This window comes from Tepidamorphus gemmatus (genome assembly GCF_004346195.1).
Classification (GTDB): domain Bacteria; phylum Pseudomonadota; class Alphaproteobacteria; order Rhizobiales; family Tepidamorphaceae; genus Tepidamorphus; species Tepidamorphus gemmatus.
In genome coordinates, this window is record NZ_SMAK01000011.1 from 1 (window position 1) to 109,616 (window position 109,616).

At 66.9% G+C, this 109,616-nt stretch carries 103 protein-coding genes, 4 tRNA genes, 1 pseudogene and 1 riboswitch; of the genes and pseudogenes, 62 read left to right on the plus strand and 46 right to left on the minus strand.

Annotated features, from left to right (window positions below; all coding sequences use genetic code 11):
- Positions 1-74: 74 nt before the first annotated feature.
- Positions 75-218 carry a hypothetical protein gene (locus EDC22_RS17960; protein WP_165926932.1) on the plus strand — a complete coding sequence of 48 codons (144 nt, stop codon included), beginning with the start codon at positions 75-77 and terminating at the stop codon, positions 216-218.
- A gap of 75 nt (positions 219-293) precedes the next feature.
- A complete protein-coding gene (locus tag EDC22_RS14980) occupies positions 294-1,187 on the plus strand; it encodes a PhzF family phenazine biosynthesis protein (RefSeq protein ID WP_132807496.1) in 894 nt (297 codons plus the stop codon).
- A 15-nt stretch (positions 1,188-1,202) separates the two neighbouring features.
- Here EDC22_RS14980 and EDC22_RS14985 read toward each other — a convergent pair whose 3' ends face one another.
- Entirely contained in the window at positions 1,203-1,445 is a 243-nt protein-coding gene (locus EDC22_RS14985; RefSeq protein WP_132807497.1) for a hypothetical protein, read from the minus strand.
- Positions 1,446-1,831: 386 nt separating this feature from the next.
- Here EDC22_RS14985 and EDC22_RS14990 point away from each other — a divergent pair, with 386 nt between their 5' ends.
- Positions 1,832-3,412, plus strand: coding sequence for a 2-isopropylmalate synthase (locus EDC22_RS14990; RefSeq protein ID WP_132807498.1), 1,581 nt, complete (start codon positions 1,832-1,834; stop codon positions 3,410-3,412).
- A gap of 203 nt (positions 3,413-3,615) precedes the next feature.
- Entirely contained in the window at positions 3,616-4,224 is a 609-nt protein-coding gene (locus EDC22_RS14995) for a cytochrome b/b6 domain-containing protein (RefSeq protein WP_245499782.1), read from the plus strand.
- 12 nt (positions 4,225-4,236) lie between these two features.
- On the opposite strand, the gene betB is transcribed toward EDC22_RS14995, so the two are convergent.
- The gene (gene betB / locus EDC22_RS15000) at positions 4,237-5,757 is read right to left on the minus strand and encodes a betaine-aldehyde dehydrogenase (RefSeq protein WP_245499783.1); all 1,521 of its coding nucleotides are present in this window, start codon (positions 5,755-5,757) and stop codon (positions 4,237-4,239) included.
- 55 nt (positions 5,758-5,812) lie between these two features.
- On the opposite strand from betB, the gene EDC22_RS15005 reads away from it, so the two are divergent.
- A complete protein-coding gene (locus EDC22_RS15005) occupies positions 5,813-6,241 on the plus strand; it encodes a methylglyoxal synthase (RefSeq protein ID WP_132807500.1) in 429 nt (142 codons plus the stop codon).
- A gap of 134 nt (positions 6,242-6,375) precedes the next feature.
- Positions 6,376-6,451: transfer RNA gene (locus tag EDC22_RS15010), tRNA-Lys, on the plus strand.
- A gap of 86 nt (positions 6,452-6,537) precedes the next feature.
- Here EDC22_RS15010 and EDC22_RS15015 read toward each other — a convergent pair.
- A complete protein-coding gene (locus EDC22_RS15015; RefSeq protein WP_132807501.1) occupies positions 6,538-6,747 on the minus strand; it encodes a hypothetical protein in 210 nt (69 codons plus the stop codon).
- A gap of 198 nt (positions 6,748-6,945) precedes the next feature.
- On the opposite strand from EDC22_RS15015, the gene EDC22_RS15020 reads away from it, so the two are divergent.
- The 3 genes from EDC22_RS15020 (at position 6,946) to EDC22_RS15030 (ending at position 11,308) form a co-directional block, all read left to right on the plus strand.
- Positions 6,946-7,974: a putative 2-aminoethylphosphonate ABC transporter substrate-binding protein gene (locus EDC22_RS15020; protein ID WP_245499784.1), complete on the plus strand. Its 1,029-nt coding sequence runs from the start codon at positions 6,946-6,948 to the stop codon at positions 7,972-7,974.
- 189 nt (positions 7,975-8,163) lie between these two features.
- Positions 8,164-9,288 (plus strand): putative 2-aminoethylphosphonate ABC transporter ATP-binding protein, encoded by a 1,125-nt coding sequence (locus EDC22_RS15025; protein WP_132807503.1) that lies wholly within the window; start codon positions 8,164-8,166, stop codon positions 9,286-9,288.
- 76 nt (positions 9,289-9,364) lie between these two features.
- Entirely contained in the window at positions 9,365-11,308 is a 1,944-nt protein-coding gene (locus EDC22_RS15030) for a putative 2-aminoethylphosphonate ABC transporter permease subunit (protein WP_132807590.1), read from the plus strand.
- 391 nt (positions 11,309-11,699) lie between these two features.
- On the opposite strand, the pseudogene EDC22_RS18125 reads toward EDC22_RS15030, so the two are convergent.
- The 5 genes and pseudogenes from EDC22_RS18125 to EDC22_RS15055 form a co-directional block, all read right to left on the minus strand.
- Positions 11,700-11,961: pseudogene (locus EDC22_RS18125) on the minus strand (DDE-type integrase/transposase/recombinase); the annotation flags it as partial.
- Positions 11,955-12,785, minus strand: coding sequence for a phosphodiesterase (locus EDC22_RS15040; protein ID WP_132807504.1), 831 nt, complete (start codon positions 12,783-12,785; stop codon positions 11,955-11,957). The gene EDC22_RS15040 and the pseudogene EDC22_RS18125, both read right to left, overlap by 7 nt.
- Before the next feature lie 217 nt (positions 12,786-13,002).
- Entirely contained in the window at positions 13,003-14,322 is a 1,320-nt protein-coding gene (locus tag EDC22_RS15045; protein WP_132807505.1) for an ABC transporter substrate-binding protein, read from the minus strand.
- Between the two features lie 10 nt (positions 14,323-14,332).
- A complete protein-coding gene (locus tag EDC22_RS15050) occupies positions 14,333-15,169 on the minus strand; it encodes a carbohydrate ABC transporter permease (RefSeq protein ID WP_132807506.1) in 837 nt (278 codons plus the stop codon).
- Between the two features lie 3 nt (positions 15,170-15,172).
- A complete protein-coding gene (locus EDC22_RS15055; RefSeq protein ID WP_132807507.1) occupies positions 15,173-16,096 on the minus strand; it encodes a carbohydrate ABC transporter permease in 924 nt (307 codons plus the stop codon).
- A gap of 157 nt (positions 16,097-16,253) precedes the next feature.
- On the opposite strand from EDC22_RS15055, the gene EDC22_RS15060 reads away from it, so the two are divergent.
- Positions 16,254-17,312: an ABC transporter ATP-binding protein gene (locus EDC22_RS15060; protein ID WP_132807508.1), complete on the plus strand. Its 1,059-nt coding sequence runs from the start codon at positions 16,254-16,256 to the stop codon at positions 17,310-17,312.
- 356 nt (positions 17,313-17,668) lie between these two features.
- Here EDC22_RS15060 and EDC22_RS15065 read toward each other — a convergent pair whose 3' ends face one another.
- A complete protein-coding gene (locus EDC22_RS15065; RefSeq protein ID WP_132807509.1) occupies positions 17,669-23,008 on the minus strand; it encodes an apolipoprotein A-IV repeat region-like domain-containing protein in 5,340 nt (1,779 codons plus the stop codon).
- A 267-nt stretch (positions 23,009-23,275) separates the two neighbouring features.
- Here EDC22_RS15065 and EDC22_RS15070 point away from each other — a divergent pair, with 267 nt between their 5' ends.
- The 11 genes from EDC22_RS15070 (at position 23,276) to EDC22_RS15120 (ending at position 31,426) form a co-directional block, all read left to right on the plus strand.
- Positions 23,276-23,566, plus strand: a complete 291-nt coding sequence (locus EDC22_RS15070; protein ID WP_132807510.1) for a hypothetical protein — start codon at positions 23,276-23,278, stop codon at positions 23,564-23,566.
- An 84-nt stretch (positions 23,567-23,650) separates the two neighbouring features.
- Positions 23,651-24,037: an Hpt domain-containing protein gene (locus EDC22_RS15075; protein ID WP_132807511.1), complete on the plus strand. Its 387-nt coding sequence runs from the start codon at positions 23,651-23,653 to the stop codon at positions 24,035-24,037.
- A gap of 144 nt (positions 24,038-24,181) precedes the next feature.
- Positions 24,182-24,502, plus strand: coding sequence for a 2Fe-2S iron-sulfur cluster-binding protein (locus tag EDC22_RS15080; RefSeq protein ID WP_132807512.1), 321 nt, complete (start codon positions 24,182-24,184; stop codon positions 24,500-24,502).
- Between the two features lie 167 nt (positions 24,503-24,669).
- Positions 24,670-24,999 carry a 2Fe-2S iron-sulfur cluster-binding protein gene (locus EDC22_RS15085; protein ID WP_132807513.1) on the plus strand — a complete coding sequence of 110 codons (330 nt, stop codon included), beginning with the start codon at positions 24,670-24,672 and terminating at the stop codon, positions 24,997-24,999.
- Positions 25,000-25,341: 342 nt separating this feature from the next.
- The gene (gene cysG, locus EDC22_RS15090; RefSeq protein WP_132807514.1) at positions 25,342-26,760 is read left to right on the plus strand and encodes a siroheme synthase CysG; all 1,419 of its coding nucleotides are present in this window, start codon (positions 25,342-25,344) and stop codon (positions 26,758-26,760) included.
- Positions 26,761-26,771: 11 nt separating this feature from the next.
- Positions 26,772-27,071, plus strand: a complete 300-nt coding sequence (locus tag EDC22_RS15095; RefSeq protein WP_132807515.1) for a DUF2849 domain-containing protein — start codon at positions 26,772-26,774, stop codon at positions 27,069-27,071.
- Positions 27,072-27,082: 11 nt separating this feature from the next.
- On the plus strand, positions 27,083-28,753 hold the full coding sequence (locus EDC22_RS15100; RefSeq protein ID WP_132807516.1) for a nitrite/sulfite reductase: 1,671 nt from the start codon (positions 27,083-27,085) through the stop codon (positions 28,751-28,753).
- Positions 28,743-29,534, plus strand: coding sequence for a phosphoadenylyl-sulfate reductase (locus EDC22_RS15105; protein ID WP_132807517.1), 792 nt, complete (start codon positions 28,743-28,745; stop codon positions 29,532-29,534). Before EDC22_RS15100 ends, EDC22_RS15105 begins: the two co-directional genes overlap by 11 nt.
- A complete protein-coding gene (locus EDC22_RS15110) occupies positions 29,531-30,052 on the plus strand; it encodes a DUF934 domain-containing protein (protein ID WP_132807518.1) in 522 nt (173 codons plus the stop codon). Before EDC22_RS15105 ends, EDC22_RS15110 begins: the two co-directional genes overlap by 4 nt.
- Before the next feature lie 36 nt (positions 30,053-30,088).
- Positions 30,089-31,123: an NAD(P)/FAD-dependent oxidoreductase gene (locus EDC22_RS15115; protein ID WP_132807592.1), complete on the plus strand. Its 1,035-nt coding sequence runs from the start codon at positions 30,089-30,091 to the stop codon at positions 31,121-31,123.
- Between the two features lie 18 nt (positions 31,124-31,141).
- Positions 31,142-31,426: a DUF4031 domain-containing protein gene (locus EDC22_RS15120; protein ID WP_132807519.1), complete on the plus strand. Its 285-nt coding sequence runs from the start codon at positions 31,142-31,144 to the stop codon at positions 31,424-31,426.
- A gap of 45 nt (positions 31,427-31,471) precedes the next feature.
- Here EDC22_RS15120 and EDC22_RS15125 read toward each other — a convergent pair whose 3' ends face one another.
- From EDC22_RS15125 to EDC22_RS15180, 12 genes are all read right to left on the minus strand, one after another.
- Positions 31,472-32,851 (minus strand): glutamine synthetase family protein, encoded by a 1,380-nt coding sequence (locus EDC22_RS15125; RefSeq protein WP_132807520.1) that lies wholly within the window; start codon positions 32,849-32,851, stop codon positions 31,472-31,474.
- 102 nt (positions 32,852-32,953) lie between these two features.
- A complete protein-coding gene (locus EDC22_RS15130; protein WP_132807521.1) occupies positions 32,954-34,165 on the minus strand; it encodes a GNAT family N-acetyltransferase in 1,212 nt (403 codons plus the stop codon).
- A gap of 124 nt (positions 34,166-34,289) precedes the next feature.
- Positions 34,290-34,895 (minus strand): class I SAM-dependent methyltransferase, encoded by a 606-nt coding sequence (locus EDC22_RS15135; RefSeq protein ID WP_132807522.1) that lies wholly within the window; start codon positions 34,893-34,895, stop codon positions 34,290-34,292.
- Between the two features lie 579 nt (positions 34,896-35,474).
- The gene (locus tag EDC22_RS15140) at positions 35,475-36,650 is read right to left on the minus strand and encodes a vWA domain-containing protein (RefSeq protein ID WP_132807523.1); all 1,176 of its coding nucleotides are present in this window, start codon (positions 36,648-36,650) and stop codon (positions 35,475-35,477) included.
- A 135-nt stretch (positions 36,651-36,785) separates the two neighbouring features.
- Positions 36,786-37,310, minus strand: coding sequence for a DUF1579 family protein (locus EDC22_RS15145; protein ID WP_132807524.1), 525 nt, complete (start codon positions 37,308-37,310; stop codon positions 36,786-36,788).
- A gap of 75 nt (positions 37,311-37,385) precedes the next feature.
- Entirely contained in the window at positions 37,386-38,432 is a 1,047-nt protein-coding gene (locus EDC22_RS15150) for a YcjF family protein (protein ID WP_132807525.1), read from the minus strand.
- Positions 38,429-39,919, minus strand: a complete 1,491-nt coding sequence (locus EDC22_RS15155; protein WP_132807526.1) for a YcjX family GTP-binding protein — start codon at positions 39,917-39,919, stop codon at positions 38,429-38,431. Before EDC22_RS15155 ends, EDC22_RS15150 begins: the two co-directional genes overlap by 4 nt.
- 64 nt (positions 39,920-39,983) lie before the next feature.
- A complete protein-coding gene (locus EDC22_RS15160) occupies positions 39,984-40,502 on the minus strand; it encodes a SixA phosphatase family protein (protein WP_132807527.1) in 519 nt (172 codons plus the stop codon).
- A gap of 21 nt (positions 40,503-40,523) precedes the next feature.
- Positions 40,524-41,291 (minus strand): crotonase/enoyl-CoA hydratase family protein, encoded by a 768-nt coding sequence (locus EDC22_RS15165; protein ID WP_132807528.1) that lies wholly within the window; start codon positions 41,289-41,291, stop codon positions 40,524-40,526.
- A gap of 85 nt (positions 41,292-41,376) precedes the next feature.
- The gene (locus EDC22_RS15170; RefSeq protein WP_132807529.1) at positions 41,377-41,793 is read right to left on the minus strand and encodes a BA14K family protein; all 417 of its coding nucleotides are present in this window, start codon (positions 41,791-41,793) and stop codon (positions 41,377-41,379) included.
- 259 nt (positions 41,794-42,052) lie between these two features.
- Positions 42,053-42,577, minus strand: coding sequence for a fasciclin domain-containing protein (locus EDC22_RS15175; RefSeq protein ID WP_132807530.1), 525 nt, complete (start codon positions 42,575-42,577; stop codon positions 42,053-42,055).
- Positions 42,578-42,685: 108 nt separating this feature from the next.
- Positions 42,686-43,531 (minus strand): AAA family ATPase, encoded by an 846-nt coding sequence (locus EDC22_RS15180; protein ID WP_132807531.1) that lies wholly within the window; start codon positions 43,529-43,531, stop codon positions 42,686-42,688.
- A gap of 245 nt (positions 43,532-43,776) precedes the next feature.
- On the opposite strand from EDC22_RS15180, the gene EDC22_RS15185 reads away from it, so the two are divergent.
- From EDC22_RS15185 to EDC22_RS15195, 3 genes are read left to right on the plus strand one after another with little or no spacing between them, the layout of a single operon-like run.
- Positions 43,777-45,138 carry a flagellar hook protein FlgE gene (locus EDC22_RS15185; protein WP_132807532.1) on the plus strand — a complete coding sequence of 454 codons (1,362 nt, stop codon included), beginning with the start codon at positions 43,777-43,779 and terminating at the stop codon, positions 45,136-45,138.
- A gap of 47 nt (positions 45,139-45,185) precedes the next feature.
- Positions 45,186-47,327, plus strand: coding sequence for a flagellar hook-associated protein FlgK (gene flgK, locus EDC22_RS15190; protein ID WP_132807533.1), 2,142 nt, complete (start codon positions 45,186-45,188; stop codon positions 47,325-47,327).
- 6 nt (positions 47,328-47,333) lie between these two features.
- On the plus strand, positions 47,334-48,833 hold the full coding sequence (locus tag EDC22_RS15195; protein WP_132807534.1) for a flagellar biosynthesis protein FlgL: 1,500 nt from the start codon (positions 47,334-47,336) through the stop codon (positions 48,831-48,833).
- Between the two features lie 259 nt (positions 48,834-49,092).
- On the opposite strand, the gene flaF is transcribed toward EDC22_RS15195, so the two are convergent.
- The 7 genes from flaF to EDC22_RS15230 all read right to left on the minus strand — a co-directional run bounded on the left by flaF (position 49,093) and on the right by EDC22_RS15230 (position 54,044).
- Positions 49,093-49,413: a flagellar biosynthesis regulator FlaF gene (gene flaF, locus EDC22_RS15200; protein WP_245499785.1), complete on the minus strand. Its 321-nt coding sequence runs from the start codon at positions 49,411-49,413 to the stop codon at positions 49,093-49,095.
- Complete coding sequence (flbT, locus tag EDC22_RS15205) at positions 49,400-49,837, minus strand: flagellar biosynthesis repressor FlbT (RefSeq protein WP_132807536.1); 438 nt, start codon at positions 49,835-49,837, stop codon at positions 49,400-49,402. Before flbT ends, flaF begins: the two co-directional genes overlap by 14 nt.
- Positions 49,838-49,974: 137 nt before the next feature.
- Complete coding sequence (locus EDC22_RS15210) at positions 49,975-51,480, minus strand: flagellin N-terminal helical domain-containing protein (protein WP_132807537.1); 1,506 nt, start codon at positions 51,478-51,480, stop codon at positions 49,975-49,977.
- A 120-nt stretch (positions 51,481-51,600) separates the two neighbouring features.
- Entirely contained in the window at positions 51,601-52,029 is a 429-nt protein-coding gene (locus tag EDC22_RS15215) for a hypothetical protein (RefSeq protein ID WP_132807538.1), read from the minus strand.
- A 146-nt stretch (positions 52,030-52,175) separates the two neighbouring features.
- On the minus strand, positions 52,176-52,640 hold the full coding sequence (locus EDC22_RS15220; RefSeq protein WP_132807539.1) for a hypothetical protein: 465 nt from the start codon (positions 52,638-52,640) through the stop codon (positions 52,176-52,178).
- Positions 52,627-52,938 (minus strand): rod-binding protein, encoded by a 312-nt coding sequence (locus EDC22_RS15225; RefSeq protein WP_132807540.1) that lies wholly within the window; start codon positions 52,936-52,938, stop codon positions 52,627-52,629. The genes EDC22_RS15220 and EDC22_RS15225 overlap by 14 nt, the downstream gene beginning before the upstream one ends.
- Positions 52,938-54,044, minus strand: a complete 1,107-nt coding sequence (locus tag EDC22_RS15230; RefSeq protein ID WP_132807593.1) for a flagellar basal body P-ring protein FlgI — start codon at positions 54,042-54,044, stop codon at positions 52,938-52,940. Before EDC22_RS15230 ends, EDC22_RS15225 begins: the two co-directional genes overlap by 1 nt.
- A 288-nt stretch (positions 54,045-54,332) precedes the next feature.
- Here EDC22_RS15230 and EDC22_RS15235 point away from each other — a divergent pair, with 288 nt between their 5' ends.
- Positions 54,333-54,752, plus strand: coding sequence for a flagellar assembly protein FliX (locus EDC22_RS15235; RefSeq protein WP_132807541.1), 420 nt, complete (start codon positions 54,333-54,335; stop codon positions 54,750-54,752).
- 176 nt (positions 54,753-54,928) lie between these two features.
- Positions 54,929-55,345: an RNA polymerase-binding protein DksA gene (gene dksA, locus EDC22_RS15240; protein ID WP_132807542.1), complete on the plus strand. Its 417-nt coding sequence runs from the start codon at positions 54,929-54,931 to the stop codon at positions 55,343-55,345.
- A 152-nt stretch (positions 55,346-55,497) separates the two neighbouring features.
- On the opposite strand, the gene flgH is transcribed toward dksA, so the two are convergent.
- From flgH to flgF, 4 genes are read right to left on the minus strand one after another with little or no spacing between them, the layout of a single operon-like run.
- Positions 55,498-56,268, minus strand: a complete 771-nt coding sequence (gene flgH / locus EDC22_RS15245) for a flagellar basal body L-ring protein FlgH (protein WP_132807543.1) — start codon at positions 56,266-56,268, stop codon at positions 55,498-55,500.
- Positions 56,269-56,290: 22 nt separating this feature from the next.
- Complete coding sequence (flgA, locus tag EDC22_RS15250) at positions 56,291-57,274, minus strand: flagellar basal body P-ring formation chaperone FlgA (protein WP_132807544.1); 984 nt, start codon at positions 57,272-57,274, stop codon at positions 56,291-56,293.
- A 13-nt stretch (positions 57,275-57,287) separates the two neighbouring features.
- Entirely contained in the window at positions 57,288-58,073 is a 786-nt protein-coding gene (flgG, locus tag EDC22_RS15255) for a flagellar basal-body rod protein FlgG (RefSeq protein ID WP_132807545.1), read from the minus strand.
- 37 nt (positions 58,074-58,110) lie between these two features.
- On the minus strand, positions 58,111-58,854 hold the full coding sequence (flgF, locus tag EDC22_RS15260; protein ID WP_245499787.1) for a flagellar basal-body rod protein FlgF: 744 nt from the start codon (positions 58,852-58,854) through the stop codon (positions 58,111-58,113).
- A gap of 301 nt (positions 58,855-59,155) precedes the next feature.
- Here flgF and EDC22_RS15265 point away from each other — a divergent pair, with 301 nt between their 5' ends.
- The 5 genes from EDC22_RS15265 to EDC22_RS15285 all read left to right on the plus strand — a co-directional run bounded on the left by EDC22_RS15265 (position 59,156) and on the right by EDC22_RS15285 (position 65,716).
- On the plus strand, positions 59,156-59,656 hold the full coding sequence (locus tag EDC22_RS15265; protein ID WP_132807546.1) for a flagellar basal body-associated FliL family protein: 501 nt from the start codon (positions 59,156-59,158) through the stop codon (positions 59,654-59,656).
- An 8-nt stretch (positions 59,657-59,664) separates the two neighbouring features.
- Positions 59,665-60,831: a flagellar motor switch protein FliM gene (gene fliM, locus EDC22_RS15270; protein WP_132807547.1), complete on the plus strand. Its 1,167-nt coding sequence runs from the start codon at positions 59,665-59,667 to the stop codon at positions 60,829-60,831.
- Positions 60,828-61,382: a DUF6468 domain-containing protein gene (locus tag EDC22_RS15275; protein ID WP_132807548.1), complete on the plus strand. Its 555-nt coding sequence runs from the start codon at positions 60,828-60,830 to the stop codon at positions 61,380-61,382. Before fliM ends, EDC22_RS15275 begins: the two co-directional genes overlap by 4 nt.
- Positions 61,379-62,095, plus strand: a complete 717-nt coding sequence (locus EDC22_RS15280) for a MotE family protein (protein ID WP_132807549.1) — start codon at positions 61,379-61,381, stop codon at positions 62,093-62,095. The genes EDC22_RS15275 and EDC22_RS15280 overlap by 4 nt, the downstream gene beginning before the upstream one ends.
- Positions 62,096-62,260: 165 nt before the next feature.
- Positions 62,261-65,716, plus strand: coding sequence for a hypothetical protein (locus tag EDC22_RS15285; RefSeq protein WP_132807550.1), 3,456 nt, complete (start codon positions 62,261-62,263; stop codon positions 65,714-65,716).
- Positions 65,717-65,726: 10 nt separating this feature from the next.
- Here the strand turns inward: EDC22_RS15285 and grxD are convergent, their stop codons facing one another.
- From grxD to EDC22_RS15305, 4 genes are all read right to left on the minus strand, one after another.
- The gene (grxD, locus tag EDC22_RS15290; protein ID WP_132807551.1) at positions 65,727-66,059 is read right to left on the minus strand and encodes a Grx4 family monothiol glutaredoxin; all 333 of its coding nucleotides are present in this window, start codon (positions 66,057-66,059) and stop codon (positions 65,727-65,729) included.
- A 79-nt stretch (positions 66,060-66,138) separates the two neighbouring features.
- Positions 66,139-66,375: a BolA family protein gene (locus EDC22_RS15295; RefSeq protein ID WP_132807552.1), complete on the minus strand. Its 237-nt coding sequence runs from the start codon at positions 66,373-66,375 to the stop codon at positions 66,139-66,141.
- 22 nt (positions 66,376-66,397) lie between these two features.
- Positions 66,398-68,617 (minus strand): phosphoribosylformylglycinamidine synthase subunit PurL, encoded by a 2,220-nt coding sequence (gene purL / locus EDC22_RS15300; protein WP_132807553.1) that lies wholly within the window; start codon positions 68,615-68,617, stop codon positions 66,398-66,400.
- Positions 68,618-68,705: 88 nt separating this feature from the next.
- Positions 68,706-70,115, minus strand: coding sequence for an aminotransferase-like domain-containing protein (locus EDC22_RS15305; protein WP_132807554.1), 1,410 nt, complete (start codon positions 70,113-70,115; stop codon positions 68,706-68,708).
- Positions 70,116-70,221: 106 nt separating this feature from the next.
- Between EDC22_RS15305 and EDC22_RS15310 the strand changes: the two genes are divergently transcribed.
- A complete protein-coding gene (locus tag EDC22_RS15310; protein WP_132807555.1) occupies positions 70,222-70,455 on the plus strand; it encodes a DUF1127 domain-containing protein in 234 nt (77 codons plus the stop codon).
- Positions 70,456-70,840: 385 nt separating this feature from the next.
- Here EDC22_RS15310 and purQ read toward each other — a convergent pair whose 3' ends face one another.
- From purQ to purC, 3 genes are read right to left on the minus strand one after another with little or no spacing between them, the layout of a single operon-like run.
- Positions 70,841-71,539, minus strand: coding sequence for a phosphoribosylformylglycinamidine synthase subunit PurQ (gene purQ, locus EDC22_RS15315; protein WP_132807556.1), 699 nt, complete (start codon positions 71,537-71,539; stop codon positions 70,841-70,843).
- Positions 71,540-71,556: 17 nt separating this feature from the next.
- Entirely contained in the window at positions 71,557-71,796 is a 240-nt protein-coding gene (gene purS / locus EDC22_RS15320; RefSeq protein WP_132807557.1) for a phosphoribosylformylglycinamidine synthase subunit PurS, read from the minus strand.
- An 11-nt stretch (positions 71,797-71,807) separates the two neighbouring features.
- A complete protein-coding gene (gene purC, locus EDC22_RS15325) occupies positions 71,808-72,572 on the minus strand; it encodes a phosphoribosylaminoimidazolesuccinocarboxamide synthase (protein WP_132807558.1) in 765 nt (254 codons plus the stop codon).
- 304 nt (positions 72,573-72,876) lie between these two features.
- Between purC and EDC22_RS15330 the strand changes: the two genes are divergently transcribed.
- Positions 72,877-73,200 carry a DUF1476 domain-containing protein gene (locus tag EDC22_RS15330; RefSeq protein ID WP_132807559.1) on the plus strand — a complete coding sequence of 108 codons (324 nt, stop codon included), beginning with the start codon at positions 72,877-72,879 and terminating at the stop codon, positions 73,198-73,200.
- Between the two features lie 15 nt (positions 73,201-73,215).
- Positions 73,216-73,989, plus strand: coding sequence for an HpcH/HpaI aldolase family protein (locus tag EDC22_RS15335; protein WP_132807560.1), 774 nt, complete (start codon positions 73,216-73,218; stop codon positions 73,987-73,989).
- A 36-nt stretch (positions 73,990-74,025) separates the two neighbouring features.
- On the opposite strand, the gene purB is transcribed toward EDC22_RS15335, so the two are convergent.
- Genes purB through EDC22_RS15350 form a run of 3 tightly spaced genes read right to left on the minus strand, consistent with a single transcriptional unit; the run spans position 74,026 to position 76,864 of the window.
- Positions 74,026-75,330, minus strand: coding sequence for an adenylosuccinate lyase (gene purB, locus EDC22_RS15340; protein WP_132807561.1), 1,305 nt, complete (start codon positions 75,328-75,330; stop codon positions 74,026-74,028).
- Positions 75,327-75,896, minus strand: a complete 570-nt coding sequence (locus tag EDC22_RS15345; RefSeq protein WP_132807562.1) for a hypothetical protein — start codon at positions 75,894-75,896, stop codon at positions 75,327-75,329. Before EDC22_RS15345 ends, purB begins: the two co-directional genes overlap by 4 nt.
- Complete coding sequence (locus tag EDC22_RS15350) at positions 75,896-76,864, minus strand: sodium:proton symporter (RefSeq protein WP_132807563.1); 969 nt, start codon at positions 76,862-76,864, stop codon at positions 75,896-75,898. Before EDC22_RS15350 ends, EDC22_RS15345 begins: the two co-directional genes overlap by 1 nt.
- Before the next feature lie 29 nt (positions 76,865-76,893).
- On the opposite strand from EDC22_RS15350, the gene EDC22_RS15355 reads away from it, so the two are divergent.
- Entirely contained in the window at positions 76,894-78,228 is a 1,335-nt protein-coding gene (locus EDC22_RS15355; protein ID WP_132807564.1) for an NAD(P)/FAD-dependent oxidoreductase, read from the plus strand.
- A gap of 59 nt (positions 78,229-78,287) precedes the next feature.
- Here EDC22_RS15355 and EDC22_RS15360 read toward each other — a convergent pair whose 3' ends face one another.
- Positions 78,288-78,773, minus strand: a complete 486-nt coding sequence (locus EDC22_RS15360; protein WP_132807565.1) for an Lrp/AsnC family transcriptional regulator — start codon at positions 78,771-78,773, stop codon at positions 78,288-78,290.
- 134 nt (positions 78,774-78,907) lie between these two features.
- Between EDC22_RS15360 and EDC22_RS15365 the strand changes: the two genes are divergently transcribed.
- The 10 genes from EDC22_RS15365 (at position 78,908) to EDC22_RS15405 (ending at position 88,853) form a co-directional block, all read left to right on the plus strand.
- On the plus strand, positions 78,908-82,390 hold the full coding sequence (locus EDC22_RS15365) for an indolepyruvate ferredoxin oxidoreductase family protein (RefSeq protein ID WP_132807566.1): 3,483 nt from the start codon (positions 78,908-78,910) through the stop codon (positions 82,388-82,390).
- A gap of 98 nt (positions 82,391-82,488) precedes the next feature.
- On the plus strand, positions 82,489-83,700 hold the full coding sequence (locus tag EDC22_RS15370; RefSeq protein WP_132807567.1) for a type II secretion system F family protein: 1,212 nt from the start codon (positions 82,489-82,491) through the stop codon (positions 83,698-83,700).
- Entirely contained in the window at positions 83,697-84,164 is a 468-nt protein-coding gene (gspG, locus tag EDC22_RS15375) for a type II secretion system major pseudopilin GspG (protein ID WP_245499789.1), read from the plus strand. Before EDC22_RS15370 ends, gspG begins: the two co-directional genes overlap by 4 nt.
- Entirely contained in the window at positions 84,136-84,624 is a 489-nt protein-coding gene (locus EDC22_RS15380) for a prepilin-type N-terminal cleavage/methylation domain-containing protein (RefSeq protein WP_132807568.1), read from the plus strand. Before gspG ends, EDC22_RS15380 begins: the two co-directional genes overlap by 29 nt.
- Positions 84,621-85,046: a prepilin-type N-terminal cleavage/methylation domain-containing protein gene (locus EDC22_RS15385; RefSeq protein ID WP_132807569.1), complete on the plus strand. Its 426-nt coding sequence runs from the start codon at positions 84,621-84,623 to the stop codon at positions 85,044-85,046. The genes EDC22_RS15380 and EDC22_RS15385 overlap by 4 nt, the downstream gene beginning before the upstream one ends.
- Complete coding sequence (locus tag EDC22_RS17965; protein WP_165926933.1) at positions 85,043-85,720, plus strand: hypothetical protein; 678 nt, start codon at positions 85,043-85,045, stop codon at positions 85,718-85,720. The genes EDC22_RS15385 and EDC22_RS17965 overlap by 4 nt, the downstream gene beginning before the upstream one ends.
- Positions 85,708-86,595, plus strand: coding sequence for a type II secretion system minor pseudopilin (locus tag EDC22_RS15390; protein ID WP_165926934.1), 888 nt, complete (start codon positions 85,708-85,710; stop codon positions 86,593-86,595). The genes EDC22_RS17965 and EDC22_RS15390 overlap by 13 nt, the downstream gene beginning before the upstream one ends.
- A 94-nt stretch (positions 86,596-86,689) precedes the next feature.
- Positions 86,690-87,745, plus strand: a complete 1,056-nt coding sequence (locus EDC22_RS15395) for a PilN domain-containing protein (RefSeq protein ID WP_165926935.1) — start codon at positions 86,690-86,692, stop codon at positions 87,743-87,745.
- An 11-nt stretch (positions 87,746-87,756) separates the two neighbouring features.
- Positions 87,757-88,317 carry a type II secretion system protein GspM gene (gene gspM / locus EDC22_RS15400; RefSeq protein WP_132807572.1) on the plus strand — a complete coding sequence of 187 codons (561 nt, stop codon included), beginning with the start codon at positions 87,757-87,759 and terminating at the stop codon, positions 88,315-88,317.
- Positions 88,314-88,853, plus strand: a complete 540-nt coding sequence (locus EDC22_RS15405; RefSeq protein ID WP_132807573.1) for a hypothetical protein — start codon at positions 88,314-88,316, stop codon at positions 88,851-88,853. The genes gspM and EDC22_RS15405 overlap by 4 nt, the downstream gene beginning before the upstream one ends.
- 13 nt (positions 88,854-88,866) lie before the next feature.
- Here the strand turns inward: EDC22_RS15405 and EDC22_RS15410 are convergent, their stop codons facing one another.
- Complete coding sequence (locus tag EDC22_RS15410; RefSeq protein WP_132807574.1) at positions 88,867-90,576, minus strand: GspE/PulE family protein; 1,710 nt, start codon at positions 90,574-90,576, stop codon at positions 88,867-88,869.
- A gap of 359 nt (positions 90,577-90,935) precedes the next feature.
- On the opposite strand from EDC22_RS15410, the gene gspD reads away from it, so the two are divergent.
- From gspD to EDC22_RS15470, 12 genes are all read left to right on the plus strand, one after another.
- On the plus strand, positions 90,936-93,134 hold the full coding sequence (gene gspD / locus EDC22_RS15415; RefSeq protein WP_132807575.1) for a type II secretion system secretin GspD: 2,199 nt from the start codon (positions 90,936-90,938) through the stop codon (positions 93,132-93,134).
- A complete protein-coding gene (locus EDC22_RS15420; protein ID WP_245499790.1) occupies positions 93,131-93,727 on the plus strand; it encodes a prepilin peptidase in 597 nt (198 codons plus the stop codon). Before gspD ends, EDC22_RS15420 begins: the two co-directional genes overlap by 4 nt.
- On the plus strand, positions 93,720-94,277 hold the full coding sequence (locus tag EDC22_RS15425) for a tetratricopeptide repeat protein (RefSeq protein WP_132807576.1): 558 nt from the start codon (positions 93,720-93,722) through the stop codon (positions 94,275-94,277). The genes EDC22_RS15420 and EDC22_RS15425 overlap by 8 nt, the downstream gene beginning before the upstream one ends.
- A 612-nt stretch (positions 94,278-94,889) precedes the next feature.
- Positions 94,890-96,632: a S8 family peptidase gene (locus EDC22_RS15430; protein WP_165926936.1), complete on the plus strand. Its 1,743-nt coding sequence runs from the start codon at positions 94,890-94,892 to the stop codon at positions 96,630-96,632.
- A 349-nt stretch (positions 96,633-96,981) separates the two neighbouring features.
- Positions 96,982-98,322, plus strand: coding sequence for a S8 family peptidase (locus EDC22_RS15435; RefSeq protein WP_165926937.1), 1,341 nt, complete (start codon positions 96,982-96,984; stop codon positions 98,320-98,322).
- Between the two features lie 204 nt (positions 98,323-98,526).
- A complete protein-coding gene (locus tag EDC22_RS15440) occupies positions 98,527-99,279 on the plus strand; it encodes an SDR family NAD(P)-dependent oxidoreductase (protein ID WP_245499791.1) in 753 nt (250 codons plus the stop codon).
- A 7-nt stretch (positions 99,280-99,286) separates the two neighbouring features.
- Entirely contained in the window at positions 99,287-100,123 is an 837-nt protein-coding gene (locus EDC22_RS15445; protein ID WP_132807580.1) for a transketolase, read from the plus strand.
- Complete coding sequence (locus EDC22_RS15450; protein WP_132807581.1) at positions 100,120-101,145, plus strand: transketolase family protein; 1,026 nt, start codon at positions 100,120-100,122, stop codon at positions 101,143-101,145. Before EDC22_RS15445 ends, EDC22_RS15450 begins: the two co-directional genes overlap by 4 nt.
- A 62-nt stretch (positions 101,146-101,207) precedes the next feature.
- Positions 101,208-101,424: riboswitch (cobalamin riboswitch) on the plus strand.
- Between the two features lie 258 nt (positions 101,425-101,682).
- A complete protein-coding gene (locus tag EDC22_RS15455) occupies positions 101,683-103,212 on the plus strand; it encodes an ABC transporter substrate-binding protein (protein WP_132807582.1) in 1,530 nt (509 codons plus the stop codon).
- The gene (locus tag EDC22_RS15460; RefSeq protein WP_132807583.1) at positions 103,209-104,144 is read left to right on the plus strand and encodes an ABC transporter permease; all 936 of its coding nucleotides are present in this window, start codon (positions 103,209-103,211) and stop codon (positions 104,142-104,144) included. Before EDC22_RS15455 ends, EDC22_RS15460 begins: the two co-directional genes overlap by 4 nt.
- A 74-nt stretch (positions 104,145-104,218) precedes the next feature.
- Positions 104,219-104,986 carry an ABC transporter permease gene (locus tag EDC22_RS15465; RefSeq protein ID WP_245499792.1) on the plus strand — a complete coding sequence of 256 codons (768 nt, stop codon included), beginning with the start codon at positions 104,219-104,221 and terminating at the stop codon, positions 104,984-104,986.
- Positions 104,983-106,404, plus strand: a complete 1,422-nt coding sequence (locus tag EDC22_RS15470) for an ABC transporter ATP-binding protein (RefSeq protein ID WP_132807584.1) — start codon at positions 104,983-104,985, stop codon at positions 106,402-106,404. Before EDC22_RS15465 ends, EDC22_RS15470 begins: the two co-directional genes overlap by 4 nt.
- Positions 106,405-106,452: 48 nt before the next feature.
- On the opposite strand, the gene EDC22_RS15475 is transcribed toward EDC22_RS15470, so the two are convergent.
- Positions 106,453-106,527 (minus strand) — tRNA-Thr (locus EDC22_RS15475).
- Positions 106,528-106,962: 435 nt separating this feature from the next.
- Here EDC22_RS15475 and EDC22_RS15480 point away from each other — a divergent pair.
- Positions 106,963-107,400: a hypothetical protein gene (locus EDC22_RS15480; RefSeq protein ID WP_132807585.1), complete on the plus strand. Its 438-nt coding sequence runs from the start codon at positions 106,963-106,965 to the stop codon at positions 107,398-107,400.
- A 175-nt stretch (positions 107,401-107,575) separates the two neighbouring features.
- Positions 107,576-107,833, plus strand: coding sequence for a hypothetical protein (locus tag EDC22_RS15485; protein ID WP_132807586.1), 258 nt, complete (start codon positions 107,576-107,578; stop codon positions 107,831-107,833).
- A gap of 101 nt (positions 107,834-107,934) precedes the next feature.
- On the opposite strand, the gene EDC22_RS15490 is transcribed toward EDC22_RS15485, so the two are convergent.
- Complete coding sequence (locus tag EDC22_RS15490) at positions 107,935-108,645, minus strand: TrmH family RNA methyltransferase (protein ID WP_245499793.1); 711 nt, start codon at positions 108,643-108,645, stop codon at positions 107,935-107,937.
- 271 nt (positions 108,646-108,916) lie between these two features.
- Here EDC22_RS15490 and EDC22_RS15495 point away from each other — a divergent pair.
- The 3 genes from EDC22_RS15495 to EDC22_RS15505 all read left to right on the plus strand — a co-directional run.
- Positions 108,917-109,001 (plus strand) — tRNA-Tyr (locus EDC22_RS15495).
- Positions 109,002-109,012: 11 nt separating this feature from the next.
- Positions 109,013-109,086: transfer RNA gene (locus EDC22_RS15500), tRNA-Gly, on the plus strand.
- Between the two features lie 146 nt (positions 109,087-109,232).
- On the plus strand, positions 109,233-109,616 hold a 384-nt coding region (locus tag EDC22_RS15505; RefSeq protein WP_132807588.1), incomplete at its 3' end, for a GTP-binding protein.

The following is a 109,616-nucleotide window of genomic DNA, read 5'->3' on the forward strand; positions in this document are numbered from 1 at the left end:
GGAACAACCCCCGACCACGCTGCGGCGACCCTCTCCCAGCAACCGGTGCTTCACCTTAGCCGAGGATCGCACCGATGAGTGGAAGTGTTACAAGCGTCGACTCCGATCCTTTCGCCGAGGGATTCTATCTGGCGATGGGGGCGCAGCGGGTCGGCGAGGCGCCGTCGGGCGCCATTGCCGGCCGCATGTTGCCGCGCCTGGCCAAACGACTTCGCTGAGGCGCCATCTGCAATCGGCCGCGATTTCGTGCTACATGGCGCGACCCACCGCACGACGACCTCCGAGAGCCGACAGTGACACGCGCCTACAACATTCTGGATGTGTTCACCGACACGCCGCTGTCCGGAAATCCGCTCGCCGTCGTCCACGATTGCGAGGGGCTCGATACCGCGGCGATGCAGGCCATCGCCCGGGAATTCAACCTGTCGGAAACGGTGTTCGTGCTGCCGCCGCAGAACCCGGCGCACACGGCCGCGGTGCGCATATTCACGCCGAGCAAGGAACTCCCGTTCGCCGGCCATCCGACGGTCGGTACGGCGATCATGCTGGCGCGGCGGCGCTGGGCCGGAGCGGAGGAGATCGAGGGCATCATTGTCCTCGAGGAACAGGTCGGGCCGGTGCGTATCGGCGTCGTGCTGCGCAACGGCAACGCCTTCGCCGAATTCGACATCCCGCAGAAGCCGAAACCGGTAGACGGCGGTCTCGACGCCGAGCTCGTCGCAGCGGCCCTCGGACTGGTGCCGGCCGAGATGTGTTTCGAGAACCATCGCCCCAGCCGCTGGACTGCGGGCGTCGATTTCGACTTCGTGCCGGTCCGTGATCTCGGCGTGTTGCATCGGTGCCGGGTCGACGTGCGGGCCTTTGCCAAGGCGTTTCCGTCCGGCTCGGCCTACCTCTACACGCGCGAGACGATCTCGGTCGAGAACGACTTTCATGCGCGCATGTTCGCGCCGGGCCTCGGCGTCAGCGAGGATCCGGCGACAGGCGCGGCCGCAGCCGCCTTCGCTGGTGTCATCATGCATTTCGATCAGCCGCCGGGCGGCCGCCACCGCTTCCGGATCGAGCAGGGTCACATAATGGGCCGCCCCAGCCTGATCAATCTCGAGCTGGACGTGCAAGGCAAGCTGCACGCCGTGCGCATCGGCGGCGGCGCGGTGGTGGTGGCCGAGGGGACCCTCGCCGTCTAGCGCGTTTCGCCAGACCTACTCGATGCCGAGCATCTGCTTGGCCTGCGCCAGCGTGTCGACCGACTGCTGGTGCTGGCCGGCATCGTGCAAGGCCTGGCCCTGATCGCGCAACGCAATGACCTGAGCCTTCTCGGCATCGGAAAGGCTCGTCGTCTGCAATGCCTGGTTGATCTTCGCGATGTCGGCGGGACACTGGAAAGCCATCGCGGGTGCCACGGTGAGTGCGAGGATGATTGCGGCGCGGATCACGGTTTTCATCCGACATCTCCTGACTGGGATCGCCGCCGGGACGGCGGCAGGCCGGTCGCCCGTTGCGCGCTGCCGCCTTGCGCGAAGCGGGGCGGTCGTCTAGAACGTCTGACAACCGTCAGACTGCGGCGTCGCGGTGGCGAGCGACCGGGGTTGAGACTATCGGGCCGAAATGGCAGGACTATGGTCATGAACGGGCATATCGGGTTCGGCATCGCAGCGGCATCGGCGCCGCGCGTCCTGCCGTGCCTGCCCTCCTGCCTGGGCGGCGGCCTCCTTCTCCTTACCGGCCCCTGAGCGCCGGCTGGCCCGCACGCGCGGGCAGGCTCTCAGGGGAACACCGACGGGACCGAACAGCGGGCCCTGAACGGGCCACCGGAGAAGGACTTCAGGACATGACTATCGATACCAGTCACGGCGCGCAGGGCGAGCGCGAGCGCGTATTGATCTTCGACACGACATTGCGCGACGGCGAGCAGTGTCCCGGCGCCTCGATGACATTCGAGGAGAAGCTGCAGGTCGCCGAGGTGCTCGACGACATGGGCGTGGATATCATCGAGGCCGGTTTCCCGATCGCCAGCCAGGGCGATTTCGAGAGCGTGCAGGAAATCGCCAGGCGAGCGAAGAACGCCGTCATCGCAGGCCTGTCGCGCGCCGACTTCAGGGACATCGACCGCTGTGCCGAGGCGGTGAGGGTCGCGCGGCGTCCGCGCATCCACACCTTCATCTCCACCTCACCGATCCACATGAAGCACAAGCTGCAGATGGAGCCAGAGGCGGTGCTGCAGGCGGTGATCGATTCGGTGACGCGCGCCCGCAGCCATGTCGACGATGTGGAGTGGAGCGCTGAGGATGGAACCCGCACCGAGTTCGAGTTCCTGTGCCGCTGTGTCGAGGCGGCGATCAAGGCCGGCGCGACGACCATCAACATTCCCGACACGGTGGGCTACACGACGCCTGAGGAGTACACGCACCTGTTCCGCAGCGTGCGCGAGGCCGTGCCGAATTCCGACAAGGCGGTGTTCTCGGTGCATTGTCACAATGACCTCGGCATGGCGGTTGCCAATTCGCTCGCCGGTGTGAAGGGTGGCGCGCGGCAGATCGAGTGCACAATCAACGGCATCGGCGAGCGGGCCGGCAACGCGGCTCTGGAAGAGATCGTCATGGCGATCAAGACCCGCAACGACGTGCTGCCCTACGTCACCGGGATCCAGTCGACCATGCTGATGCGTGCGTCGCGGCTGGTCGCGGCAGTGACCTCGTTCCCCGTCCAGTACAACAAGGCGATCGTGGGCCGGAACGCCTTCGCGCACGAGTCCGGCATCCACCAGGACGGAATGCTGAAGCACACGCAAACCTACGAGATCATGACGCCGGAATCCGTTGGCGTGAAGCAGACCTCGCTGGTCATGGGCAAGCATTCCGGGCGCCATGCCTTCGCCGAGAAGCTGAAGGAGCTCGGCTACAGCCTGGGCGACAATGCGTTCCAGGACGCATTCCGCCGCTTCAAGGACCTCGCCGACCGCAAGAAGCTGGTCTATGACGAGGACATCGAGGCGCTCATCGACGAGGAAATCGGTGCCGCGCACGACCGCTTCAAGGTGGTGGCGCTGACCGTGATCGCCGGGACCGGCGGACCGCAGAAGGCGACGCTGACCCTCGACTTCGACGGGCGGCAGGTGACACGCGAGTCCACCGGTAATGGTCCGGTCGATGCGATCTTCAACGCGATCAAGGCGCTGGTTCCGCACTCGGCCAAGCTGGCGCTCTATCAGGTGCAGGCCGTTACCGAAGGTACCGACGCTCAGGCCGAGGTCTCGGTCCGGCTGGAACAGGACGGTCGCGAATTCACGGGCCGTGGCGCCGATCCCGATACCCTGGTCGCTTCGGCGCGTGCCTATGCCCACGCGCTGTCCAAGCTGATGGCCAAGCAAGACCGTCTCCATTCCCAGCACAGCCGGGCGACGCCTGCCTGAGCCGCGACACAGACCAGCGGCCGCCCGCCACCTGCCGGCGCGGGCGGCCGGCCATGGCCTGACAGGATGGTCGCGATGGGTGGCAGAAGGGGGGCTTCCGAGACAGACCGACAAATTTTCGCTTGATCCAGCGCAAACCTTTTGTTCTTGCGCAGTGGTCATCTCGTACCCGTCGGTAGGTGTCGATGCCGGAGAGAAGTCCGATGAGCCCGAACAGCATACGCGTCTGGGATCCGCTGGTCCGGATCGGTCATTGGCTGCTGGTCGTGGCGTTCGTCGTCGCCTATGTGACCGAAGGCGACCCCCTGACGATACATGTCTGGGCCGGATACACGGTGGCGGCGGTCGTCGTCGTGCGGGTCGTCTGGGGGTTCGTCGGCCCCCGGAGGGCGAGGTTTTCCGATTTCCTCTACGCTCCCGCGACGGCGGTCCGGTACCTGCGCGACCTGGTGCTGCGGCGGGCGCCCCGCTATCTCGGCCACAGCCCGGCCGGAGGCCTGATGGTCGTGGCCCTGCTCGTCTGCTTGGCAGCCACCACGATCACAGGGATGATGACGCTCGCCGACAGCGCCAATGCCGGGCCGCTGGCACCCTGGTTCGGCAACCAGGCGGTCGTCGAACAGCGCGCGACGGCGGAAGCTGCCGGCCAGCGCTTTCGCTACCGCTCGCCCTACAAGGAGCCGCACGAGATGCTGGCCAATCTGACGCTGCTTCTGGTGATCCTGCACATCGGCGGCGTAGCGCTGGCGAGCTTCGCCCATCACGAGAATCTGCCGCGGGCGATGGTGACGGGCATGAAGCGGGCCGAGTAGGATCCGCCGCGATCAGTATGGCGCCTCGACGCTGCCGAGATTGACGTAGACGCTCTTGCGCTGCGAATAGAAGTCGAGGGCGGCAAGACCGTTCTCGCGACCGATGCCGGACATCTTGGAGCCGCCGAACGGCATTGCCACCGGGGTGAGATTGTAGGCGTTGATCCAGACCACACCGGCCTGCAATGCGGCGGCCATGCGGTGGGCGCGGGCGAGATCGCGGGTCATGACGCCAGCCGCGAGCCCGAACGGTGTCGCGTTGGCGCGGATGACCGCCTCCTCCTCGGTCTCGAAGGTCATGACGCTCATTACCGGGCCGAAGATCTCCTCGGTGACGATCTTCATCGTGTCAGTGCAGTCGGCGAAGATTGCAGGCCGCATGAACCAGCCGCTGGCCAGCGGCCCCTCGGTGATGCGACCGCCGCCGGTGACCAGCCGCGCGCCCTCGGCGCGGCCGGCCTCGACATAGCCCAGCACCTTCTCCAGATGCGCCTGCGAGATGAGCGGCCCCATCTGCGTGTCGGGGTCGAGCGGATCACCCACCCTGATCGCCTCGGTCCGGGCGATCGCCCGTTCGAGGAAGGCATCATGGAGGCGACGGTGGACGAAGACCCGCGTCGCATTCGAGCAAATCTCGCCCTGCGTATAGAAATTGCCGAGCATCGCGGCGGACACCGCGTCGTCGAGGTCGGCATCCTCGAAGACGATCAGCGGCGACTTGCCGCCGAGCTCCATCGTCACATGCTTCAGTGTCTCGGCTGCCGCCGCCATGACCCTTGTGCCGGTCGGCACCGAACCGGTCAGTGATATCTTGGCAACGCCCGGGTGGGCGGCAAGCGCGGCACCGGTCTCCCCCGCACCGAGCACCACATTCATCAGGCCGGGCGGAGCGCCCGCCTCTGCGACAATCTCCGACAGTGCCAGCGCCGACACCGGTGTCAGCTCGCTCGGCTTGAAGATCATCGCGTTGCCGGCGGCGAGCGCGGGGGCGGTCTTCCAGCTGGCGATCTGGATCGGATAGTTCCAGGCTCCGATTCCTGCCACCACGCCCAGCGGTTCGCGCCGCACATAGGCAAAGGCCGATGGCCCCAGATCGATATGCTCGCCATGGGCGGCCTGCAGCACGCCTGCGAAGAACTCGAAGCAGTCGGCAGCCGAATCGATGTCGGCAGCCGGAACCTCCTGGATCGCCTTGCCGGCATCGAGAACCTCCAGCCGGGCCAGCTCCATCCGCTTGTCGCGCAAGCGCTGCGACACCCGGTGGAGGACCCGCGCCCGTTCGGCAGGCGGCATTGCGATCCATTGACGCTGAGCCGCTGCGGCTGCCTGAACGGCGGAATCGACGTCGGCTTCCAGCGACGAACGCGCCTCCCCGAGCGGAAGCCCGGTCGTCGGGTTGATCGTCTCGAACAGGCTGCCCGAGCCTTCCACGTGTTCACCGCCGATGTGGTTGCGCAATCGGCCGAGGCTGGTCATCAGCGAATCCTTTCCCTGGCGGTAGAGCTGCACCATGCTGTCGGCCCGATCTCGCATGTCGTTGACCGGCGCGCTTTGCCGTGGCCGTCACCGACCGCACCTGGAGACGACGATGGCTGACACGTCACCGCCCCCGCCCCGCCTGACTGTGGGGCTGATCGCCCATGACAGCAAGAAGCCGGCGATGGTCGCCTGGGTCGGCCGCTGGCACGCGGTGCTGGCGCCGCACCAGCTGGTCGCGACCGGTACGACCGGCGGTGCGCTGCTGGAGGCGCATCCCGATCTGGCGATCCGGCGGTTGCGAAGCGGACCTCTCGGCGGAGACCAACAGATGGGGGCGTTGATCGCGGAGGAGACGATCGACGCGCTGGTGTTCTTCATCGACCCCCTCACGGCAATGCCGCACGATGTGGACGTAAAGGCGCTGATCCGGCTGGCGGCGCTCTACGATGTTCCGGTCGCCTGCAATCCGGCGACGGCGGACTGCATCGCCGCCAGCCTCGCGGGTCGCTTGCCCCGGGGTGCGAGCCGCGTCGGATGAACATGGCGGCAGCGGCGGTCATCGCGGCCACGCACCTGGCGGAAAACGGACGCGGATATCTGGACGCGGCGCGCCGACGTTGCTATATCCCGCCTCGACGCCGCAGCCGCAAGGCTGCGACGGCCGCGTTCGGCGGGCGCATAGCTCAGTTGGTAGAGCAGCTGACTCTTAATCAGCGGGTCCATGGTTCGAGTCCATGTGCGCCCACCATTCCTGTAAGGGACTGCCAAGATCGCCGGTTTCGTCCGGATCAAATTGGGGGCGTGGGCAGCGGTGCCGATCGTGCCGAGGGCCGTTCAGTAGCCGAACAGCTCGAAATCCTTCGCATAGATCTTCTCGGCGACCCGCTTCAGGTAGCAGCGATCGGCGAACACGTCGACGCGGGGCCGCCGGTTTCGGATTTCGACAGGCACGTCGGGCTGTCCGGCGCGCGCCTTGACGATCGGCCGATCCATCTCCCGATAGCACACCGCGCCTGATCGCGGCGACAGAGTGGCGCCCGCCATCGGTGATCGGTGACGGCCGGTCACGATCTGCCGCTTGGGGCAGGCACCTGTCCAATGCCGCAGCGATCGCCGCGCCACTGTCATGCATCGTTCATGCAATCGTCGCCTGCCTGTCGTCCGCGCTCCCTATCGTCCGTCCAAGCCCGTCGCGAAGACCCTCCGGCGCGGCCTGTGCTTTCAGATGATCGGGAGGCTGCCTTGACGACAACCCGTAAACCGTTCCGGCTGCTTGCCGGTGCCGCGCTGCTGCTCGGCCTGTCAGAAGCCGCGCATGCCGCAACCGAACTTACCGTCTATACCGCCATCGAGGCGGACCAGCTCGCCGCCTATGCCGAGAAGTTCAACGCGGCCCATCCGGACATCAGGATCAACTGGGTGCGCGACTCGACCGGCATCATCACCGCCAAGCTGCTCGCCGAGAAGGACAACCCGCAGGCGGACGTGATCTGGGGACTGGCTGCAACATCGCTGATGCTGATGAAGGCGGAGGGCATGCTTGAGCCCTACGCGCCCAAGGGGTTGGACAAGCTCAATCCCAGATTCCGCGATCCTGCCAATCCGCCCGAGTGGGTCGGCATGGACGTGTGGGCTGCCGCCATCTGCTTCAATACCGTCGAGGCCGGGAAGAAGGGTCTGCCGCTGCCGAAGAGCTGGGCCGATCTGACCGATCCCGTCTACAGGGGTGCCATCGTCATGCCGAACCCGAACTCCTCGGGGACCGGCTTCCTCGACGTGTCCAGCTGGCTGCAGCTGTTCGGCGAGGAGGGCGGCTGGGAGTACATGGACAAACTGCACGAGAACATCGGGGTCTACACCCATTCAGGCTCCGCGCCGTGCCGGATGGCTGGTGCCGGCGAGTATCCGATCGGCATTTCGTTCGAGTACCGCGCGGCGCGCACCAAGGCCGACGGCGCGCCGATCGAGATCGTCATCCCCGAGGAAGGGGTCGGCTGGGACATGGAGGCGGCAGCGATCGTGCGCGGCACGCCAAACCTGGAGGCGGCGCAGACGCTCATCGACTGGGCGATCAGCGAGGATGCCATGCGCATGTACAACGAGGGCTACGCTATCGTCGCCGTCGACGGGATCGCCAAGCCGCTCGAGGGGCTGCCGGCAAATTTCACCGAGATGCTGATCGACAACGACTTCGAGTTCGCGGCGATGAACCGCGCCCGCATCCTCGAGGAGTGGCAGAAGCGTTACGACGGAAAGTCACAGCCGAAATGACGGTTCTGCGCCCTGAGCGGACGTCGGGTCGCTGACCCGGCGCAGCACAGGCCCCCGGATGCCGCGCTGCCTGTGTCCGGGACCTGTCTGTCGACAGTGCTCGCGGCCTGCCTGGCGCTGCGGCGGATGCCGGGGTTGCATGCAGCGAAGCATGGCCCAGCGGCCCGGGCAGGGAAGGGGGATGAGACGATGCCACCAGCCGCTCCCGGACAAACGGCCTACTCCGTCGCGCCACCGCATGACGGCCCCTATCTGGCCATCGAGAACGTGACGAAGCGCTTTGGCGGGTTCGCCGCGCTGAAGGGCGTTTCGCTGGAGGTCGCGCACCGCGAATTCGTCTGCTTCCTCGGCCCGTCGGGCTGCGGCAAGACGACGCTGCTCAGGGCGATAGCCGGCCTGGACATCCAGACTTCAGGGCGCATCCATCAGGGTGGCCGCGACATCTCGGCGCTGCCGCCGGGCGAACGCGATTTCGGCATCGTGTTCCAGTCCTACGCCCTGTTCCCCAACCTGACGATCCGCCGCAACGTCGCCTATGGCCTCGAGAACCGCGGTCTGCGGCGCGCCGACATCCGGCGACGGGTGGACGAACTTCTCGATCTCGTCGGTCTCACCGACCAGGCGGAGAAGTACCCGGCGCAGCTGTCCGGCGGCCAGCAGCAGCGCGTCGCGCTGGCGCGGGCGCTGGCGCCGTCGCCCGGCCTGCTGCTGCTCGACGAGCCGCTGTCGGCGCTCGATGCCAAGGTTCGCGCCCGCCTGCGTTTCGAGATCAAGAAGCTGCAGCGCACCCTCGGTATCACCACCATCATGGTCACCCACGATCAGGAGGAAGCGTTGACGATGGCCGACCGGATCGTGGTGATGAACCAGGGCACGATCGAACAGGTCGGCTCCCCGATGCAGATCTATGCGACGCCGGCCTCCACCTTCGTCGCCGATTTCATCGGCACCATGAACTTCGCGCCGGGTGTCATGGCCGGTCCCGGTCGTCTCCATGCCTATGGCGCCGAACTCGCCTGCGACGAGGACGGCATCCCGACGGGTACACCTGTCACGGTCGCGATCAGGCCTGAGGACATCGAGCTGGGCACGCAGCACGGCCGCAACGTCGTTGCCGGCGAGATTGCCTGGATCGAGTTCCTCGGCTCCTTCGTGCGGCTTGGGCTGCACCGGACCGGCACCGGCGAGGCGGGCATCCGGATCGACCTGCCGATCGCACGGGCGCGGCAGATGGCGTTGCAGGAGGGCACGGAAGTGTCGTTCGCGCTGCCGGCGGACCGGCTGCGCCTCTATCCGGAGAGTGCTCGTGGTTGATGCGGCCCTGCCGGCGGCAACGGTGGCCTCGCCGGAGCTGCGGGTGCGTCCGCAACTCGGGCGCGACGACTGGATCATGCGCGCCTTCCTGGCCGTCATCGCGGTCTACCTGACCGTGGCGCTGGCCCTGCCGCTTGCCACCATGGTGTCGAAGTCGTTCGAGGTCCGCACCTTTCCCTACGACTCCATCCACATCGCAAGGTTGGCCGAAGACGGCAGCGAGGAGGTCAGGACTCTGGGCGATTGGGCTGCCGATGCCGGATTTGCCGAAGCCGTCGCCCAGGCGGGGCGGTCGAGTGCCATTCCCGCCGTCCGCCTGTTCCCCGGCTGGGATTCGCCGGACAGCACGGTCGTCGCCTACCGCGTGCTGAACCGGTCAGGCGAGGCCGGCACCGCCGAGTTCGACCGCAAGCAACTGCCGCTCGACGAATGGGTCGAGATTCCGCGCGATCAGATCCGCTCCGTCGTATTCCGGGCCGGAACCGCGCGGTCGGTCGCGAACTATGTGCGCTATGTCACGACGCCGGCGCTGTTCAACTCGGTCGGGAACTCACTGTTGGTGGCGATTCTCACGACGGCGTTCACGGTGACGCTCGCCTTCGGTTTCGCCTATGCGCTGACCCGCACGCAGATGCCTTTCAAGGGCGCATTCAAGACAATCGGGCTGGTGCCGATCCTGGTGCCGTCGCTGTTGCCCGGGATCGGACTCGTCTATCTGTTCGGTAACCAGGGTCTCCTGCGCGACATGCTGATGGGCCAGTCGATCTACGGCCCGATCGGCATCGTCATGGCCAGCGTATTCTTCACCTTTCCCCACGCGCTGATCATCATCACCGTCGCCCTGTCGATTTCCGACGCGAGACTCTACGAGGCAGCGACCGTCCTGCGTGCGCCTGCCCATCGGGTGTTCTGGACGGTGACCCTTCCCGGCGCGCGCTACGGGCTGATCTCGGCGGCCTTCGTGGTGTTCACCCTGACGATCACCGATTTCGGCGTGCCGAAGGTGATCGGCGGTCAGTACAACGTGCTGGCGGTCGACATCTACAAGCAGGTCGTCGGCCAGCAGAACTTCGAGATGGGTGCCGTCGTCTCGATCGTGCTGCTGATCCCGGCGGTGCTCGCCTTCGTCGTCGACCGGTTCGCCACCCGCAGGCAGGTGGCGCTGCTATCCTCGCGTGCCGTGCCCTACATGCCGAAGCCGAACGCGCGCCTCGACTGGACGATGTTCGGCTATTGCGCGGTGGTGTCGGCGTTGATCCTTGGCATTCTGGCCACGTGCCAGTTTGCGGCGCTGGTGACGTTCTGGCCGTACAATCTCGAACTCACCCTGCGCCACTACAATTTCGACCTGGCCGACGGCGGCGGCTGGAAGAGCTACCGCAACTCGCTCACCCTGGCGCTTTGGACTGCGTTCGTCGGAACCGGTGTCATCTTCCTTTGTGCCTATGTGGTGGAAAGGGTCCGTGCCTTCGATTCCGGCAGGGCGGCCGTTCAATTCCTGGCGATGATGCCGATGGCGATCCCGGGCATGGTGCTCGGATTGTCCTACATCTTCTTCTTCAACAGTCCGGCCAATCCGCTCAATGTCATCTACGGCACCATGGCGATCCTGGTGATTTCGACGATCACCCACTTCTACACGGTTGCGCATCTGACGGCGGTGACGGCGCTCAAGCAGATGGATCCGGAGTTCGAGTCGGTGTCCGCTTCTCTCAAGCAGCCGGTCACACGGGTGTTCGCGCGTGTGACGATACCGGTCTGCACGCCAGCGATCCTCGACATCTGGATCTACCTGTTCGTCAACGCGATGACGACGGTTTCGGCGGTGGTGTTTCTCTATTCACCGCTGACGACGCTCGCTTCGGTAGCCGTGCTCAACATGGATGATGCCGGCCAGCTTCCGGCGGCCGCGGCGATGGGGATGATGATCTTCTACACCAACCTGGTGATGCGGGTCGTTCATCTGGGCGTCGGGCGTCTGGTACAGCGCCGCACGCAGGCCTGGCGCATCGGCAGCTGATGACGGGATCCCGTCCGGTTGCCTGAAAACGAGGCAGGTGAAGGGCTTCGACTGTCGTTTCCCCGTCAGATCGACCTGCTATCGGCAGATCAGCAATGGTCTGCGTCCCGATGCGATGGCGACGTGGCCGCCGCCCGCCTCCCGGATAATGCGCACTGACCGGAGACCCCCTTCTCGTCCGGCTTGAGGAAGGGTCTCCTGAGTTTCATTCCTGGCCTCATGCGGCATGCTTTCCAGAGCGGATCTCATTGCGCACTCCGCCGGAGGCATGTTGCCGCGCGTCGCGTGTGGTCGGTGATGGTTGTCATCCTCGTTTCATGACGTGATGGCGCTGCAGGCTTCGGTGAGCGTCGGGAACAGCGTGTCGTTGCGGCGTCGTCCCGGAAGACCTGTTGAAGCTTTCGGCGAAGGCGTTCGGACTCGGTCTCCCCGGCGCGATGCAGTGCAATCCGCCGCCGGTCTGTCGGCACCGGCGCAGGACCGCCCTCGAGGTCAGTTCGGTGCCGTTGCCGGAGACAATCGTGTCCGGCCGGCCTCGCCGGCGGATGATGGCATCCGGCTCCCGCACGACACGCAGGCCTGACAGCGGTGTCGACGATCAGCGCCAGGCATTCCCGCGTGCAGTCGTCGACGACGGCCAGTGATGTCACTCGGCCTTGCCCGGATAGTCCGGATCGGCGACGAACGGAAACGGGCCCGGATAATCCTCGACATAGGCACCGTGCGAGACCAGGCCATCGGCCTCGTTCCAGCGATGGAGCGCGAAGGCGGCTGGCTCCATGACGAAATGCGCCGGTCCATCCGGCCTGAGGTCGAGCACCACCTGGTGGGCGACGCCCGGCACGACCTGTACGACGGTTCCGGCAAAGCGGGTGACGATTGGCCGGTGGTCGTGGCCGCAGACGATCGCCAGCACGTTGCCGTGGCCGCCGACGATCTCGGCGAGTTCCGATCGCGACCGCAGATTGATCCTGTCCATGTGCTGAACGCCCGTGACGATCGGCGGATGGTGGACGGCAATCAGTGTCGGCCTGTCCGGGGCCGCGGCGAGAGCGGCCTTCAGGAAGTCGAGGCGGCGCGGGCAGAGCTCGCCATGACCGTGGCCGGGCACGACGGAGTCGAGCATGACCAGCCGCACCGGGTGGTCATCGACCGTGTACTGGACGAAATCCGGGTCCGCACCGATGCCCGGCAGGTGGCCGAGCACCGCCTTGAGGTTTTCGCGGCGGTCGTGATTGCCGGGGATCAGGTAGACCGGCATGGTGAGCCAGCGGGCGATCAGTTCGCCAAGCAGCTCATATTCCTCGACGAGACCGCAATCGGTCAGGTCGCCGGTAATGATTACCGCGTCCGGGCGCGGGTTGAGCCGGGAGACGGCCCGGAAGGCACGTTCGGTGAGCATGCTGGTCTCGGCGATCCGGTAGGCGGGCTTGCCGACGGGGCGCAGATGCAGGTCGGTGATCTGGGCGATGAGCATTGGGAACAATCCGCACTGACGGAAGTGAGGTATCGGGCGCTGCGCAACACTAGCGTGTCGCCCCGTACTTCGCATCGCGGCGATCCGGGAACAGGACGCAGGAGACGTCCGCGGATCGTCGCGTTGCGATACCGGCTTGCGCTTCTTGTGGGGGGGACGACGCGGATCGGGGCCGCCAGGCGGGTGCGGCCCCAACCGGCTCGTCAGCCGAGCAGTGTCAGTTCAGGTAGCTGAGCGCCGTGGCCTCGACATAGGGGCGCATCAGGGCGTCGGCCGCGGCCTGGGCGTCCTTGAGTGCCTGAGCCGGATCCTTCTTGCCGGAAAGAACCGCCTGTACCTCGTCCTCGAGCGCCTTGCGCACGCCGACGGTGTTGTAGGTGGCGAACCACGAGCCGGCATGGGCGAGCTGGTCGAGCGCAACCTTGGCATCGGGATGCTCGACGAGGAAGGCCTTCATCTCGTCGGAGTCGTAGGCGTGGCGGTTGGGGGCGAAGTAGCCGGTGAAGCGGCTCCAGTGGCCGGAGATCTCGGGACTCGTCAGCCACTTGACCAGTTCGAAGCCGGCCTTCTTCTGCTCCTCCGACAGGCCCTTCGGCATCATCAGCGAGGCACCGCCGATCGGCACCGCATTGCGGACGTTCCTCGGCACGAAGGCAACCCGGTAGGGCTCCTTCATGTTCTCGCGAACGAAGCTGAGCGAACCGGTCGACAGGATCATGGTGCCGAGCTGGCCGGCGAAGAAGGCCGAGGTGACGGAGTTGGCGTCGTTGACGCCTTCCGGCATCACCTTGTACTCGAACACCATGTCGTGCAGCAGGTTCAGCGCGCCGAGCATCGTCGGGGTGTCGTAGTAGACCTCGCCGGCGTAGTTCTGGTTGTAGTACTGGCCGCCGTTCGACATGTTCAGGGCGCTGGTGATCCAGCCGAGGTAGTCGTAGGTGGTCGGCATCATCACGCCCCACTGCTCGACCTTGTCGCCGTTGCGCCTTGTGAGCTTCTGCGCGGCGTCGATCCATTCGGCCCAGGTGGCCGGCGGATTGTCGGGATCGAGACCGGCCTCCTCGAACAGACGGACATTGTAGTAGAGCAGCGGCGTCGAGTTGTGGAAGGGCACGCCATAGACCTTGCCATCGATCAGGGCGTTGCCATGCAGCGCCGGCCAGAAGTCATCCATGAATTCGGCGGGCGTCTTTCCCTCGGCGGCAATCAGCTCGTCATAGGGCTCGACTTCGCCGTTGATCACGTATTCGAGAATGAAGCTGGCGCTCATGATGACCGCAGCCGGCGGCTGGCCGGCCTTGATGGCAGCGCGGGTCTTGAGGTTGGTCTCGTCATAGGAGCCGGTGTAGACCGGCGTCACCTTGATGTCCGGGTGCTCGCTGTTGAACCGGGCGACCAGGTTCTCCATCTCGTTGGCGAGCTTGCCCTGGACAGGCACGGGGAAGAACAGCTGGATCTCGGTGGCAGCCTGGGCCGGGGTTAGGCTCAGGCCAGAGGCGACGGCAACCGCCGCCGCCGAGCGCATCAGGGCATTCATTGGCAGACTCCTATTTGATGCCAGTGAAGACGAAACTCGACACGAAACGACGCTGGAACAGCACGAAGGCGATCAGCAGCGGCGCCGCCACCAACAGCGTGCCGGCGGCGATCAGCCCCCATTGCGAGCCGCTCTCGGCGCTGCGCGTGAAACTCGCCAGACCGACCGTCAGGACACGGTTCGACGGCGATGAGGTCACCATCAGCGGCCACAGGAACTCGTTCCAGTGCGCGGTGACCGAGACGATCGCGAAGGCGATGAAGCCGGGTCGCGCCAGCGGCACCAGGATCCTGCAGATGATCTGGGCGCGGCTGGCGCCATCGACGCGCGCAGCCTCCTCGAAATCGCGCGGGATGGTCCTGAAGGTCTGGCGCATCAGGAACACGCCGAAGGCGGAGGCGAAGTAGGGCGCCATCACGCCGACCAAGGTGTCGTAGAGGCCGAACTTCGACAGCGTGATCAGGTTCGGCACGATCAGGATCGGCGGAACCAGCATCAGCTGCATCAGGAACAGGTAGAAGAATGCTTGCCTACCCGGGAATTCGAGCCTGGCGAAGGCATAGCCGGCGCAGGTAATGGTCACGAGTTGGACCGCCAGCACCCCGGCGCACAGGATCGCGGTGTTCAGATACCAGAGCGGAAAGTTGCCGGACTGCCAGGCATCGACGAAGTTGCCGAAGCCGGACTGCGCGGAGGGGATCAGCGATGCGATGTCGGCGCCTCCGGCTGCATCCGGCCTGAGCGAGGCGATCAGCATCCAGGCGAACGGGGTGACCCAGATCACCGCGACCGCCACGAGCAGGATCGTGGCAGCAAGGCGGGGCGAGCCGGAACGTGATGCGGTCATGGTTCAGCCCTCGTAATGGATGCCGTGTTCGAGCGTGCGCAGCGAGACGGCGGAGATGACGAGGAGGGCGGCGACGGTGACGACCGTGGCGGCGGCGGCCAAGCCGATGTCGTAGTTCTCGTGCGCCTGCTGGTAGATGTAGTACAGCAGCACGTTGGTCGAGTCGCTGGGACCCCCGCCGGTCAGCAGGATGATGTGGTCGACATTGGTCAGCACCTGCAGCAGCGCGATGACCACGACGAAGGCGAGTGTCGGCCGTAGCAGCGGCAGGGTGATGCGCCGGAACCGCTGCACGGCCTTGGCACCCTCGACGCGGGCGGATTCGTACAACTCGTCGGGGATGGCCTGCAGTCCGGCGAGGAAGAACAGCATGTAGTAGCCGGCGTTCTTCCAGACGGTCAGGCCCATCAGCGACCACAGCGCCAGGTCGGGATTGCCGATCCAGTTGGTCGTGCCGAAGCCCAGACTGCCGAGATAGTAGTCGAGCAGGCCGAAGCGCGGCTGGAAGATGAAGCTGAACAGTGCCGACGCCGCCACCAGCGGGATCATCACCGGGAGGATGAAGACCGTCCGCAGCCCGGAGGTCAGTCGCGTCGTCTCCTGCAGACCGACGGCGAAGGCGAGCGCCAGGACGATGCTGGGAACCACCGTGCCGACCGCGAAGACGATGTTGTTCTGGGCCGCGCGGGCAAAGCGTGCGTCGGCGAACAGCCGCTGGAAGTTGTCGAGCCCGGTGCGGGTCGCGCCGCCGAAGGATTCGACGGTCAGCGATTGCCAGGCGACCTGAACCACAGGCCAGTAGGTGAACAGCGCCAGAAACACGAGCGAAGGGGCGAGCAGCAGCAGCGCCACGCCAAAAGTTTCATGGATTCGCGATTTACGTGCAGAATCCGCAAGATGCACGCCTGACAGGGTAGTGTCGGTCATTGCTTGCCCCCTTCTTGGCGCGCACCATCGGAGCAATCCGTGACAGGTGAATGAGAGGATGATGACGCGTCGGTGACTGTGGAGAACCCCATCATCGAGGTGTCATCGACAACGGTTACGCAGGCGTCCGAAGTCGAGCGAGAAGGGAGCCGTCGCGATGGCAGAGGTGCGGCTGCGGGAGATCCGCAAGAGTTTCGGCGAGACTGCGGTCCTGAAGGGTATCAGTACCGTGATCCCCGACCGGGCCTTCGTGGTGATCGTCGGTCCGTCCGGTTGCGGCAAGTCGACGATGCTGAGGCTCGTGGCCGGCCTGGAGCGGGCGGACGGCGGCACCATCTCGATCGGCGGCCGCGACGTCGGCCACCTCGAACCGGGCGACCGCGACATCGCCATGGTGTTCCAGAATTATGCGCTCTATCCGCATATGAGCGTCGCCGAGAACATCGGCTTCGGCCTGTCGGTGCGCGGGCTGCCACGCGCGGAGATCCGGGAGCGCGTGCGCCGCGCCGCGGAAATCCTGCAGATTGCCCATCTGCTTGATCGCCGGCCGCGGCAATTGTCCGGGGGCCAGCGCCAGCGCGTGGCGATGGGGCGGGCGATCGTGCGCAATCCGAAGGTCTTCCTGTTCGACGAGCCGCTGTCGAACCTCGATGCCAAGCTCAGGATCGTCATGCGCACCGAAATAAAGCGGCTGCACCGCGACCTCGGAGCGACCAGCATCTTCGTGACGCACGACCAGGTCGAGGCGATGACGCTGGGCGACTGGCTGATCGTTATGAACAACGGGCATATCGAGCAGGAGGGAGCGCCGCTCGACATCTATGCCCGTCCCGCGACCGCCTTCGTCGCCGCCTTCATCGGCTCGCCGCCGATGAACCTGCTCGAGGGTCGGGTCGACGGGTCGGGCGTCGAGATCGAGGGCGCCGGGCGGATGGACATTGCCGTGCCGGACGGCCTGCCGGAGCGGGCATGGCTCGGTATCCGGCCCGAGCACCTCGAGCCCTGCGCGGAGTCCGATGCCCAGCTGCGGATCGTCGCCGACATCGTCGAACCGCAGGGTTCGGAGACCATAGTGCACGGTCTGTTCGGCAGCCGCCCGGTGGTCGCGCGGCTCGACGGGGCCGCCAGGGTGCGCCCGGGCGAGGCTCTGCCGATGCGTCTCAAGCCCGGCAGCATGCACTTCTTCGACCTGGACAGCGACCGTCGCATCGCCTGAGGAGTCGGCCCGGTGACATCGCCTTGATCCCGATCAATGCGCCGGTGCAGGCGCCGATCCCTGCTATCCGGGTTGCACGAGCCGGAAGGAGGGTGACGATGAGTGGTACCGAGATCCTGGTCGTAGCGGGGATCCTGACCATGTTCGCCTATTTCATGGTCGTTCTCGCGCTCGCCGACGCGATGTGGCGCAAGGCGCGGCAGGCGAAATAGTGGCCCCGGGCGCCGGGGAGCAGCAGGGAGACCCTGGCGGATCCGGCGCCTCGCGGCATGGTCCGATCGAGGAAGGGTGGATACGCGAAGGGCCGGTCCTCGCGGGCCGGCCCTTCGACTGTCCGCTCGGGGGATTGTCTCCGGTCAGGCTGGCCGGCCAGCTGCGTCCGCCAGGATGCTGTAGACCTTGCTCGGCTCGGAGGTCAGGTACATCTGCCGCATGATCCCATCGCGATCGGTGCGCGAGATTTCCTCGATCAGCCGTTCGAAGCCTTCCAGATAGCGGTCGACCGTCTCGCGCAACTCGGGATCGCGACGATACTTGCGCCGGATCTCGTCGATGACACCGCGGTCGCGCTGGGCGAACAGGCGCCGGATGAAGATGTCCCTTTCACCCCGCCGATAGCGGTCATAAAGGTCCATGAAGGCGTTGTCGTCGATCGCCCGCACGATGTCGACGGCGATCGCATTGAGCGATTCCATCATGTGGGCGGGCGAGCGGTCGTCGGCCTCGGCGCGGCGCGGGGCTTCCGGCTCCGCCTCCTCGCTCCGGGCGGCGCGCGCCAGCACGTCCGAGAGCGACCAGCGGTCGGCCGGAGCGGCCGGCTGACGCGGCGGGCGCGGCGTCTCGGGTGCAGCCGGAGGCGAGCTCACCGCGCGGGAAGGGGCAGGCTGCGGCCGTCGCGGCGTGGGCGTCGGTTCGGGCGGCATCGCCCGGCTGGCCGAGGACGGCGGGGCGGCCGGTGCCGGTGCGGATGCCGGGGCTGGCGCCGCAGCGGCAAGGCTGCCGCTTGCGGCAACGGGCCGTCTGCGGTCCGGAACCGCCACGTCGAGGGCGTTGCCGTGACGGCTGACGATCTCGGCGAGCTCGTTGAGCGCCTTGATCTGGTCGGCGACGGCCCGGCGCATCGCGGCGGCATTCTCCTGGGTCTCGCGCGGCAGTTCGAATGCGCCCCGCTTCAGTTCCGCTCGGGTCATCTCCAGTTCTTCCGCGATGGCCTTGGCGGCCGCCCGGATGTCCTGGGTTGCGTCGTGGAAGCGGGCAGTCGCGGCCTGCAGCAGATCCGCAATCTCGCGTGTGACGCCTTCGAAGCCGGATCGTACGGCAAGGGCTGCCCGTTCGCCTTCCTCACCGGCCGACAGGCGCATGTATTCCAGTTGCTCGGCGACCGTGCGCGAGGAGGTGGTGGCCGCATCGGAGATGAGCAGCCGAATTTCCTCGGCCGACGCCTTGAGCGCTTCGAACTGCTGTGCGACCGAGCGGGCAGACAGCTGGGCGCGGTCCGCGATGCCGGCGCTGACGCGATCGGCCTGCTTCTGGATGTCCGACAGCTCAGCGATCAGCGCCCGTGCGGACTCCGCGGCCCGGGCGGCGATCTCCTCAGAGATCTGACCGGCGCTGTCGCGCAGTCCGCCGATCTCGTCGAGGACCGACCGACTCGCCTGACGCGCCCGCTCGGCGATCGCAGCCGTGATCTCGTCGACCGACGATCCGATCCCGGTGATCTCCTGCACCGCGGCACGGCTCGACAGCCGGGCCCGCTCGGCGATCGCAGCGGTAATCTGGTCGACCGCAGCCTCGATCCCGGAAATTTCCTGCAGCGCTGTCCGGCTGGACTGCACAGCGCGGTCGGCAATGGCGGCTGCCATCTCGTCGGCGGCAGCCCGCATCCGCTCGGTTTCTGCGATCAGCGCCTGGGCGGCACTGGACGTCCGGTCGGTGATACTGGCGGAGACCTCGTCTGCGGCGCGCCGGATGGCGTCGAGCTGACGGTAGATTGCCTGGCTCGAGGTTGCCGCCCGCTCTCCGATCGTGCTGGTGAAGGCCTCGACCGAGGCATTCAGGCGTTCGAACTCGCCCAGCAGCTTCTGTGCGGCGGTGGCCGAGGAGCGGTCGAGCATCTCGCCGAGCTGGGTCGCGCGCTGTTCGGCGGCGGCAAGCGTCGCCTCGATCGAGCCGGTATACCCGCTGATCAGGCCGTCCAGCTGCTGCGCGCGCACGACGAGATTGGCGGCCAGATCGTCGAGGCGCTTACGCCGTTCCTCCATCGCGCGGTCCATCTCGGCGTTCGTGCGGTCGAGGTGAATGGCCGTGGCTTCCAGCGCCTGGCCCTGTGCCTCGAAGCGCGTCGCGAGCGCGCCGATGTCGCGCAGCACCCGGGCGGACATGCCTTCCAGCAGCTTGACCTGCTCGCTCATCCGCTCCGACGTGGCGTTGGTGTCCGCGGAGACCGAGTCCACGGCGTTGCGGAACTCCCGGACCCGCTCGTTCAGCGTCGCTTCGATCGCGGAGAGATTCTCGCTGGCGCCGGTCAGTACCGACCGAAGCAGCGCGTTCGATTCGCCGAGGCGCTCGAGGATGGCCTCGATATTGGTCGTCAGCGAGTCGTTGGTCTGGGCAATCTCCTGGGCGATCTGCCTGCCGCGGGTTTCCAGCGCTTCATAGGCATGCTGGCCACTCTCGGAAATCGCCTTGGTGATCTCGAGACCCTGCTGGGCAATGGCCTTGGTCAGCTCGCCGCCCTTCGTGGTGATGACGCGCGACACGGTCTCGGCGGCGTTGCCGACCACCGTCTCTATCTCGCCCGACCGCTTGGCAAGCTCGTTGACGAGGCGCCCGCCACGGACCACCAGCGTCTCCTCGATCTCGCTGGCCCGGCCGGAGAGCTGCTCACTGATCTCGGCAGTGCGGGCGGCGAGCGTCTCGTTGAGCGCTGCGGTGCGGGTCGCAAGGGTCTGCTCGATCTCGTTGGCGCGCGCACCGAGGGTGATGTTGATCTCGCTGGCGCGGTCGCCCAGGAGGGTCTCGATGTCGAGTGCCTTGGCGCCCAGCGTCTCGGAAATCTGATCGGCGCGGCTGCCGAGATTGACGAGAATCTGGTCAGCGCGGCTGGTGAGCACCGTCTCGATGTCGAGCGCCTTGGCGCCAAGCATGTCGGCGATCCGTTCGCTGCGTCCACTGAGAAGGGCATCGATCTCGCCCATCCGTGTCCCCAGCGCCTCGGAGATTTCGAGCGCGCGGCCTGCGAGGCTGCGGTCGAGCTCGGCGGCGCGACGGCCGACAGCGGCCTCCAGATGTTCGGTACGATCGGCTAGCGTCGACTCGATCGCCGCGACCCGATCGGCGAGGAGACGGTCGACCTCGCCGATGGATTGGGCGATGGTCTCCTTCATGCCGCCCGCACGCTCGGCAAGGAGTGCCTCGAGTCGGTCCCGGCCGTCGTCAATCGATTCCGTAAGCGCCTTGATCCGCTCGCCGAAGGCGGCATCCAACGCCGCCCCGCGCTCGCCGAGCGTCGTGCCGATTTCGCCGAGCCGCCGCCCCAGCGTCGAATCGATTTCGCCAGCCCGTTCGGCGACGGTCCTGACAAAGGACTCGGCGCGGCTCGACAGTGTCGTCTCGATGGCGCCGGCACGCTGCTCCAACGTCTCCTCGACGCGGGCGAGGCGCCCGTCGAGCGCCGTCGTCATCTGTTCGCCGTGGGTCGCAAGCGTCTCCGCAATCTCGGCCGCCCGATTGGCGAGGATCTCGTTGAGCTCGGCGGAGCGATGGTCGAGCAGCTCGGCGATTTCCGTCGAGCGGAATGCAAGCTTGTCGACCAGTTCGCCGCCCTTCACCGACAGCGTGTGGTCGACGTCGGCAACCGTGCGCCTCAGGGTTTCCTCGACAGCGTGCGCCCGCTCGCCGATCGACTCGATCAGACGGTCGGTATTGGAGGCAAGGCTGTCCTGAAGCTGTGCACTGCGCTGGGCGATGGCGCGGGCAATCTCAGCCCCGGCGGTGCCGAGCTGCTCGGTGTAGGCGGCGGTGCGGCCGACGATCTCGTCGACGAAGCTGGCGCCGGTCGCCGACAGACGTTCGGTGAGCTCCGCCCCGCGTCCGGTCAGGGTTTCCTCGATCTGGTGTCCGGTCGTCTCGATCTGCGCGGTCAGCTTATTTCCGCTGGATTCGATCGAGGCGGATATCCGGTCGCCGACCTCCGACAGGCGGGTGGTTACCTCGGCGCCGCGCCCGACCAGGTTGTCGGTCATCTCGCGTCCGACCGCGGACAGCCGTTCGGTCACCTCGCTGCCGCGACTGACGAGATTGTCGGTCATCTCGACGCCAATCTGGCTGAGGCGCTCGGTGACCTCGCCGCCACGCGAGACGAGCTCGGAAAGCAGGCGGCCGCCGGTGTCGCTGAGCGTATGCGTCACCTCGGCGCTGCGGTCGGTCAGAGCCTGGATCAGGCTGTGCCCGGTGGCGGCGAGCGTGTCGTTGATCGCCGAGCCGCGCTCGGAGAGATCCTGCACGATGATGAAGCCGGTGCGCTCGAAGGCCTCGTTGACCTCCTGGCCGCGCTGGCTGAGGGTGGCGACAACCATGTCGCTCGAGGCCGCCAGCGTCGCGGCGACCTCCTGGCCGGTATGGGACAGGCGGCGGACGAAATCGTCGCCGTGCGTCGTCAGCGTGGCGATCAGGTTGTCGCCGGAGGCGGTCAGGGCATCGGCCATCTCGTCGCCGCGCCGGGTCAGGACGGCGGTGACACGGTCGCCGGCCATCGCGACAGCCTCGGTGATGCGCTCGCTGGCCGTGGCGAGATCCAGTGTCAGATTCTCGTGGGCGCCGGAAATCGAGGCACGCAGGCGATCGGCGGTGTTGACTAGCGCGTCGCGCTCGTTGGCCATATGGTCGATCAGCGCGCGGATACGGATCTCGTTCTCGTGATAGGCGCGCTCGAGCGAGGACACCTCGCTGTGGATCAGGGCCTCGAGCTCGCCGGCCCGGGCCAGTGCGCGCTCGACGCCGTCACCCATCGCGGCGACCTCGCGGCGGATCGCCTGGCCGACCGTCATGACGGCTTCCTTGGCCACGCCCTCGGGTTCTGACAGCCGGATCGCGGCCTGCGTCAGCGACTGTCCGGCGAGGCGGAAATCGTTGGCGCGCCAAACCATGGCGGCCATCGTGAAGAACAGCAGCACGGGGATCGTCAGGCTTGCCCAGGCGCCGAGGATGCCCGGATCGGAACGGACGAGATCCGGATCGGTCAGTGCGAACAGGGAATTGCCGTACATGCCCCAGGCGAGCGATCCGGCGAGCGCGACCCAGGCGATCGAGACGATGGCTGCGATCAGGTAGGGCGTCCGCGGCGCGCGGCGCTGCATCGCGTAGACGATGTGCCCAACGGAGGGACGATCGTCGTTAGCTGGTCGGCGGGCATCGCTTGCGGGGGGCTCCGGCGGCCGCGGCGCAGCGCGGCGGCGCCCCTCGGCCGGGCCATTCGCGCGAGCAGGCTGCTCGCGTGCGGCCTCCACGACGCGCTCGACGGCCCGGTTGACGCTGTCGGCTGCCTTGTCGGCAGCGTCAACCGGGTCCTTCGAGGCCGGGGATTTAGCCGGGGGTTCCGCCGCACTGGAAGGCGTCTCGTCCAGGAACAGCGCCTCTTCAACGGCCGAAAGAGCCGCTTCGGCCGCATCGCGGCCCTTCTGGGATTGCTTCGCCATAATCCGTCTGCCTCGCGTCCGTACTCAATACCAACCCGGGCGCCCGCCCGCCGCATTCGAGACAACTCGGGAACAGTCTGCCGAACACAGTTCCGGAACCACAGACGCTTTCCCCCGCCGGCAGGACGTCTGCAACCCGCACACGGACGTACACACTCCGTGCAGGTGCCGACGACACTTGCCGCGGCCGGTAGTCTAGTGCCAAATCCGCCCGGGGAAAACACCCGCCCGGCGGAGTGTTAGGACATCGTTAACGATGGAGCGGCGGTGAGCGACGACGCAGTCGGACACGGGGATTCCGCGCGGCCCACCCGCGCCCAGCTCGACTATCTCGTGCGGGGGCTTGACCAGCCCGGCGGCAAGCTGCCGCTGTTCGACCGCGAGGGCCGGCCGATCAATCACCAGACGATCCGCGCCTGTATCGCCAACGGCTGGGCGGAGCCCTGGTATGCCAATCCCATCAAGCCGGACTGGCTGGTCTGCCGCCTGACCGAAGCGGGCCGCCGCCTGGCCGCAAGGAGCGGCGTCAGGCCGGCGGACGGACGGGGGCATGATTAACCCCACATTAGACACGCCGGAGCCAGCATTCGGTGGCCTTGCCAAGCGGCGGGTTCCACAGGATCGGTTCCGGGAGGTTTTGGAATGGGACGCACGAGCGACGGGGACGAAACCCGCCCGATGGCGGTGGACTGGGATGGTCCTCCCGTCGATCTGGCGCATCTGGCGCGCCATACCTTCGGTGACACCGAGCTGGAGCGGGAGGTTCTGCAGCTGTTCGTCGCCCAGTCGCACGCCCATCTCAACCGCCTGAAGGAGGCCCGCGATGCCGAGCAGTGGCGGCGCGCCTCGCATACCATAAAGGGATCTGCGCGCGGCATCGGGGCCTGGGCGGTGGCGGCGCGGGCGGAGGCGGCCGAACGTCTCGGCGGCAACGTGGAGGATGCCCGCTGCCGCGAGGCGATCATCGCGCTGGAGCAGGAGATCGACAGCGCCAACAGCTTCATCCGCTCTCTGATCGTCGCGCACTGAGGCGCGTGCTGCAGGGGTGCGGCACTGCGGGGCTGGCGTAGCCCCGCGGATTCCCCTATAGCGAGCCACCGTGCGGTCCGGATGGCCATCCACCCGGTTCCGCATCGCATGCATCCGACCTCCATACCGTAGATCGGGAACCCCATGGCGAGGATCACCTATATCGAGCACAACGGCGCGGTCCACGAGGTCGAGGGTGAGCCCGGCTCGACTGTCATGGAAACCGCGATCCGCAACATGATCCCGGGCATCGAGGCCGAATGCGGCGGTGCGCTCGCCTGCGCGACGTGCCATGTCTATGTCGACGAGAAGTGGTTTGCGGCGACCGGCGGCCCCTCCGAGATGGAGGAGGACATGCTGGACTTCGCCTACGACGTGCAGCCGACCTCGCGCCTGTCCTGCCAGATCAAGGTCACCGAGGCGCTGGATGGTCTCGTCGTGCGGATTCCCGAGCGGCAGGGCTAGGCGCCGCCGGGCAGGCGACCGGAGGCGGTAGGCCGCCTTTCCTGCGCCCGACGCGGCGATCGGCCACGCCACGACTTTTGACAAACATCACGGCATCCTGTAGCAAGACGCGCTTCGTCGTTCCCGACCGGCCCGTGACGACCATCCGACGATTGGGAGACGACATCATGCAAATCATCGTCACCGACCGCGATGGTCGGGAACATGTCCTCGAGGGACTCGAGGGCTGGCGGGTCATGGAAGTGATCCGCGACTGGGGCCTTCCGATGGAGGCCGAATGCGGCGGTGCGGCGATCTGCGGCAAGTGTCATGTCCGCGTCGCACGGGAATGGCTCGACCGCCTGCCAGATCCGCAGGACGACGAACTCGACACGCTCGACAAGCTTGACGGCGTCACATCATGCTCGCGGCTGAGCTGTCAGATCCTGCTGACCGAGGAACTGGACGGTCTGCGGGTGGAACTGGCGTCGGAGGACGCGGTCGCCGAGGCAGCCTGACTCTGACTGTCCGCAGCATCACCCCGCCCTTGCCGACAGGCGGGGCATGGCATTGCGCGCCGGTCTGTCTGCGCGATGATGGAACGGAATTCCGTTCGATCGAATGGCCCCTGTGAGGAACGAATTGGCACGGTTGCCGGCGCGGCCCCAACCGTCCCGGCGCAAGTCGCATTGCGCCCTGCAGGATCTGGACGAAATCAGCTTGCGTTGCTCTGTCGCATCGCAGCATGCTGTTCCAGATTTCTCTAAATAATTGAATTTGCTTGTTTTTCTGAGCATTCCCGATTGTCTCGGGGGGCTCATCCGCGCCATATTCGCTACCGGTCAGTCACGAGGTCCGGCATGGGCGCGTTGAAAACCTTTCCCGTCTCAACCGTCGTCGAGGGCCGCCGCGTGGTGGTCGCGGGCGGCGGCGAGGCGGCCGAAGCCAAGCTGCGGCTTCTCGCCAAGACGGCGGCTGAGGTTCATGTCTTCTCGCCGCACGGCGAGCCGCCGCTTCTGGCATTGGCGGCCGCCGAGGGGTATCCGGTCCATGCCCGGTGGCCCGATGCGGCGGACTTCGCCGGCGCGGCGCTCGCCTTCATTGCGGCAGAAGACGCGGATCGGGATCGGGCACTCGCCGCGACGGCGCGCTCGGCCGGCGTGCCCGTCAACGTTGTCGACCGGCCAGAGATGTGCGACGTGCTGACGCCGGCGATCGTCGACCGCGCGCCGGTGACGATCGCGATCTCCACCGAAGGTGCAGCGCCGGTGCTGACCAGCATCCTGCGCGCGCGGATCGAGGCCATGCTGACGCCCGGCCTGGGCCTGCTCGCTGGTGTCGCCAGCTCGCTGCGCGATCGGGTTGCCGACCTACTGCCCCCCGGCGCGCGGCGGTTGTCGTTCTGGCGGCGATACTTCACCTCGTGCGAGTTTGCGGACGCGGCCACGCGCGGTGCGGCGGAGGTACGGCGCCGGGCGCTCAGGCTGCTCGAGGAAGAGCGCGGCGCTGCCCCCTCGGCCGGCTTCGTCTGGCTGGTCGGTGCAGGTCCGGGGGCGGCGGACCTGTTGACCCTGCGGGCGCGCAACGTGCTTGCCGAGGCCGACGTCGTGGTGTTCGACAGCCTCGTCGATGCTGGCGTGATGGATGTGGTCCGCCGCGATGCGCGGCGCATCGACGTCGGCAAGCGCAAGGGCAGGGCATCGGTCACCCAGGACCAGATCAATGCGATCCTGATCGCCGAGGCGGCAGCGGGAAATCGTGTCGTGCGGCTGAAGGCCGGCGATCCGATGATCTACGGTCGCGCCGGCGAGGAGATCGCTGCGCTGCGCGAGGCGGGCATTGCCCATGCGGTCGTACCCGGCATCACGGCGGCGCTGGGCGCGGCAGCCGAGACGGCAATGCCGCTGACCCACCGGCGACTTGCCTCGACGCTTGTCTTCGCCACCGGCCATGCGGCGCCGGGTGAGGAGGGGCTCGACTGGGCGCAGATCGCCCGCAGCGATGCGACGGTCAGCCTGTACATGGCAAAATCGGTGGCTGGCGAAGTGGCCGGTCAGCTGATGGCGAACGGGCTTTCGCCCGACACGGCGGTGGGGGCCGTGGAGAACGCGTGTCGGCCCGACCAGCGCCGCTTCTACGGACGTCTTGATGAACTCGCCGGCCTCGCAGGTCGCGGCGACGTCAGCGGACCCGTGGTGATCTTCGTCGGCCCCGCCGTCGCCGAGGGCGACTGGACAGGTGCCGAGGCATTCGCGCCGGCCGCCGTGCTGGCCGCATAGGGACTGTTACAATGGCTTCTCACGCGACACTCAAGGTTCTGACAGCGAATCGACTGAGTGATGGCCGGGTGGTCTATCTCGGCGAGACGGGCTGGACCGTGGCGATCGAGGAGGCACGTCTGATCGCGACGCCGGACGAGGCGTCCGGTGCCGAAGCGGAAGGCGCCCGGGCGGTCGCGGACCGCATGGTCGTCGAACCCTATCTGATCGATGTCGAGACCGAGACCGGCGGCATTCTCCCCGCCAGTCTGCGCGAGCGCATCCGTGCACGTGGCCCATCGACCGGCCATTCACGCGGCGCGGCGGCCTGAGGCAACTGACCATGTACCGTTACGACGAATTCGACCACGCCTTCGTACGCGACCGGGTTGCGCAGTTCCGCGACCAGGTGGCGCGCCGCCTGTCTGGCGAGTTGACCGAGGAGCAGTTCAAGCCGCTCAGGCTGATGAATGGCGTCTATCTGCAGCTGCACGCCTACATGCTGCGCATCGCGATACCCTACGGCACGCTGTCGGGGCGGCAGATGCGCAAGCTTGCCTACATCGCGCGCACCTACGACAAGGGCTACGGCCATTTCACCACCCGGCAGAACCTGCAGTTCAATTGGCCACGGCTGGAGGATCTGCCCGACATCCTGGCCGAACTGGCCGAGGTCGAGATGCATGCCATCCAGACCTCGGGCAACTGCATACGCAACGTGACCACCGATCATTTCGCCGGCGCGGCGGCCGACGAGGTCGACGATCCGAGGCCGTGGGCGGAGATCATCCGGCAGTGGTCATCCCTGCATCCGGAGTTCTCCTTCCTGCCTCGCAAGTTCAAGGTTGCCGTGACTGGCGCGGCGCGCGACCGGGCGGCAATCCGCGTCCACGACATCGGCCTCGAATTGAGGCGCGGCCCCGGCGGCGGCCTCGGCTTCCGCGTCTTCGTCGGCGGCGGGCAGGGCAGGACCCCGATGCTCGCGAAGGAAATCCGCGACTTCGTGCCCGAACAGGAGCTGCTCGCCTATCTCGAGGCGATCATGCGCGTCTACAACCGCTACGGCCGGCGCGACAACAAGTACAAGGCGCGGGTGAAGATCCTTGTGCACGAGCGCGGTCTCGAGGAAATTCGCGAACAGGTCGAGGCGGAATTCGCCGAGCTGCGCGGTGGTGCGCTCGACGTCCCGGTCGAGGCGCGCGAAGCGATCTCCGCCTATTTCGCCCCGCCGTCGTTCGAAGACCTGCCGCGGACGAGCCGCATCCTGGAAGAGGCCCGACTCCGCGATCGCGATCTTGCCCTGTGGGTGGCACGCAACAGCCATCCCCACAAGCAGCCGGGCTATGTCTCGGTGACGATCTCGCTGAAGCCGATAGGCGGCGTTCCGGGCGACGCGACGGCTGACCAGATGGACAAGGTTGCCGAGCTTGCCGAACGTTTCAGCTTCGACGAGATCCGCGTCAGCCATGAGCAGAACCTGATCCTGCCGCATGTCCGCAAGGACGACCTTCCGGCACTTCACGCCGAGCTCAAGGCGGTAGGACTGGCGACGCCGAATGCCGGCTTCATCACCGACATCATCGCCTGCCCGGGCCTCGATTACTGCGCGCTCGCCAATGCCCGGTCCATTCCGGTCGCCCAGCGCCTGAGCGAGCGGTTCGCTGACACCAGGCGTCAGTCGGAGATCGGTGACCTCGCCATCAAGATTTCCGGGTGCATCAATGCCTGCGGCCATCATCATGTCGGCCACATCGGAATTCTCGGCGTCGACCGGAAGGGCGAGGAATTCTACCAGATCACGCTCGGCGGTGCGCCCGGCGGCGAGAACGGCGGCGAGGACGCAGCCATCGGAGAGATCGTCGGCAAGGGCTTTTCCACCGACGAAGTGGTGGATGCCGTTGAAACCATCGTCGACACCTATCTGAAGCTGCGCGAGACGCCGCAGGAGAGCTTCCTCGCCGCATATCGCCGTCTCGGCAAGAAACCGTTCCAGGAGGCGCTCTATGGCCGCTGACGGAAGCCCGCGGCCGGGAGCGATCAGCCCGGGGGCGGAGGTGTGCTGCACGGCGGACACCTGGCCCGACCCGGCCGTCCTCGACAGGCTGTTCACCGGCGCGCAGGCGCGCGATCTCGTTGCCTATACCCTCGGCGAGCTCGCGCCGGGCAGGACGGCCGTCGTCTCGTCGTTTGGCGCCGACTCGGCAATCCTCCTGCATCTCGTCGCGCAGGTCGACCGGTCGACCCCGGTGATCTTCCTCGAGACGGGAAAGCACTTCCCCGAGACGCTGGCCCATCGCGACCGACTGATCGAACGGCTGGGCCTCAGCGACGTACGTTCGGTCGCGCCGGATCCCGAAGCGCTCAGGCGTTTCGATCCGGCGGGCGGTCTGCATGCGGTCGACCCGGATCTGTGCTGCGCCCTGCGCAAGGAGGAGCCCCTCGAGCGGGCGCTCGCGGGGTTCGACGTCTGGCTGACCGGACGGCGTCGGCACCAGACCGCGAGCCGCAGGACGATGCCGCTGGTCGAGCGCGACGGACGCCGACTGAAGGTCAATCCGCTCGCCGGTTGGGACGCCTCGGATGTGAGCGCCTACATGACGATCCACGAATTGCCGTCGCATCCGCTGGTGGCGCGGGGCTATCCGTCGATCGGCTGTGCGCCCTGCACGAGTCCGGTGGCGGCGGGCGAGGACGAGCGCGCCGGTCGCTGGCGCGGGACAGGCAAGACCGAATGCGGTATCCATCTCACCCGCAACGGTGCACTGGTCAGGATCATCCCGGCGGGCAGGCAATGAGCGAGCCGATCGAGATCTGGAGCCGCGACGAGGGGTTCGTCGCGGACCGCTGGCGACGTGTCGGCGAGGACGAGGCGCTGCCCGGCAGCGGCCCGATCCTGCTGTCGAAAGCTCGCTGGGAGGAGGAGCGCGGCCGCAACAGCCTCGACGACTGGGAGATCGGCGTCGAGCTGAAGCCGGACGAGCCTGTCGAGGACCTCGTCCCCGACCTCGATCGCATCGCGATGGTGGCGCTGGCGTTTCCGGTGTTCTCGGACGGGCGCGCCTTCTCCAGCGCGCGGCTGCTCAGGGAGCGGCATGGCTTCACCGGCGAACTGCGCGCCACCGGCGACGTTCTGATCGATCAGATTCCGTTCATGCTGCGTTGCGGATTCTCGTCCTTTGCCATAAGTCACCAGCCGACGCGGCGTGCGCTCGCGGAAGGACGGATGCCCGAGGTGACGATCTACCTCCAGCCCGTCGGAGAGCGGAACGAGGTGCCGCTGGGCAACCGACCGTGGATGCGCCGCCGCCCCTGAGGGGACCGGCGCCCCGAAGCGAGGGATGTACCATTGCTGACGAAATCTCCGATCGCAACCGATGTCGCCATCATCGGCGCCGGGCCGGTGGGCCTGTTCGCGGTGTTCGAGCTCGGTCTGCTCGACATGAAGGCGCATCTGATCGACATTCTCGACAAGCCGGGCGGCCAGTGTGCCGAGCTCTATCCCGAAAAGCCGATCTACGACATTCCCGCGCTTCCGGTCGTCACGGGCCAGGAGCTGACCGACAGGCTGCTCGAACAGATCGCCCCGTTCCAGCCGACCTTTCACTACGGTCACATGGTGGAGAGGCTGGAGCGGCTGCCGGAGGGCGGCTTCCGGCTGGGTACCGACCAGGGGCTCGAGATCGAGGCGAAGGTGGTAGTGATCGCGGCCGGCGGCGGCAGCTTCCAGCCGAAGCGCCCGCCGATCGCCGGCATCGAGGACTATGAAGGCAAGTCGGTCTTCTACGCGGTACGCCGCATGGAGGAGTTCCGCGATCGTGACGTGGTGATCGTCGGCGGCGGCGATTCGGCGCTCGACTGGACGCTGAACCTGCAGCCGCTGGCCAGGCGGGTCACCCTGATCCACCGCCGCGACGCGTTCCGGGCGGCGCCGGACTCCGTCAAGAAGATGCGGGCGCTGGTCGAGGCCGGGAAGATGGACTTCATGCTCGGACAGGTCTCGACGCTGACGGGCTCGGACGGCGAACTGTCGGCGATCACGGTCAGGGCCGACGACAAGAGCGAGACGCTGATCAGCTGTGACCGGCTGCTGCCGTTCTTCGGGCTTACCATGAAGCTCGGGCCAGTTGCCAACTGGGGTCTCAACCTCGACGAGAACCTGATCCCGGTCGACACCGAGAAGTTCGAGACGTCGGAACCAGGCATCTTCGCCATCGGTGACATCAACACCTATCCTGGCAAGCTGAAGCTGATCCTGTCGGGCTTCCACGAGGCCGCGCTGATGGCCCAGGCCGCGCACCGTATCGTCTATCCGGAGAAGCGGCTGGTGTTCCAGTACACGACCTCTTCGACGAGCCTTCAGAAGAAGCTTGGTGTCGCCGGCTGAGCCTGCCGGCGTCCATCCTTGGCGGTCTATGTCGATGATGCGGTATGGGTGCGGCACGGGCGCCGCTGGTGCCATCTGCTTGCCGACGACACCGACGAGCTGCATCGCTTCGCCGCGGATCTCGGCCTCCACGGCTCGTCCTATCAGGGGCCGCCGAAGACGGCGGTCCCGCACTACGACCTGACCGCCTGGGAGCGCAGCAAGGCGATCCGGTACGGCGCAGTCGCCTGCGACCGTCGGCAGATCGTGGAGATTGCCCGGCATGCGCGCAGCGCGGGGACGATCGGCCGTCGCGGTGCTTGAAGCCCCGACGCGTCACCCTCTGCAAGCAGGGATACTCCGGGCCGTTCAGACGTTGAGCAGCAGATATTCGCGCTCCCAGCTGGAGATAACCCGGTTGTAAAGCTGCCATTCCAGCTGCTTCACCTCGGTGAAGGCGGCGATGAAGCGGCTGCCGAGCACCTCGCGCAGCGGAGCATTCTTGCCCAGCATCTCCAGCGCCTCGTGATGGTGTCGCGGCAGCCCGAATGGCAGGGTGTGCGCGTCGATGGTGACGACCGGCGCGGGGTCTATCTTTTCCTCGAGCCCGATCAGCCCGCAGGCGAGCGTCGCGGCAAAGGCGAGATACGGATTGGCATCGACACCCGGCACGCGGTTCTCGACGCGCCGCGCCGAGGGGGGCGAGTCGGGCACGCGCAGGCCGCAGGTGCGATTGTCGCGCCCCCAGTGGACGTTGATCGGGGCATCGGATTCGAGCCGGATGCGCCGGAACGAGTTCACGTTCGGGCAGAACAGCGCCATCGCCGAGGGTACGTGGCGTTGCAGGCCGGAGATGTAGTGGAACAGGGCCGGGGAATCCTCGCCGTCGGTATCGACGAAGATGTTGGACCCGTCGCTCGACCGCACCACGGACTGATGGACATGCATCGCCGAGCCGGGCTCGTTCTCGTGCGGCTGGGCCATGAAGGTCGCAAACATGCCATGCTTCAGCGCCGCCTTGCGCACGGCCCGCTTGAACAGGAAAACCTGGTCGGCGAGCTCGAGCGGATCGCCGTGCAGGAAGTTCATCTCGAGCTGGGCGGGGCCGGCCTCGTGGGCCATCGTGCCGATCTCGATGCGCGAGTCCTCGCAATAGGCGTAGATCTCCTCGACGACCGGATCGAATTCGTTGGCGGCCTCGATGCCATAGGCCTGACGGCCGGATTCCTTGCGGCCCGAGATGCCGACAGGCGTCGACAGCGGCAGGTCCGGATCGTCGGATTTCTCCACCAGGTAGTATTCGAGTTCCGGTGCGACGATTGGCTTGAGCCCCTTCTCCCGATACAGCCCGAGGACGCGCTTCAGCACCGAGCGCGGCGCGAAATCGACTGGCCTACCGTCGTTGTAAACCACGTCGCAGATCACCTGGGCCGTCGGCTCCTCGTACCACGGCACGATGCGCACCGTCGTCACGTCGGGGATCGTCCGGATGTCCTGATCGGTCTCCGAAGCTATGCGCGTATCCCACACCGTATCGCCGGTGACCGCTTGCAGGAGGATCGTCTCGGGCAATCTCAGGCCCGATCCGAGGTTGCGGATAAAATCCTCGCGCGGGACGATCTTGCCGCGCATCATTCCGGTCATGTCCGGAACCAGGCACTCGACCTCGTCGATCGAGCGGCTGCGCAGCCAATGAACGATTTCCTCGTTCGTGGTCGGAATGTCATCCCTGCCATCGTCGCCGTACATGTGGCCTCCGTTTGCGGCGCGGACGTCCCCGCTGGCCTGTGCGCCGCACTTTGCGCGCAGCACTACCCCTCTGTCGAGCCGGGGCGCAACCGGGATGGCCCGTCAGGCGATGCGGGTGCGGATGACGTTGCGCAGGCCGCGAGGCAGGATCTGGAAGGCTGCCTTGGCGCAGCGCGGCGCATAGGTCGACCAGATGGCTGCCGGCAGTCCCGTCAGCCCGAGCAGCCCGGTATAGTCCTGAACCGACACCGCGCGGCCGGCCAGCTGACGCTTGTATTCGTCGGCCGGAGCCATCAGGTCGTAGCAGCCCAGTCGGCGTGCAATGCACCACTCGATGCTGTCCTGCATCTGTACCTGTCCGGGACTGTACTTGGACAAGGCGGGGTCAAAGGCACCGAGGAAGGCGCAGTAGCGGCCATTGTGCACCATGCCGATCTCAACCGCCGCCGGCCTTCCGCCGACCTCGAGGCTGGCAGTCACGACGCCACTGTCGGCGGGCTCGTGTGCAGCCATGTCGACCAGGCAGGCCGTCGTGCGCGGGTCGGCTAGGGCCCTGGAGTATTGGCCCTGCTGCTCGAGCCAGTGCCGCTTGAGATCGAGCGCGGCGCGGGCGAGCTTGCGTGCCTCCTCGCCGCCGTCGACCATCCGGAAGGCGACGTCGCCGATCTGCGCCAGCTTGTTGCGCCGCCGTCGGTTGCGCGCCGTTCGCGACGACCGTGCCCTCGCATAGTCGCCCGGCTCGGTGAACCCGGACAGGTCGATTTCCATCGCCTTTTCGGCAGCACCGACCGCGTCGAGGCGCCTCGCGGCCCAGTCGGCAATGGCCGCGTCGGCGCGGATGCGCCGCAGCGTCAGCACACTGATATCACCGGGCCGGGTGAGCTCCGCGAAGGCCGCATCGAGCCATGGTATCACATCCCCGTCGGGGGCCGCGACGACGTCGCCGTATTGCAGGATCGGATCGCCGGCCCAGCGGGCGACCCGGCCCACGGGCGTGCGGCCGACCACCAGCGGCAGGATCAGGACCAGCCGCCCCCTCTCACGGACGGTGATGACGCGCAGGTCGTCATCGCTGGCGAAATGCCGCGCCCAGATGCGATGGAAGTCAAAGGTCTGGAAGGGTGTGGTCCGCGATCCGGGCGCTGACTCGAGGTCGCGCCAATCCCTGGCGATGGTCTCGAGCGTGGCGGGGTTGCGGATCGTGGCGAGGGCGAGCGTATCGGGAATCGGATCGGCAGACGCGCGGGCCGACCGGGTCGAAAGGCCGAGCATGCCGGTGACCAGTGGCGCCGCCTCGAACAGAAGTTCCTGCATCGCCTCCTCCCAGGATCGTTGCGCAAAATGCACACGGTCCCGACGCAGCGCAATCGCCGGAAGTTCCAAACCGCTCCTTAAGGTTAAGTCCCGACTGGCGTGCGCTCGCGGGACACGGGACCGGTCAGTGTGGCACAGCCTCGAACATGCGGACGGAATAGGGACTGAACAGGGCAACCCAGACCGACAGGGCGCGAGGCAGTGGCAATTCGGCGAAGGCGCTGCTCTCGCGGAACACGGTCAGGTCGCGCATGCCGACGAGGACGACGCTGACACGGGCGGTGCGGCCGTGCTCGGCCAGGCGCGCTGCCATGCGCAAGGTCGTGCGCTCGTCGAACGGATCGAACATGTAGACAGCCAGGTCGCCAGACGGCAGCGGTGCGTCGAGGGCATCGGCCCAGATGAAATCGACCTTGCGGCAGCGCATCCGCGCCCTTGGCCAGTGCCGCAGGTTGAGCATCGCATCCTCGTGCAGCGCTTCGGCGAACTCGATACCGACGACGCGCGCGAACGGAAGCGCCGCCGCCTCGAAGACGACGCGGCCCCGGCCGGAGCCGATATCGACAAAGGTTGTCTGATCAAGAGGCCCCGGAAGCGCCCTGATCAGCCGGCGCACGAGCGGGCGTGGGCTCGGCCGGTATGGCTGCGCGTGGCGCAGATTGGGTCCGGCGACGATCTGCCCGTCGAGCGCGACGTCGGTGGCGGTGCTGACGCGTTCAAGGCGTCCCACCGGGTCTGGCAGCCACCGATGTACCGATCGCAACAAGGCCCTGTAGGGCGACAGCGGCGGGGCAATCGGAAACGGACCGGGATGGCGCGCGCGGTGGGCTGGGGATTGCGGAGACGACTCGCGCCGCTTCTGCCCGCCTGGCAAGGGCGAAGACCTCTGCGCCGACGAGGGGGCGGCTGATGCTGCCGGCTCGCTTGGCGTCGATGCGATGTGCCGCGGTTCCCGTGCCTTCGCCGGCTTGTGCAACTGCTGCGCTGCCGGGCGTGACGAGGCGGTCCGAACCCTGGCGTTCACCGGCGCGCCGGATGTCGTCGCGAGGATTGCGCGCCTCGAGTGGCCGGACGTTGCGCGCCGGCGTTTCACAGGCTCGTTGGGGGCTGCGGGCATGGCGATGGACTCCGCCGCCAGTTCCGCCTCTGGCGTCAGCAGTGGGGAATCCGCGTGCAGCGATCCCGGGTGTCTTTCGTCGGTGGGGGAATTCATGGTCGGGGCAACTGCATGACAGCCGGGGCAACCGATCGGCCGTGCGAGAGCTATCACCGGCATTTGTGGCCGGGGTGAGGCCCGTTCAACCGATCCTCACCGGCCCAGTTCGCGCATTGCCGCGTCGATGCCTTCGATCGTCAGGGGGTACATCCGGTTCCCGAACAGTTGCCGGATCATGCGGATGGAGGGGGTGAAGTCCCAATGCTTTTCGGGCACGGGATTGAGCCAGACAGCGTGTTCGTAGACGTCGAGCAGCCGGCTGAGCCAGGTGGCGCCGGCTTCTTCGTTGAAGTGCTCCACGGAGCCGCCCGGCTGGGTGATCTCGTAGGGACTCATCGAGGCATCGCCGACGAAGATCACCTTGTAGTCGGACGGAAACTTGTGGAGCACGTCCCATGTCGGGGTGCGCTCCTGCCAGCGTCGACGGTTGTCCCGCCACACCGACTCGTACAGACAGTTGTGGAAATAGAAGTGCTCCATCACCTTGAACTCGCTCCTGGCCGCCGAGAACAGCTCCTCGGAGATCTTGACGTGCCAGTCCATCGAGCCGCCGATGTCGAAGAAGGCGAGGACCTTCACGGCATTGCGCCGTTCGGGTCGGAACTTCAGGTCGAGCCAGCCCCGGTGCGCGGTCTGGCGGATGGTGCCATCGAGGTCGAGCTCGTCGGCTGAACCGGTGCGGGCGAAGCGGCGCAGACGGCGCAGCGCCACCTTGATGTTCCGCGTGCCGAGTTCGACGGAATCGTCGAGGTCCCTGAATTCGCGTCGGTCCCAGACCTTCACGGCACGGAAGTTGCGGTTGCCGTCCTGGCCGATGCGGATTCCCTCCGGGTTGTAACCATAGGCGCCGAACGGCGAGGTTCCGGCCGTCCCGATCCATTTCGAACCGCCCTGGTGGCGCCCCTTCTGCTCGCGCAGCCGTTCCCTCAGCGTCTCCATCAGCTTGTCCCAGCCGCCGAGCGCCTCGATTTCGGCCTTTTCCTCGTCCGTGAGGTACTTCTCGGCAAGCTTCCGCAGCCACTCCTCCGGGATCTCGGCTTCGATCCCGTCCGAGACGCGCTCGATGCCCTTGAAGACATGGCCGAATACCTTGTCGAACTTGTCGAGGTTGCGCTCGTCCTTCACCAGGCAGGCGCGCGAGAGGTAGTAGAAATCCTCGACCTTCTTATCCGCCAGGTCGAGCTCCAGCGCCTCCATGAGCGTCAGGAACTCGCGCAGGGTCACCGGCAGTCCGGCCGATTTCAGCTCGTGGAAGAAGGTGACAAACATGCCGCCTCGCCACTGGGATAACCGGTTGAGCTAGCATCACCGTCCTGCCCGGCACAAGGTGGCAGCCGCCGAATCGAGCGAAGCCGACGCGGCCGACGTGGTGGTCGAGGCCGTTGCATAGTGCGCCGCGGCCGGTCAGCTCCGGTCGAAGACGAGGTCTGCCGAGACGAATTCGGCACCGCCGTGTGCCGGGATGGTCTGGCCGGTGATGCGCAGTCGTGTCGCCGACTGCGGATCGACCACGAGCGTGGAGACCGCGCGGCCCTCGGACTCGAAATCGTTGTGGCCGATGCGGAAGACGACCCGATTGCCGGATTTGAGACCTGTCAGCGGCGGACTCTTGGAGCCGAGCGAGTCGCGCCACACGGCCGTATAGCGCCCTCGGCCGGCGTCGTAGGCGATTGTCACCTGAAATGTTCCGGTAAAACCCTCGCCGCCGCAGCGGCCGTCGAGCTTCAGAAGGTCACCGGGCCCATCCATGGCGCCCTCGACCCGGCAGACGACCTTCTCGCTGGGCGTGCTGCCGGAGGTGCGCACGGCGCCGGAGCCCCGCCAGGTCCCCTTGAGACTGTCCAGAAGTGCATCGGCGGATGCGGGATTGGCGGGCAGCGCCAGCAGCAAGGTAGCCGACATCGGGAAGATGGACAGAAGACGGCGCATGGACGGCACCTTTCGTCGACAGGAACATTCATAATGCAGCGACGGCACCGTAATGAGGCGTGTCGCCGCGTCCGGTCAATCGTCTTTCTTCAGTCCGGTGCCCGCCAGCGTCGCCATCACGTCGCCGAGGCCCGGCGGCGGGCCAGCGAGCCAGGGCAGGGGACGGCACACGTCCAGCGCAGCGAGGCCGATCCGCGCTGTCATCATGCCGTTTATCATGCCCTCGCCGAGGCGGGCGGACAGCCGGGCGGCGAGGCCGTGGCCGACAAGCTGTTGCACCAGCCCGTCGCCGAGTGCCATGCCACCGGTCACGGCGAGGTGGCCGATCGCGAGCCGCATCAGCCGGATCATCGCCAGCCCCGACGGGCGGCCGCCATACAGCGTCGCGATCCGGCGCACGAGCCGCAGCGTCTCGACGATCACGTAGACGATGTCGATCAGTGCGCGCGGACTCATGGCTGTCACCACCGAGACCCGCTGGGCGGCGCCTGTGACGAGCGCACGAGCCTCGCGGTCGATGCGAACCATCAGTTCGCGCTCGGCGAGCCGCAGGAGATCGCGGCCGTCGATGATCTCGCCGGCATGGTCCTCCACCTCGGCGCGTGCACGGGCCGTCTCCGGGCGGGTGGCATAGAGCGCGATGACCTGTCGGACGATCGCGCGCGCCGCCTCGCGATCGTCGGCGCTGGCGGCGGCCTCGGCATCCGCACGCAACCGGGTGACGCGTGCGAGGCGGGCGAGGCCGACGGCCTCGCGCCCGACCAGGCCGGCCAGGCCCAGTGCGACCGCGGTGGCGAGCACCGCCGCGATCCACCCCAGCACATCGTCGCGCTGGAACAGCGACACGACGAAGTCGGTGACCCAGACACCGACCGCGAAGGTCAGGAACGTCGCGACAGTTCCGGCGAAAATGCGGCCCCATGGCAGACCGCGCCGCCGCGGGACGAGCGGACCCGGCAGGGTGCCCGGACCGATGTCGGAGCCGGAGATGTCGGGTTCCGGGATCACCACTGCGCCAGCCGCCTTGCGGCGGCCGGCGGATGTCACCGCGGGCTCCTCCACCGTCACGCCCGGATCGCTCAGCCGGAACGCGACCGGACGTCTGATACGCTCGTTGGTCATGCCAGCCGGTCTCCGATCAGGAACTGCAGCGTCCGGTCGAGGCGGATATGCGGCAGCGACAGGGTCGCTCCCTCGGCGGTGCGCTGAACGCGAGGCGGACGGAACCGTATGAACCGGTAGGTCTCGGCGGCTTCTTCAGACACCGATTCAGGGACTTGAAAGATCGATTCAGGGGTTTCGAAAACTGAATCCGGATTCTCAGGCAAGTCGCCGGGAAATATGGCGATTTCCTCGGTTCCATCGAGCAGCTCGCCATTGACGGTCTGTCCGGCCTCCGGGACGCCGACGATGCAGTCGAGCATCTCCCGACCCTGTCTGACGCGCGCTTCCCGGGTCGCCCGCACCGAGGCGAGGGCCACGACGTCGACGGCGGCACCGGCAAACGAGGCGCGATCGGCGGCCGTGCGGACGATGCGGCTGAGGATCGCTTCCAGCCTGTCGTGGCTGCGGTGGTGCAGATGATCGGCCTTTGTGGCGGCGAACAGGATGCGGTCGACCCGGCGCGTCAGAATGCGCGACAGCCAGGAGGTACGGCCAGGTCGGAAGCAGGCGAGGATCTCGCTGAGCGCGGATTCGAGGTCGGCCAGGGCGGAGGGACCGGCGTTGAGCGCCTGGAGGGCATCGACGAGGACGATCTGCCTATCGAGCCGGGCAAAGTGATCGCGGAAGAACGGCTTTACGACGACCGACTTGTAGGCCTCGTAGCGGCGTTCCATCATCGCCTGCAGCGAGCCGCGCGGCGCGCGGGCGTCAGGCGCGATGTCGAGGGGCGCGAAGGTGAGCGCGGGCGAACCCTCAAGGTCGCCCGGCATCAGGAAGCGGCCAGGTGGCAGTGCCGACAGCGAGAATCGCTCGTCCCGGCAGTCGCGCAGATATCCGGTGAACAGCTCCGCCGCCCGCCGGGCCGCCGCCTCGTCCTCGGGCGCCGCGGGATCGAGCGTGTTCAGATGCGCGTGCCATGCGCTCGCAAGCCTGTCGCGGGGCGGGCGGCGGGAAAGCGCGACGGCGCGCGACGACCATTCGGCGTAGCTCTGGGCGAGCAGTGGCAGGTCGAGCAGCCATTCGCCCGGATAGTCGACGATGTCGAGATGCAGCCGTCCCGGTCCAAGATTGCGGCCCCAGAAGGTGGCGGACTCGTAGTCGATCGTGACCCGCAATTCGCTGACCCGGCGTGTCGAGTCCGGCCAGTGGCGGTCGGGACCCGTCAGCGCGGCGACATGGTCCTCATATGCGAAGCGGGGGATGTCATCATCGGGTTGCGGGTCGAGGCGGGCGCGCACCAGCCGCCCCTGCGACATGGCATCGAAGACCGGCAGCCGCCCACCGTGAACGAGGTTGTGCACGAGCGCGGTGATGAACACGGTCTTGCCTGCCCGCGACAGGCCGGTCACGCCGAGGCGGAGCGTGGGGGTGACCAGGCCGGTCGCGAAATCGAGGATGTTGCCGACGGCCAGACGTGCCTCGTCGGCGATGGTGATCGATGCCAAGTCCGCGCCTTCCGGTCGGTGTCGAGGCTTATGTAGGCCCGAGAAGCGGGAAACGGAATAGGCGTCAGCTGCCGACGCTGGCCGGCGTGTGGAATCCGGTCAGGCGTCCGGCACCGGGCCCGACATCGCGCCATCGCGGCTGGTCGAAGTCGATGACGGCAAGGCCGCAGGTCGGGAACTTCGATTGCATCTCGGCCAGAGCTGTAGCCTCGCCGGCCGCTGCCAGGATCCCGGCGACATCTTCCATCGCCGGATTGTGGCCGACCAACAGCAGCGTCTCGGCGGTGCCGCCGGCCGTCCGGATCGCCTTGAGGTAGCCCTCGCCGTCGGCCTCGTAGAGCCGCCGGGTGACGGTTATGTCCATGTCGGTCGACAGGTGCGGCAGGATCAGCGCAAGTGTTTCGACGGCGCGCTGGGCGGCGGAGCAGACGACCCGCTGCGGCAGCAGGCCGCGCTGCGCCATGAACGCACCCATCAGCGGCGCACTGGACCGGCCACGGCTGTTCAGCGGACGCTCGAAGTCGGTCCGGGACGGATCCTCCCAGGAAGACTTCGCATGGCGCAGCAGCAGGAGGCGGGGCATGGCGCGATGTCTGGCTGGTTCTCAGCGGAGCTTCGAGAAGTCCGGAGGGCGCTTCTCGAGGAAGGCTGTGAAGGCCTCTCGCGCCTCCGCTGAGCCCAGCCGCTTGGCGACGATACGAATCTCCTCGGCGATGGTGGCCTCGAGTGCTCCCCGGTCGCCCTTCAGCAGTCGCTTGGTGTCGCGCAGCGCGCCCGGCGGCTGTGCGGCCAGACGGGATGCGACCGCCAGCGTCTCCGCCTCCAGCGCGTCCGGCTCGACCAGACGGTTGACGAGGCCGAGCTCGACGGCCCGGCTTGCGCCCACGGGCTCGCCGAGCATCACCAGCTCCGCCGCGCGGGCATGCCCCATAATGCGCGGCAGGAGCAGCGTCGAGCCGGCCTCCGGGACGATGCCGAGATTGACGAAGGGCAGGCGCAGCCGCGCGCGAGGCGTGGCGAGCACCATGTCGCAATGAAGCAGCATCGTCGTGCCGATGCCGACCGCATCGCCGTCGACGCCGGCCACCATCGGCACGCTCGACCTTGCCAGTGCGTACAGGAACGCTTGGACGGGTTGCGACGGGGTGTCCGGTGATCGGCTGAGGAAGTCGTTGATATCGTTGCCTGCGCAGAACGTTCCCGGCGTGCCCAGGAGCACGATCGCCCGGATGCCGAGATCCGCTTCGGCGTCTGTCAGCGCATCGGCGAGCGCCTGATACATGGCGCCGGTCATGGCATTCCTCTTGTCCGGACGGTTCAGCCGCAGCACCATCACGCCGTCATCGCAGCTTCGCACGATCTGTTCGGTCATTACCCGACATGTCTCCCCGAAATCGAACCGCCGGGCCATGCGGGGCCCGGCGGCCAGCCTCGTCCGGAACGGGATCGCATCCTGCCTACTGGCAGAACTTCTTCTGACCACCGTAGGTGGTGTAGTAGCCGGTCTGAGGGTTGAACGACTTGTACTTCGACGAACAGTACTGATACCAGGCCGGAGTCCAGGGCTGATAGCCGCCGCTGGCGGGAACCGCCGCGCGCTGGTTCATGCAGTTGTAGTAGGCGTAGTTGTAGGCATCCTTGTAGCGCTGCGAATGCGTTGCGGCGCCGGCCACCGCCCCGGTGCCGCCGCCGATGAGCGCGCCCGTGCCAGCGCTGCGGCTGTTGCCGCCGATGATCGCCCCGGCGACCGCACCGATGCCGGCGCCGATCGCCGCGCCGCCGATCACCTCTGCACCGCTGGACACGTTCTTGGCATAGTCGCGCGCATAGGCGTCGCAGGCGGCATGCGACTGGGCGGCGGCAGATCCGGCCATTCCGATCGAAATGACTACCGCTCCCACAATCAACTTCAATCTGGATTGCATGTGCTGGTTCCCGTGATTGCTTCCCTTGCGGGTAGCGCGCAATTGCCCTCGTGCAACGCGGCCCTCCGTCTGCCGACAGCGGCAGGACTCAGAAGAACCCTACAGTATCCTAGCGGAACCGTGGCGGTGTTCCAATCAGTCGCATTGGTTGCAACCGGCGAGGAAGCGTCGGGCCGCCGGTGGCTGCCGGCGGCCCCGATCGGTGTGATCAGGGAAGCAGGACCGCGTCGATGACGTGGATGACGCCGTTCGCCTGGCCGAGATCGGCCACGGTCACGGTCGCGGACCCGCCCTTGGCGTCGGTCACGATGACCGCGTCACCATCCAGAGAGACGGTCAGGTTCTCGCCCTGGACGGTCTCGACCGTGGCGGTACCGCCGCCGGCCTTGGCCTTTTCGACGAGATCGGCGGCCTCGAGCCGGCCCGGCACCACGTGGTAGGTCAGCACGGCGACGAGCTGGTCCTTGTTGGCCGGCTCCAGCAGCGTGTCGACCGTTCCCTCGGGCAACGCGGCGAAGGCCTCATTGACTGGCGCGAAGACGGTGAACGGCCCTTCGGCGGCGAGCGTGTCGGCCAGCCCGGCGGCTGTCACGGCGGCGACGAGGGTGGTATGGTCCGGGGAGGCGGCAGCTGCATCGACGATGGTCTTGCCGGAACCGGCAAGGGCCGGCGCGGACACGACGGCGGCGAGGATCGCCGCCGCACCGAACAGGGCATTTCTGCAAAGGATCATGGCGTGCTCCCGTGTCTGAGTGACCTCCGCGGTGGAGGTTGCCCGGACTACGGCGGCGCCACGGCGCGAGGATTGCTCACGACGCTTCAAGTCGCCGTGATCATCCCGTCAACGGCTCTCCCGGCGCGCCATGAAGGCCAGCCGCTCGAACAGGTGGACGTCCTGCTCGTTCTTGAGCAGCGCACCATGCAGCGGCGGGATGAGCTTCTTGGGGTCGCGCTCGCGCAGTGCGGTCTCGTCGATGTCCTCGGCCACCAGCAGCTTGATCCAGTCGAGAAGCTCGGAGGTCGATGGCTTCTTCTTCAGGCCCGGCACCTCGCGCACATCGTAGAAGACTGACAGTGCCTCCTGCAGCAGTCGCCTCTTCAGACCCGGGAAGTGCACATCGACGATCGCGGCCATCGTCTCCCTGTCGGGAAAGCGGATGTAGTGGAAGAAGCAACGCCGCAGGAAGGCGTCGGGCAACTCCTTCTCGTTGTTGGAGGTTATGACGACAATCGGCCTGTTGGCCGCCCGCACCGTCTCGCCGGTCTCGTAGACGTGGAACTCCATGCGATCGAGTTCCTGAAGCAGGTCGTTGGGGAACTCGATGTCGGCCTTGTCGATCTCGTCGATGAGCAGGACCGGCCGCGTCTCGGAGGTGAACGCCTCCCACAGCTTGCCGCGACGAATGTAGTTGCGGATGTCGTGCACCCGCTCGTCGCCGAGCTGGCTGTCGCGCAGTCGGCTGACCGCGTCGTACTCGTAGAGACCCTGCTGGGCCTTTGTGGTCGACTTGATGTGCCATTCGATCAGCGGGACGCCGAGACTCCTGGCCATCTCGTGGGCCAGCACGGTCTTGCCTGTTCCAGGCTCGCCCTTGACCAGCAGTGGCCTCTGGAGGGTTATGGCTGCGTTGACGGCAATCCTGAGGTCTTCCGTGGCGACGTAGTTCCCGGTCCCTTCGAAACGCATCTGATAAGGGCTCCCTGTGTCGGCGAGCCGACAGGTAGCGCAGAAGCGGCCGCATCGCCAGAACCGACCGGCAGATTTTTCCCGCGCGTGTCAGCTCTTGCCGGCCGGATCGTGTCCCGTGCGGCGGGATTCCATCCGATCCTATTGATTCAACAGGGTTCCGGAACTGGCATGGAGGTTGCGTAGGAGCGAGCGGGAACCAGTCGTCCGGACGCGGTCCGGACATGCGTGGAGATTTTCGAACCATGGGTATCTACGGGGCTCTGGCGACCGCGGTGGCGGGGTTGAAGGCGCAGTCGTTCGCGCTCGAGCACATTTCCGGCAACATCGCGAACTCGCAGACGATCGGCTTCAAGCGAACCGAGACGTCGTTTGCGGACCTCGTGCCGGCCTCGCCCTACTACAAGCAGCTCGCCGGTTCGGTGCAGGTCTCGACCCGCGCGACCAACAACATCCAGGGCGATCTCAGGTCGGTGGAGACGCCGACCTTCATGGGCATCAACGGCAATGGCTTCTTCATGGTGGAGAGGCGTGCCGATGTGGCCGACGGCAAGCCGGTCTTCGAGGGGGTCGACTACTTCACCCGGCGCGGCGACTTCGAATTCGATCGCAACGGCTATCTGGTCAACGGCGCCGGCTATTACCTGAAGGCGATCCGGGTCGATCCGCAGACCGGCAATCTGGTCGGCAGCCAGCCCGAGCCGGTGCAGATCACCAACGACTTCCTGCCCGCCAAGCAGACCACGTCGATCAATCTGCGCGCCAATCTCGCCGCCTACCCGAAGACGACGGATGCCGATCCGGCGATACCGGGTAGCGAACTGCTCAATCCGGCCAGCTACAACAACGATCCGCGCGCCTCGGGCGACGGCTTCGTGCAGGGGCAGGACGTCGACGACTTCCTGAACCAGTCCATCGCTGGCGGTGCCGTGACCGTTTACGACTCGACCGGCAACGCCGTGAACATCCAGATGCGCTGGGCCAAGATCAGCAGCAGCCCCGACACCTGGAACCTGTTCTATCAAACCAACTCCAGTGCCACCGGCACCGCCCCGGCCTGGCAGAATGTAGGGCAGGACTACGTATTCAATGCCAGCGGCCAGCTCGATCCCGACATTCCGAGCGTCAACATCGCCAATGTGACCGTCAACGGCGTCAGCGTCGGCGACATCATGCTCAACCATGGCACCAACGGCATCACCCAGTTCGCCGATTCGAACGGCAATGTGCAGGTGACGGAACTCGTTCAGAACGGCTATGCGGCCGGCGAACTGGTGGGCGTGTCGATATCGGCGGCCGGACGCATCGTCGCCAGCTACACCAACGGCCGCACGGTCGATCTCTACGAGGTGCGGTTGGCCAGCTTCAATGCGGAAAACAAGCTGCAGAAGCTGGACGGCGGCGCCTTCGCGGTGACGCAGGATTCGGGGCCCGCGATGCTCGGCGCGCAGGGCAACATCATCGGCGCGGCGATCGAGAGCTCGAACACCGACATCGCCGACGAGTTCACCAAGCTGATCGTCACGCAGCAGGCCTACGCGGCGGGCACCCGCATCGTCACCACCAGCAACGAGATGCTGCAGGAAGCGCTCAACATGATCCGCTGAGGCGAACCGGATCGCAGTCAGCATCGTGAACCGATCGGAACGTCGCCATGGGAATGAACGGGGTTCTCGGCACCGCGCTGCAGGGGTTGAAGGTCATCACGGCGGGGCTCGACGTGGTGTCGCGCAATGTCGCCAACGCCGATACCCCAGGCTACACGCGCAAGACGATCGGTCAGACATCGCTGGTCATGGGCGCGAACGTCACCGGGGTCGTCTCCGGTGACGTCAAGCGGCAGGTCGACGACCTGCTGGTTCGGCAGATCCGCCAGGAGAATGCCGGCCTAGGCTATGTCCGCATCCTGAACAGCTACTACACCCAGCTTGACAACATCTATGCCGAACCGGGGTCGTCGGTCGGCGTCGATACGCTGTTCTCGGCATTCCGCAACTCGATGGCGGAGCTTGCAGCGACACCGGATTCCTATATCGCGCGCGAACAGGTGCTGCGCGATGCCCAGGTCCTCGCCTCTCGGCTGAACCAGATGTCGGCGGACATCCAGGCGATGCGGCTCGAGGCGGAACGCGGGATCGGTGACGCAGTGCAGCGCGTCAACGAACTTCTCAACCGCATTTCCGAGGTCAACCAGCAGATCGGCAGCAGCCCGCAGATCGAGTCGCCGCCGGCGGATCTCCTCGACCTGCGCGACAACTACATCGCCGAACTGAGCGAGCTGCTCGACATTCGGGTGATCGAGCGCCAGCGCGGTGTCGTCAGCATCATGACGCAGTCCGGCATGTCGCTGCTCGATCCGTTGCCGGCGCAGCTCGTGTTCGACGAACGCGGGATGGTGACCGCGCAGTCGCTCTACAATTCGGACGCAAGCCTGAGCGGCGTCGGAACGATCAAGATCGTCACTCCGAACGGCGGCAGCATCGACCTGATCGCCGACAATCAGATCCGCTCCGGAAAGATCGCCGCACTCCTGGAATTGCGCGACAAGTATCTGGTGGACGCGCAGGCGCAGCTCGACGCCATCGCCGACGGTCTCGCCCGGGCGTTGTCGACGAACAGTGTCGCCTCCGGTGCGGTCACCAGCGGTACCCAGCAGGGCCGCGAGATCGACCTCGCCGGAATTCAGCCCGGCGACCGGATCTCGATGACCGTTACCGTCGACGGAGTACAGCGCAAGCTGACCCTGATCCCGGTGACCGACCCTGCGGCGCTGCCGCTTCCGGACAATGTGACGCCGGAGCGGGATGATGTCGTCATCGGTTTCGACATTTCGGGCGGCATGGCGACCGCGGCTGCGCAGATCGAGGCGGCGCTCGGCGGCGCGATCCAGGTCTCGGCGCCGGGCGGCGACATCCTGCGCTTCCTGGACGACGGCGCCGGGCAAACGACGTCCTCGGGCGTCGGCTATGGACTCGACGGCTCGACACTCGATCTGTCCGCCCTCGCCGGTCAGTCGATCACGGTCTCGGTCGGCGGCACCGACTACTCATATGCCTTCACCGCAACCTCCACCGGCCAGGATCTGCAGGCGTTCATCGATGCCATTCCAGGGATTGGCGCGTCGATCGTGGCGGGCGATCTGGTGATCAGTGGCGACACGCCGGCAACCGGCTTCAGCATCAGCTTTTCCGATCCGTCCGTCGGACTGGCGACAGGACTGGCCGAGGGTTCGCACAACACCTCGAGCATCGACGCGCTCTCCGCGGGCATCACCGCGACCGACTTCACGTCCGGGCTTGGCATTCCGCTGTTCGTCGATGGCGGGTTTCCCTATACGGGCAATCTCGACGCCATTCCGCAGCAGCTCGGTTTCGCGGGGCGGATCAGCGTCAATCCTGCGCTGCTGAACGACAACGCGCTGCTCGTGCGCTACGGCTCGGGCACGATGGAGGGCGACCCGGCGCGGCCCGCAGAACTGCTCCGCCGCCTCTCGGAAGCCGTCTTCACCTTCGCGCCGGAAACCAAGGTGGCGGGGTCAACGCCCTATACGGGTACGCTCGGCGGCTTCATCCAGCGGGTGATCTCCTATCAGGGCGCCATGGCGAGCGACGTCTACAAGGCCGCTTCGGCTCAGGAGATGGTCTCTGCCCAGCTCCAGGAACGGTTCGTTGCCGAGTCGGGTGTCAACATCGACCAGGAAATGGCGAATCTGATCGAGCTGCAGACCGCCTATCAGGCCAATGCGCGGATCGTCACCGCATTTCGTGAAATGATGGACCTTCTGCTGAGGGTGTGATCGAAGATGTCGATTTCGAGCCTGTCGAAGTCAATCGGCTGGACCCGCGGGCTGGTCGAGATGCGCGCGCAGATGCTGGATCTGCAGCGTCAGCTGGCCACCGGCAAGAAGGCGACCACGTTCGGTAAACTCGGCAGCGATCGGACGCTGTCCGTCTCGATGCGCGCCCGTGTTGCGCAGATCGAATCCTACAAGAGCGTGATCGGCACCGTGCAGCTGCGCACCGATGTCATGGCGCAGTCATTCGACCGGATGCGTTCGATTCTCTCCGATACGCGCTCCGATGCGATCGTTCCGAACTTCGAGCTCGTCCGTGGCGGGCAGACCGCATTGCAGGTGCGCGCGGAGGCGGCCCTGGACGAGATGCTCGGCCTTCTGTCGGGTGAGGTCGACGGCCGCTATCTGTTTGCCGGGCGGGCGGTCGACAAGAATCCGATCGCAGCAACGACGTCGATCCTGGATGGCTACGGTCAGCAGGCCGGATTTCGCCAGCATCTCAGCGAGCGTCGCCAGGCGGATCTGGGGGCGGACGGGCTCGGCCGTCTCGTCGTGCCGGCCGCGGCGGGAACGGATGTGACCGTGGCGGAAGACGTCGCCGGAAGCCCCTTCGGCTTCAAGATTGCCGGCGTCGCCAGCACCCTCTCGGGCGTGAGCGTCACCGGACCGGCCGGGGCGCCGAGCGAGGTGGATGTCTCCTTCGGCGGTCAGCCCCAGCCCGGCGAGACGATCCGCTTCGACCTCAACCTGCCGGATGGTACCACCACGACGGTGCAGCTTCGCGCGGTGGCGGCCGGGCAGGGTGGCGAGCGGGGAACCTTCGAGATCGGAGCCGACGAGGCCGCGACCGCGGCGAATTTCCAGCAGGCGCTCACCGATTCGATGCGCACTGCAGCGTCGATCGACCTGTCCGCGGCCTCCGCCTATGCGGCGGCGGAGGATTTCTTCAACATTGACGCGGCCAATCCGCCGCGGCGCGTGGATGGGCCGCCGTTCGATACGGCCACGAGCCTGCGCGCCGCCACGGCCGCCGACACGGTGTTCTGGTACACCGGGGATGCGGAAACCACCGATCCGCGCGCGACCTCCTCGGCCAAGATCGACGACCACATCACCGTCGGCTATGGCGCCCGCGCCAATGAGGAGGCGTTCCGCTGGATGGTCCAGAACCTTGCGGTGCTGGCAGCGGACAGCTTCGATCCCGGTGTCTCGACCGATCGCGACCGCTACTTCGCGACAACGCAGCGCGTCGTCAACAACATCGCCTATTCCGGGCGGCAGACGATCAGCGCCGTCCATGCCGAGATCGCGTCGGTCCAGTACGTCACGGGCCAGGCGGACGCGCGCCACACCACGACGAAGGCGATGGCCGAGGATCTCGTTGCCGGCGTCGAACTTGCCGACATGAACGAGGTCAGTGTCAAGCTCCTGCAGCTTCAGACGCGGCTTGAGGCTAGCTACCAGGTCACCGCGATGCTGTCGCAGCTCAATCTGACGCGCTTCCTGTGACCGCGTTGCCGTAGCGCCGCGGCCGCGGCAACCCGATCGGCCGCTTTTGCCGGGGTGGCAAGGGGAGCAGAGCGCGATTGCGGCCGCCGCCGCATCAGTTGCCCGTTTCCGGGACGTCGCATCGCCCGATCGTCTGCCCAGGTCCGGCATGGCTGCCATGATCCGCAGACCGCACGGCGCCGGACCGTATTCCGTCCGCCCTGCCAACCAAAAGGGCGACCTCGCGGTCGCCCTTGGCAGACAGTCGATGCGCGGGCGGCTATGACGAGCTGCGCAGTCCCGCGGCGATCTCGCGATTGATGGTGATCAGCGACGGCAGCTTGTCGGGCCGCGGGTCCGACTGAATCGAAATGGTGCGGTTGAAGATGAACATCGACAGGCTGGTGATGTTCTGCTTCACCGGTCCGGGCAGCGGATGTTCCGGACGCGTCGCCGAGCTCACGAAGATCGTCCAGAGTTTCCGGTTGTAGAGTAGCGCCTCATCGAGCTCGCAGCGCCGGTTGCCCCAGTCATCGAAGACGCGCTGGAGTTTGGCCGCGGCCTTCATCAGGAGGTCGGCCTCAAGATCACGCGGGCTCACCGTCTGCTGGGCCGTCCTGCCGTAGACCTGCGCCGCCGAGTTGTGCATGAGTCAGAAGTTCCTCTTCGTAAGTTATGAGAGCTTTCGCTTCCCGAAGAGCTTTGTAAAGGGAACCGGTTAATATCTCATTATTGATGCGATCAATGTAGGGATAGGTACTGGGCGCCGCGCGGAGGATGTCATTGATAAGTTCAAAATAAATGTTGCGTCGGCTTTCATCTTCTCCCATGAGGTACATCATCTGGACCGCCAAATATATCCTCTTTGCCGGCGTATCTGCCGTTTCTGGGGTCAGAATATCCTTCTCACGCAGGATCGGCGCGTTGCCCTCGATATAGAGGCGGGTCCGCTGATTGTCGTTGGTGATGACGCAGGTTCCGAGGATGAACCGTTCGCCGGGCTTCAACTCGACCTTCAGAGCCATTGCGCAACCCTCCGCAGAATCGATCCCTTCGCCATTCTGAGCGAACAATCGAACAATTGCAGGGCGCCGTGAACCGGCCAAACAAAACGGCGGGGCCGAAGCCCCGCCGCATCGATCGTTGTCTGTCCCGACGGGGATCAGAACAGGCGGAGCACCGCCTGGTCGGCCTGCGAGGCCAGCGACAGCGCCGTCGAGGACAGCTGCTGGCGGGTCTGCAGGGCGAGCATGTTGGCAGCCTCCTCGTTGGAGTCGGCCAGCACCAGCGCGTCGGCACCAGTCTGCAGCGTGTTCATCATCGACTTGGTGAACTCGGTGCGGTTCTGGACGATCGAGAGGTTGGAGCCGAACGCCGAAGCCTGAGAGCGGATCGTTCCGAGCGCGGTGCCAACGGTCGCAAGCAGCGAGTCGATGTTGGTATCGGCGTCGAGATCGGCTTCCTCGATGTTCGTCAGTCCGAGGTAGGCGGAATTGATCGTCTCCCCACCCTTCGTCTGGATCTCGATCGTCGAGGTACCCGTCTCGTTGAAGGTCAGGGTCAGCTTGTCGCCACGCAGCAGGTTGATGCCGTTGAACGAGGCATCGTCCGATAGCTTGTCGAGCTGGTCACGCAGTTCGTTGAACTGGGCCGCCAGATCAGCTCGGACGGAGTTGCCGACGATGCTGCTGGTGCCGGTGCTGCCGTCGATCTGACCCGAGGTCGCGTTCACACCGGTGACGGTAAGGTCCTGCGTCGACTGGTTCTCGATGCGCAGCTTGCCGTTATCGTTGGACGCACGAATCTTGCCCTTGAGAGCGTTGCTGTTGTTGATCGACGTTACCAGCTGATCAACCGTCTTGGCTTCCACGTTTCCGACCGTGCCGCTGCCGTTGGCAAGACCCGAGCCGCTCGCGCCATTGGCGACCGCAAAGTTGGAGATCGTCAGGCTGGCGTCGCTCGAGTCGGTGCGGTTGCTTGCGATGTCGATCTGACCGCTGCCATTGACCGTTGCCGATGCGTCGACGTTGGCTGCGGTCAGCTTGGTGTTGATGATCGAGGCCAGTTCTTCCGCGGTCACCGCAGACGCATCGGCGGCGACGCCGTTCACGTCGGAATAGGCGATGGTGATGGTCTGGGTGGCTCCGCCATTCGCCGAGATGTCGAAGCTGATCGAGCCGTCATTCGCACCGCCGTTGGTGAAGTCAACGGCAGTGAACGCGCCGCCAGCCAACGTTGCGGTCGAGGTCGTGAGATCCACGCCAACGGCCGTCGTACCGACCGCGCCGCCGGTGAAGGAAAGGGTCTCGGTGCCGGTCGGGCTCGCACCCAGATTGACCGCGAAGGACTCGGTCTTGAACGACTTGTCCTGCCGGGCCTGGCGCAGGGTCGACTGCATCGACTCGAGCGTCTTGGTGATTGCGGTCAGGCCGTTGTCGGCGGCTTCCAGCGTCTTGATGCCGTTCGACATCGAGTCGAGGAGCGACGACAGGTCCTTGGAACGGGCCTGCAGCGATGCAGAGGTGAAGAAATTCGTCGGATTGTCCAGCGCCGAGTTGACCTTCTTGCCCGTGGCGAGACGGTTCTGCGTCGTGGCCATCAGGTCTGCCGTCTTCTGCAGCGAAAGCAGGTTCTGCCGCACACCTGCGGACAGGGTGATATCGGACATGGTTCGATCCTCTTCTGGATGCGTACGGACTAGGGTTGGCTCCCTCCTGGGAGACCCCCCGCTTTTAGGCCGCCGCGTCCTAATTCTCGGTTAATTGGCGCAGCCGCTTCGACCGCAGGGTCAGGCTGTTCGAATGATGCTCGGCCCTTCCGGCTCGTCCGTATCGAGGTGGTAGGCACGACGGACGTCCGAGCCCGAAGGCGGCAGCGTCGGCGCCTCGGAGCGCGGCAAGCCGGCCAGCGCGAGCCATCCGGCATGATCGATCGGCGGAAGGTCCGATGGGGCCGGCAGGCCGTTTCCGGCGGGATCCGCCGCCCCGGCGGTGTGCGCGTCGGTATCCCGCTCTGGAGTCCGCCTGCGATCGCGATCGCGATCGCGCTTGTCGGGGCGGACGCGAGCCGCGCGATTGGCCGCGCCGACCGCCTGGCCGGTGCCCGTCACAGTCGGTCCGATCGCCAGTCCGCCGGCCGCCTTGCCGAGGCTCAGCGGATGTGACGGCGGCAGCTTTCCCGAACTCGACGACTCCACGAGGCGCTCCCGGGTTGGCACAGCATAACTTACGTTACGTCGCCAAACTAGAACACCGTCGTAAACATCCGCTGTAGGAAATCGCTAGAATGCCTGCAATTCGGTCGTCAAGAGACCGAAGGCCGGCGGACAGCCCGTGTGCGGGCAATCGTGACGGGCGCCCGGCGCTAGAGTGCCAGATTGCAGCTGAATGCCGTGCCGCGCCTTGGCGTCGGTGCATGCTGGCCATCGGCACCATAGACGGTCGGGCCAGCGCCCTCTGCCTCGAAGATGTCCGCGATGCCACGGATGAGGGTTTCGGAGACCGTGCGCGCCGTCGCCAGGACGGCAAGATTGTGCGAGAGGGCGGATTCGAGCGCGTGATGTCGTTCGCGCAGGTGGTCGATCTCGTTCGGTGCCAGGCGGGCGATCTCGCCGGCGCTGTCGCGTAGCGTCGGGTAGCTCTTCAGGTAGCGCTCTGAGGCCTCGAACTTGGCGGATCCGAGCGCCGTTGCCGCGCTGAGCCGGGCCGAGCGCACCAGCGCCGTTTCCTCCTCGAGCACACTGATCAGCGCGTCGACCGTAGCGGACAGGTCGATGCAGAAGTTGCGGGCCGTATCGGCATCGCGGACAATTGTCTTAACCGGCGTCATTCTGTGCCTCCTGAAGTCTGAGCAATTCGCGGGCGACCTCGTCGGCGATGCCGATGCCGCCGTTGGCCGCGATTTCCTTGCCGTACTGTTCGATCAGCATCCCTCGATAGGTCTCTTCCGCATGGCCGCCGCCGAACGGCCCGTCCGTCGGCAGACCGGCGAACATCTGCGCGAGCATCGTCGACAGGAACACCGACTCGAATTCCTCGGCGGTGGCCCGGATCCGGTCTCTGGATGCGGTGACGGGGGGCAGCGCCGGCGTGGCGGGCAGGGCGAGGCTTGCAACATCCGGTGTCATCACATCACCTCGATCTCGGCCTGAAGCGCGCCGGCTGTCTTGATCGCCTGGAGAATGGAGATCAGGTCGCGGGGGCCGATCCCTAGGGCGTTCAGCCCGTCGACGAGCTGCTGGAGGCTGACGCCGCCCTCGACGATCGCCAGACGGTTGCCTGACTGATCGTCGACCAAGATCTGCGTACGCGGCACCACCTCGGTGCGGCCGGTTTCCGAGAACGGTTGGGGCTGGCTGACTTCAGGCGTCTCCGAAATGGTGACGGTCAGATTGCCCTGGGCGACCGCCACGGTGCTGACCCGCACGTCCTGTCCCATGACGATGATGCCGGACTGCTCGTCAATCACCACCTTGGCGGTCTGGTCGGGATCGACTCGCAGCTGCTCGATGTCGGTCAGCAGCGAGATGACGTCGCCGCCATACTTGCCGCTGCCGCCGACCAACAGCCTGACGGTTGCCGGATCAGTCGCCGCGGCAGTCCCCGGGCCCAGGAAGTCATTGATCGCATTGGCGATGCGGCTGGCGGTGGTGAGATCTGGATTGCGCAGGGCGAGGCGCAGATGCGGCAGCTGTGCGAGCGAGAAGGCGATCTCCCGCTCGATCAGCGCGCCATTGGCGATGCGGCCGCTGGTCGGTACGCCGCGGGTGATCGAGGCCGCGTCGCCGATCGCGCTGAAGCCGGCGACCGCCACAGGACCCTGCGCGACGGCGTAGACCTCGCCGTCGGCCGCCAGCAGCGGTGTCACCAGGAGCGTGCCGCCCTGCAGGTTGGTGGCGTCGCCGAGTGAGGAGACCGTAACGTCGATCCGCGTCCCCTGCGTGGCGAAGGCCGGCAGATTGGCGGTGACCATGACGGCCGCGACGTTCTTGGTGCGCAGCGCGGCATCGCGGGTGTTCATGCCGAGCCGTTCCAGCATGGCCTGCAGGCTTTGCCGGGTGAACGGCGAATTGTTGAGGGAATCCCCGGTTCCGTTGAGGCCGACCACCAGCCCGTAGCCGATCAGCTGGTTGTCGCGGATTCCCTCCACGTCGACGAGGTCCTTGATCCGCGATGTCGCGGCGGCTGGGGCGGCGCCGGAGATCGCGGCGACACCGGCCAGCATCGTCGCCATCCCGGCGCAGCCCACGATACGGGCGAGCTTCGTTAACGTTTGCAGCATCGGCACAGCTCCCCATTTGTGCGATGCATTCCGACATGCGAGAAGCATGCCAACCGGCAGGGGGCGATCTTCGGAGGAAAGTGCTGGCATAGCAGGGCTTTTCGCGTTGGCCCGGCGCGCGAGGCGGTTAACCGGCCGGTCATCATTTGCCGCAACCCGGCAGTTCTTGCCGGGCGTTAAGGGTGCGTTAACCGGGTTTCGTAACCTTCAACTCGTGCGACAGAGCTGGAGGCGTCTGGCATGCGAATCGATGGCAATCGGCGGACCGGCGCCCTTGGCAGGAGCCGGGGCGTCGCCTTGCACGACAGCGCGACGGGCAGCTTCTCGGTGCCGGAGGAGGCACCGGCAGGGCGGGCGACGGCAACGGCCGCCAGCATCACGATCGGCGGGGTCGAGTCGCTGCTGGCGCTGCAGGCGCTCGACCAGCCGTCCGACCGCGCCGTCCGCCTGGAGCACGGACGTGCCATGCTCGATCTGCTCGACGGACTGAAGCTGGACATCCTGTCCGGGTCCGTGTCGGCATCGCGCCTCGAAGGGCTCGTCGAGCGCATCGCCCGGCGTCCGTCGCGTCATCCCGACGAACGGGTCGAGGCGCTTCTCGACGAGATCGAGCTGCGGGCCCGCGTAGAGCTTGCAAAGCTCGGTCGCGTCGCGGCCTAGTTGACGGCGGCGGCCTTGCTGACCCGGCAGGCCGTGCATCCGGAAGGTCGGGAAATCCAGCCCATCCCGACCGGCGCGCGGGTGATTTCCGATTTGTCATGAAGGCTTTGTTGTAAGGTGGAGGGGCTGCCGCTATAAGGGCGCCCATAGTCGACGGTCCTCGAGGGGAATCGCCGATGAATGGCGTGCTTGATACCGAATATCGGCCTTCCGAGGCCGAGCCTTTCATGAACGACCGGCAGCGCGAGTACTTCCGGAAGAAGCTGCTGGCATGGAAAGAGGACATCCTGCGCGAAAGCCGGGAGACCCTCACCCAACTTCAGATCGACAGCCAGAATCATCCCGATCTGGCCGATCGCGCATCATCCGAGACCGACAGAGCGATCGAGTTGCGAGCCAGGGACCGGCAGCGCAAACTGATCGCCAAGATAGATGCCGCCCTCAAGCGCATCGAAGACGGCACCTACGGCTACTGCGAGGAGACAGGCGAACCGATCAGCCTGAAGCGGCTCGATGCCAGGCCGATTGCCACGCTGTCGATCGAGGCGCAGGAACGTCACGAGCGGCGCGAGCGCATCTATCGCGACGACTGAGCCGCAGATCTCCTGGCAGGTTCGGAGAAGCAAAGCCCCGGCGGTGAGTCCGCCGGGGATATTCGTTGCTGCGGGTGATTCCGGAGGATGGGCGCGGCCCCGGGGGAGCATGGGGCCGCGCCCGATCGCTGCCGTTCCACAAGGGGGGAGCCTCAGAACGGCAGCAGGATGTCCAGCACCTGTTGCCCGTAGCGGGGCTGCTGGACGTCGGTGATCTGGCCGCGACCGCCATAGGCGATGCGCGCCTCGGCGATCTTGCTGGAATCGATCGTGTTGTTGGCGGTAATGTCCTCGGGCCGGACGATGCCGGCGACGATGAGTTCGCGCATCTCGAAGTTGACGCGAACTTCCTGGCGACCCTCGATGACCAGGTTGCCGTTCGGCAGCACCTGGGTCACCACGGCGGCGACGCTGGTGCGCAGTTCCTCCTTGCGGTTGATGGAACCCTGGCCGGTGGTGAGACCGTCGCTGTCGAGATCCACCAGAGCCGATCCGCTCTTGTAGTCGGCGGGGATCAGGTCCAGCACCGCGTTGCCCAGCGCCCCGGCGGCGGCAAATCCTTCGCTGGCGGCGCGGCTGCGCTGGGTCTTGTTGTCGAAGATCGCCTTGTCGCTGAAGATCACCTGGACGGTGAGGATGTCGCCGACGCGCTGGGCGCGCTGATCCTTGAAGAATCCCCTCGCACCCGACCGCCACAGCGAATTCGGTTCGAAGATCGGCGGTTCCGGGTCGGGCATCGGCATCGACACCGGCTGGTAGCCTGCGGCTGCGGTGGGGTTCTGGATGGTGCTGAGATAGGGCGGTTTGCCCACCTGCTGCAGCTTGTCGACGGTCTGGGCACACCCGCCGAGGGAGGCGGCCAGGACTGCGGTCAGGACCAGGCCGGCACGGTGGCCAGCGCGACGATCGGTGTTGATGCGCATTGTGCTCCCCGGAGCGTTGACGTCAGTTGGCCGATACCGACAGCGCCGCCATCGGCCTGCGCTGCGGCATTACCGCGACCAGCCCCTCGCCGATCACCTCGGCCTCGATGGTGCGCCCGGACTGGAGGTTGAAGACCTTGACCACCTCACCGCGCGCGCCATTCGACAGCGCGCGGCCGCGTGTCGTCAGGGTCATGCCCGGAACCGAGTAGGCAATCGTCACCATCCCGTTGCGCTGGACGAGCAGCGGCTCCATGAGCATGTCGCCGGACAGGACCGATCCGGAAGGCAGGCGGCGCCTCGCCGACATCCCGGCGATCGCGGCCGGATCGGTCAGCACGTCGCCGCGCACCATGTGTCGCGGCATGCGCTCGGCGGCCAGATCGGAGGGGCCGATGGTCTCGCCGCGCTCGATGGCACGGACCAGGACCGGAACCTCGACGATTTCGACGGCGCGGCCGGACACGCGGATGCCCGCGGCGATCACCTCGCTGTCGCTCACCTTCAGCAGCGCGGAGAAGCGTCCGGTGCGGGCATCGTGCTGAAGGTCGGCGACCGACAGCGGTGCGGTGGCCGTCGATTCGATGGCGATCGGCTGGCCCTGACCGTCGATGGAAATGTCGAGATCGGCCGCGTCACGGCCCGAAACACCGGCGGTCAGCCGGCGCCTGATGGCGTCGGTCATCTCCTCGGCGGAGATGATGCGGCCGGCCCGCGTCACCGAGACCGACAGGACTCCGGCAGAGTCCACGTTCGTGAGGCCCTTGGCGGCGGCGGCGGCGAGCACCCGGTCGACCCGTACGGTCCCGGTTGTGCCCGGCTCCGGTGACCGGAAGACCGCCGTGTCGCCGGCCGCGCCGGCATTCTCGATGAGATCGGCAAGCGTGACCAGGGTACCGTGGACGGTGATCGCGGCGCGCAGGCGCGGCATCTCGTCGCTGCGGGCCGGCAGTGCGAACACGACCGCGGCGAGCGCTGCACCGACGACGAGTGTGCGGATGATCATCTCCTGGCCTCGCTCACTGGATGTTGGAGGTGGTCGACATCATCTGGTCGGCCGCCGAGATCACGCGCGAGTTCATTTCGTAGGCGCGCTGCGCGGCGATCAGGTCGGAGATCTCCGAAACCGGATTGACGTTGGCCTGTTCGAGGTAGCTCTGCAGCAGCGTCCCGAATCCCTCTTCGCCAGCGATGCCGACCTGCGCGGGACCGCTCGACTCGGTCTCCAGAAACAGGTTGTCGCCGATCGGCTGGAGGCCGGCGGGATTGACGAAGCGCGCCAGGTCGATGGTGCCGAGATCGGTTGCCTCGGCGTCGAGACCGATGATGGCCTGCACCAGGCCCTGGGCGTTGATCGAGATCGATCGCGCCGTATCGGGGATGACGATCTCTGGTTCGATGACGAAGCCATCGACCGTCACGATGGTGCCGTTGGCGTCGCGTTCGAGCGAGCCGTCGCGGGTATAGGCGGTGCGGCCGTCGGGCAATCGCACGCGGAAGAAGCCGTCGCCGCGGATCGCGATGTCGAGCTCCTTCTCGGTCATGAGGATGTTGCCCTGGCTCATCACCCTGGGCGTGGCTGCGGTCTTGACGCCGCCGCCGATCTGGATGCCGGTCGGCACGATCGTGCCGGTATCGGACGTCGCCGCACCGGGCCGCCTGATGTTCTGATAGAGCAGGTCCTGGAAGTCGGCCCGCTGGCGCTTGAAGCCGGTGGTCCGCATGTTGGCGATGTTGTTCGAGATGACCTCGACGTTCAGCTCCTGCGCCATCATGCCGGAGGCGGCGATATGCAAGGCTCTCATTGCAAAGACCTTTCGTGTCTGCGACCGAGGCGTCGGATCAATCGATCCGCCCCAGCGCGGAAATGGCATCACGACGCAGGTTGTCGGCCCGCTCGATCATGCTTGTCATGGAGGCGTAGGCGCGGGTGACCTCGATCATCCGCGACATCTCGAGGAGTGGCTTGACATTGGACTTCTCGATCATCCCCTGGAGGACGCGCGGCTGATCCAGGATCTCCGGCTGGACGTCATCGGCGCGGAAGACGGAGTTGCCTTCGGCCTTGAGAGAGGTCTGATCGGCGAAACGGACAACGCGGATGCGTCCCTTCTCGCCGGCCTCGGTGGACACGGTGCCGTCGCCGGCGACCGAGATCGTCCGGTCCTCGTCGTTGAAGATGAGCGGACCACCGTCGCCGAGCACGCGGTATCCCTCGCTGGTGACGAGGTGGCCGGTGCTGGTGAGCTGGAAGCTGCCATTTCGCGTGTAGCGCTCGCCCTGCGGCGTCTGCACGACGAACCAGCCCTCGCCATCGATGGCGAGATCGAGCGGATTGTCGGTGGGGATCAACGCCCCCGGTTCGAAATTGTGCAGTGTCCCGCGATCCATCACGTAGGACAGGTCGCGGTCGGCCCGCTTGTTGGCGGTCGCCTCGGCGCCGCGCATCAGATGCTCCTCGAACAGCACCTCGGCGGATCGGAAACCGGAGGTATTCATGTTCGCCATGTTGTTGGCGATGACGTCCATCTCCCGCCGCAGTGCGACCTGCCGCGACAGGGATATGAGAAGGGCATTGTCGATCATGTCCGCACCGTTGCTTGCTCCCCCGAGCGAACCCGCCACGGTGCCGCGCCGGGTTCGCTGCAGTTGATGCAGACCCCGTGCCAATCTTGAAAGCTAGATATTTCAATGTGATATCTGCATGACGCGCAGCCGATACCCGGCAGCATGCGGCCCAGCGGGCAGTTCCGGTCGGCAGAATTTTCCCAGCCCCGGCGCTTTGGAAACCTTTCGTTAACCATCGGCTTCCTAGTGTCCAGGAGGTGATCGGAAGGCCTTGGCGAGTCTGTCGGCGGGCCTGATCCGATCGGCAGGGGCGGCAGGCATGGCAGACACCGCGCAGCCGGATTTCGACAGGATCGGGACGGATACCGACGGCGCCACGGACGAGGCGAAACCGCGCAAGATCCGGCGGCTCGCCATCATCGGCGGTGTCGGCGCCCTGCTGCTGTCGGCCGCCAGCTATGGCGGGGCGATGTTCTTCGGTCTGTTCTCGGACGATGCCCCCGCCGCTTCGGCCCCGCCGGTCTATTTCGATCTGCCCGAAATGACGGTCAATCTCAGCTCGATCGACCAGCGGCCCCAGTATCTGAGGGCCAAGATCTCGCTGGAGATGAGCGACGAGAAGACCCGCGCGGCGGTCGAGCAGGTGCTGCCGCGTGTCCTCGATGCCTTCCAGGTCTATCTGCGGGAGTTGCGTTCCACCGATCTCGAGGGGTCGGCTGGCATCTATCGGCTGAAGGAGGAGCTGGTGCGCCGGGTCAATCTCGCCATTCACCCGGCGGAGATCAACGCCGTCGTCTTCAAAGAGATCATCGTTCAGTAGGAGCCGAGATGGCGGGCGACGACGACATCGATCAGGACGCCCTCGCCGCCGAATGGGGCGTCAGTCTCGACGACGAGGAGGGGGCGAGCGGCGACGACGCGATGGCGGACAAGTGGGCCGCCATGATCGACGAGGAGGAGCCGGAAGCGGTCGCCTCGGCGGGGACCGAGCGAGTTCTCAACCAGGAGGAAATCGACAGTCTGCTGGGCTTCAACGTCGAGGGCATGAACCGCGACGTGAGGAACGGCATCCGGGCGATCATCAATTCGACGATCGTCTCGTATGAACGGCTGCCGATGCTGGAGATCGTCTTCGACCGCCTCGTGCGGCTGCTGACGACCAGCCTGCGCAACTTCACCTCGGACAATGTCGAGGTGGCGCTCGAGGGGTTGTCCTCGGTCCGGTTCGGCGACTATCTCAACTCCATTCCGTTGCCGGCGATCCTCGCCGTGTTCAAGGCCGAGGAATGGGACAATTACGGCCTGGTGACGGTCGGCTCCAATCTGATCTACTCGATGGTGGACGTGCTGCTCGGCGGCGGCCGCGGCTCGATGCGCCTCAGGATCGAGGGGCGGCCCTACACGACCATCGAGATGAACCTGATCCGCAGGATGATCGAGGTGGTGCTGGGCGACGCCGATCTGGCGTTTGCGCCGCTGTCGCCGGTGCACTTCAACGTCGAGCGGCTCGAGACCAATCCGCGCTTTGCGGCGATCGCCAGACCTGCCAACGCGGCGATCCTGGTGAAGCTGCGGATCGACATGGAGGATCGCGGCGGCAACATCGAGATCCTGCTGCCCTATGCGACGATCGAACCGATCCGCGAGCTTCTGCTGCAGATGTTCATGGGCGAGAAGTTCGGTCGCGATCCGATCTGGGAGGGGCATCTGGCCAGCGAGCTGTGGTCGGCCACGGTCGAGCTCGATGCGGTGCTTTTCGAGCAGGAAATGCCACTCCGCAAGGTGATGGACTTCAAGGTCGGGGACACCCTGGCGCTCGACCGCCGGACGAGCGATCCGATCATCCTCAGATGCGGTGAGACGGTACTGACGGAAGGAAAGGCGGGGCGGGTCGGCGACAAGGTTGCGGTCCGGATCACCAGCCGGCTGCGCCGGCCGAAGATGACCTATGCAGCGTTCGAGAAGGCCGACAGAATGGCCGTGGAGGGCACGTGAGCGGTTCATATCTGGGATTGATGATCGAGGGGCTCGTCGCCATCCTGCTCGTCGTGACAATCAGCTACTGCGTCGTGTTGAACCGGCGGCTGAAGCGACTGCGTACCGACGAGGCCTCGCTCCGGGCGACGATCATCGAGCTGGTCCACGCCACCGAGATCGCCGAGAAGACGATTGCCGGATTCCGCGAGACGGCGGCGGAGTGCGACCGGAATCTCGCCAGCAAGCTGCGCCAGGCGGACCGCTTCAGCCGATCGATCGAGAAGCAGGTGGAGCTGGGCGGCAAGGTGCTCAACCGGCTGTCGCGGATCAGCGAGCTCGCCCGGACCCATGGGCTGGTCGAGCGCGCCGAAGCATCCGCGGTACCGGCACGAGCGACCGATCCTGCCGACCAGCGGCAGGACGCCGTGGCGCAGGCCGCCGGCCGGGCCGCTGCTGCGGTCGGCGAGGCGGTCAGGGGGCAGGCCGGTGAGGTCCGCACGATATCGCATCCCGATCAGTTGCGGCAGCGGGTTGGGATGGTGGCCGACCGCGGTGGCAGGGCGGCATGAAGGACATCCGTCTCCTGCCGATCGTCACGGTTGCGGTCGCGGCGTTGCTGATGCTGAAGGGAGTCGGGTTGCTGCTTGGCAGTGCGGGCGTGATGTCCGGGATCGCGCCGGCCGCGGCGCAGCAGGACGCCCCGCAGACGCCGCCGGGCGACACTGCGGCGGCATCGTCGGCCGAAGCCGGGCAGACCGAAGCCGGTTCAACTCCGGTCGAGCTCGAGAAGTCGATGCTGGAGAAGATGTTCGGCGGCGACAGCCGGTCACGCGAGGCCGTCTACGAGAGCCTCGGCGAGCGCCGCGAAGAACTCGAGGCCTGGGCGCGTGAGCTGGACCTGCGCGAAGGGCTGCTGAAGGCGGCCGAGCAGCGGGTCGAGCAACGGATTGCCGAGCTGAAGGCGCTGGAAGCGCGGGTGACGCGCGCCGACGAGGAGCGCCGGGCCGAGGACGAGAGGCGGATCAAGGCACTTGTCGCGATGTATGCCGAGATGAAGCCCAAGGATGCCGCGCGCATCTTCAACGGCCTCGAGCTGCCGATCCTCGTGCAGGTGGCAAGCCTGATGAATCCGCGGCAGCTGTCCGGAGTTGTCGCCGCGATGGACCCGGTGGCCGCCCAGCGGCTGACGATCGAATTGTCGCGCCAGTCGCCGGATCCGATCGCGGCTCCTCAGGAGGGCGGCGAGCTTCCACAGATCGTCGGCTCGCGGCCGGCCGAATAGCGCCGTCGCTTAAGCCGGCATTTACCCCGACCTTCCTATTGTCTCCCGGGAGCAGGATGCGGCCCGTGTCGAACCGCCGTTCGGCGGCGGCGTTGCGGAGACGACATGGCGGAAGGATATCGCGAGGATGTTGGGCACCGGCGCCCGATTCTGCTCCGATGCCGCGTGTCCTGGCTGCCGGTCATGCTGCTCATGGCGCTCGTCTGGCTGTCGCTCGCGGCCACGGCACGGGCACAGGCACCCGCCCTTCTCGAGGTGGATTCGAGCCGCGGCTTCGCCCGCTTGGTGTTGGTGTTCGAGGACCGGCTTCCGCAGTACCAGCTCAACAGCTCGACGGGGGTCTTGGTCGTCAGCTTCCAGGAACCCGTTGCCCCGGACGTCTCGCGTCTGCCGCAACGCCTTCCCCAGTTCGTCTCGGCCGCTCGTACCGATCCCGATCGACGGGCGCTGCGGCTCGCCTTTGCGAGGCACGTGTCCGTCAATGCGATGGAGGCCGGCGAAAAGCTGTTCATCGACCTCCTGCCAGACAGCTGGGTGGGCGCAGCGCCGGGGCTGCCGCCCGAGGTCGTCGCCGAACTTGCACGCCGCGCGCAGGAGGCCGAAGCGCGGCGGCGCCAGAAGGAGATCCTCGAGCAATACCGCAACTCCAAGCCGGTCGAGCTGCGCATCGCCGGTCTGCCGACCTTCACCCGCTTCGTCTTTGTCTGGGATTCAGTGCCGAACGCCCGCATCGAGCGTTCGGCGACCCGGGTGAGGCTGCAGTTCGACCGGGGCGCGCGGATTGATCTGGCTGGCTACGAGTCGCGGCTGCCTGCCTATGTGTACGGCATCAGCTCCTCGCTGTCGGAGGAGGGGCTGGAGATCGTTTTCGAGGTCGACCCGCAGGCTCCGGTGCGGGGCTTCCGGGAAGATTCGACCTATGTGGTCGACATCACCATGCCGGACGTTGCGGCGGGCACCTTCGGCGGCGCTCTGCAGCCGCTCGAGGAGATCAGGGTGGAGCCCGCGACCGATTCCGGTGCACCGCGGACCGTGCCGGACAGGATCACCGGCAAGCACGATCCTCGCAAGGAGTACGCCGACACCGAGGCCGAGGGATTGCCGGCGCGGTCTGACCAGTCCGGGCCGCCCGCTGTTGCCGCCCAGCTTCCCGAGGTGGCGCCGGACCAGGCGGAGGTGTCACCGTCGGCAACGGCAGACGCCGCCGCGGATGCGGAGCCGGTCGTTCCGGAGGATTTCGACGGGGATGTCGTGCGTGCCGAGGCCCGGCGCTTCGGCACCAGCATCCGATTGGCGTTGCCGTTCAGCGTTCCGACGAACGCTGCGGTGTTCGAGCGGGCGGGCGCGCTGTGGGCGGTATTCGATACAGCGACGATGATCGACGTGCAGCTGCTGCGGGAGAATCTCGTCGGCATTGCCCGGCGGGTGGAGTCCTGGCGGGACGGTCCGGTTTCGGTCCTGCGTCTCGACCTCGCGGCGCCGATGACGAGTTCGGTGGCCACCGAGGAGACGACATGGCTGATCACGCTCGGCGACTCGCTGCTGGAGCCGACCCTGCCGATGGAACTGCACCGGGCGAGCGATGAGACTGGCAATGCCGAGGTCAGGATCGCGTTTGCAGGAGCGTCCGGCCCCTTCCGCCTGCGCGACAGGGACACGGGCGACAGCATTCTGATCGCGACCGGACCTGCCCCGGCGCGAAACCTGGTCAAGCCATTCCAGTTCGTCGAGTTCACGGCGTTGCAGTCGGTTCACGGCGTGGCGATCAGCCCGAAGGTGGACGACCTTGCGCTCGAAATCGACGCCGAGGAAGTGCGCGTCAGGCGCCCGTCGCGGGGACTCGCGCTGTCGGAGTATTCCCGTTCCTACGCGCCGCACGTGGCCGCAGATTCAGACGACGGACGTCCGGGCTTCGTCAATGTGCTCGACGGCGCCCTCGATCCGGGCGCCGTCTACAAGATCCTCTCGAAGGCCCAACGCGAGGCAGCGGCTGCGCCCGAGATCGAACGCACCCGAGCGCGGATGCGGCTGGCGCGGGCGTTGCTGGCGTCGGATCTGGGCGCCGAGGCGATCGGCCAGCTGACGCTGGTCGCACAGGATGATCCGGCGATGCAGCGCGAGCCGTCCTTTCATGCGCTGCGCGGCATCGGGATGGTGATGCTCGGCCGGTCCGACGAAGCCATTCGAGACTTCAATACGTTCGGACTCGGTCAGAGCTCGGACATCGCCCTGTGGAGAGGGTTGGCCGAGGTCGAGCGCGGCAACTGGCAGGCGGCCCACGAGGCGTTCATGGCAGGGAATCCGGCGCTGCCGAGTTATGCCCGCGACCGGCAGCGCCAGTTCCGGATCGGTGCCGTCCGCGCCGCGCTGGGTGTCGGCGATATCGCCACGGCGACGATCCGCCTAGCGGAACTGAGCGCCGGTGCGGAAACCGGTGATCTCGAACTGAACCTTCTGCAGGCGCGTCTGGCCGCGGCGCTGGGGCAGACGGAGATCGCGCTGCAGACGTTTGACGCGGTCGCAGCGGGCGACAGCCGGAAGCTGGCCGCCGAGGCGCAGCTGTTGAAGGCGGAATTGCAGCGCGCGTCCGTGGAGCAAGGCGACACAGAGGCGATGATCCGCGATCTGGAAAGGCTGGCGATGAGCTGGCGCGGCGACGAGATCGAATTGCGGGCGCTGCGGTTGCTGGCGAACCTGCATGCGGAGCGGGGGGAATACTACCGCGCCTTCGAGCTGATGAAGTCCGCAACGCTGGCCAATTCGGAGTCGCCTACGACCCGGGCCCTGCAGGACGAGATGAATCTCGTGTTCCAGGACCTGTTCCTCGGTCCTCAGGCCGCACGGTTGGCGCCCATCGACGCGCTGGCGCTCTACTACGACTTCCGGGAGCTGACGCCGATCGGTGCCAAGGGCGACGAGATCATCCGCGCCCTGGCGAACCGCATGATCGAAGTCGATCTGCTCAATCAGGCCGCCGATCTTCTCGCCTACCAGGTCGACCACCGTCTGCGCGGGGCGGCGCGCGCGCAGGTCGCAGCCCGTCTCGCCTGGGTGCTGCTCATGAACCATCGACCGACGGAGGCGCTCAACGTGCTGGCACGCACCCGGCAGGCCGTCCTGCCGCGCACCATCCTGCATCAGCGCATCTTGCTGGAGGCGCGTGCCATGGCGGAGACCGGACGCACCGAACTTGCCCTCGATCTGCTGTCATCGATCGAGGGCGAGGACGTCGATGCTGCCCGGGCCGACGTGCTGTGGAAGGCGGAAATGTGGCAGCCCGCCGCCGAAGCATTCGAGCGGCTGCTGGACGATGCGTGGTCAACGCCGCAGCCCCTCGATGCCGAGCAGCGCACCCAGGTTCTCCGCGCCGCGATCGGCTATGCGCTGGCCAAGGATCAGCTCGGTCTCGACCGGTTCCGCACGAAGTTTCTGGCGAAGATGGCCGAGAGTCCGGACGCTCACGCCTTCGAGGTTCTGACGCAGCCGCTGACAGCCGATGCCACCGAATTCGCGGAACTGGTGCGCAAGGTGGCCGCGGTCGACACCCTGACGGCCTTTCTGGAAGCCTATCGCAAGCGTTACGAGGCCGCCGAGACGGACCCCGACGCGCCGCAAAGCTGACGGCGATCGCTCATGCCGTCTGGATGGCGATGCCGCGCTCCTCGAACAGCTGCTGAAGCTCGCCAGCCTGGAACATCTCGCGGACGATATCGCAACCGCCGATGAACTCGCCCTTCACGTAGAGCTGCGGGATCGTCGGCCAGTTCGAGTAGTCCTTGATGCCCTGGCGCAGCTCCGGATCGTCAAGCACGTTGATGCCCTTGTAGGGTACGCCGACGTAATCGAGGATCTGGACCACCTGGCCGGAGAAGCCGCACTGCGGGAAGGTCGGCGTTCCCTTCATGAACAGCACGACAGGGTTTTCCTTGACCTCGGCATCTATGCGTTCGCGTATGCTGGTCATGTCATCGTCCTTTCGTTGTGGCAGGAGGGCCGCCGTTGCGGTGCGCGATCCGGGGCCGTCTGATCGTCTGGAGGAGTCCTCAGGAGTCGGGAGCGCTGGTCTGCAAGGCAAGCGCATGCAGCGCCCCGCCCATCGAGCCGCGCAGCGCCTCGTAGACCATCTGATGCTGCTGCACGCGGGACTTTCCTCGGAACTGCTCGGAGACGACGGTCGCCGCATAGTGGTCGCCATCGCCGGCCAGATCCCGGATCGTTACCTGCGCATCCGGAATGTGGCTGCGTATCAGGTGTTCGATCTCGCGTGCATCCATCGGCATGAGTCGCCCCAGCGTCCGTTGTTCACCCGACCGTCTCACCTGCCATATAGGCCGGGAACCACCGCTCATGGCAAGAGCGCAGCACATCCAGATAGATTGGGTCGTGGCCGGCCAAGGTCAACGCGTCGCCGCCGGTGGTGCCGAGCTGCAGGAGCGGGACGCCTAGCTGGGCCGCCTGCTCGCGGATTCCCTCGAGCGCGCCGGCGGCGGCGGCGATTACATAGCGTGCCTGGTCCTCACCGAACAGGAAGGCATGCTCGGGAATCCCCTCGGCCATGGCGTAGATCGCCGCGCCGCGATTACCCGCGAGCGCCATCTCGGCCAGCGCCACCACCAGACCGCCGTCCGAGCAGTCGTGGACGGCAGTGACGCGCCCCTCGGCGATCAGTCGGCGCACGAAATCGCCGTTGCGCCGCTCGGCGGCGAGATCGACCGGCGGCGGCGGGCCGTCCTCGCGGCCGAGAACTTCGCGCAGGTAGATCGACTGGCCAAGATGCCCCGCCGTCGTGCCGACGAGCAGGATCGTCTCGCCGTCGGCCTTGAAGCCGATCGAGGCAGAACGCTCGAAATCCGCGAGCAGCCCGACGCCGCCGATCGCCGGCGTCGGCAGGATCGCGGTGCCGGAGGTCTCATTGTAGAGCGAGACATTGCCCGAAACGACCGGGAAGTCTAGCGCCGCACAGGCTTCGGCCATGCCCGAGATGCAGCCGACCAGCTGGCCCATGATCTCGGGCCGCTCGGGGCTGCCGAAGTTGAGGCAGTCGGTGATGGCCAGCGGCGTGGCGCCGACCGCGGTGAGGTTGCGCCAGGCCTCCGCGACCGCCTGCTTGCCGCCCTCGAAGGGATCGGCCTCGCAGTAGCGCGGAGTGACGTCGAGGGTAAGCGCCAGCCCCTTGGGCCCATCCTCGATCCGCACGACGGCGGCATCGCCGCCCGGGCGCTGGTGTGTGTTGCCGAGAATCAGGTGATCGTATTGCTCCCACACCCAGCGCCGAGAGCAGAGATCGGGGCAGCCGACCAGCTTGAGCACGGCCTCGGGAAGCGAGTTCGGCGCCGGAATGGTGTCCGGATCGAGCGGCGCTGAGGGCGGAGTCGGCAGCCATGGCCGGTCGTAGACCGGGGCCATGTCGCCCAGCTCCATGATCGGCAGGTTGGCCATGACCTCGCCGTGGTGGGTGACGACGAAGCGGCGGGTGTCGGTGGTGTGGCCGATGATCGCGAAATCGAGGTCCCACTTCTCGAAAATCCGTCTGGCGACGGCTTCCTTGCCGGGGCGCAGAACCATCAGCATGCGCTCCTGGCTCTCCGACAGCATCATCTCGTAGGCGCTCATCCCGCGTTCGCGGCACGGAACATTGTCGAGGTCGAGCTCGATGCCGAGGCCACCCTTGGCACCCATCTCGACCGCGGAACAGGTAAGGCCGGCCGCGCCCATGTCCTGGATGGCGATCACCGCGTCGGTCGCCATCAGCTCGAGGCAGGCTTCCAGCAGGAGCTTCTCCGAGAACGGGTCGCCGACCTGCACGGTCGGGCGCTTCGCCTCGGCATCCTCGCCGAACTCGGCCGATGCCATGGTGGCGCCGTGGATACCGTCGCGGCCGGTCTTGGAGCCGAGATAGACGATCGGATTGCCGACGCCGGTGGCGGCCGCATAGAAGATCGAGTCGGTGCGGGCGATGCCCACAGCGAAGGCGTTGACGAGGATGTTGCCGTTGTAGCGGGGATGGAAATTGACCTCGCCGCCGACGGTCGGAACGCCGAAGGAATTGCCGTAACCGCCGATGCCGGCGACGACCCCGGCGACCAGATGGCGGGTGCGGGGATGCGCCGGATCGCCGAATCTGAGCGCGTTGAGGGCAGCGATCGGTCGCGCACCCATGGTGAAGACATCGCGCAGGATGCCGCCGACCCCGGTCGCCGCGCCCTGGTAGGGCTCGATGAAGGAGGGGTGGTTGTGGCTCTCCATCTTGAAGACCACGGCCAGCCCGTCGCCGATGTCGACCACGCCCGCGTTCTCGCCGGGGCCCTGGATCACCTGCGGACCTGTCGTCGGCAGTCTCCTCAGCCAGATCTTGGAGGACTTGTAGGAACAGTGCTCGTTCCACATGGCCGAGAAGATGCCGAGCTCCGTGAATGTCGGCTCGCGACCGATCAGGTCGAGAATGCGCTGGTACTCGTCGGGCTTGAGGCCGTGCTCTGCGACGAGTTCCGGGGTGATGCGGATGTCGTTGGGGATCGTCATGCTACCGATGGGTCCGGGTTCGCGCCGAGGCCGGCGATACAGCACCGCGCACGGAAAATCACCGAAAAAAGGCGAAACGGCGGGTCGCTCAGCCGAACCGGTCGTAGGCCGCGACCTCGCTGTCGAGCAGCGCCCGCAGCTTGGTGAATCCGCCGGCCAGTGCCTCGCGGGGTGGACTGGAGAAGCCGATCCGCACCCGGTGGAAGCTGCATTCGGTGCGCACGGCCTTGAATTCGTCCTCGTCGTCGATGAGGACTCCCTCGTTGGCGGCGGCCTGCTTGAATGTCGCCGACAGCCACGGCTCGGGCAGCTTCATCCAGACGAACGGGGCACGCGGGTGGGAGGCGACGTCGAAGCCGCCGAAGATCTCGCTTGCCATTGCCGCGCGCGCCTCGATCTCCGCGCATACCCTCGCGCGGATGGCGGCGGCCTCGCCGGACAGGACGAGACGGGCAGCAAGTTCGGCGAGGAGGAACGGCTTGCCGCCGGAAATCATCCGGTAGGTGGTCAGGACGCGCGAGGCCAGGTTGGGCGGGCAGGCGACCCAGCCGCCGCGGAAGCCGGCGGCGACCGCCTTGGACAGCCCGCCGACGTGGAAGGTCCGCTCCGGAGCCAGCGCGGCGAAGGACAGGGGGTGCTCGTCGAGCAACGCGGCATAGATTGCATCCTCGATCAGCCAGACATTGTAGCGCCGGGCGATCCCGACGATCTCGCGCCGGCGGGCCTCCGGCATCGTCACCAGGGTGGGATTGTGCAGGCACGGCATCATGAAGATGGCCTTGGGATGCATCTGCGCACAAAGCCGGTCGAAATCCGCCGGATCGACACCCTCGGCATCGGTCTCGACGGCGACTGAACGCCGGCCGATGAGTTCGACGCTGCGCGCGACGTGGGAATAGGTGAGATGCTCGAACACGATACGGTCGCCGGGCCCGGCGATTGCGGCGACGATCGCCAGGATGGCGGCATGGACGCCGAGCGTCGGGACGATCGTCGCCGCCTCGGGTTGCCAGTCGGCCGTGGCGAGCCATCGCTGGCCGGCCTCCAGCCAGTTGGATGGAATGCGTCGGGTGTAGCCGACGATCTCGGCGGGGTGATCGCGGGCGATCTCGGCAGCGAGCCGGCCGAATACCAGCGACTGGCCGACATCCGGGGCCGCCGTGCTGTCGAGCATCAGCTTGTCGGACGTGACGAAGTGCGGGCGCGAGCCTTCGAATGTCCCGGTCTGCGTCGCGCTGTCGCCGGGTGAGACGTCCTTGCCACGCACGAAGGTCCCGCGTCCGATCTCGCCGCTGACCAGACCGCGCTCGCGCAGCACGGAATAGGCGCGCCCGACAGTGCCGATCGTTACGCCGAGGTCGAAGGCAAGGTTGCGCTGCGGCGGCAGTCTGGCGCCGGGCTGCAGGAGGCCGGCGCCGATGTCGGCCTCGATCCTGTCGGCGAGGCGCAGATAGATCGGGCCACGTCCGTCAGTGATGTCCGGCAACCAATTTGTCATGGTGACAATTATCTATATTGATTGAGCGTTCGAGTCAATGCGATAGGAGCAATCGAAGCACTCTCACGGCTTAAGGGTGTGAATGTAGGTTCCAAGGCAATATGTCATGGGTGCAATTGCAGCAATCCCCGAAGCAGTCACGCAGACCCTGAGGTCGGTCGACAGAGCGTTCAAAAACTCCGTCGCCGTCATGATTGCCGGCGTCTCCTGGCTCGAAAGGCAACTCGAGCGACGCCGCAGCCGCATCGCGCTGATGGAGCTGTCCGACGAACTGCTCAAGGATATCGGCCTGTCGCGCGCCGATGCCCATCGCGAGGCTGCCCGTCCATTCTGGGATTGAATCCGAAGCGGGTAGGAACAATCGGTTCGATTCCCGCCGAATTGGCTTTGCCCCGGGGCGATCCACAATCGGTGCGAGACCCGTCGTCCCGGCTATGGGGAAGCGAAGAGGCTGGATCGGGGCGCAAGCCGCTGGCCGATGGGGCCTGCCGATCCCGGATCGGCTTCGCCGTCCAGGATGACGGATGTCAGGGGGCGTCAGTCGCCACTCGGCGCCTGCGGGATCGCGACCGGGGCTGACAGGTGTTGATGCTGCGACCGTACGGCAGCGCCCGACCCGGTAACCCGGCCGGTAATCGCGGCAGGACAACCCCAAACGGTACCGGATGATGGCAGCCACCACGCCAAGCCAGCGGATCACGCTGCCGGAGTGCGCAACCCGCCAGTCAGGCTGCCGGCTCCAGTGCCGCGACCATGCTCTCGAACAGGCCGAGGCCGTCTGACGAGCCCTGGGCGGGTTCGATGGCGTCCTCGGGATGGGGCATCATGCCCAGCACGTTGCCGCGTTCGTTGATGATGCCGGCGATGTTGCCGATCGAGCCGTTCGGATTGGCCTCGGGCAGGACTTCGCCCGCTGCGGTGGCGTAGCGAAAGACGACCCGGCCCTCGCCGTCGAGCCGGGCGATGGTATCGGCATCGGCGAAGTAGTTGCCGTCGCCATGCGCGACCGGTACCCGGATGGTCTGGCCCTCGCAGTAGGCGCCGGTGAAGCGTGTAGCGGCCGTCTCGACGCGCAGATGCACGTCGCGGCAGAGGAACTTCAGATGCGCATTGCGCATCAGGGCGCCGGGCAGCAGGCCGCTCTCGGTCAATACCTGGAAGCCGTTGCAGACCCCAAGCACCATCGTGCCGGCGTTAGCTCTGGCGACGACGTCGCGCATGATCGGCGAGCGGGCGGCGATTGCTCCGCAGCGCAGATAGTCGCCGTAGGAGAAGCCGCCCGGAATGACCACCAGGTCGACCGCGGGCAGGGTGGTCTCCTTGTGCCAGACGATCACCGGCTCGACGCCACTCGCGCGCTTCAGCGCGCGCGCCATGTCGCGCTCGCGATTGATGCCGGGGAACAGGACGATGGCGGATCGCATGGGGACCGGTCGAATCTTCAGACCAGCTCGACGGAGTAGTTCTCGATCACGGTGTTGGCGAGCAGCTTCTCGCACATCGCCTCGACCTCGGCCTGAGCGGCGACGCGGTCGGTCGTGGCGAGTTCGAGTTCGATCAACTTGCCCTGGCGGACATCCTCGACGCCCGAGAAGCCGAGCGAGCCGAGCGCATGCTGGATCGCCTTGCCCTGCGGATCGAGAACGCCGTTCTTCAGCGTGATGGTGACGCGCGCCTTCATGACAGGCCCGCCTACTGGACCAGCACCGGACCGCGCGGCACGTTAGGCTCGTTGCCGATCATGATGCCGAGCCTGCGGGCGACTTCCTGATAGGCCTCGACGAGGCCGCCCATGTCGCGGCGGAAGCGGTCCTTGTCGAGCTTGTCGCCAGACTGGATGTCCCACAGCCGGCAGGAATCCGGACTGATCTCGTCGGCCAGGATGATGCGCATCATCTCGCCCTCGTAAAGCCGGCCGAACTCCACCTTGAAATCGACGAGGCGGATGCCTACACCGAGGAACAGGCCGGTCAGGAAGTCGTTGATCCTGAGGGCCAGCGCCATGATGTCGTCGATCTCCTGAGGGCTCGCCCATCCGAAGGCAGTCACGTGCTCCTCGGAAACCATCGGATCGCCGAGCTCATCGTTCTTGTAATAGAACTCGATGATCGAGCGCGGCAGCTGAGTGCCCTCTTCCATGCCGAGCCGCTGCGCCAGCGAGCCGGCGGCGACGTTCCGGACGACCACCTCGAGCGGGATGATCTCAACCTCGCGAATCAGTTGCTCACGCATGTTCAGGCGGCGGATGAAGTGCGTGGGCACCCCGATGTCATTGAGATGCTGGAAAATGAACTCGGAGATGCGGTTGTTGAGCACGCCCTTGCCCTCGATCTGGGCGTGCTTCTTCTTGTTGAACGCTGTGGCGTCGTCCTTGAAGTGCTGAACGAGCGTTCCCGGCTCGGGGCCCTCGTAAAGGATCTTGGCCTTGCCCTCGTAGACTCTGCGGCGGCGGTTCATTCGGATCAGACCTGTCATAGGGAGAAAGCGGCGCCTCGATGAGCATGCGTCGCGTGACCGAGAATAGACGACAACACGCGATTGCGCACGATGATGCTGTCCGCACGGGAAAACGCGCGCAAACTATCCGATCCGTCCTGCCAACACAACGCGCCTGCGAAGGCGGCTGTCGGCGAAACCGGATGCGCATCGGGTCCATGCCGGCGACTGTTGATTTGGTGATCCGCGCCGGGTATGCAAGCCGCGATCGCCATGCCGCGCGACTACGCCGGCGCGCGGCGCGCCTGCCACGAGGAATCGTACCATGTCCGAGTTCGAACAGCGCAGGAAGGGCTTCGAGGAGAAGTTCGCGCATGACGAGGAACTGCGCTTCAAGGCCAATGCCCGCCGCAATCGCCTGCTCGGCATGTGGGCGGCCCAGAAGATGGGTCTGAGCGGCGATGCCGCGGAAGCCTATGCCAAGGAAGTCGTCATGGCCGATTTCGAGGAGGCCGGCGACGAGGACGTGTTCCGCAAGATCCGCAAGGATTTCGATGCGCACGGCGTCGACCAGTCCGATCATCAGATTCGGCGGACGATGGACGAACTGCTGGCGACGGCGATGGAGCAGCTGCAGCGGGAAGGCTGACCCGGGACGCCGGCGGTGCACCTTCGATTCCTGGCCGATCGGCTGCGCGCCGGCGAGACGGTGTTCTGCGGCTGGTCGGCGCTGACCGATCCGCTCGCCGCCGAGGCGATGGCCCGCACCGGTTTTGATGCCGTCTGCCTCGATATGCAGCACGGCTTTCACGACGTCCAGTCGCTGCGCGGCGGGCTGACGGGCATCGTCGCCGCCGGTGCTTCCCCTGTGCTCAGGGTTCCCTTCGGCGGACTGCCCGAGGTCGGGCGCGGCCTCGATCTCGGCTTCGAGGTGGTGATCTGCCCGATGATCGACAGCGAGAGCGACGCCATTGCCTTCGCGCGCGCCGCCAAGTATCCGCCTCTCGGCGGGCGCAGTTGGGGGCCGGCGCGGGCGATGATGCTGACCGGCAGCAGCAAGGAAGCCTTCCTGCAGACAGCCAACCGGCGGACGCTCGCCTTCGCGATGGTCGAGACCCGCGAGGCGCTCGGACAGCTCGACCGCATTCTGGCAGTGGAAGGAATCGACGGGGTGTTCGTCGGGCCCAGCGACCTGTCGATCTCGCTGGCGCAGGGGACGTCGATCGGGCCTGGTGTCGAAGGCCTGGCCGAGGCCATCAAGATGGTCGCGCAGCGCGCAGCAGCGCACGGGCGCATCGCAGGTGCCTTCGCCCAGACGCGCGAGGACGCGCTCGCCTATGCGGCGGCGGGATACCGGTTCATCGCCACCGGACCGGACCTCCAGTTGCTTGCCGCTGCCGCCGCTGACCTGATCCGCAGCCTGCGGAACCCGACCTGAGCCCGCGCCGGGCCCGCGGTCCCGGGGGCGCCGCCCTCAGGCACCGAACACGCGGGCGAAGATCGTGTCGACGTGCTTGAAGTGATAGTCGAGGTCGAACAGCGCCTCGAGCTCGGATTCCGGAATCAGCCGAATCACTTCGGGATCGTTCTTCAGGAAATCCAGGAACCGGCCCTCGCCAGCCCAGACCTTCATGGCGTTGCGCTGGACCACCCGATAGGCGTCCTCGCGGCTCATGCCGGCTTGGGTCAGCGCCAGCAGGACGCGCTGTGAGTGGACGAGGCCGCCGAGCAGATCGAGATTGCGCTGCATCCTGTCCGGATAGACCACCAGACGGTCGACGATCGAGGTCGCCCGGACCAGCGCGAAGTCGAGCGTCACCGTGGCGTCCGGGCCGATCATCCGCTCGACGGAGGAATGCGAGATGTCCCGCTCATGCCACAGCGCGACGTTCTCCAGCGCCGGCGTGACATAGGCGCGCACCATGCGGGCGAGGCCGGTGAGGTTCTCGGACAGCACGGGATTGCGCTTGTGCGGCATCGCCGACGAGCCCTTCTGTCCTGGCGAGAAGTACTCTTCCGCCTCGAGGACCTCGGTGCGCTGGAGATGGCGGATCTCGGTCGCCAGGCGTTCAAGCGAGGAGGCGACGATGCCGAGTGCGGCGAAGAAGGCTGCATGGCGGTCGCGCGGGATCACCTGCGTGGACACCGGCTCGGGCTTCAGCCCCAGTCTCGCGGCGACCCGCTCCTCGATGTCGGGGGCGACATTGGCGAATGTGCCGACGGCTCCCGACAGCGCACAGGTAGCGATTTCCTCGCGAGCAGCGACGAGCCGTGCCCGTGCGCGCTGGAACTCGGCATGGAAGCCGGCGAGCTTGACACCGAACGTTGTCGGCTCGGCGTGGATGCCGTGACTGCGGCCGATCGTCGGGGTCAGCTTGTGCTCGAAGGCGCGCCGCTTCAGCGCCGCGAGCAGGCCATCGACATCGGCGATGAGCAGGTCGCTGGCCTTGGTCAACTGCAGCGCCAAGGAGGTATCGAGTACGTCCGAGGAGGTCATGCCGAGATGCACGTAGCGCGCTTCGGGCCCGATGCATTCGGCCAGATGCGTCAGGAAGGCGATGACGTCGTGTTTCACCTCGCGCTCGATCTCCTCGATGCGCGCGACGTCGAAGACGGCGGCATCGCCCTTCTCGCGGATCGTGCGGGCGGCCTCGGGCGGCACCAGCCCGGTCTCGGCCATTGCCTCGGCGGCAGCTGCCTCGATCTCGAACCAGAGGCGGAAACGGGTTTCAGGCGCCCAGATGGAAACCATCTCCGGGCGCGAATAGCGCGGGATCATTGCTGGTCCGGGGTGCTGTGGTCGGTCAGGGTCTGTCTATCAGAGCGCGACGGCCGCCTCAACGCGGCAGGCTGCACGAAGCCATAGGCGAGTGCCAGCACCAATCCGGCAATCGGCCCGAAGGGCAGGTAGAGCCGCAGGCCGTGGGCTGCGAACAGCACCAGCGTCGCGATGCCGGTCCAGGCGAGCTGGTGGAAGCCGACCTCCGTCCAGATCGGCTGGAACCCGACCGGATAGGTCTGGCGGTAGATCAGCGAGAAGACGGCGGCGCTGGCCAGCGGTCCGAGCGAGAACAGCAGCAGCGCCATGCCGATCGCGCGGCCCTTGCGCTGCAGGCGCGGCAGCAGTGTGTCGAGGGAAATTGCCGCCAGACCGACCACGACGGCTGGCGGCAGCGCCAGGACGGCCAGCGCGATCGCGGTCCTCGGCAGGAGACCAAAGCCCCGTTGCCAGAGCCCGAGACCAACCGCAGCGAGGCCCATCAGCGCCGCCAGCCCGCTCCAGGCCAGCGCCGGGCGGATGGCCGCGCGCAGCCGCTTATGCCACCGGGGAATGCTGTCGCCCATCACGCTGCCGATCCGCCGCCGGGTGCGGCCAGGAGACGCCGCACGACCGGCTTCATCAGCAGCGGCAGGAGATAGATCGGCACCTGCGCGACGGCGAAATAGACCCAGCTCACCTCGGGGATCGCCCCGGTCAGCGCGGCCGCCATCAACGCCATGTTGCGGTTGCCGGAGGAAACGGCGACGGTGAGCGCGGTGCTGCGCCCGGCGAGTCGGAACGCGCCGAACGACAGGGTCATGACGGCGAGTGCCATTCCGAACGCGACGACCAGGCAGAACAGGATCAGCCCGGGATCGCTGACCAGCCGCGCCGCCACCCCATCCATGATCGCGACGGCGAAGGCGAACAGCAGCAGGACGTTGAGGCCGTCGAAGACGTTGCCGGAGCGCTCGATGCGCTCGCCGCCGAGCAGGCGGCGGACGACGGCTGCCACCGCCACCGAGCCGGCCAGCAGCATGGCGAGGCGGATCGCCAGATCAAGCGCCGAAATCGGCAGCATGTCGCCCAGGATGATCTGCGCGGCCGCGGGGCAGAGGATCGGCGTGGCTACCATTGCGGCGACCAGGACGGTCAGGCTGAGCGCCCCGTCGAGGTCGAGCAGGTAGGTGAAGGCCGGCGACGACATGATCGGCGGCGCGATCGCCATCAGCACGATGGCCGCCGCAATGCCGGGATCGGTCTCGACAAGCCCCGTCGCCCAGACCGCGAGCCCGACCGCGGCCGGAAGCATCAGCATCATCCAGACGACGACGAGCAGCACCAATCCGCCCGCGCGCAGCCGCGCCTTGAGCGCTCCGAGGTCGACGCGGGCGAAGGCGACCACAAGCAGCAGGAAAACGGCGTAGGGAATGGTCGGCTTCATCACCGCCGACAGCGGCGGCACCGCCATGCCGACGACGAGCGACAGCGCAACTGCCCGGGTACCCTGGGCGCCGATCCAGTCGATCGCGGCGATGACGGGGCGGATCATGCGGGCGTGGATCCCGGTCGTGGTTTGATATGGCCGGTCGAACTGGATTGGCGCGGCCGTACGCGATAGTGCTACGAAGTTCCCTCCATATGCGAACCGTTCGGACCGGAAAAGCCAGAGTGACCGCCAAAGCCGACATTGTCGTCGTGGGCGCCGGCATCGTGGGGGTGTCGGCCGCCATTCACCTCGCTCGGCGCGGCCGCCGCGTCAGGCTGCTCGACAGGCGCGAGCCGGGGGAGGAGACCTCGTACGGCAATGCCGGGGTGATCGAGGGCGGGACCTATGTGCCGATGGCGATGCCCTTCAGTCCAGCCGAGCTGATGCGATATGCCTGTAACGATCGCCCCGAGATGCGTTTCCACTGGCGCTTCCTGCCGACGATCATGCCGTGGCTGGTCAGGCTTGCGCTCAACTCGACCGAGGCGAAGCTGCGGCGCAATGGCGGGGCGGTGATGGCGCTGCTCGCCCATGCAATCGGCGAGCACAAGTCGCTGATGCGCGAGGCCGGCGCCGAGGGATTCCTGCGCGAGACCGGCTGGATACGGCTCTACCGCTCGGAGAAGGGCTATGCGGGCGGCGAACTGGAACGACGGATCGCCCGCGAGGGCGGATTCGGCTATACCGCGATGACGCGTGACGAGACGCTGGAACTGGAACCTCAGTTGACCGGCGACTTCTATCGCGCCGACCATTGGCACGATATCGCTTCGCTGAGCGATCCTGGGCGCGTGACGAAGGCTTATGCCTCGCTCCTCATGCGTTACGGAAGCGACTTCGTGCGCGGTGAGGTGCGCCGTCTGGTGCCGGTTGACGGTGGCTGGCGCGTCGAGATCGGCGACGGCGCGCTGGTTGCCGGCGAGGTGGTCGTCGCCGCCGGGCCGTGGTCGATGGACCTCCTTTGCCCGCTCGGCTACCGGCTGCCATTCGCAGTCAAGCGAGGCTATCACACCCACTATCGTCCGGCCGGCAATGCCACGCTCGGCCGGCCGGTGGTCGACAGCGCCTATGGCTACTGCATGACGCCGATGTTGCGCGGCATCCGCATCACGACCGGCGTGGAGTTCGCAGACCGCGACGCGCCGCCCACCCCGTCGCAGGTAAAGGCGGTCGAGCCCCATGCCCGTGAGCTGTTTCCCCTCGGCGAGATGGTCGATGACGAACCTTGGATGGGCCGCCGTCCGTGCTTCCCCGACACGTTGCCGGTCGTCGGCCCTGCGCCGCGCCACAGGGGATTGTGGCTCGACTTCGGGCATGCCCATCTCGGCATGACGCTCGGCCCCATCACCGGCCGGCTGCTGGCCGAGCTCATGACCGGCGAGACACCGGTGGTCGATCCGGCACCATATGCCGCGACCCGTTTCTGAGGAGGCAGTTCGGGGAGAGGCAGTGACGGTGCGTGCAGGCGGGCATGCCCCCCCCCCCGTCAATCGTCCCAGACCGGCAGCTCGGTGGTGTCCTTCGAGGTAGCGATGACGATGCGCGACTGCACGTCCGAAACCATCTCCTGGTCGAGCAGCCTGTAACGCAGGAACTCGTCATAGGCGCTCATGTCCTCGACGACGACCTTGATCAGGTAGTCGACCGCGCCCGTCACCCGCTCGCAGAACAGCACCTCCGGCCAGGTTGCCACCAGGCGGTCGAAGGCCTCCATGTTGGCCCGGCTCGGCAGCGCCAGCTTGACGAAGGCATAGGCGACGAAATCGAGCCCCAGCAGACGCCGGTCGAGCAATGCCACCGTCTGTCTGATCACGCCCGCGTCCTTCAGCCGCTTGATCCGCCGCCAGCACGGCGTCTGCGACATGCCCACCGCCTTGGCGATCTCCGCGACGGGGCGCGACGCATCGCGCTGGAGTTCGCGCAGGATCCGGATGTCTCCGGCATCGAGTGAGATTCTTGCGGATCTGGCCATTATCGGGAAACGTTCATTCCAGTTACGGCGCTTTCCTCAACACAATAGCACGAACCTTCCGATGCGTTGCGACATAATGATCCCAGGGAGCGTCGGTGCGCTCCCGGCCCATTTCCTGTCGCGACGAGGTGCCGATGACCGCAACCGCCCGCACGGTGACGCTCAACGACAAGTACGAGCTGCAGCACGGAACGGTCCATATGTCCGGCATTCAGGCGCTGGTCAGACTGCCGCTCGACCAGATCCGGCGTGATCGGGCGGCAGGGCTGAGGACCGGCGGTTTCATCTCCGGTTATCGCGGATCGCCGTTGGCCGGCTACGACCAGCAGCTTGCGCGGGCCAGGCGCCTTCTCGATGCGCATGATCTCGTCTTCCAGCCCGGCATCAACGAGGAGCTCGCGGCAACCGCCGTGTGGGGAACGCAGAAGATCCGTCTGGCCGGCACGTCGGACTATGACGGCGTGTTCGGCATCTGGTACGGCAAGGCACCAGGCGTCGACCGTGCCGGTGACGTGCTGCGCCATGCCAATGCCAGCGGCACGGCGTCGGCGGGGGGCGTGCTGGCTGTCGCCGGCGACGACCATCTGGCGAAATCATCGAGCCTGCCGGCGCAGAGTGAATTCGCCTTCATGCACGCCGAGATCCCGGTGCTCAATCCGTCCGACCTGCAGGACGTGCTCGATTTCGGGCTGTACGGGATTGCAATGTCGCGCTACAGCGGCCTGTGGACGGCGCTGATTGCGCTCGCCGACACGATGGATTCCACCGGCGTCGTCTCGGTCGACGCGAACCGGCTGACGATCCGCCGCCCGCTGGATATCCCCGACCCGCGCCGGGGCGCCGAGCTCAACCTGGCGCTGCAGCTCGCCAACCGGCTCGACACGGAGGTGCTGACCCGCGAACTGCGGCTGCCGGCGGCGCGCGCCTTCGTGCGGGCAAACGGCCTCGACCGGCAGGTGTTCGGCGCTGCACGGCCGCGCTACGGCATCGTCGTCACCGGCAAGGCTTATCGCGACCTGCGCCAGACGCTCGACCTGATGGGCATCGACGAGACGGTGGCGCAGGAGATCGGGCTCGCAGTGTTCAAGGTGGCGATGCCTTGGCCGCTCGAGCCGGAAGCGATCGGTGCCTTCGCAACCGGAGTCGAGCGCCTGATGGTGGTCGAACACAAGCGCGGCGTCATCGAGCCGCAAATCAAGGAGCTGATGTTCCACTGGCCGGCCGACCGTCGGCCGCAGATATTCGGCAAGCATGCGCCGGACGGACGGCGGCTGCTGCCGGACGTTCGCGAATGCGGCCCGGACGAGATCGCCCCGGCGCTGCTTGCCTTCCTGCCGGCGGGCGTGCATCGCCCGGCGATGAGAGAGGGGGCGGAGCGGCTCGCGGCGCGGGTGCGCTGGGCTCGGGAGAACGGCACCGATGCGAAGCGTCAGCCGTACTTCTGCTCGGGCTGCCCGCACAACGCTTCCACCATGACGCCGGAGGGCAGCCGGTCCATGCCGGGCATCGGCTGCCACGTGATGACGGAAGCGGCGGGGCGCACGACCGACGGCGTCGTGGCGATGGGCGGGGAGGGCGTTCCGTGGCTCGGTCAGTTCCCGTTCTCCAAGGATCGGCACATCTTCGCCAATCTGGGCGACGGCACCTACTACCACTCCGGCATCCTGGCGATCCGGGCTGCAGTCGCGGCAAAGGCGCCGATCACCTACAAGATCCTCTACAACGATGCCGTGGCGATGACGGGCGGACAGCCGCATGACGGACCGCTCGACGTGCCGAGGCTCCTTGCCCAGGTGGCGGCAGAAGGCGTCGAGCGCATCGTGCTCCTGTCCGAGCGGCCGCATCTTTATGCCGGTGTCCCCCTGCCGCCCGGCACGCGTGTTTGCGAGCGCGATGCGGTGATGGAGGTCCAACGCGAACTCGCCAGCTTCCCCGGCGTCTCGGTGATGGTCTACGACCAGACCTGCGCAGCCGAGAAGCGTCGCCGGCGCAAGTCCGGCACCTACGGGAATCCGGCCGTCCGGCTATTCATCAATCCCCGTGTCTGCGAAGCCTGCGGCGACTGCTCGGTGCAGTCCAACTGCATCTCGGTCGAGCCGTTGCCGACGCCATTCGGCGAGAAGCGGCGGATCAACCAGTCGAGCTGCAACAAGGATTTCTCCTGCCAGAAGGGGTTCTGTCCGTCCTTCGTCACGGTCGAGGGTGCGGAACCCCGCCGGGCGGAGGCGGTCGGCCTCGACATTGCCGCACTTGCCGCGGAACTCGGCGAGCCGGCCCGCTGGCTTCCCGACCGCCCGTTCAACCTCCTCGTTACCGGTATCGGCGGCATGGGCGTCATCACCACCTCGGCGGTGCTGGCGACGGCAGCCTTCCTCGACGGGTTAGATGCGTCGACGCTCGACATGACCGGCCTTGCCCAGAAGAACGGGCCGGTGACCTCACACGTGCGCATCGCCCGGCGCGACGTGCCGATCGAGGGGCCGAGGGTCCCAGCCGGGGCGCTGGACACGTTGATCGCAGCCGACCTGCTGGTCGCGGCCGGTGCCGAGGTGCTGGCGCTGTGTGCGCCGGACCGGACCCGCGCCGTCGTCGCCGAGCGGGTCGCTCCGACCGCCGAGTTCGTCCTTCACCAGACGCAGGGGTTCGAGGCGCGCCGGCTGCGGCGGATCGTGGCCTCGGCGGTGCGCTGCATCGACGGCGGTGATGTCGCGCATCTCGCCGAGGCAGTTCTGGGCGATGCGATCTTCGCCAACATGATGCTGGTGGGGTTTGCCTGGCAGAAGGGCCTGGTTCCGGTCGGGCGCAACGCCATCGAACAGGCGATCCGGATGAACGGGGCGGCTGTGGCGGCCAACCTCCGAGCCTTCGCGGCCGGCAGGCTGCTGGCAGATCGCCCCGAGATGTTCGCACAGCTCGCCGGGCCGGAGTCCGCACCGCAGGACATGATGCTCGACGAGCGGATCGCGTTTCTGGCCGCCGAGCTGACCGCCTATCAGGACAGCGCCTATGCGCAGCGGTTCCGCGCTGCCGTCGGGAAGATCCGTGCGGCCGAGGAGCGGGCAACCGGCGCGGCCGGCCGTCTCACCCGGACCGCGACCGAGTCGCTGTTCAGGCTGATGGCTTACAAGGACGAGTACGAGGTTGCCCGACTCTACACCTTGCCGGAATTCCGGAAGGCGCTGGAGGCACAGTTTGAGCCTGGTGGCAAGGTTTCCGTCCAGCTCGCCCCGCCGCTTCTGTCGCGGGTCGACCCGGCAACGGGGCGGCCGCGCAAGCGAACGTTCGGACCGTGGGTGTTCACGGCGTTCCGCCTGCTCGCGGCGATGAAGCGTCTGCGCGGCACCTTTGCCGATCCGTTCGGCCATACCGCCGAGCGTCGCGCCGAGCGGGCGCTGGTTGCCGAGTTCGAGGCGATCCTGACGCGCCTGGCGGCCTCGCTCGATGCCCGGTCGATCGGTCTTGCCGTCGAGATCGCCCGCGTGCCCGACGCGATCCGCGGCTACGGTCCCGTGAAGGCCGCTGCCATCGACAGGGCGCGCCGCCGCTGGGCCGATCTGATGCGGCGGTGGGAGAGTGGTGCCACGCGCGAGGTGCCGATGCTCGAGGCAGCGGAATAGCGCCGCGCGGCGCTGCCCGGCATGTCGATGACAGTGCCTCGACATGTCGGCCGATCCGGGGCAGGGTGCGGCAGCTTCCTCGCCAGCCTGGCAGGTACATGCCGAAGTACCGCTACCGCGCCCTCGATCCTTCCGGCCAGCTGGTCACTGGCGAGGCTGAGGCCGACTCGAGCCGCGACCTCTTGAGCGAGCTCGAGCGCATCGGGCACATCCCGATCGAGGCGCGCGAGGCCCGTGACGGGGCCGGCACGGCCATCCTGCGCGTGTTCCGCGCGCAGCCGAGGACCGAGGAAATCACCGAGGCCACCCGTGACCTGGCGATGCTGCTGAAGGGCGGGGTCAGTCTGCACGAGGCTCTGCAGCTGCTCGCACGCACGGGCGGCCGCTCCGTGGTGCGCGATCTGATGGCTTCGCTGCAGCGCAGCATCGCCGACGGCAAGAGCTTCGCCGAGTCGCTGGCGCAGCATCGCAACGTCTTCCCGCCGATCTATGTCAAGATGGTCGAGGTCGCCGAGGCGGCAGGCACGCTGGAGACGACGCTGGACGCCATCGCCCAGGAGCGCAGCCGCAACGAGGCGCTCAGGCGACGCCTGACCTCGGCGCTTACCTATCCGAGTTTCCTCGTGATGGCGGCGTGCGGCGTGTTCCTGTTCGTCCTGGTCGGCGTCATTCCCGAGTTCGAGCGGGCGATGTCGGGCTTCCAGGACCGCATCGATCCCTCGGCGCGAACCGTCTTCGCACTGTCGGGTTTCGTCCGCGCCAATCTCGATCTCATCCTTGGCGCCGCCGTCCTGGCGCTGATCGGCGGCCTCATGGTCTCGCGCAGCCGCTCGGCGACCGGCGCACTGCTCCGGCTGATCGGACATGTTCCCGGCATCAGGACCATCGTCCAGTATCAACAGACCGTGTTCTTCTGCTCGACCCTCGGGACGCTGCTCGGCAGCGGGGTCGACATCACCACCTCGCTGCGGCTGGTGCGCGACCTGTTCCGCGACCGCCGCGCCGCCGAAAAGGTCGACAGGCTCATTGCCGAGGTGCGCCAAGGCCACCGGCTCAGCGACGCGCTGGCCGGGCTTGACCTCCTGCCAGCCTATGTTATCCCCATCCTCAGGGTCGGCGAGGAAGCCGGAGAGCTCGACACCATGTCGCGGCGCATCGGCGGCTTCTATGAGGATCGGCTGGAGCGATCGCTGGCGCGACTGACAGCCATACTGGGTCCTTCTATACTGATCCTGGTCAGCCTGATCATCGCGTGGCTGATCATAACCATCATAACGGCGCTGCTTAGCGTGAACGAGCTTTTGTTGTGACGCTACGGACAATACGGTTTGCGGCTGCCCTCGACCGGCGGCGGGCGCGTCGCGACAGGCGCGGCGGCTTCACCCTGGTCGAGCTGCTCGTCGTGCTCGTGATCCTCAGCCTGATCATGGGGCTGGTCGGCCCCCGCGTGCTGAGCTACCTCTCGGATGCACGCGGAAAGTCCGCGCGCCTGCAGATCGAGGCCATCCAGTCTGCGCTCGATCTCTTCTATCTCGATATGGGGCGGTATCCGACGACGTCGGAAGGACTTCAGGCGCTCGTGGTTCGGGTGCCCAATGCGGACCGGTGGAACGGTCCCTATCTGAACCAGACCTCCGTCCCGCTCGATCCGTGGGGGAATCCCTACGATTACCGTTCTCCGGGGGCCAGCGGCCCGTACGAGATCACCTCTCTCGGGTCCGACGGACGCAAGGGAGGTACCGGAGATGCCTCGGACATCACCAGCACCAGATAGACGTCACGACGCCCGGGAAGGGTTCGCGCTGATCGAGATGGTGGTCGCGCTTGCGATCATCGGCCTCGTGATGGTGCTGGTGCTGCCACGTGTTGCGCGCGAGCCGGGACCGGCGGCGCTGCGGGCCAAGGCCTATACCGTCGCCGGCCTGCTGCGCGACGACCGCAACCGGGCGCTGCTCGATCGCCGCGACGTGGTCAGTCGGGTGGACCTCGGCAAACGGGTGGTCGTGTCGGGTGCGGACGGGAGTTATGTGCGCATCCCCGATTCCGTCAGCATCGATTTCCTCCAGTCCGACCAGGAGAGGGCGGCGGGCGGCGGCATCCGGTTCCGGGCGGACGGCCGCTCGTCCGGCGGTGTCCTGACACTCAGCCGCGGCCCTGTCGGCTACCGCATCAGCGTCAATTGGCTGACGGCAGCCGTCGACGTCCTGCCCGTCGCAACACAGGCCGACCGATGACCGCGCGGAGGCGACGGCGGCGGCGCGAGGAGGGCTTCCTGCTGCTCGAAACCCTGGTCGCCGTCGTCCTCATGTCGTTGCTGATGATGGTCCTGCCCGGCGGGATCGTGGTCTCCAGGCGGATGGTCGAAAAATCGCTGTCCACCGTCTCCGCCGGCCTCGTCGCCGAGGCCGTGCTGGCCGGCGAGCTTGCCCCGGAGACCCTGCAGTTCGGCACCAGGAGCGGGATAGTGGACGGCTACGAGTGGATGGCGCAGGTCAGGCCGAGGGCCGGTCTGGTGCCATCGCGCCGTGACGAGGGGGAGAGGCAGGCGCAGCGGCAAGCGGACTGGACCCCCTACGATGTCACGGTTGAGGTGCGTGCGCCGGACGGCACGACGATCGCCGTCGACACGCTGCGGATCGGGTCGGCACGGCAATGAGCCGGCCGTGGTATCGTCCGCGTCGGGACCGAGCCGCGGGTTTCGTGCTGATGGAGGCACTCGCCGCGCTGGCGCTCGGTGCGCTGGTGCTGATGGCGGTGCCGCTCGTCGCCGGGCTGATGCTGCGCAACTGGCAGAAGACGACGCTGGACAGCGACAGGCTGGAGACCGTCGCGGCCGGGATGCGGGTGCTCAGGCGTGACGTGACCGCCATGCGGCGGGAGTTCTGGGGCAGACGGCATGGCGCGACCTACGCGTTCGCCGGGGGGCCGGAGTCGCTTGCCATCGTGGTCGGCGGCGACGGTGCGTCGCCCGGGCCGGGGCGCGGCATGGTCGTCTATTCGGTGCGCCCCGATGCGGGCGGATCCGTCCTGCAGCGGGCGGCGGCGCCGCTCGCGCCGGATGCCAGGCAATTCGATCTCGCAGCGCTGCGCGATCCGGTGGTACTGCTGCGCGGTCCGTGGCGCTACCAGTTCCGCTATGGCAGACTGGAGGGGCCGCGTCTGGAATGGACCACGACCTGGGCGCTGCCGACTGCCTTGCCGGACGCGATCCGCCTCGATGTCGTCGATCAGGACACGGGTATCCGGGTGCTGCCGCCGCTGATCCTGCGCCCGGCGGCCGAAACCGAACCCGGGTGTCTGGACGAGAGGGCCGGTCCATGCGGCGGATGACCGGCGAGCGCGGATACATCTCCGTCGTGGTGCTGATGGTCGCCGGCCTGCTGGCGGCTCTCGTGGCGGCGACGATGCAGGTGTCGCGGCCGACCGCCGCCTATGCACGGCTGAATGTCGACGAGCTTCAGGCCGACGCGCTGCTGCGGGGCGGCGTCGCGGCGGCCGCCTACAGCCTGTTCGTCGGGCGGCTCGATCCGGCCCAGCTGGCGGGCACCGTTGTCACGTTCGCGACCGGGGCGGTGCGGCTGTCCGCGCGCACGGAGCGGGGCCGGATCGACCTGAACGGATCGCCGCCAGTGCTGCTCGCCGGGCTCTACCGGGCCGTCAACGGACGCGGCATGAGTGCGCAGCAGTTCGCCGCCCGGGTGGCGGACTGGCGCGATGCCAACGGGCAACCTGGGCCGAATGGCGCCGAACGGCCGCAATACCGCGAGGCAGGGCTCGCCTACGGTCCGCGCAACGGTCCCTTCCAGTCGGTGGAGGAGCTGATGCTGGTGCTCGGCATGACCGCCGAGGACTACGCCAGGCTCAGCCCGCATTTGACGATCTTCAATCCGGAGGGGACGATAGATCCGATGAGCGCATCGATTCCCGTGCTGTCTTCGGTGCCCGGGATGGATGCGCGTCAAGCGCAGGAGCTGGTCGCGGCATTGCGCGCCGAGGCGCCGGAGCGGCGGGCGCAGAACCGCCAGCTGCAGCGCTTCTCGCGGTTCCTGTCCGTCGAGGACGCGCAGGTTTTCAGGATCACTGCCGAGGCCAGGCTGCTTGGCGGCTTCACCCGGACCGCGGAGGCGGTGATCGTGCAGACGGACACTCCGCAGCTGTTCGATGTGCTCGCCTGGGTCGACGAGCCGGCTGGAGAGGGACGTTGAGGCGGGCCGCTGCCGCTTGCCGAGGGATGGGCGTGGCGTTGCCGGCCGCAGGAGCCTATATGCTGTCGGTTGCGACGACCACCGGGAGCGCGCGATGAATGCTGTCAGCCGGTTGCTCGGATGGTGGGTCGGGGAGCTCGCCCGAGCCGTCGAGCCGCTGGTCGTCCGCTTCGGGCGGCCGGCCGGCTTCGTCGTCGTGGATACCGCAGGCCGGTATCAGGCGTGGCGGGTCAGCGGCCGCGAACCGGTGTTGCTCGGCACCGCCGACGCTGCCGACCTTGCCGCCACCGATTGGGTGAAGAAACTGAAGTCGCGGTCGTTCGAGCTGCGTCTCGAGGCGGGACAGGTCCTCGACCGGACCCTCAGTCTCCCGGCTGCCGGCAGGCAGTATGTCGAGGCGATCCTGCGCCATCAGATCGAGCGGCTGACCCCCTGGGCCGCCGACCGTGTCGTCTTCGACTACGAGATCGTCGAGGATGCAGCGTCCGCGACCGACGACCAGATGCGGATACGACTCGTCGCCACCGCACGGGAGCGCGTTGCGGCGGCGCTGGCGCCGCTGGAGGCGTTGGGACTCAGCCCGCGCGCGGTCGGTACCGCAGCCGATCCGCTGGGCCTGGCGACGAGCATCGACCTGCAGGATTCCAGCAAGACCCGGCGCCGTGACGTGCTTCGTCGGAAGGTGGGGATCGCGCTTGCCGCCTTTGCGGCACTGGTGGTTGTGGCGGGTGGCGTACAGAGCTGGATCGTCTACGATCTCACGAAGCGTAGCGAGGCGCTCGACGCGGCGATCGAGATGCGCCGCTCTGTCATCGCCGAGGCGGTGGCACGCGCCGGCGCGTCAGCGAGCCACCAGCAGCTCGCCGCGCGCAAGGCCTCCGCATTGCCGATGGTGCTGCTGATCGAGGAACTGTCGAAACGGATCCCGACCGACACCTATCTCACCGAACTCTCGATCGACGGGCAGACGCTCCGGATCAACGGCCTGTCCTCGCGCGCCACCGAGCTGATCGCGCTGATCGAGCAGTCGCCGATGCTGTCGGCCGCCCAGTTCGCCGCCCCGACCACGCGGACCGAGGACGGGGCCGCCGACAGCTTTCAGATCCTCGCCAGGCTGCCGGGCCAGGACCCGCAAGGGGACCAGCCGTGACGTCGCCGGCCATGCGGATCGATTCCCGGCAGGTCGGAGCGGTGGCGCTGGCCGGTGCGCTGGTGGTCGCCGCCATTTCGTGGCTGGCCTGGGGCTGGCTGGCGCGACAGGCGGTCGCGGAGCGCATCGCCGTTCAGACTGGCCAGATCGCGCATCTGGACCGGCGGCTCGCGTCGCTCGAGGCAGACGGCACGCCGCAGGCGGGCGAGGGCGCGCCGGCGGCCGTCTACTTTCCCGGAGCGACCGCGCCGATCGCGGCAGCCGCGGTCCAGCGCACGGTGGACGGTATCATTGACGCGGCAGGCGGGCGGCTGATCGAAAGCCAGCTGTTGCCGATCGCCGAGGCCGATCCGGATGGCCACCGGATCGACCTGCGCACCTCGTTCGAGGCAACGATCGAGAGTTTGCAAGCAATTCTGTTCGAGATCGAGACCAGGCGGCCGATCATGCTTGTGAGGTCGCTGTCGGTGCGATCCTTCGTGGCGGCCGGTCGCAATGACGCCGACGTGGACGATCCGGTGCTGCAGGTGTCGCTGGTGGTTGCGGCATTCTGGGAGCCTGGCGAAGAATGACGCGGCTCGGGAGCATCGCCGTCGTCTGTCTGCTGGCCGCCATCGGACAGGTGGCCGGCGGCTTCCCGGCGGTCGCCCAGGCATCCGGGCCGTCCGACGCACCGACAGGGGGGCAGGCACCCGGTGCCGTCCTTGAGGGCCTGACGCTCGACGATCTTGCCGCTACACGGGAGCGGCCGCTGTTCACGCCGGCGCGGCATCCGCCGCTGCCTCCGCCGCCACCACCGCCGCCACCGCCTCCGACGCTGGTCGAAAGGCCGGAGAGGCAGCCGCCGGCTGCGAGGAAGCCGCCGCAACTCCGGCTCGTCGGCGTCATCATCACCGATGACAGGATGGTTGCAATCATGATGGGCCAGAAGCGGCAGGTGCATAGGCTTGCGGTCGGCGACGAGGTCGACGGCTGGAAGGTGGTCGCCGTCGAGCCGAATTCGGTGAAGATGCAGTTCCGCAAGGAGAGCCGCGTCTACCGCATGTTCCGGTCGCGGGTCCGGATTCAGGAGGTACGGCCGTCTTCGGCGCAGGCCGGTGTCAACTGATCGGTCCTGCCGCTCAGGTGGCGACCCGCATCACCTCCGACACCGACGTCAGTCCCGCCCTGCATTTCATCAGGCCGTCTTCCAGCATGGTCGTCATCCCCGCCTTGCGGGCGACCTCCTGAATCCTGCCGGTGTCGACTTCGTCGTGGATCTGCTGCCGCAGGTCGGCGTCGAAGCGCATCACTTCGAAGATGCCGATGCGGCCGCGGTATCCGGTTCCACCGCACCAGTCGCAGCCGGTACCGCGGTACAGCGTTTCGCCTGCGCCAAGCTGTAGGATGCCGCGTTCGAGCAGCGATTGCGTGGCGTGGTCATGATCCGTGATCGCCGTGCGACAGCGCTCGCACAGCTTGCGAACCAGCCGTTGGCCAATCACGCCACGCAGCGCCGAGGCCAGGAGGAAGCTCTCGACCTTGAGATCGAGGAGCCGGGCGACCGCGTCGGCAGCATTGTTGGTGTGCAGTGTGGTCAGCACCAGGTGGCCGGTCAGCGCCGCCTGAATGCCGATCGCCGCCGTTTCGGCGTCGCGCATTTCGCCGACCATGATGATGTCCGGATCATGCCGCAGAAAGGCCCGCAGCGCGGTCGCAAAGGTGAGATCGATCGCCGGCTTGACCTGAGTCTGGTGGATGCCGGCAATCTGGTACTCGATCGGATCCTCGACCGTCATGATCTTGCGGGCCGGATCGTTCAGCTCGGTGAGCGCGGCGGCCAGCGTCGTGGTCTTGCCGCTGCCGGTCGGGCCCGACACCACGACCAGGCCGTAGGGCTCTGCCAGGATGGCGCGGATCGTCACCAGATCGCGGGGGGACATGCCGAGCCGGGCAAGGTCGAGCGCGCGCGATTCCTTGACCAGGATGCGGATGACCGCCGCCTCGCCATGGAGGGTCGGCAGCGTGGCGATGCGCAGGTCGGCTTCGGTGTTGACGATGCGGACGCGGGCGCGGCCGTCCTGAGGCAGGCGGCGCTCGGCGATGTTGAGACCGGCGAGAATCTTGATCCGTGACACGATCGCGCGTGCCATACGTCCCGGCAGCGTCTGGTAGGGCCGCAGGAAGCCATCGACACGCAGGCGCACGCGCACCGCATCGCGCGTCGGCTCGACATGGATGTCGGTCGCGCCCAGGTCGATCGCAGCCTCGAGCATCGCGTCGACGGCCTGCACGACCGGCGCGCCGCGTGCGAGGTCACGCAGCCGTTCCAGGTTCTCGTCGTTGCCGATGTCCATCTCGAGGTCGGTCGCGCCGCCGCCGGCCTCGTCCTTGCGCTCGGGTTCGGATTGTTCGGCATCGCGCTCGAACAGCATCGCGATGTCCTCGAAGGCGACGACGCTGATGCCGAACGGTCGCCCCACGGCGAGCTTCACGGCGTCGATCGCCTCGATGTTGGCCGGGTCGGCCACAGCCAGCATCAGGCGCCCGCCGATCTCGTAGGGATAGAGCCAGGCATCGCGCAGGAAGCGGCGCGACAGGCCGCGAGTGGCACCGCTCTGACTACCAATCGCGTCAATGCGCACGCGCGGAAGACCGTGAAACCGGGCGATGGCGTCGGCCAGGTCGGTGCCGGTCATCACGCCCGCTTCCCACAGCGCGGCATATGCCCCGCGCTGCTCCTGTGGGACTGCGTCGAGTGCGTCATAATCGACACGCTCGCCGAACTCTTCGCTTTTTCTCAGGAAGGAGAGAAAGGCGTCGTCGACATCCAGGGATGGCTTGGCTATCATTTTCCGCGAGTTCGGACCGGCGCACGCGACGCGGTGCGATTGTCAACAGATAGTTTGTCAGCGCAGGGGTGACAACCGACCGTTCCCGGTAAACTATAACCCCTCGGATCGGATGAGACCGGGGGAGAAGAACAGGCGTCTGGCGGCGAACCGCCCTTTCAGAACTCCAAGAACACGCTCCTGTTCGGCATGTCTGCGCGGAACGATCCCTCCTTCGGGAGGGGCGGTTCGGGCTGGGCGGTTGAGTCATGACCGGATGGCCTGATGAATGCGTTGCGGCATGCGCGGGCGGACGTTGTGGTACTTGCCGGTCTCGCCGGCAAATGCAGTCCTCAGGTGAGGAGGGTATCGAGGCGTTGATGCACCTGGGGAGGACAGTGCGCGCGGTGTTGCTCATCGTGCTGGCGGCGGCCTCGGTCTCCTGCCAGACGACGGAGGATCTGTTGTCCGTGCGCGGTTCCGGGTCGCGATTCTTCGGCTCGGTGCTGAATGCCGACCTCGCGGCCCGCCAGCCGGCGCCCGAGCAGAACCAGGGGCTGCAGCGAATCGGTCCGGCCGATCCGCCGCCCAGCGAGGTCTATACCGGCAGCGGCTACGTCAACGGTCAGGGCGGGCCGTTCGTGCCGGCGGGATCGTCGGAGACGGCTGGGCGTGGCACCTACAGGCTCAATTTCGAGAACGCCGACCTGGGGGAGGTGGTCCGGGCGATCCTCGGCGACGCGCTCGGCCGCAATTTCGTGATCGACACCGAGGTCAGCGGGCGCGTGACGCTCGTCTCGGCGCGGCCGGTGGCGCAGGAGGATCTGCTGCCGATTCTCGAAACGATCCTGCGCATGAACCAGGCCGCGCTGGTCGATACCGGTTCGATCTATCGGATCGTGTTCGACAGTGAGGTCGGTACGGTTCCATTGATCGACCGGAACGATACCCGGTCAGGTTACGGGCTGACGGTGGTTCCGCTGCGGTATGTCTCCGCCCGGACGATGGTCGGACTGATCGAGGGCTTTGCGACGCGATCGGAATCGTTGCGCGTGGATACCTCGCGGAACCTGGTACTCATCGCGGGAACGGCGGCCGAGCGGCAGACGGCGGTGGAGACGATCAACAATTTCGACACCGACTGGATGGCTGACCAGTCGGTGGCGATCTACCCGGTGGGGCGCGTCCGGCCGGAGACGCTGGTTCCGGAGCTCGAGCGGATCTTCGAAACGCGGGAAGGGCAGCCGGGCGCCGATCTCATCCAGTTCGTGCCGATGAGCCGCATGAAGGCAGTGCTGGTGGTCTCCAAGCGGCCCGATCTCATCCGGCAGGCAGGAATCTGGGTGAGCCGGCTCGACCGGCAGAGCCCCGAGACCGACGTTCAGGTGCATGTCTACCGGGTCAAGTACCGTGATGCGAAGATGCTGGTGCAAATCCTGAGCGGCATCTTCACCGGATCAACGGCGACCGGCATCGACCAGCGGGGCGACCGACCGGGCGACCAGATCGATCCGCGCGCCAGCCTGTTCCAGACCAGCGTGCAGGGCGAGACCGGCGACAACCTGAACCAGCAACCCGGGCTGAGCACCGATCAGCAGGATCCCGGACTGACATCCGGCAACACGTTCGACCTTACCGACACCGGCCGGCAACCCGGCGCCGGCGATATCTTGGCGGGACCGGCGACGGGCGGCAATGACCGTATCCGGTTCAGCGCCGACACCGCCAACAACTCGATCGTCGTCTATGCCGACGGCGAGACGTACCGGAAGATCCTGGCGGCACTGCGCCAGATCGACGTGCCGCCGCTGCAGGTGGCGATCAACGTGGTGATCGCCGAGATCCGACTGAACGACCAGCTGCGCTATGGCGTGCAGTATTTCCTCAAGAGCGGCGATGACGGCTCCATCGGTCTGTTCAACACGATCGCCAACAACATCAGCCGCGAACTGCCCGGCTTCAATTTCGTGATCGGCAGCGAGCGCAGCCCAGACGTCATCATTTCGGCATTCGACGAGATCACCGACGTGCAGGTGTTGTCCTCGCCGTCGCTGGTGGTGCTGGAGAACCAGACGGCGACGTTGCAGGTGGGCGAGAACGTCCCGGTCACCACCCGCCAGTCGACGTCGAACATCGACCCCGATGCCCCGACCGTGAACGAGGTCGAGTATCGCGATACCGGAATCATCCTGAACGTGACGCCGCGCGTCGCCGACAACGGGGTGATCTCGATGACGATCCAGCAGGAGATCTCCAACATCGCGTCGGGCGGCCAGACGCTGACGCCGACCTTTGCCAAGCGCAGGATCTCCAGCGCGGTTTCGGTCGTCAGCAATCAGACGGTGCTGCTCGGCGGGCTGATCAGCGAGCGCAGCGAGCGCAATGACACGGGCATCCCCGGCCTCCATCGCCTCGAGACGATCGGATCCCTGTTCGGTACCAAACGCAATCAGTCGGACCGCACCGAACTGATCGTCCTGATCCGGCCGGTCGTCATCCGCCAGGGCCAGGACGCCCAGCATGTCGCCGAGGAACTGAGGGCCAGGATGTGGGAAATGAACACGCGCGCCCGCGATTGAGCCTGCCGAGGAGACTCGCGCCATCCGCCCGCCGGCAGCTGGTCGGGGCTGCGGCGGGCGGGCTGGCGGGTGCGGTCGCCGCGCCGGCGCTGGGAGCCGACCCGGCCGGCACTCTCGCCGCGTCGATCCTGGGCGCGGCAATGTTCGCGATCGCGTTCGAGGACGCGCTGCGGCTGCGCGTGCCGGACCGATGGGTCGCACTCGCGGTCTTCGCCGGGCTGGCGTGGGCGGGCGTGGCGGGTGCGCACGAGGTGGCAGCGATGTTCGAGGCCGTTGCCGGGGCGCTGCTCGGCGGCGCCGTTTGCGCGGCGGCATTCCTGCTCCTGCGCGAGGGCTTCTACCGGTTGCGCGGCCTTGACGGGCTCGGCATGGGCGACGTCAAACTCGCTGCGGCTGGCGGCGTCTGGCTGGGTTGGCACGGCTTCGCCGTCGCCGTGCTGGCGGCGGCCGCGGCGGGGATTGCGGTGGTCGGCCTGCGGGCGCTGCGGGCCGGCGGCTGGCGCCGGGAGCAGCGGCTGTCCTTCGGGGCGCTGCTGGCACCGGCGATCTGGTGCGCTTGGCTGTCGCAGCAGGGAGGATGGGCAGGTGCCTAGCCGGTGGAACAGCAAGGTCTGGATCAGGTGCGGGAGCGGCCGGCTCGCCGCCGCGCTCGTTCTGGCCGGGACGCAGCTGGCGGCCGCAGCGATCGCGCTTGCCGACGGGGGTGTCGAGCGCGGCATTGCCGCCTACGAGCGGGGCGAACTGCGCGGCGCGGCGGCGATGTGGCTGCCGCTTGCCGAGCGTGGCGATCCGAAGGCGCAGACCGCTCTGGGCCTCGCCTACTACCACGGGCAGGGCGTGCCGCAGGACTTCGGTGCTGCAGCCGCCTGGTATCGCCGCGCGGCGGATCAGGGCTACCCCTATGCCCAGGGGTTGCTCGGCTATCTCTACTTCATCGGGCAGGGCGTCCATCAGGATTACGTCGAGGCACATTTCTGGCTGAACCTGGCGGCTGCCGGTCTGCCGCCGGGCCCGGAGCGCGACCTGGTCATCGACCGCCGCGGCGTCGTCCAGACGATGCTGAGCCCGCGCGAACTGCACGACGTGCAGGTTCGGGCGACGGTGTGGCGTCCGGTCCCGATCGTGCCGGAGACGGTGCAGTAGCCAAGCCCGCCTGCCGGGGAGCGCGAATGGCTTCGCGCCGCGATCCGCGCGTCACGGCCGGCGGCCCGATGCGGCCTCGAACGCGCGCCGATTCAATCGTTCGTCAGCCAGCTTAATGTATGGTAAGGTTTCCGTAGCGGCAGGCACCGACACAGTGCGTGATGTCGGCGGCCATTGCCTCGAAAATGATCGCAGGGGCGGACAATGCAAGACCTCGAAGAGAGTGGAACGCGGTCGATGCCGCTTGTCGCATCGATCTGGTGCCGGTTGACCGGAGCTGCAGCAGTTGCGGCCGTGACGGGCATGTTCCCTGCCGTCGCCGTCGGGCCGGCTTCGGCCGGCCTGGATACCCCAAGGGTTTTCGTGGAGAACCGGACCGGTGGTACCGTCGAGGCGACCGCCGAGGTGTTGTTGCGCAAGGCAGCGGAGCGCGGCCGCCTATCCGTGATCGTCCGGTTGAGTACCGATTTCGTGCCGGAAGGCGATCTTTCCGCGTTCCAGGCGGCAAATCAGCGCATCGCCATCGCCAATGCGCAGGCGCGTGTCCTGGAGGCAGTGCCCGGTGCGCAGAACGTCAAGCGCTACGAGACAGTGCCGATGCTGGCAATGTCGGTGACGGTCGCCGAGCTTCGCGCTTTGCTCGCCAACTCCGCCGTGTCCCGGATTACCGAAGATGTGGCGGTCGCACCCAGCCTCAGCGGCAGCGTTCCGCTGATCAGGGCGAACCGGCTGTGGGCACAGGGGATAACCGGCAGGGGATGGGCGGTGGCCGTTCTCGACACCGGGGTTCAGCTCGACCATCCAGCCTTCAAGGGGAAGATCATTTCCGAAGCATGTTATTCGACGACCGTATCGGGGCAATCGACATCGCTCTGTCCCCGGGGGGTGCAGAGCTCCACGAGGAAGGGTTCGGGTCGAAACTGCCCTGCTGATGTGGCGGGTTGCGACCATGGCACCCATGTCGCCGGCATCGCCGTCGGCTTTCCGGGCAACCCCTACAAGGGCGTTGCCCGCGGTGGCAACCTGATCCCGATCCAGGTGTTCAGTCGCTTCGACAACGACAGCGACTGCGGTGGCAGCGCGCCCTGCGTGCTCAGCTACACCAGCGACCAGCTCAGCGCGCTCGAGCGCGTGTTCGTGTTGCAGCGCACGCGCAAGATTGCGTCGGTCAACATGAGCCTCGGCGGCGGCGCGTATTCCTCCAGCTGCGACACAAGCGACCTCAAGCCAGCCATCGACAATCTGAGGTCGCGCAAGGTGGCTGTCGTGATCGCCAGCGGCAACAACGGCAACAACGGCTACATCAGTTCACCGTCGTGCATTTCCTCGGCGATTGCCGTCGGCAGCACGACGAAGTCCGACGAGGTGTCGAGCTTCTCGAATCATTCCGGACTGATCGCATTGATGGCGCCCGGCAGCGATATCCGTGCGCCGATCCTCCGCAGCAGGTACGGGGAGAAGAGCGGCACGTCGATGGCGACGCCGCATGTGGCGGGTGCGTGGGCGCTGCTCAAGCAGTCGAAGCCGACCGCGACCGTCTCGGAGATCCTCCGCGCGCTCGCCTGCACGGGCAAGGACGTGAAGCGTGACAACATCACCAAGCCGCGTATCGACGTGCTTGCCGCCAACAAGGTTCTGAAGCGCCCGAGGAACCAGCAGAGCTGGAACTTCGGTACGCAGGCCCAGGTCGACGACTGGGAGCATGAACTGGGTCGGTGGGTGCTCCGGTCCGGGACGATGTCCGTCAATGGCAGCGGCCCGACCATCTGGCTCGCCGCCACCAGTCCGTTCTGCTCGAGCAGCCTGTCGGTGACGTCAAGGGTCCGCCGGATCGACGACGACTCGTCCTTCAACTGGAACAGCGGCCTGTTCCTGTTCTCCAAGATCGACGCGGAGACGAACATGTCCGGCATGTGGTTCGCCTACAACAAGAGCGGCGGCGGTCAGGCAGTGATCTGGCGGGTGATCGGTCTCAACGGACGTGACAACACCGGTGGCAACAATTCGCTGCTTTGTGTGAGGGACGGCATCAATGTCAGGGTTGGTGGATTCAACAACCTGAAGGTCGTCAGTCGCAACGGAACGCACCAGTTCTCGATCAACGGCACAGTCGTCTGCAGCGCGACCGACCGGACATTCGAGACCGGCAACGTCGCCATGGTGATGGCCAACCCGGGGAGCAGCCGCGAGCACCGCTACGACGTCGACAGCGTGTCGGTCCAGCAGCTGTCGACCTCGGAGGGCTTGCCGGAGACGGCGCCGGACGTCGCGGCGACGAAGCCGCTCGTGATACCTGCGGGAATGTCGCCCCAAGGGACTTCCGGCAAGGCCAAGATTCAATCCGCGGCACGCTGATCCACCTGGGAGTCACCTGGCCTTCGACTGTTCCAGGCGGCGACCGATGCATGCGGGCGCCGCTTGCAATCTTGGTGACCGAGCCGCCCGGGCGCACCCCGGCTCACGACGAGCCAGTTTCCGCTAGGTAGGTTCGGCTTGAATTGCTAACGTGGCAGTGCCAGTGGACGACCGTCGTAGTCTTGCTGGGGCTTCCAATCACTGGCTGGGGACCATTGTGAAAGGTGACTGCATGCCCTGGATCAAAATTGCGCTGGCAGGGCGCCGCTGTCCCGCGTCAAGCGTGCGTCTGGCGGTTCTCGGAATTGCGGGGCTTGTGATGGCGGCCACGGCCGCGAGCGCCCAGACAATGTCGAACACCCCGGTCGTGCAGCTGGCGGACGGCAGCGGCGGAACCGTCCGGGCGTCGGCCAATGCGCTGATCGCCCGGGCTGAGGCAGAGGGCCGGATCCCGGTCGTCGTCGAACTGCGGCTGGGCGAGGGGCAGGAGCTCGGTGCCAATGCCGATCCGAGCCAGCTCGCCGCCCAGCGCGCCGCCATTGCCAGTCTTCAGCGCCGCGTGGTCGCCAATGTCCCGGGCGCTCGATCGGTCAAGCGCTATGCGAATGTCCCCTATGTGGCGATGTCGGTCGGTACAGCCGGGGTGCGCGCGTTGCTCGGCAATGATGCGGTCGCAGCAATCGACGAGGATGTCAGGGTCGAGCCGATGCTCGACGAGAGCGTTCCCCTCATCCGTGCCGACGTGGTCGCGCGTCGCAGGGGCGTCAACGGCGGCAGGGGATGGGCCGTCGTCGTGATCGACACCGGTGTCCAGCTGACGCACCCGGCCCTGCGCGGGCGCATCGTGTCCGAGGCCTGCTTCTCCACCAATGACCGCAGCGCCGGCGCCACCTCGCTGTGCCCCAATAAGGTGCCCCAGTCCTTCGCCAAGGGGTCCGGCAAGAATTGTCCGGCGAGGCTCGACGGGTGCTTCCATGGTACGCATGTCGCCGGGATCGCGCTGGGCAATCCGGCCAACAGCTTCAAGGGCGTTGCTCCGAATGCGGACCTGATTTCCATGCAGGTGTTCAGCCGGTTCACGCCGGATGCTTGCCGAGCCTCGACGCCCTGCATCAGCGCCTTCTACAGCGACATCATCGGTGCTCTCGACCGGTCGCTCACATTGACCAGCAGCCACAAGATCGCGTCCGTCAACATGAGCCTGGGCGGAGGCGCCTATACCAAGGCTTGCAACAACGACAATGCCTCGCTGAGTGCAATCACCAGGCTGATCCGCCAGCTTGCCGGCAAGGGCGTTGCGGTCGTCATCGCCTCGGGCAACAACGGCTCCAGCAGCTTCATCGCGGCACCAGGCTGCATTTCGGATGCCGTCACGGTCGGCAGCACAACGAAATCGGATCAGATCTCGTCGTTCTCCAATCACAACAGGCTCGTCGACCTGATGGCCCCCGGGAGCGACATCACCTCGGCCGTTCTCGGCAGCAGGTACGGGTCGGCGAGCGGGACCTCGATGGCAACACCCCATGTCGCCGGTGCCTGGGTTCTGATGAAGAAGATCCGGCCCAACGCGACGGTCGCCGACATCCAGAAGGCATTCCAATGCACGGGCAAGCGTGTCGCGCGGGCCGGGATCGCCAAACGGCGCATCGACGTGGAGGCGGCCGCCAACGCTCTCGTCAACGGGTGCTGACGCGGCCCTCGATCTTGGTCCCGGGCCGCACGCCCCGGCATCTACCCTCCTCCTGCGTCTGCCGGGAAATCCGTCGCGCCCACTCGACGCCCATAGGCCCCTGTCGCGACACACTCGGGGAATAGCCACATCGCAATGGCGTATGTATACGTAGTCCGCGGTGGCCGGACGACGCTGGTCGCAATATCGCAGAGGGAGGTGGAGTTGAAGCTGCTGGACGGCAGGACGGCGGTGATTTCCGGCGCGGCAAGCCCGCGCGGGATAGGATTGGCGACGGCGCGGCTGTTTGCCCGCCACGGCGCGCGGGTGGCGATCCTCGACCTCGACGAGACGGCTGCGCGTGCGGCGGCGGCGGGGATCGGCGAGGCGCATCTGGGCATTGGCTGCGACGTCACCGACCAGGCTGCCTGCGACCGTGCCGCGGGCGCGGTGCTGGCGGCGTTCGGCAAGATCGACATCCTCATCAACAATGCCGGCATAACCCAGCCCCTCAAGTTCGGCGAGATCGGCCCGGACGACTGGCAGCGGGTGATCGACGTGAACCTCAAGGGCATCTTCTGCCTGAGCCGGTCGATCGTGCCGCACATGCGCAAGCGGCGGTCGGGGGCGATCGCCTGCATGTCGTCGGTGTCGGCGCAGCGCGGCGGCGGCGTCTTCGGCGGACCGCACTATACGGCAGCGAAGGCGGGCGTGCTGGGGCTGGCCAAGGCCATGGCGCGCGAACTGGGGCCTGACGGGATTCGCGTCAACTGCGTCACGCCGGGTCTGATCGACACTGACATCACCCAGGGCAAGCTCTCCGACGAGATGAAGCAGAAGATCATTGAAGGAATCCCGCTGGGACGGCTCGGATCGGCCGAGGACGTGGCGGGCATCTACCTGTTCCTCGCCTCCGACCTGTCGGCCTATGTCACCGGAGCGGTGATCGACGTCAATGGCGGCATGCTGATCCACTGAGGGCGCGATGGCCAACAGATCCAATGTCAGCCTCGCCGATCGGGCCTACAATATCCGCCGCAACGCGCTGCGCATGGGGCAGGTCCAGGGGCAGGGCTACATTGCCCAGGCGCTCGGCATCGCCGATGTGCTGGCGGTCTCCTACTTCCATGCGCTGACCTATCGTCCGGACGATCCGGAATGGGAGGGACGCGACCGTTTCCTGCTGTCGATCGGCCACTACGCCATCGCGCTCTACGCGGCGCTGGTCGAGGCGGGGATCCTGCCGGAGGACGAGATCGACACCTACGGCACCGACGACAGCCGTCTGCCGATGTCGGGCATGGCCGCCTACACCCCCGGCATGGAAATCACCGGGGGATCGCTCGGTCACGGACTGCCGATCGCGATCGGCATGGCGCTCGGCCTGCGGCGCAAGGCGTCCGGCGCATTCGTCTACAATCTCCTGTCCGATGGCGAACTCGGCGAGGGGTCGACCTGGGAGGCGGCGATGGCGGCGAGCCGGTTCGGCCTGTCCAACCTCATCGCAATCGTCGATGTCAACGACATGCAGGCGGACGGGCCGGCCACGAAGGTCTCGGGCTTCGAGCCGCTCGAGGACAAGTGGCGGGCATTCGGCTGGCAGTGCTGGCGTGTCAACGGCAACGACATCGACGCGCTGGTCGCGGCCTTCGATGCAGCACGGGGCAGCAGGGCGGCGCAGCCGCGCGTGGTGATCTGCGACACCAGGATGGCAAAGGGCGTGCCATTCCTGGAAGCGCGTGAGCGCAACCATTTCCTCAGGGTCGAGCCTGAGGAATGGGAGCTGGCGCTGCAGGCGCTGGACGCGGGGAGGGGGGCATGACACGGCTGTCCAAGTACACGCCCCGCCCGAAGACCGGGAACGGACCGCGGGCGACGACCTCGGCGATGATCGCCTCGCTGGCGCCGGAGGGGCATCCGGCAAGGCCGGCGCCATTCGGCCATGCGCTGGCGGAGCTTGCCCACAGCCGTGCCGATATCGTCGGGCTGACGGCTGATCTCGGCAATTATACCGATCTGCACGTGTTCGCTGTTGCGCATCCGGACCGCTTCTACCAGATGGGCATGGCCGAGCAGGTGCTGATGGGGGCGGCGGCCGGCTTGGCGCGCGAGGGCTTCACGCCGTTCGCCACCACCTATGCGGTGTTCGCCTCCCGGCGCGCCTACGACTTCATCTGCATGGCGATCGCGGAGGAAAGTCTGAACGTCAAGATCGTCTGTGCGCTGCCGGGTCTGACCACCGGATATGGCCCCAGCCATCAGGCGACCGAGGACATAGCGATCTTCCGGGGAATGCCGAACCTGACGATCATCGACCCGTGCGATGCCACCGAGATCGAGCAGGCTGTGCCGGCGATCGCCGACCATCCGGGGCCGGTCTACATGCGTCTTTTGCGCGGCAACGTGCCGGTGGTGCTGGAGGAGTACGGCTACCGGTTCGAGCTCGGCAAGGCGAAGCTCTTGCGCGACGGCGCCGATGTGCTGTTCGTGTCGTCGGGTTTCATGACGATGCGGGTGCTGGAGGCGGCGAAGATGCTAGCGGCCGACGGCATCGGCGCCGCCGTCCTGCACGTCTCCACCATCAAGCCGCTGGACGAGGCGGCGATCCTTGGCGAGGCGGGCAAGCCTGGCCGGCTGGTGGTGGTGGCCGAGAACCATTCCATCGTCGGTGGCCTCGGCGAGGCGATCGCAGGCCTCTTGCTGCGCGCCGGGGTACGGCCGGCCGCCTTCCGACAGATCGCGCTGCCCGACGAATTCCTCGACGCCGGGGCGCTGCCGACGCTGCATGAGCGCTACGGCCTGTCGTCGGAGGCGGTGGCGCGATCAGTGAAGGGCTGGTTATAGGGTGCGTCTCATCGCGCGCAGGAGCACGCCGATCGACTGTTGACGCCAACGGATTGTCTGGGGCAAGCTCTTCCCGTCACGGTCTTCCGAGTCGTCAGATCGGGAGCTAAGAGGGAATCCGGTGCGTGTTTCCGTGTCGTCGGAGCGCAAGACCGGAGCTGCCCCCGCAACTGTGAGCGGATAGCCGTTCGTCGGAATGCCACTGGGTGAAATCCCGGGAAGGCGGCGAACACGCGATGACCCGCGAGCCAGGAGACCTGCCGTGGCCATGCGTAACGTCCCCGGGCGGGGTGCCCCGCGGGTCGTGTGGCTGCGGCATTCATGTGCATGGCCGTAGGCCAGGCGTCCTTCCGGCACTCGCCCTGACAATCGAGCGGGGTTGCCGATGATCGAACGTAGCTCAGCCTTTCCACACGATCGGATGCGCTGCTCGGACGGCCCGTGACATCCGGATCGGTTACGTTATAGCATAACATTCCTGCTCCTGCTGCTGCCCGCGTGTGCAGCGGTGCCGCCTCACATCATCCGGAGAATGTCATGAAGAGAGCTCGTATGGCTCTGGCTGCCGTCGCGATGTCGGCGATCATGTCGCCCTTCGCCCTGTGGGCCGAGGATCGGACCCTGACCGTCGTCGCACCATGGGAGATCAAGGGCTTCGACCCTTCTGTGACCGGCTATGCGTTCACCCGCATGGAGGTCGCGGAGACACTGATCGAGATCGGTGACGATGGTCTGCCGATCCCAGCGCTCGCGGCGTCGTGGATCGTGAGCGAGGACGGCCGGACCTGGCGGTTCGATCTGCGCCCGAACGTGACCTATCACGACGGGTCCAGGATGACGGCCGCCGATGTCGTGCATTCCCTGGAGATCGCCCGCGGCAAGCCGGGCGTTCTCGACAAGGTGCCGATCGAGTCGATCGAGGCAGTCGGCGATGCCGCTGTGCTCATCCGGCTGTCGTCACCATTCTCGCCGCTGCTCGCCTTCCTGGCGCATACCTCGGCCCAGATCCTGGCACCGGCCTCCTACGCGGCCGACGGGTCCGTGACGCAGATTGTCGCCACGGGTCCCTACAGGATCGTGAGCGTGGAGCCGCCGCAGCGATTCACCATGGAGCGGTTCGACGGGTACTGGGGCGAGAAGCCTGAGATCGCGCGCACGATGTTCCTTGCGGCCGGTCGCGGCGAAACCCGGACACTGCTCGCCGAAAGCGGCGATGCACAGATCGTCTTCAATCTCGACCCGGCGAGCCTGCAGCGGCTGGCTGGCAACGACCGGCTCGAGGTTCGGGCGGTGCCGCTCCCGCGGGTGATCACGATGAAGGTGAACGCGGCCTATCCTCCGCTCGCCGATGCGCAGGTGCCCCGGGCGCTCAGCCTCGCCATGGATCGTCAAGGCATCGCTTCGGCGCTGCTGCGTCAGCCCGATGTCGCCGCCTCGCAGCTGTTTCCGCCCGGAATGGCCGCCTGGCACAATCCGGACCTTGCACCGCTGACGCATGACCCGGAACGGGCCAGGAAAATCCTCGCCGGCCTCGGCTGGATGCCGGGCGCTGACGGTATCCTCGAGAAGGACGGCGTCAGGCTGGCCTTCACGATCAGGACCTACCCGGACCGGCCCGAATTGCCACTTGTGGCAACGGCGCTCGAGGACCAGTTCCGCGAGATTGGCGTCGATGCGACGATCGCCGTAGGCAATTCCGGTGACATCCCCGCTGGCCACCAGGACGGGACGCTGGAAGCGGCGCTGATCGCCCGCAACTTCTCGCTCGTTCCCGATCCGCTCGGCACGCTGATGCAGGATTTCGGCGCGGAGGGCGGCGACTGGGGCGCCATGAACTGGAAGAGCGACGCGCTGATCGCAGCAATTGATACTGTCCTGACGACGGGCGACGCAGAGCTGGCGGAGGAGCAGCGGCGCGTCATCGCACGCATCCTCCAGGACGAACTGCCCGTCATCCCGGTCGTCTGGTACGTGCAGACGGCTGCAGTGTCCAAGGATGTCGAGAACTTCTCGATCGATCCCTTCGAGCGCAGCTACCGCCTCTCGCGAATGAGGTGGGCAAGGTGATCCGGCTGGTTTCTTACCGGGTCCTGCAGGCCGGTCTCGTTGCGGTCATGGTCGGGGCACTGACGTTCATCATGGTCCGGAGCCTGCCCGGAGACATGGCCTTCCGCATCGCGGCCGGCCGGTACGGTTACGATCTCGTCGACGGTGCGGCGGCCGAACAGGTCCGCCGCGAGCTCGGCCTCGACCGGCCGGCGATTGCCGCCTTCGCAGACTGGCTCTGGAGCATGGCGCGCTTCGATCTCGGGGTGTCGCTCGTCTCGGGCGTTCCCGTCGTCGTCGAGATCCGACACCAGCTCGGCCATTCGGTCGAGCTGGCGGTGGTCGCGATCCTCCTGTCGATGGTGTTGGGGCCGCCGATCGGCGTTCTGGCTGCGATACGGCCAGGCGGACTGTTCGACCGGCTCGTATTCGTCGCAACGGTCGGGCTCAGGTCGTTGCCGCAGTTCGTGATAGGACTGCTCTTGATCTATGGCCTCTCGGTCCATGCAGGCCTTCTGCCCGCGGCAGGACACGGCGGGGCGCGCTTCACGGTCCTGCCGGCCCTGACGCTCGCGCTCGGCCTTGCCGCCGTGTCCAGCCGCATCGCCCGCGACGCGACGATCACCGTGATGGCCTCCCCCTACTACAGGTTCGGCCTGACCAAGGGCCTGCCGCCTGGCGAGACGTTCCGGCGTCACGGCGTGCGCAACATCGCCGTTCCCGTCATAACCTATCTGGGGGTTCAACTCGTCTATCTGATCGAGGGTGTCGTCGTCGTCGAGACATTGTTCGCCTGGCCCGGGATCGGCCATGCGCTCGTCCACGCCATCGTCGCCCGCGACGTCCCGATGATTCAGGGCACTGCCCTGGTGATGGGACTGATGTTCGTGGTGCTCAACGGGCTGGTCGACCTCGTCTGCCATCTCATCGATCCGCGCCGGAGAGCTGCATGATTGCTCCGACCGAACCATTCTCGGCACAGGTTCCTTCTGCCGGGCGGATGGCCGGTGCCCGCCCGAGAGCAGGCGTGATTGTTGGAATCGCCATCCTGATCGCACTGACAGCATTCAGCCTGCTGACGCCGCTCGTTGTCGATGGCAGTCCGACGGGCCAAAACCTGGCGCAGACGCTGCAGCCGCCCGGTCCGGGCCATCGGCTCGGCACCGACCATCTCGGTCGCGACATGGCGCTACGGCTTGCCGCGGCGATCCGCGTCTCGCTGTCGGTCTCGATCGGTGCCACGATCGTGGCCGCCGTGCTTGGCGTCGGGCTCGGGGTCCTTGCCGGTTCGCGCGGCGGGCTTGTGGACCGCCTGCTGTCGACGGCTGCGGACATGGTGCTGGCGCTGCCGGGGCTGCTGCTCGTCCTTTTGATTATCGCGATCGCACCCGGCAGGTTCTGGCCGCTCTATCTCGGCATCTCGCTGGTGCTGTGGATCGAATACTTCCGCATGGCGCGCGCCATCACGATCCGTGTCGCCGCGTCGCCGGCAGTGCAGGCCTCGCAGCTGCTCGGCTTCGGACCAGTCTATGTCTTCCTGACCCACTACTGGCCGCAGATGGCGCCGATGATCCTGACGGTCGGCGCGTTCGGGGCCGCGACAGCGATCCTGTCGGTGGCCGCTCTCGGCTTCGTCAATGTCGGGATCAGGCCGCCGACGCCGGAACTCGGGCAGATGATGATCGAGCTTCTGCCATATTACCACGAGGCGCCGTACATCATCGCCCAGCCGATTCTCGTGGTCTTCCTGCTGGTGCTGTCGCTCAACCTCATTGCCGGTGGCAAGGCCCGATGACCCTACTGATCGAGACCCGTGAACTGGCGGTTGCCGCTGCCGACTCGATTGTCCAGCCGACGTCGATCCGCGTCCGCGCGGGCGTGCCCTTCACCATCCTCGGCGAAACCGGTTCGGGCAAGACCCTGCTCGCCCAGGCAATCGCCGGGACGCTGCCGGACGGTCTGGTGGCGCGGGGCGAGATCCTGATTGCCGGCCGGCCGGTCCAGGACCTTGCGGTCCACGAGCGCCGCGCGCTGTGGGGCCGGGAGATTGCCATCCTGCCTCAGGAGCCATGGCTGGCGCTCGATCCGACGGCGCGATCGATCGATCAGGTTGCCGAGGTCTATGAGGTCGTGCGCCGCAGGCCGGCGGACGGAGCCCGCGACGATGCGGTGGAAGCCATGCGCAGCCTTCGCCTCGAGGGCGCCGGCCGGAAGCTGCCCTCCGAGCTGTCGGGCGGCATGGCCCAGCGGGTCGCCCTGGCAGCGTCGCGGGCGGGCGGGGCACGCATCATGCTTGCCGACGAACCGACAAAGGGGCTCGATGCCGCGTTGCGCGACGGCGCGATCGACCTGCTGCGCGAGGCGATGGGCAGCGAGGGCGGCCTGCTGACGATCACACACGACATCTCGGTGCCGCGACGGCTCGGCGGCGAGGTGGCCATCATGCTCGCGGGACGGATCATCGAGCAGGGGCCAGTGGAGGATGTCCTCCAAAGGCCGCGGCACGACTACACGCGCCGTCTCGTTGCTGCCGATCCGGCCAATTGGATTCGGCGCATTGTCCCGGAGCGGTTCGGCGATCCGGTGATCGAGGCACGCGGTCTCGCCAAGTTCCGCGGCGGGCGGCTGCTGTTCTCGGGCCTGTCGCTGACGATCGCACGCGGCGAGATCGTCGGGGTCGTCGGGCCGAGCGGATCCGGCAAGAGCTCGCTCGGTGATCTCGTGCTGGGGCTTATCAGGCCTGATGCGGGGTCCGTACGGCGGGATCCGCGCATCGCGCCGCTGCGGTTCCAGAAACTCTATCAGGATCCGCCGGCGGCCTTCGCTCCGCAGCTGACCATCCGCCGGGCACTGGCCGACCTGGTGGCGCGCCACCGCCTCGACGCGACCCGCATCAGTGATCTGATGCGGCGGCTGAGGCTGTCGGACGGGCTCCTCGATCGTCCGCCCGGTGCGATCTCCGGCGGCGAATTGCAGCGCTTCGCGCTGCTGCGGGTCCTGCTGCTGAAGCCCGCCTTCCTGTTCGCCGACGAGCCGACCTCGCGTCTCGACCTGATCACCCAGCAGGAGATGATCGAGCTGATCGTCGAATCGGCACGCGAGGAGGGGTGTGCCGTGCTGCTGGTCAGCCACGATCGCGATCTGATCGACAAGACCGCCGATCGCGTGCTGGCGCTGGAGGGCAGCTGGATGGATCGCGATGCCGTGGCCTGACCGGTCGTCGCCAGGGAGGCAGATGCGTGGCGGTCGGCTTGAAGGACGTGGTGCCGGCGGAGAGGATCGAACTCCCGACCTTCGGTTTACAAAACCGCTGCACTACCGCTGTGCTACGCCGGCCCCGGATCGCCGACGCACAATAGAGCAATTTCCGGAGCTGTGAAAAGGCGTTCTCCGTTCGCAGCTGCGACGCCACGGCAGGTCAGGGCGGATCCTGAATCCGTTGAACGATGCAGCGTCCTGGCGTCGAACGGCGGCGAGGTCGACCGTGGGTAGCCAAGGTGTTGCCCACAAGGGACACCGTCGATGTGCTAGACTTCGCCATCTGGTCGGGCCGGGATGGTCATGCCGGTGTGGTGCCGCCGCAGGCGGGCGCCTGCAGTCCTCCGCGCGGCAGGCGGCGCAGGCTTTGCGGCGGTGTTGCGGCCTTGCGTGGCGTTGGCACGGTGGCGAACTGTTCAGATGTGCGGTGGCATTATGGGCGCCGCAACGAAACTGCAGAGCCAGCCGGGGACGGCAGCGCCGGCCTCGAGGCGGTGACCATGGAGGCATGCGATGAAGGAGTCATATTCGACAGCGTTGCGGTCGGCAATCCTGGCGGCCATCGTCCTCCTTGGCGGGATCGCCGCGACGCCACAGCCTGCCCGTGCCGACGGTAGCGCGGTGGCCGCTGCCGCGATCCTCGGCGGGGGTGCCGGATTCGCCCTGGGGGCGGCGTTTCCCTTCAATGCGGGCTATGCCTACAGCCCGACCGGCTACTGGTATGTCAACGACCCCGCGCACTACCGCTATCCGACGGCCTATTACCGCTGGTATGCGCCGGCCGGCGGCTACATCTATGTCGGCCCGAACTGGCGCTACTGGTACCGGAATCGACAGGTGGTCTACGCGCCGACGCCCTATTTCGTGACCCCGCCACGCGCGTACGTCTATTACCCGCCGATCCCCCACGGTTACAGCCCCAACGTGCCTCCGGCAGGCGGCTACAGGTGATTGGCAGCAGGTGATTGGCTGAGCGTGATCGGGTAGGGCGCGGCGGACCGCCAAGAGCGGCCACGCGTTCGGCCGCGTCAATCGAATCGCGTCTGCTGACCGATAGGATGACGTCGCAGCACTACCCGGAGTGGGCAAGACTCAACCCGGTCCTGGGCTTTCCGAGGAGACCTCTATGAATGCGTTCCGCCGTCTCGCCCTTGCCGCATGCCTGTGCGCCGGTGTCGCGCTCGCCGGCCCGGCACTCGCCCAGGACTGTGACGCGATGCTGGGGCAAATCGACCAGCTGCTGCAGACCGCGACCCTGATCGACGAGCAGCGCCAGCAGGTGCTGGATCTGCGCGACGAGGGCATGGCTGAAACCACCAGGGCCGGCGGCGACTGCACCGGTGCGTTGCAGCAGGCGCTCGACATCCTGACGGGCAGCAACTGAGTTCGGATCGCGGCGCGGTCCTGGGCGCCGGATCGTCGGCGGACCGGCCCCGGCCGGTCCACTTGGCCCCCCTGGGATCGCCTTGACCCCGGGATTGCCGGTCAGATCTCGGACCGTCGGGCGGCGATTGCCCGATCGGCGATATAGAGCGCCAGAGCGGCGGCGTTCGAAACGTTCAGGCTCGGCATGGCACCCGGCATGTCGATGCGCGCGAGGCGGGCGCAGGTCTCCCGCGTCTTCTGTCGCAGGCCCTTTCCCTCCGCGCCCAGCACGAGGGCGAAGGGTTCGGCGATCGGCACCATCTCCAGGGGCGCGTCGGCCCCTGCGTCGAGCCCGACGGTCAGTACGCCGGCCGCAGCGAGCTCTTCCAGCGCCTTCGACAGATTGCGAACCCGCACGACGGGCACCATATCGAGCGCTCCGGCTGCCGATTTGGCCAGGACGGCGGTCTCCCGCGGGCTGTGGCGCTCGGTCACAACCACCGCATCCGCGGCGAAGGCGGCAGCCGACCGCAGAACCGCTCCGACATTGTGGGGATCGGTCACCTGGTCGAGCACCAGCAGCCGACGCGCGGCCGCAAGATCGCCGATGTCGGGTTCGGCCAGAGGCTCGCAGTAGAGCAGGCAGCCCTGATGGACCGCATCATTGCCAAGGAGCCGGCCGATCGCCGCCGTCGTCGTCTCCTCGACCTCGACATCCGGCACGACGCCCATCTCGGCAAGACGCCGCAGCGCGTTGGCGGTGGCCAGCAGGCGGTGGCGGTTGCGGGCAGGATTGGCGAAGGCCGCGGCCACCGGATGCAGGCCGAACACTGCATGCGGCTGATCGGCGGCCGGTGGCCGGCCGGTGCGGCTGCTGCGAGCCCGTTGACGGGCCGGATTGTGGTGGCGCGATCTGCCGCGCGGTGGGACAGGGGTGCGGTCTCTGGACATCGGCGATTTCTGTCAGGTCATGCGGCTTTGCGGAAGGGGGCTGTTGACATCGGCTCTGAAGCTTCCCATAAAGCGGTCCACGCTGCGCCGAGCGGTTGCGGCGGCGGGATTCCGTGTCTCGGCTCATAGCGCTTACCTGGATCAGGAATGTGGAGGGGTGCCCGAGTGGTTAAAGGGGACGGGCTGTAAACCCGTTGGCTTAGCCTACGTTGGTTCGAATCCAACCCCCTCCACCAGATCTAATCGCGCGGGTGTAGCTCAATGGTAGAGCAGCAGCCTTCCAAGCTGACGACGAGGGTTCGATTCCCTTCACCCGCTCCAGGTCGCGCTTGCCGAATGGCGCGATCGCCGCGGTGACCGGGCCGGAGAGACCGGCGGGCGCGGCGGCTGTACCGGATGTGCGGACCCGGCACGTTGTCCAGGCCGCTCGACAACACAGGCAGAAGTACCACGGGACTTAAAGAGCAATGGCCAAAGCGAAATTCGAGCGGACGAAGCCGCACTGCAACATCGGGACGATTGGTCATGTTGACCATGGCAAGACGACGCTGACGGCTGCGATCACGAAGTATTTCGGGGAGTTCAAGGCGTACGATCAGATTGACGCGGCGCCTGAGGAGAAGGCGCGCGGGATCACGATCTCGACGGCGCATGTTGAGTACGAGACGGCGAGGCGTCACTACGCGCATGTGGACTGCCCTGGTCATGCGGACTACGTGAAGAACATGATCACGGGCGCGGCGCAGATGGACGGTGCGATCCTTGTGGTTTCGGCGGCGGACGGTCCGATGCCGCAGACGCGGGAGCACATTCTGCTGGCGCGTCAGGTTGGTGTTCCGGCGCTTGTGGTG

Excerpts from the sequence above, each read along its gene's own strand:
- EDC22_RS17960 (WP_165926932.1), top strand. The coding sequence starts at position 75 with ATGAGTGGAAGTGTTACAAGCGTCGACTCCGATCCTTTCGCCGAGGGA.
- EDC22_RS14985 (WP_132807497.1), bottom strand. The coding sequence starts at position 1,445 with ATGAAAACCGTGATCCGCGCCGCAATCATCCTCGCACTCACCGTGGCA.
- EDC22_RS14990 (WP_132807498.1), top strand. The coding sequence starts at position 1,832 with ATGACTATCGATACCAGTCACGGCGCGCAGGGCGAGCGCGAGCGCGTA.
- EDC22_RS14995 (WP_245499782.1), top strand. The coding sequence starts at position 3,616 with ATGAGCCCGAACAGCATACGCGTCTGGGATCCGCTGGTCCGGATCGGT.
- betB (WP_245499783.1), bottom strand. The coding sequence starts at position 5,757 with ATGCGAGATCGGGCCGACAGCATGGTGCAGCTCTACCGCCAGGGAAAG.
- EDC22_RS15005 (WP_132807500.1), top strand. The coding sequence starts at position 5,813 with ATGGCTGACACGTCACCGCCCCCGCCCCGCCTGACTGTGGGGCTGATC.
- EDC22_RS15015 (WP_132807501.1), bottom strand. The coding sequence starts at position 6,747 with ATGGCGGGCGCCACTCTGTCGCCGCGATCAGGCGCGGTGTGCTATCGG.
- EDC22_RS15025 (WP_132807503.1), top strand. The coding sequence starts at position 8,164 with ATGCCACCAGCCGCTCCCGGACAAACGGCCTACTCCGTCGCGCCACCG.
- EDC22_RS15030 (WP_132807590.1), top strand. The coding sequence starts at position 9,365 with ATGCGCGCCTTCCTGGCCGTCATCGCGGTCTACCTGACCGTGGCGCTG.
- EDC22_RS15040 (WP_132807504.1), bottom strand. The coding sequence starts at position 12,785 with ATGCTCATCGCCCAGATCACCGACCTGCATCTGCGCCCCGTCGGCAAG.
- EDC22_RS15045 (WP_132807505.1), bottom strand. The coding sequence starts at position 14,322 with ATGAATGCCCTGATGCGCTCGGCGGCGGCGGTTGCCGTCGCCTCTGGC.
- EDC22_RS15050 (WP_132807506.1), bottom strand. The coding sequence starts at position 15,169 with ATGACCGCATCACGTTCCGGCTCGCCCCGCCTTGCTGCCACGATCCTG.
- EDC22_RS15055 (WP_132807507.1), bottom strand. The coding sequence starts at position 16,096 with ATGACCGACACTACCCTGTCAGGCGTGCATCTTGCGGATTCTGCACGT.
- EDC22_RS15060 (WP_132807508.1), top strand. The coding sequence starts at position 16,254 with ATGGCAGAGGTGCGGCTGCGGGAGATCCGCAAGAGTTTCGGCGAGACT.
- EDC22_RS15065 (WP_132807509.1), bottom strand. The coding sequence starts at position 23,008 with ATGGCGAAGCAATCCCAGAAGGGCCGCGATGCGGCCGAAGCGGCTCTT.
- EDC22_RS15075 (WP_132807511.1), top strand. The coding sequence starts at position 23,651 with ATGGGACGCACGAGCGACGGGGACGAAACCCGCCCGATGGCGGTGGAC.
- EDC22_RS15080 (WP_132807512.1), top strand. The coding sequence starts at position 24,182 with ATGGCGAGGATCACCTATATCGAGCACAACGGCGCGGTCCACGAGGTC.
- EDC22_RS15085 (WP_132807513.1), top strand. The coding sequence starts at position 24,670 with ATGCAAATCATCGTCACCGACCGCGATGGTCGGGAACATGTCCTCGAG.
- cysG (WP_132807514.1), top strand. The coding sequence starts at position 25,342 with ATGGGCGCGTTGAAAACCTTTCCCGTCTCAACCGTCGTCGAGGGCCGC.
- EDC22_RS15095 (WP_132807515.1), top strand. The coding sequence starts at position 26,772 with ATGGCTTCTCACGCGACACTCAAGGTTCTGACAGCGAATCGACTGAGT.
- EDC22_RS15100 (WP_132807516.1), top strand. The coding sequence starts at position 27,083 with ATGTACCGTTACGACGAATTCGACCACGCCTTCGTACGCGACCGGGTT.
- EDC22_RS15105 (WP_132807517.1), top strand. The coding sequence starts at position 28,743 with ATGGCCGCTGACGGAAGCCCGCGGCCGGGAGCGATCAGCCCGGGGGCG.
- EDC22_RS15110 (WP_132807518.1), top strand. The coding sequence starts at position 29,531 with ATGAGCGAGCCGATCGAGATCTGGAGCCGCGACGAGGGGTTCGTCGCG.
- EDC22_RS15125 (WP_132807520.1), bottom strand. The coding sequence starts at position 32,851 with ATGTACGGCGACGATGGCAGGGATGACATTCCGACCACGAACGAGGAA.
- EDC22_RS15130 (WP_132807521.1), bottom strand. The coding sequence starts at position 34,165 with ATGCAGGAACTTCTGTTCGAGGCGGCGCCACTGGTCACCGGCATGCTC.
- EDC22_RS15140 (WP_132807523.1), bottom strand. The coding sequence starts at position 36,650 with ATGTTTGTCACCTTCTTCCACGAGCTGAAATCGGCCGGACTGCCGGTG.
- EDC22_RS15145 (WP_132807524.1), bottom strand. The coding sequence starts at position 37,310 with ATGCGCCGTCTTCTGTCCATCTTCCCGATGTCGGCTACCTTGCTGCTG.
- EDC22_RS15150 (WP_132807525.1), bottom strand. The coding sequence starts at position 38,432 with ATGACCAACGAGCGTATCAGACGTCCGGTCGCGTTCCGGCTGAGCGAT.
- EDC22_RS15160 (WP_132807527.1), bottom strand. The coding sequence starts at position 40,502 with ATGCCCCGCCTCCTGCTGCTGCGCCATGCGAAGTCTTCCTGGGAGGAT.
- EDC22_RS15165 (WP_132807528.1), bottom strand. The coding sequence starts at position 41,291 with ATGACCGAACAGATCGTGCGAAGCTGCGATGACGGCGTGATGGTGCTG.
- EDC22_RS15170 (WP_132807529.1), bottom strand. The coding sequence starts at position 41,793 with ATGGCCGGATCTGCCGCCGCCCAGTCGCATGCCGCCTGCGACGCCTAT.
- EDC22_RS15175 (WP_132807530.1), bottom strand. The coding sequence starts at position 42,577 with ATGATCCTTTGCAGAAATGCCCTGTTCGGTGCGGCGGCGATCCTCGCC.
- EDC22_RS15180 (WP_132807531.1), bottom strand. The coding sequence starts at position 43,531 with ATGCGTTTCGAAGGGACCGGGAACTACGTCGCCACGGAAGACCTCAGG.
- EDC22_RS15185 (WP_132807532.1), top strand. The coding sequence starts at position 43,777 with ATGGGTATCTACGGGGCTCTGGCGACCGCGGTGGCGGGGTTGAAGGCG.
- flgK (WP_132807533.1), top strand. The coding sequence starts at position 45,186 with ATGGGAATGAACGGGGTTCTCGGCACCGCGCTGCAGGGGTTGAAGGTC.
- EDC22_RS15195 (WP_132807534.1), top strand. The coding sequence starts at position 47,334 with ATGTCGATTTCGAGCCTGTCGAAGTCAATCGGCTGGACCCGCGGGCTG.
- flbT (WP_132807536.1), bottom strand. The coding sequence starts at position 49,837 with ATGGCTCTGAAGGTCGAGTTGAAGCCCGGCGAACGGTTCATCCTCGGA.
- EDC22_RS15210 (WP_132807537.1), bottom strand. The coding sequence starts at position 51,480 with ATGTCCGATATCACCCTGTCCGCAGGTGTGCGGCAGAACCTGCTTTCG.
- EDC22_RS15220 (WP_132807539.1), bottom strand. The coding sequence starts at position 52,640 with ATGACGCCGGTTAAGACAATTGTCCGCGATGCCGATACGGCCCGCAAC.
- EDC22_RS15225 (WP_132807540.1), bottom strand. The coding sequence starts at position 52,938 with ATGACACCGGATGTTGCAAGCCTCGCCCTGCCCGCCACGCCGGCGCTG.
- EDC22_RS15230 (WP_132807593.1), bottom strand. The coding sequence starts at position 54,044 with ATGGCGACGATGCTGGCCGGTGTCGCCGCGATCTCCGGCGCCGCCCCA.
- EDC22_RS15235 (WP_132807541.1), top strand. The coding sequence starts at position 54,333 with ATGCGAATCGATGGCAATCGGCGGACCGGCGCCCTTGGCAGGAGCCGG.
- dksA (WP_132807542.1), top strand. The coding sequence starts at position 54,929 with ATGAATGGCGTGCTTGATACCGAATATCGGCCTTCCGAGGCCGAGCCT.
- flgH (WP_132807543.1), bottom strand. The coding sequence starts at position 56,268 with ATGCGCATCAACACCGATCGTCGCGCTGGCCACCGTGCCGGCCTGGTC.
- flgA (WP_132807544.1), bottom strand. The coding sequence starts at position 57,274 with ATGATCATCCGCACACTCGTCGTCGGTGCAGCGCTCGCCGCGGTCGTG.
- flgG (WP_132807545.1), bottom strand. The coding sequence starts at position 58,073 with ATGAGAGCCTTGCATATCGCCGCCTCCGGCATGATGGCGCAGGAGCTG.
- flgF (WP_245499787.1), bottom strand. The coding sequence starts at position 58,854 with ATGATCGACAATGCCCTTCTCATATCCCTGTCGCGGCAGGTCGCACTG.
- EDC22_RS15265 (WP_132807546.1), top strand. The coding sequence starts at position 59,156 with ATGGCAGACACCGCGCAGCCGGATTTCGACAGGATCGGGACGGATACC.
- fliM (WP_132807547.1), top strand. The coding sequence starts at position 59,665 with ATGGCGGGCGACGACGACATCGATCAGGACGCCCTCGCCGCCGAATGG.
- EDC22_RS15280 (WP_132807549.1), top strand. The coding sequence starts at position 61,379 with ATGAAGGACATCCGTCTCCTGCCGATCGTCACGGTTGCGGTCGCGGCG.
- grxD (WP_132807551.1), bottom strand. The coding sequence starts at position 66,059 with ATGACCAGCATACGCGAACGCATAGATGCCGAGGTCAAGGAAAACCCT.
- EDC22_RS15295 (WP_132807552.1), bottom strand. The coding sequence starts at position 66,375 with ATGCCGATGGATGCACGCGAGATCGAACACCTGATACGCAGCCACATT.
- purL (WP_132807553.1), bottom strand. The coding sequence starts at position 68,617 with ATGACGATCCCCAACGACATCCGCATCACCCCGGAACTCGTCGCAGAG.
- EDC22_RS15305 (WP_132807554.1), bottom strand. The coding sequence starts at position 70,115 with ATGACAAATTGGTTGCCGGACATCACTGACGGACGTGGCCCGATCTAT.
- EDC22_RS15310 (WP_132807555.1), top strand. The coding sequence starts at position 70,222 with ATGGGTGCAATTGCAGCAATCCCCGAAGCAGTCACGCAGACCCTGAGG.
- purQ (WP_132807556.1), bottom strand. The coding sequence starts at position 71,539 with ATGCGATCCGCCATCGTCCTGTTCCCCGGCATCAATCGCGAGCGCGAC.
- purS (WP_132807557.1), bottom strand. The coding sequence starts at position 71,796 with ATGAAGGCGCGCGTCACCATCACGCTGAAGAACGGCGTTCTCGATCCG.
- purC (WP_132807558.1), bottom strand. The coding sequence starts at position 72,572 with ATGAACCGCCGCCGCAGAGTCTACGAGGGCAAGGCCAAGATCCTTTAC.
- EDC22_RS15330 (WP_132807559.1), top strand. The coding sequence starts at position 72,877 with ATGTCCGAGTTCGAACAGCGCAGGAAGGGCTTCGAGGAGAAGTTCGCG.
- purB (WP_132807561.1), bottom strand. The coding sequence starts at position 75,330 with ATGATCCCGCGCTATTCGCGCCCGGAGATGGTTTCCATCTGGGCGCCT.
- EDC22_RS15345 (WP_132807562.1), bottom strand. The coding sequence starts at position 75,896 with ATGGGCGACAGCATTCCCCGGTGGCATAAGCGGCTGCGCGCGGCCATC.
- EDC22_RS15350 (WP_132807563.1), bottom strand. The coding sequence starts at position 76,864 with ATGATCCGCCCCGTCATCGCCGCGATCGACTGGATCGGCGCCCAGGGT.
- EDC22_RS15355 (WP_132807564.1), top strand. The coding sequence starts at position 76,894 with ATGGCCGGTCGAACTGGATTGGCGCGGCCGTACGCGATAGTGCTACGA.
- EDC22_RS15360 (WP_132807565.1), bottom strand. The coding sequence starts at position 78,773 with ATGGCCAGATCCGCAAGAATCTCACTCGATGCCGGAGACATCCGGATC.
- EDC22_RS15365 (WP_132807566.1), top strand. The coding sequence starts at position 78,908 with ATGACCGCAACCGCCCGCACGGTGACGCTCAACGACAAGTACGAGCTG.
- EDC22_RS15370 (WP_132807567.1), top strand. The coding sequence starts at position 82,489 with ATGCCGAAGTACCGCTACCGCGCCCTCGATCCTTCCGGCCAGCTGGTC.
- EDC22_RS15380 (WP_132807568.1), top strand. The coding sequence starts at position 84,136 with ATGCCTCGGACATCACCAGCACCAGATAGACGTCACGACGCCCGGGAA.
- EDC22_RS15385 (WP_132807569.1), top strand. The coding sequence starts at position 84,621 with ATGACCGCGCGGAGGCGACGGCGGCGGCGCGAGGAGGGCTTCCTGCTG.
- EDC22_RS17965 (WP_165926933.1), top strand. The coding sequence starts at position 85,043 with ATGAGCCGGCCGTGGTATCGTCCGCGTCGGGACCGAGCCGCGGGTTTC.
- EDC22_RS15390 (WP_165926934.1), top strand. The coding sequence starts at position 85,708 with ATGCGGCGGATGACCGGCGAGCGCGGATACATCTCCGTCGTGGTGCTG.
- EDC22_RS15395 (WP_165926935.1), top strand. The coding sequence starts at position 86,690 with ATGAATGCTGTCAGCCGGTTGCTCGGATGGTGGGTCGGGGAGCTCGCC.
- gspM (WP_132807572.1), top strand. The coding sequence starts at position 87,757 with ATGCGGATCGATTCCCGGCAGGTCGGAGCGGTGGCGCTGGCCGGTGCG.
- EDC22_RS15405 (WP_132807573.1), top strand. The coding sequence starts at position 88,314 with ATGACGCGGCTCGGGAGCATCGCCGTCGTCTGTCTGCTGGCCGCCATC.
- EDC22_RS15410 (WP_132807574.1), bottom strand. The coding sequence starts at position 90,576 with ATGATAGCCAAGCCATCCCTGGATGTCGACGACGCCTTTCTCTCCTTC.
- gspD (WP_132807575.1), top strand. The coding sequence starts at position 90,936 with ATGCACCTGGGGAGGACAGTGCGCGCGGTGTTGCTCATCGTGCTGGCG.
- EDC22_RS15435 (WP_165926937.1), top strand. The coding sequence starts at position 96,982 with ATGTCGAACACCCCGGTCGTGCAGCTGGCGGACGGCAGCGGCGGAACC.
- EDC22_RS15445 (WP_132807580.1), top strand. The coding sequence starts at position 99,287 with ATGGCCAACAGATCCAATGTCAGCCTCGCCGATCGGGCCTACAATATC.
- EDC22_RS15450 (WP_132807581.1), top strand. The coding sequence starts at position 100,120 with ATGACACGGCTGTCCAAGTACACGCCCCGCCCGAAGACCGGGAACGGA.
- EDC22_RS15455 (WP_132807582.1), top strand. The coding sequence starts at position 101,683 with ATGAAGAGAGCTCGTATGGCTCTGGCTGCCGTCGCGATGTCGGCGATC.
- EDC22_RS15470 (WP_132807584.1), top strand. The coding sequence starts at position 104,983 with ATGACCCTACTGATCGAGACCCGTGAACTGGCGGTTGCCGCTGCCGAC.
- EDC22_RS15480 (WP_132807585.1), top strand. The coding sequence starts at position 106,963 with ATGAAGGAGTCATATTCGACAGCGTTGCGGTCGGCAATCCTGGCGGCC.
- EDC22_RS15485 (WP_132807586.1), top strand. The coding sequence starts at position 107,576 with ATGAATGCGTTCCGCCGTCTCGCCCTTGCCGCATGCCTGTGCGCCGGT.